The sequence below is a fragment of the Bradyrhizobium sp. U531 genome (assembly GCF_051710265.1).
GTDB lineage: Bacteria > Pseudomonadota > Alphaproteobacteria > Rhizobiales > Xanthobacteraceae > Bradyrhizobium.
Window position 1 is genome coordinate 1 of record NZ_JASVEN010000013.1, and the last position, 110381, is coordinate 110381.

Sequence of the window (110381 nt, forward strand, 5' to 3'; positions counted from 1 at the left end):
CCAGCCGACAGAGAACTGTCACCCATCCATCCGGTCTACTTTGTTACCTATCTATCCGGTCTGGACACAGATGCACCTTCTCCCCTTGTGGGAGAAGGTGGCGCGAAGCGCCGGATGAGGGGTGTCTCTCCGCGAAGACTCAGAAGAGGATCACTCGTGGAGAGAGACCCCTCACCCGTCTCGCCGCTATCGCGGCGAGCCACCCTCTCCCACAGGGGGAGAGGGGAGAAACGACCTAGCCCGACAGCGCGGCTTTCACCAAACCGCTGGCCTTGCCGAAATCCATCTGTCCGGCGTACTTCGCGCGCAGCACCGCGATCACCTTGCCCATGTCCTTCATGCCGGCAGCGCCGGTCTCGCCGATCGCATCCGCGATGGCCTTCTTGACCTCGTCGTCCGACATCTGCTTCGGCAAATAAGCCGAGATCACCGCGATCTCTTCGCGCTCCTGGGCTGCGAGCTCGGCGCGACCGCCTTTTTCATAGAGCTCGACCGATTCCTGCCGCTGCTTGATCATCTTCTGAAAGACGCCGAGCAGGTCGGCATCCGACAGCGGCGGCTTGCCCTGCCCGCGCGCGTCGATGTCGGCGTTCTTGATGGTCGAGTTCATCATGCGCAGCGTGGAGAGCTTGCGTTCCTCCTTGGCCTTCATGGCCTCCTTGACCGCATTGTTGATGTCGTCGCGCAGCATGATCGTGATCCCTTCGAATAGATGACGCCTGATCTAGGCCGTTTGCGCCCTTCACACAACCTGGCTCGCGAGCCATTCGGTCAGCGCCCGCGCGGTTGCTTCGGGCTGCTCGGCTTGCGGCAGGTGTCCGCAGGAAGCGAGGATCACGAGCCTTGCGCCGGCGATGCCCTCGGCCATCTCCTTCGAGAAGGCATTGGGGATGGTGTTGTCGCTATCGCCTGTCAGCACCAGCGTCGGGCATGTGATCGTCGCTAATGTGGGCCTCGAATCCACCCGCGCGATGATCGCGGTTTGCTGCCGCAGATAACCCTCGACGCCGACGTCCTCGTCCTGTGCGTGCACCAGCCTCAGGAGATCGGCATCATTGCGCCGCGACGGGTGGACCAATTCCGGAAAGCTCTCCTCGCGGACGGCGCGAAGCTCGCCGCGCCTCGCCCGCTCCATCAGGCCGCGGCGGCGCGCGGTCGCCTCCGGCGTGTCGGGCCTGGCCTGGGTGTTGATCAGCGCCAGCTTGACGATCCGCTCCGGCGCCTGGCGCATGATCTCGAACGCGATGTAGCCGCCCATGGAATGGCCGGCGAGCGCGAAGCGCGGCGGCGCCTCGCGCAGCACCCGGGCGGCGATATCAGCCATGCTGTCGTCGCGGATATGGTTGGCGATCATCACCGGCCCGAACCGCCACAGCGCCGGGACCACGGGGGCATAGATCCGGGCCGAGGAGGCCAGCCCCGGAACCAGCACGATCGGGGTGGACTGGTCCATTATTGCCTCGCGAGCCCCCAGAATTGCCGGAAATTGTGCGGTCGAGCTTACGGGCCCGAGGAGGCCTGTCAAATATGCAAAAACGCATGTGAATCCGCGCATCTCCGCTTTGACGGCGGCGTCCGCGGAGACTATGAAACGCGCTCATGACACAACATGACAACGATACCGCCTGGCCGGACCACAAACCGACCGCGCTCCTCGTGCTTGCCGATGGCACGGTGCTGGAAGGCTTCGGTCTCGGCGCCGAGGGCCAAGCCGTCGGCGAGGTCTGCTTCAACACCGCGATGACCGGCTATGAGGAGATCCTCACCGATCCCTCCTATGCCGGCCAGCTCATCACCTTTACCTTCCCGCATATCGGCAATGTCGGTACCAACGAGGAAGACATCGAGACGGTGAACATGGCGGCAACGCCGGGCGCGCGCGGGGTGATCCTGCGCACCGCGATCACCGATCCCTCGAACTATCGCGCCACCAAGCATCTCGACCAGTGGCTGAAGGCCCGCGGCATCATCGGCCTGTCCGGCATCGACACCCGCGCGCTGACCGCGCTGATCCGCAGCAAGGGCATGCCCAACGCCGTGATCGCGCACGCCAAGGACGGTGCGTTCGACCTGCACGGCCTGAAGGAAGAAGCGCGCGAATGGCCCGGCCTCGAGGGCATGGACCTCGTGCCGATGGTCACATCCGGCCAGCGCTTCACCTGGGACGAGACCCCCTGGCTCTGGGACAAGGGTTTTGGCCGCCAGGACAACGCCGAGTTCAACGTCGTCGCCATCGACTACGGCATCAAGCGCAACATCCTGCGCCTGCTCGCCGGCGTCGGCTGCAAGGTGACGGTGGTGCCGGCGACGACCTCGTCGGAAGACATTCTGGCGATGAAGCCGGACGGCGTGTTCCTGTCCAACGGTCCGGGCGATCCTGCCGCGACCGGCAAATACGCCGTGCCTGTGATCCAGGACGTCATCAAGTCGGGCACGCCGACCTTCGGCATCTGCCTCGGCCACCAGATGCTGGGTCTTGCCGTCGGCGCCAGAACGAAGAAGATGCATCAGGGCCATCACGGCGCCAATCATCCCGTCAAGGACGAGACCACCGGCAAGGTCGAGATCACCTCGATGAACCACGGCTTCGCCGTGGACGAGACGACGCTGCCGAAGGGCGCGACGCAGACCCACATTTCCCTTTTCGACGGGTCCAATTGCGGCATCCAGCTCGACGGCAAGCCGGTGTTCTCGGTGCAGTACCACCCCGAGGCTTCGCCCGGTCCGCGCGACTCGCACTATCTGTTCCAGCGCTTCGCCGATCTGATGCGGCAGAAGAAGAGCGCGTAAGACGAGAACGCCGGCGGACGATACCGCCGGCTATGCGTCACGGACGCATGAACATGAAGTCCGTGTCGGGATCGCAATTCTCGGCAATGAAGCGCAGCTCCGCCTGGATGTCGGCGACCGATCGCGTCTCCAGATATTTCGAGATCACCTGACTGAGTAAGGCGCGGCAGACGGCTTCGTGTCCGAGACCGGACGTCTCCGCCTCGTCGATGGCCGCGGAGAAATGACGCTGCGCAACGTCGGATGCGTACATGGCGCTCCCTCTTCTTTCGCTCGGACAGGCGTGCCCGCCATTGGCCGCTGATGCCTTGATCTCCGTCAAGCCGGCGTATGATCTGGCGCAGGAACAAGGGGACAGGCACCGTCTTGATCCCCGGAGCTGTTGTGACCCGGAGACCCCAATGTCCGTCGTCCGCGACAATGCCGAGCCGCTCGCCATCGTGTTCGAGGACGATGGGCTCGTGCCGAACAACATCCGTCCGTTCCTGGTCTACCAGGGCGCGGTCGAGCTCGATCGGAAATGGCAGGAAGAGACCATCGAAAAACTGTTCGAGACGAACGGCTGGGGTGGCACGTGGCGCAACGGCGTCTACGATTATCTGCATTATCACGCGACGGTGCATGAGGTGCTCGGCGTCGCGCGCGGCCATGCCCGCGTCCGCTTCGGCGGCGACCATGGCCAGGAGCTGGACATCAAGGCCGGCGACGTCGCGATCCTGCCCGCCGGCACCGGGCATCAATGCATCAAGGCGAGCGACGATTTCTGCGTGATCGGCGCCTATCCGCCGGGCGCGAAGATGGAGATAACCAGGGCGACGCCGGAGAACCACGCCAGGGCGCTGAAGACGATTCCGAACGTCGCGCTGCCGCCGGCCGATCCCGTGACGGGAAAGCATGGCGCGTTGATGCGGTTGTGGCGGTAGCCGCAAGCGCGGTGCCGTAGGGTGGGCAAAGCGGAGCGTGCCCACGCATTCTTTGCGATCGGGAGAGATGGTGGGCACGGCGCGCAAAGAGCGCGCCTTTGCCCACCCTACGACAGCTCGCCCTACGCCTCGTTGCCGCCTTCCTGCCGCGTCGCCTCGAACAGGAACCAGGTTCGCCGCTCGGTCTCGTCGATGAAGTTCTCGAGCAGGCTGGCGCTCGCCACGTCCTCGGCCTTGTCGCAGACGTCGTGCGCTTTGCGCATCGCCGCCGCGACGTGCTTGTTGTCCTGCATCAGCTCGCGCAGCATCTCGCGCGGCGGGACGTAGTCCTCGTTGTTGTCCTTGATGGTCTGCAGCTTTGCGACCTGGCCGATCGACTTCAGCGTGGTCCCGCCGATCTTGCGGACGCGCTCGGCGAGCTGATCGGTGGTGGCGAAGATCTGGTCGGACTGCTCGTCGAGAAGCAGATGGTAGTCGCGGAAGTGCCGGCCGCTGACGTGCCAGTGGAAATTCTTGGTCTTCAAATAGAGCGCGAAGGCGTCGGCCAGAAGCACGTTGAGCGCCTCAGAGACCTTCTTGACCCCGTCGGGCGACAGATCGGTGGGGGTATCGAGATCGGGCGAGACCTTGGTGGTTTTGCTCACGGGAAACCTTCCTGTTAGGACGCGGACATTGACGGCGCGCCGTCGCACCCCTAACGCAAGGCGGGCAGCGCGGTTCCAATTTGGGGAACCGCTGGGCGGGATACCATGGACGATTGGATCGATTATTACGACTCCACGCATACGATCTATGTCAGCAAGCTGCATCGCGACTTGCACTTCCAGATCATTGCGCGGGACATCATCGGCTACATCTCCTCGCCCGACGCGGTCGTGCTGGACTACGCCTGCGGCGAGGCGCTGTCGGCGACCCAGGTGGCCGCGCGCTGCGGCCAGCTGATCCTGGCCGAGCCGGCGCCGGGCGTGCGCGGCCGGCTGATCGCACGGTTTGCGCCGAACACCAGGATCCGGGTTCGCTCGCTCGACGACGTCCGCAAGATGCAGGAGCAGTCGATCGACCTCGTCGTCATGAACTCGGTCGCGCAATATATGACGCCGGACGAGCTCGATGCCGCGCTCGTCAACATCCGCCGCATCCTGAAGCCCTCCGGCAAGCTGGTGCTGGGCGATATCCTGCAGCCCAGTGTCGGCATGTTCCGGGACGTGATGGCGCTGCTCAGCTTCGGCCTGCGCCACGGCTTCCTGAAGGACGCGCTGGTCGGGCTGATCAGCACCGCGCTGTCGGATTACCGCCATTTGCGCACGCGCATTGGTCTGCAGCGCTACAGCGAGGACGAGATCACCGCCAGGCTGAAGGCGGCCGGCTTCGCGGTCCAGCGCGCCCATACCAATATCGGCCATAATCGCTGGCGCATGACCTTCATCGCCCGGCCGCCGCTGGTTCGTTAAGCATAACAATTAGCCGTTGTAGCTTGTCGCACTGCAATCGGACATGATCGCCGCGGCCCGGTGGCGGAAGCGTCTACGCGAGGGCGGTGCAACGCTCTTCATCCTGGTTCAAATCCAGGCCGGGTCTCCACGCTTCGCCCCTGCGGGGCTACGCGTGGCGCAGCCACGCAAGACCCGCAGGGGCGAAGCGTGTCCGGCGTAGCTGGAGCGAAGCGCAAGCGAAGACGGACCGTCTCGGCAGACCTCAACCCGCCTCGACCACCTCACACGCCGCCACCAACTGCAGCCGCTCCGCATCCTTCGCCGCAGAGCTGATCACCGCATCCAGCAAGCCCGGAAAACGCGCGTCCAGATCCTCGCGGCGCAATCGCATGAAGCGGTTGGTACCGGCGACACGCGTCTGCATCAGGCCGCATTCGCGCAGCTTGGCGAAGTGATAGGCGAGATTCGACTTGGCCCCGAGACCGCTGAAATCGCCGCACCGCAACTCGCTGCTGACACGTTCTTGCTGGGCGAGCTGGTACACGATCGCCAGCCGGATCGGATCGCTCAGGCAATCCAGGACCATCGGCAGCTCAATCTGTTCACGGGTGGGGTGGAGGGGTGCGCGGCTCATGGTCCGGAATCATAGCGAAGCGGGCGCAATGTTCAATAGTTCTTGAACCAATTGACAGGGCCCCCCCAAAAATCAATAGTTCAATAAGCATTGAACATAGGGATCGACCCCATGAGCGTATTCTGGCTGGCCTTGGCGGCCTTCGCGATCGGCACGGAAGGCTTTGTGATCGCTGGACTTCTGCCGGGCATCGCCGCGGATTTGCAGATTTCGGTCCCGGCCGCCGGCCAGTTGGTCACCGCCTACGCCCTTACCTATGCCGTGGGCTCGCCGATCCTGGCCGTCGCCCTGAACAATATCGACCGCCGCACGGTGTTGGCCCTGGCGCTTGTGACCTTCATCGCCGGAAATCTCGCGGCGATGGTGGCGTCGAGCTACGCGCTGCTGCTGGCCTCGCGGATGCTGATGGCGCTGGGCTCCGGCCTGTGCGTGCCGACGGCCATGGCGGTGTCCGTCGCGGTCGCCGCTCCCGAACGCCGTGGCCGCGCGGTGGCGCTGGTCACCTCGGGCATCACGGTTGCGACCGTCATCGGCGTTCCCCTCGGCAATCTCGTCGGCAGCCTGTTCGGCTGGCGCGCAACCTTCGCCATGGTCGCCCTGATCAGCGCCGTCGCGCTCGCCGGCCTCCTGCTCGGCCTGCCCCGCGGCCTGCCGCGCAACACGGCTTCGCTCGGCGAACGGCTGGCCGTGGCGCGCCACAGCCACGTGCTGGTCGCACTCCTGATCACGATTCTCTGGGCGCTTGGCGGCTTCACCGTGTTCACCTATTTCGCGGTTCCCTTGCACAGCCTCGGCTTCGACGCCTCGCAGATCAGCCTGGCGCTCCTGGTGTTTGGCGGCGCGGCGGCGATCGGCAACATGCTCGGCGGCTTGCTGGCCGACCGGCTCGGCACGCTCGCTACCGCAGGTCTCGGGCTTGCCGGGATGGCGGCTGCGCTGATCCTGCATTCGCTGGTCCTGAAGCTGATGCCCGGTCAGGCCCATTACGCGGTGCTGGGTGCGATTTTCCTCTGGGGCATCTCGGGCTGGGCGTTCTATCCGGCCCAGGTCGCCAGCATCATCCGGATCGAGCCAAAGGCCTCGATGATCGCGCTCTCGCTGAATGCCTCCGCAATGTATCTCGGCTTCGCCATCGGCGGCGCGCTGGGCGGGGCGGTGCTGGCCACCCTCTCCCCGAACGACCTCGGCTGGATCGGCGGAACGAGCGTTGCAGCCTCGCTTCTGGTCCATCTCGCCCGGGGCTGGCAGGCCCGGCCAAAACCCGTCAAAATTGCCGGTTGATGGGCATTTTTCGGGGTTTCGCCGCCCCGAAAACTGGTCTAAGACCCACCCGCGCGCGAGGGAGACCACCGCGCTCTCGGCTTAAGGGGACGCGCGGCAAGCGCGCCCTTTTTTTGTGCCCAAATTCCACTTCGACTTCGGCGAGAGTTGATGCCCAAACGTACAGACATCACCACCATCCTGATCATCGGCGCCGGTCCCATCGTGATCGGCCAGGCCTGCGAGTTCGACTATTCGGGCACGCAGGCGGTGAAGACGCTGAAGGAAGAGGGCTACCGCATCGTCCTCGTCAATTCCAATCCGGCCACCATCATGACCGACCCGGAATTGGCCGACGCGACCTATATCGAGCCGATCACGCCCGAGATCGTCGCCAAGATCATCGAGAAGGAACGTCACGTCATTCCCGGCGGCTTCGCGCTGCTGCCGACCATGGGCGGCCAGACCGCGCTGAACTGCGCGCTGTCGCTGCGTCAGCAAGGCACGCTCGAAAAGTTCGACGTCGAAATGATCGGCGCGACCGCGGAAGCCATCGACAAGGCCGAGGACCGCCAGCTGTTCCGCGAGGCCATGACCAAGATCGGGCTGGAAACGCCGAAGTCGCGGCTCGCCAACGCCTCCGAGCTGAAAAAGTCCTTCCGCGACAAGCGCCAGGCCGAACGCGCGAAGCTGACGGGTGCCGCGCTCGAAGAACACGACCGGCAGTGGGTGCTCGGGGAGAGCGACCGCCGCAAGCGCTATCAGGAATACGCGCTGGGCCAGGCGTTGATGGCGTTGTCCGAGATCGGCCTGCCCGCGATCATCCGCCCCTCCTTCACCATGGGCGGCACCGGCGGCGGCATCGCCTACAACAAGGAAGAGTTCCTCGACATCATCGAGCGCGGCCTCGATGCGTCCCCCACCAACGAAGTCCTGATCGAGGAATCCGTCCTCGGCTGGAAAGAGTTCGAGATGGAGGTGGTGCGCGACAAGAAGGACAATTGCATCATCGTCTGCTCGATCGAGAATTTCGATCCGATGGGCGTGCACACCGGCGACTCCATCACGGTGGCTCCGGCGCTGACGCTGACGGACAAGGAATACCAGATCATGCGCGACGCCTCGCTGGCGGTGCTGCGCGAGATCGGCGTCGAGACCGGCGGCTCCAACGTGCAGTTCGGCGTCAATCCCGAGGACGGCCGCATGGTCGTGATCGAGATGAATCCGCGCGTCTCGCGTTCGTCCGCACTGGCCTCGAAGGCCACCGGCTTCCCGATCGCCAAGGTCGCTGCAAAGCTCGCGATCGGCTACACGCTGGATGAAATCGCCAACGACATCACCGGCGGCGCGACGCCGGCCTCGTTCGAGCCAACCATCGACTACGTGGTCACCAAGATCCCGCGTTTCGCCTTCGAGAAATTCCCCGGCGCCTCCTCCACGCTGACGACGTCGATGAAGTCGGTCGGCGAGGTGATGGCGATCGGCCGCACCTTCCAGGAGAGCATGCAGAAAGCGTTGCGCGGGCTCGAGACCGGATTGACGGGGCTCGACGAGATCGAGATCGAGGGTCTCGGCCGCGACGACGACAAGAACGCGATCCGCGCCGCGCTCGGCACGCCGACGCCGAACCGCATTCTCCAGGTCGCGCAAGCCATGCGGCTCGGCTGGTCGAACGAGGACATCTTCAACTCCTGCAAGATCGACCCCTGGTTCCTCGGCGAGATGCGCGGCATCGTCGACATGGAAACGAAGGTCCGGAAGCATGGCCTGCCCGGCAACGCCTTCGGCATGCGCACGCTCAAGGCGATGGGCTTCTCCGACGCGCGCCTTGCCGTGCTCGCCGAGACGACCGAGGCCGAGGTGACGGCGAAGCGCCACGCGCTCGACGTCCGCCCGGTCTACAAGCGCATCGACACCTGCGCGGCGGAGTTCGCCTCGCCCACCGCCTACATGTACTCGACCTACGAGTCGCCGTTCGCAGGCAATGTCGCGGACGAAAGCACCCCGTCGGACAAGAAGAAGGTCATCATCCTCGGTGGCGGCCCCAACCGCATCGGCCAGGGCATCGAGTTCGACTATTGCTGCTGTCACGCCTGCTTCGCGCTGCATGACGCCGGCTACGAATCCATCATGGTCAACTGCAATCCGGAGACGGTGTCGACCGACTACGACACCGCCGACCGGCTCTATTTCGAGCCGCTCACCGCCGAGGACGTGCTGGAGATCATCGCCAAGGAGCGCAGCAAGGGCACGCTGCACGGCGTGATCGTGCAGTTCGGCGGCCAGACGCCGCTGAAGCTCGCGCGCGCGCTGGAAGCCGCCGAAGTGCCGATCCTCGGCACCTCGCCCGACGCGATCGACCTTGCCGAGGACCGCGACCGCTTCAAACGCGTGCTCGACAAGCTGCGCCTCAAGCAGCCCAAGAACGGCATCGCCTATTCGGTCGAACAGGCCCGCCTGGTCGCGACCGATCTCGGCCTGCCCCTGGTCGTTCGTCCGTCCTACGTGCTCGGCGGCCGTGCGATGCAGATCATCCGCGAGGAGAATCAGCTCAGCGACTACCTTCTCGGCACGCTGCCGGAGCTGGTGCCGGCGGACGTCAAGGCGCGCTATCCCAACGACAAGACAGGGCAGATCAACACGGTGCTCGGCAAGAACCCATTGCTGTTCGACCGCTATCTGTCGGATGCCACCGAGATCGACGTCGACTGCCTCTGCGACGGCAAGGACACCTTCATCGTCGGCATCATGGAGCACATCGAGGAAGCCGGCATCCATTCCGGCGACAGCGCCTGCTCGCTGCCGCCGCACTCGCTGGATGCGAAGATGATCGAGGAGCTGGAGCGGCAGACCCGCGAGCTCGCGCTCGGCCTTGACGTCGTCGGCCTGATGAACGTGCAATACGCGATCAAGGACGGCGAGATCTACGTGCTCGAAGTCAATCCGCGCGCCTCGCGCACGGTGCCCTTCGTCGCCAAGGTGGTGGGCACGCCGGTCGCCAAGATCGCCGCGCGCGTCATGGCCGGCGAGAAGCTCGCCGACTTCAAGCTGACGAAAGCCAAGCTCAAGCACGTCGGCGTCAAGGAATCGGTGTTCCCGTTCGCGCGCTTCCCCGGCGTCGACACCGTGCTCGGCCCCGAGATGCGCTCGACCGGCGAAGTCATGGGCATCGACGGCTCGTTCGCGGTGGCGTTCGCCAAGAGCCAGCTCGGCGGCGGCACGCGGGTACCGCGCAAGGGCACGGTGTTCGTGTCGGTGCGCGAGAGCGACAAGACGCGCATCGCCGAAGCCGTCCGCGAATTGCATTCGCTCGGCTTCAAGGTGCTGGCGACCTCGGGCACGCAGCGCTTTCTGACCGACCAGGGCATCCCGACCGAGAAGGTGAACAAGGTGCTGGAGGGCCGGCCGCACATCGTCGACGCCATCACCAACGGCGACGTTCAGCTCGTCTTCAACACCACCGAAGGCCCGCAGGCGCTGGCCGACAGCCGTTCGCTGCGGCGCGCGGCCCTCTTGCATAAAGTGCCGTATTACACCACTCTTTCCGGGGCCGTGGCGGCCGCGCAGGGCATCCGGGCCTATCTGGGCGGGGACCTTGAGGTTCGTACCCTGCAGAGCTACTTTTCGGAAACCTGATCGCTAGCGGCGGTGACGCTGCCGCTAAGTGATTGGCAATGAAGCCACAATGGCCGGAGGAACTGTCCGGGCCATGTGGTTGTTCTGTTCCGGCGCCAGACCCGCATAAGTTCCCGGTGGGCCCATGTTCGGCCCCGGGAATACCGACGAATCAAGGTTGCCGCGCCCTCCGTTTCGAGGGTGCGCAGCTGGAAGACGAGAGAAGAGATGGAAAAGGTTCCGATGACCCAGGCCGGCTTTGTCGCGCTCGGGGAAGAATTGAAGAAGCGTCAGTCGGAAGATCGTCCGCGCATCATCGAGCATATCGCCGAGGCGCGCTCGCACGGCGACCTGTCGGAAAACGCGGAGTATCATGCCGCGAAGGAAGAGCAGTCCCACAATGAGGGCCGCATCGCCGAGCTCGAGGACAAGCTCGCGCGCGCCGACATCATCGACATCTCGAAGCTCTCGGGCGACACCATCAAGTTCGGCGCCACCGTGACACTGGTCGACGAGGACACCGAGAAGAAGGCGGTGTGGCAGATCGTCGGCGAGGTCGAGGCCGACGCCAAGAAGGGCCGCATCTCCATCACCTCGCCGCTCGCCCGCGCGCTGATCGGCAAGAAGAAAGGCTCGACCGTCGAGGTCAACGCCCCCGGCGGCGCCAAGGCCTATGAGATCACCAAGGTGGAGTGGCGGTAAGGATTTGCCGCTGCTTCGTCTGCTGACGTTTCGAAAAGGCCGCGCACAGCGCGGCCTTTTTGTTGCGGCGTGTTGCTGAGCCTGAGTGATCAGATGCTCTCACCACCCGTCATTGCGAGCGTAGCGAAGCAATCCAGAATCCCTCCGCAGAGACAGCCTGTATTGCTTCGTCGCTTCGCTCCTCGCAATGACGGTGTGGAAGCTGCGCGCCCAGCTCTCGTGTCCCGGACGCGCTGCAACGCGCAGCGTTGCTGCGCAGAGCCGGGACCCAGAAAGCGACACGGGAAGGCGCGGTGATATGGGCCCCGGCTCTGCAGCGCAGCACTGCGTGATGCGCCGCGTCCGGGGGCATGAGAGTGGGGTTGGCAACGGACAGAACGCAGAGAGCGTCCGACCAGCCTACCTTCTTCCCTTCACATCCAGCGGCACGGCCGCCTCGTACTTCGAGTTGTGCAGCACCAGCGAGGTGCGCACGTTGCGCACATGCGGCGCGGCCGTCAGGTGCGTGACGAAATCCTGGAAGGTCGCCATGTCGGGGGCGACGCATTTGAGGATGAAATCGACCTCGCCCGACAGCATCCAGCATTCCCGTACCAGCGGCTCGGCGCGGACGAACTCCTCGAAGGCGCGAAGATCCGCCTCGGCCTGGCTGGACAGGTGCACGGCGGCGAACACGGTCACGTCGAAGCCGAGCTTGCGGGCATCCAGCAGGCCGCGATAGCCGTGGATGTAGCCCTCCTCCTCCAGCGCCCTGACGCGGCGCAGGCAGGGTGGCGGCGAGATCCCGACGCGCTTGGCCAGCTCGACATTCGTGATTCGACCGTCGGCCTGAATCTCGGTGAGAATTTTCAGGTCGATCTCGTCTAGGTTCCGCGACACGTGATTGGAACTCCTGGCCTTTACGGCGGCATTAGGTGGGCTTGTCGCAATCCTCATAGCCCAGTCCGTGCGGTCAGCGCAATTTTATTGCGCGTGCAGCGCAATCGACTTTTGTTCCCTGTTGGAAAAATCCGCTGCCAGGCAATGCAATTCTTGCATAGCTCACCAGAAGGCTTAGATTAGCTCTGATATTTCAGCGCCTCCGCGACGCCTCCCGGCATGTTCCGCGCCCGCGCTGCAGATCCCCCGTGAAAGGCGTCCATCGAAATGTCCGCTCCTGTTCATGCAAAGGTCGTCATTATTGGCTCCGGCCCCGCTGGTTACACGGCAGCGATCTACGCCGCGCGGGCGATGCTGGAGCCGATCCTGATCCAGGGCATCCAGCCCGGCGGCCAGCTCACCATCACCACCGATGTCGAGAACTATCCGGGCTTCGCCGACGTCATCCAGGGCCCCTGGCTGATGGAGCAGATGGAGAAGCAGGCGGTTCATGTCGGCACCAAGATCGTCTCCGACCTCGTGATCAAACTCGACACCTCGCAGCGGCCGTTCCGCCTCACCTGCGATAGCGGCGACGTCTATCTCGCCGACACCGTGATCCTCGCCACCGGCGCCCAGGCGCGCTGGCTCGGGTTGCCGTCGGAGACCAAGTTCCAGGGCGGCGGCGTCTCGGCCTGCGCGACCTGCGACGGCTTCTTCTACCGCAACAAGGAGGTCGTGGTGGTCGGCGGCGGCAACACCGCGGTCGAGGAAGCGCTGTACCTGACCAACCATGCCTCGCAGGTCACCATCGTGCATCGCCGCGATCACTTCCGCGCCGAGCGCATCCTGCAGGAGCGCCTGTTCAAGCACCCGAAGATCAAGGTGATCTGGGATGCCGCCATCGACGAGATCTGCGGCACCGAGAACCCGAACAAGGTCACCCATGTGCGCCTGAAGAACGTCAAGACCGGCGCGCTGACGGACGTGAAGACCGACGGCGTCTTCATCGCCATCGGCCACGCGCCGGCGACCGAGCTTGTGAAAGACCAGATCAAGCTGAAACCCTCGGGCTATGTCGAGGTCGCCCCGAATTCGACCGCCACCTCGGTGCCCGGCCTGTTCGCCGCAGGCGACGTCGCCGACGAGACTTTTCGCCAGGCCGTCACGGCCGCAGGCCTCGGCTGCATGGCAGCGCTCGAGGCCGAACGTTTCTTGGCCCTGCGCGCCAGCGAGCGCGCGGCAGCGGAATAACGATCATGCCTCGAACACGCGACGGATTTACGGATATGGACTGGGACAAGCTGAAGGTGTTTCACGCAGCGGCGGAAGCTGGCAGCTTCACGCATGCGGGCGAGCAGCTCGGTCTGTCGCAATCGGCGGTGTCACGCCAGGTCTCGGCGCTGGAGCAGGAGCTCTCGGTCTCGCTGTTCCACCGCCACGCCCGCGGCCTGATCCTCACCGAGCAGGGCGACCTCTTGTTCCGCACCGCGCATGACGTCTTCATGCAGCTCCAGGCGGCACGCGCAAAACTGACCGACAGCCGCGAGCGGCCGAGCGGCGATCTCAAGATCACCACCACGCCCGGCGTCGGCATCAACTGGCTGATCCCGCGGCTCGGCGAGTTCACCGCGCTCTATCCGGAGATCCGCATCTCGCTGATCGTCACCGACGAGGAACTCGACCTCTCCATGCGCGAAGCGGATGTCGCCATCCGCACCCGCAAGCCGACGCAGCCCGATCTCATCCAGCGCAAGCTGTTCGCGATGGGCTTCCACGCCTATTGCTCGCCGGAATACATCAAGCGCTTCGGCACGCCGCGCACGCTGGAAGAGCTCGACTCCCACCGCATCATCACGCTCTCCGACGGCAACTTCGCACCGCATTTGCAGAACCGTAACTGGCTGGTCGAAGCGGGCCGCAACGGCTCGGGTCCACGCGAGGCCTATTTCAGGGTCAACAACATCCTCGGTCTCGTGCGCGCTTGTCAGCAGGGACTCGGTATCGCCGCGCTGCCCGACTACCTCGTCGAGGAACAGAGCAAACTCGTGCAGCTGTTCGGCGAGTCCGATTCGATCCAGCTCGACACCTACTTCGTCTATCCCGAGGAGTTGAAGACAGTCGCGCGCGTGCAGGTGTTCCGCGACTTCGTGGTCAGCAAGGCGCAACGCTGGCCGTCCTGATTTCCGCATGACTGACATGCGGCCTCGGCTGTTGCTGCAGGCCGCTCGTCAAGCCCATACTGTTTTCACGCTGAGCCTTCGCGTTGCGCATTTGTCCCCCTCCTCCAGTGGCGCGGGAGTTCAGTAATCCCTCTTGGAAGGTGATTGTGTCGGCCTCACGTGGCCAATACCTAAGCCGGGCCCTTCGGGTCCGGCTTTTTTTCTGTCCATTCGGCTTTCGCTTTGCGCGTGTATTGACAGTTCCAGGCGTACCCCGCATCATTTGCAAATGATCACGAAGTCGTGCGCAGCCATCTCGAAAAAAGGCCCCCATCCCGGGGCCTCGGATTTTTGCGCGCACTAGCTAAGCTTCGTCATCGCAGCAAATCCCGAAAACCCCGCCACCTGGACGGGGTTTTTTCATGTGCCCTCCGTCTCAGGCTTTCACCGAGAAGGAGACGAACATGACCGGACTTGAAGATCATTTGCACGGGCTGTGGCTGCCGCTGGTGACGCCGTTTCGCGACGGAGCGCTCGACGAGCGCTCGCTGCGGCGGCTGACGCGGCACTACAGCACACAAGGCATCGACGGTTTCATCCTGGGCGCGACCTCCGGCGAGGGCATGACGCTGCGCGAGACCGAGCTCGAACGTCTCGTCGCCATCGTGCGCGACGAGATGGCCGCCGGCCGTCGCACCTTGCCGATCTGCCTCGGCCTGTCGGGCGCCGACACGGCGCGGCTGAAGGAGCGTCTCGACGAGACCGCGGACTGGCCGATCGACGGCTATTTGATCGCGAGCCCCTACTACGTGCGGCCCTCGCAGCGCGGATTGCTGGCGCATTTCGAGGCGCTGGCCGATCACGCCGCATGGCCGCTCGCGCTCTACAACATCCCCTATCGCACCTCGGTGAACATCACCAACCAGACCATACTGCGGCTCGCCGAGCATCCGAACATCATCGGGTTGAAGGATTGCGGCGCGAGCCGCGAGCAATCGATCGCGCTGCTGCGCGACCGGCCGAAGGATTTTCGCGTGCTCACCGGCGAGGACGCCAACTATCTCGAGGCCCTCACCGACGGCGCCGACGGCGGCATCGTGCTGTCGGCCCATGTCGAGACCGCGACGTTCGCGGCCATCTCTGCCGAGATGAAGCGCGGCAATGTCGATGCGGCAGAGGCGCACTGGCAGGAGGTCGCCGAGCTGACGCGCCTCTTGTTCACCGAGCCGAGCCCGGCGCCGGCGAAGCACTGGCTGTGGCGCAGCGGCCTGATCGACAGCCCCGAAGTGCGGCTGCCGATGGTGGAGGTGAGCAGCGAACTCGCCGCCAGCATCGATCGCGAGATCGAGCGGCGGATGAAGGTCGCGGCGTAGCGGCCTTCTTTTCACGTGACCCGCCTGTCATTCCGGGGCGCGCGCAGCGCGAACCCGGAATCCATCGGGCCGCGGAGTTGGTGGATGAATGGATTCCGGGCTCGCGCTCCGCGCGCCCCGGAATGACGCTGGTGGATACGGCGCGACCCTCTCCTTGGTTAACCGCGCCCCAACGGCCTTCGCGCTTGCCGCATGCCTCATCCACGTCTCGTTTACGCATCTGTCCCTATCGTTGCCGTCTGAAGGCTTCTCACAGGGGGAATGATCATGGGGCATCGCACCCGGCCGACGGCCGCGCGGCAATTCGCGCCCGCCGATCTCTTGCAGGGAATTCTCGTCGTTTCGTCGTTCGGGTTCTGGGCGGTGGTGCTCGGCCTGATGCCGGTGCTGCTGTATCGGATCTGGCTCGCCTGAGCGGGCAGCCGGGCTGCGGATGGTTAAACGGCGGTCACAAATGCGCTCAAAATGCGAATGGCGCGGCAAGCCGGAATCTTAAAACATCCCGCGTAGAGTGATGCCCATAAGCGAAGAAATCGCGGGGGCATTTGTGAATAGTCAGAATGAAATGGCGCCTTATTTCGGCGCCGGACAGGACAGCCTGTCCACCGAGCAGAGCTTCACCACCGAAGACATTCTCTGGGCCGTCGGGATCTGGTCGGTGATCCTCACGCTCTCGCCGGTCATCGTGTTCTACATGCTGATGGTGGCGTAGGCTCAATTCGTCATTCCGGGATGGCGCGATAGCGCCGGACCCGGAATCTCGAGATTCCGGATTCGCCCTTCGGGCGCTCCGGAATGACAACGAGACCCACAAACGCAAAACGCGCGGACACCGCGCGTTTTTCGTCCGGGGAATGATTTAAAAAAATTATGCCGCCTGCTTGTGCATTGCGCCGGATGCCGACGCCGTGCCGCGAATGGCCTTCACTGAACGCTCGATCGCCGCCCACAGCCTTGCGATTTCCTGAGCCGCACGGCTCTCGGCCTGGTACTCCCGCGCGCCTTCGCCATGGCTCAGCGCCATCAGCAAGTCCGAACGGTTGGTGATCTGGCCGCCCCACACCGGCGCACGGAATTTCGCCAGCGCTTCGCGGGCGATGGTGACGATCGGGCTTTCGGCTTCGTCGCGCTTGGCCGGAGCACCGTTCAGCACGACCGCATAGGGCTTGCGCGCGGCGCGGCACATCTGGATGGTTTCCTGCACCGCGTTGACGTCGAACACGCCGGGACGGGCGGGAATCACCACCATGGTGGCGTTCTTGATCGCGTCGTCGACGACGGCCGACAGGTTCGGCGGCGTGTCGATCAACACCCATTCATAACCGTCGCGCTTGGCAGCGGAGACGATGCCGCTGACCGAGTTCACGGCCGACTTGATCGGCGGTTCGTTGGTGCCGCGCAGCTTGTGCCACAGCGTCAGCGAGCCCTGCGGGTCCGCGTCCACGAGCATGACCTGCTTGCTCGCCTTGATCTGTGCGGCAAGATGTGCGGCGAGCGTACTCTTGCCCGAGCCGCCTTTACGCGAAGCGAAAACAATAACGTTCATACCTTCGGCCTCCAGATTGACCCCAGGCCACGAAAATGAATCACCGCGCTGATTCGTGAAAGAAAAATTTATCGAGGGTTGCGCTGCCGCCACGAAATAACAAGACGTGTTGGCTTTTGAGTCACACTGCGATGTGTGAGGCGACACGAACTGCAATGAAACGCTGCGCGCGCGTCCGTTGTGTGCGTTTTTTGAGCAGTCGATCGGGAGAAAGCGGAATTCAACCTCGCCGCGCAAAGCGGCGACCGACTCTCTTGCGTCGTACCTTCCCGCCCAAGCCGCAAGCCTCGCACCAGCGCGCGAACAAAAGGAGTCCGTGATCTCAAAGGGTTTCGGAAAGGGAACGCAGGACGCTCGCGCTCAGCCGTCGCTGGTCTTTTTCTTCTTCGGCGCCGGCTTGCTGCTCTTCTTCGCGGTTTTGGGCGCGATGTTGGTGGGCTTGCCGGCGCGCTGCTCGGCCGGCTCGGGGCCACGGCGGAAGAACACCGCGCATTGCGGCGAGAGCTGCGCCTTCTTCTTGATCATGCAGGCGGTGATGGCATCGACGTTCGGAACGAACTCGCCGCACAGCCGCATCGCGTCCGGGCTGCAGGCCTGCTGCTCCTCCGGGGTGTAGGCGAAGCCGGCACCGGGCTGGACCAGCACGGCGAGGGCCATCCCGAGGGTTGCAGCAGCCAAGGATGTCTTGAAGCGAAGCGCCGGCATTTCGTCCCCCACATGTCGAGTCGGCGCGAATAGTGGGTGAACCGCGGTTCGTTGGCAACCGAGGGGGGATGCGAAAGCCGGACGCTGTGCGGTCTCGGCAACAGGCGGGGGAAGGTCGTCTGCACTGCTGTCGTCGCTAGCGAAGGCGGGTGACGCGGTATTCCAGAGAGGGCGGACGTTCCCCGAGAAGCTGCGACGTACTGGATCCCCCGCCTGCGCGGGGGATGACGGGGGCGCGCGGGGGATGACGGTGGTGTGCGAGGGGACGAGCGCCCGCTCCCACCCCAAAAATTGAAAAACAACCCCATGCACAGTAGGCAAGCCACGGTAATCGCAGCGCATTTTATGCCTTAGGATTTGGCGAAACGCGGTTTGACACGTCGGGCAAATCGGGGGCATCATGTCATTCTTCAAGAAGATGCGCGTGGGGTCGGCCTGTCTGCTGCGCTGGTCGAAAAGCGCCGGTTGGGAGGACGATCGCAATGACGGGGAATGAGGCGGAGCTGCCGCTGGCGGGCATCACGGTGGTCTCGCTCGAGCAGGCGATCGCGGCTCCCCTGGCCAGCCGGCACCTGGCGGACTGGGGCGCGCGGGTCATCAAGATCGAGCGGCCGGGCGCCGGGGATTTCTGCCGGGACTACGACCACGTGATGAACGGCATGTCGAGCCAGTTCGTCTGGACCAATCGCTCCAAGGAGAGCCTGGCCATCGACATCAAGAGCGAGGACGGCCGCAAGGTGCTCGACGCCCTGCTGCAGCAGGCCGACGTGTTCATCCAGAACCTCGCACCGGGCGCGGCCGAGCGGCTCGGGCTCGATGCGGCTTCGCTGCTGCGCAGGCATCCGCGCATCATCGCCTGCGACGTCTCGGGCTATGGGACCGGTGGTCCCTACAGCGACAAGAAGGCCTACGATCTCCTGGTGCAGTGCGAGGCCGGCGTGCTCGCCATCAACGGCACGGAAGCAGAGCCGGCCAAGGTCGGGCTGTCGGTGGTCGATATCGCCACCGGCATGTACATCCTCAACGGCGTCCTGATGGCGCTCTACCGCCGCGAGCGGACCGGCAAGGGGACCGCGTTCCAGGCCTCGCTGTTCGACAGCATCACGGACTGGATGAGCTACCCCGCGTTCTACACCGAGAGCACGGGCCGGCCGCTGCCGCGCACCGGCGCCAGGCACGCGACCATCGCGCCTTACGGCCCGTTCCGGGCCGGCGACGGCACGACCGTCTTCTTCGGCATCCAGAACGACCGGGAATGGCGCTCGCTGTGCCGCATCGTGCTCGGCGATGCCGCTTTTGCCGACGACCTGCGCTTCCACACCAATCCCCTGCGCATGCAGAACCGCGACGCGCTGCAGGCGCATATCGAGCAGCGCTTCGCCGCCATGACCGGCGAGGAGGTGCTGCGGCTGCTCGACGACGCCGCGATCGCCAACGCGCATCTGAACTCGGTCGAGGCCTTCCTGGCGCATGAGCAGCTTCACGCGCGCGCGCGGGTGCAAAGCGTGGGATCGCCGTGCGGGCCGGTGATGAGCTTCCTGCCCGCTTTGACCATCCCCGGCCTGACGCCGCGGATGGATCCGGTGCCGGATGTCGGAGAGCATAACGAGGCCATCCTCGGCGAGCTTGGTCTGGCAAAGGACACATCACGATGACGCAGCAGCGGCCCATGCGGGCCTATCTCGCCGTCCCCGCGCACCGCGCCCGCCTCGTCGCCAAGGCCGCGGCCTCCGCGGCGGATGCGGTGTTCATGGATCTCGAGGACGCGGTGCCGCCCTCCGAGAAGGCCCTCGCGCTGGAGGAAGCCGTGCGCTCCCTCGCCTCGCTCGACTGGGGCAGCAAGCGCGTCACGGTGCGGATCAACGCCGTCGACAGCCCGTTCGTCGCCCAGGAGATCCGCACGCTGGCGGCGCTGCCGCGGCTGGATGCGCTGATCGTGCCGAAGGCGGAGCGCCCCAGCGACATCGTCGCGATCGCCGGGCAGCTGCGCGCGGCCGCGCCGGATCGCGCCGCGCCGGTCGCGCTGGACCTGCTGATCGAGACCGCGCTCGGCCTCGTCAATGTCGACACGCTTGCCGCCTGCCACGACAGCGTCGCCGCGCTGCATCTCGGCGTCGGCGATTTCGCAGCCTCGATCGGCGCCCGCTCCTCCGACATCGGGGTATCGCCGGATGGCTACCGCCATGTCGGCTCGGCACAAACCGGCTACGCCGCCGCCCCTCTCGACCTCTTCGCCTATCCCATGATGCGCCTCTTGGTCGCCGCCCGCGCGTTTGGCCTGCGTGCGATCGACGGCCCCTGCGGCGCGTTCCGCGATGCGAGGCTGACCGAGGCCAGCGCGCAAAAGGCGGCGGCGATGGGTTTTGACGGCAAGCAGGTCATCCACCCCGATCAGATCGAGCCGACGCTGCGCGCCTTCGTGCCGTCGGAGCGGGAGCTGGACGAGGCGCGGCGGATCGTCGAAGCCATGGAGCAGGCGGAGGCGAACGGCCAGGGCGCGGTGACGCTGGACGGCAAGATGATCGACTATGCCAATGTGCGGATGGCGCGCCGGATCATCGCCCTGGGGTCGTAGCTGCGATTGCAAGCCGTTCCCGACGCCAACCCTCCAAGGTCCGGTGGTTCAAGGCCCTCGCAACACGAGCCGGCCAAGCAGCGCCGCGAGTTCGCTCTGCCTGGATATGCCGAGCTTCTGGAATACGCGCTTCAGCACATTGCGCGCCGTCTCTTCGGCAATCCCGAGCCGCCCCGCGGCTTGTTTCGGCGGAACGCCCGAGCCCACCAGCGAGGCGATCCTGGCCTCGCCGAGCGTCAAGCCCAGGATGTCCCGCACGATGGCGGGATCCGGCGGCTCTGCAGATTTCAGCTCGATCGCGAGCACGATCGCTCGTGTGCGGGTCAGAAAATGACTGTCCGAGTGTGCACCGGCGGTGATCGGCAGGAGGTAGATGACGAAACGCCGGCCAGATGCGCCCGCCTCGACGAGAATGGGTCTCGGCTCGGCCAGCAGATCGCGCGCCTCGGCGCGAAGCGTTTGCGTGATGGCCGTCTCGAACGGCGCCCGGCTCGCCGCCATGCGAACACGCAGACGATCGTTCACGAGGTCGAACACCTCGCCGAGAAGGCCCTCCCCGACCGGATTGGCGAACAGCACACGCGCCGACGAGTCCAGCGCGAACACGCCGATGCCGATCCGCGCGAGGGCGTCGCCAAGGCCCAGATTGGCCAGTTCGGTATCAAGCAGCCTGATCGACAGCCGCAACGATTTCTCGGCATGGCGCCCGAGCGTCGCTATCAGGTCCAGTTCGGCCTCGGAGAATTGCGGCTTGGCGAAGGCTCGCTGCACGCTGAGCGCCACGAGGATCCGTGGGTCGGGTGACACCCCGATCGATCCGAACCAGCCCAAACCGTGCCTTGCAAGGAATTCCTTGCTGAAGGGATGGTTGAGATAGGCGTCATCGATCGGGCCGATGTGCCGATCGGTAAAGGGCTCGCCGCTGACGTAAAGGCCGGACGAGACGCAACGTTCGGCCTTGAAATCGTGCTGCGCCCAATGCGCCCCATAATCGGCGAGCGCAGGCGCGAGGCCTTCGGAGGCGATGGCGCCGAACGCCCCGTCGTCCCTTCGCCATTGCAGGATCGCGCCGGTATCGTCGAAGCAGCCCGCGATCTTGCCAAGAGCGGATGGCCAGAGCGATGGGCTTGCTGCCGCATCGTAGATCGCTTCGATGGCAGGGAGGAGACGGTCGGCGGCAAGAGCCATGGGTTCCCAATCGATCAGAGAATACATTAGGTTAAATGAACTCGCAGGTTACACGAGATTGCCTTTCGGCAATTGCCATCCGGCCGCTCTGCCGAAACTTCCCCCGGATTTCCGGGTATGAAGTCGATTACGGTGGCGGCGCACAAAATTGTCTTTGGTCAGCCTTGCGGCTACTTTGCACTCGCGGTGCGGGAATTCTTATGAAACTTCCACATCATCGAGCACCGCCACCGTCATCAGCGGAGGTGACGCTGGAAGGCAGGACGATCGGCTATGCCAATGTGCGGATGGCGCGCTGGATCATCGAACTGGGGTCTTAGCCAGGGACATCGCATTTGAGAGAGCTATTACTGCAGCCATCCTTCGAGACGCCCGCTTTAAGCGGGCTCCTCAGGATGAGGACGGAGTGCGGCGTTGCTGTTACAGAACGCACTGACGCTGATTAGCCTCATCCTGAGGAGGCGCGTTAGCGCCGTCTCGAAGGACGAGGCGTGCTCACCGGCCGCCGCCACAGATCATATGCGATAGTCCTGGGAGTATTGCTGCGCATGGCCACACTGTTGATTGTCGCGCCGGTGTTCGCGCTGATCGCCGCCGGCTATGCCGCGGTGCTGTTTCGCTTCGTCTCGGAGAGCGCGCACAAGGGCATCAGCGAATTCGCCTTCAGCATCGCGATCCCTGCTCTTCTTTTCCGCACCATCGTCGTCTCGGAATTTCCCGATGTCAGCCCCTACAGGATGTGGGGCACCTATTACGGCGCGCTGGCGCTGACCTGGATCGCCGCGCTCGCGGTCTCCGCACTGCTGCGCGCGCGGCGCGAGGATCGCGAGGACGGCGTCGTGTTCGCGATCGGCTCGGTCTACGGCAACATCGTGATGCTCGGCATTCCCCTCGTGCTCTCCGCGCTCGGCAACGAGGCCGCGGGGCCGATGGCGCTGATCCTGTCGGTGAACACGCCGCTGCTCTGGCTCTGCGGCATTTTGCAGATGGAGCTCGTCAACCGCAAACGCACGGGCTCGGCGCTGTCGGTGATCTACCCCGTGCTCGCCGACCTCGCCCGCAATCCCCTGATGCTCGCGATCGGCTTTGGCGTGGTCTGGCGCTTCACCGGCCTTGGCCTCACCCCCGTCGTCGACCGCACCATCGAGCTGCTCGCGCAGGCAGGCTCGCCGACCGCGCTGATCGCGCTCGGCATCAATCTGTTTCGTTTCGAGGTGAAGGGCGAGAAGCTGAGCATTCTGGTGATGTGCGCGCTCAAGCTGGCGGCGATGCCGGCGGCCGCCTTCGTGCTGGCAAGATTGCTCGACCTGCCGCCGATCGCCGCGGGCGTCGTCGTGCTGTTCGCGGCGATGCCGACCGGCGCGAATGCCTACATCTTCGCGGTGCAGTATCAGCGGCTGGTGAACCCGGTGTCAGGCGCGGTGGCGCTGGGCACGCTGCTGGCGTCGGCGACGCTGCCGGTGGTGGTGTGGGTAGTGGCGCGATAAGGCGTCGACGCGCAGAGATCCAAGGCGCGCGGACGACGCCGCGCGGCCTCGGAGAACCTTACACGGTCAGCGCAGGCCGATGAACGACAGCACTGCACCGATCACGACGACGAGTCCGACCAGATAGATAATCCCGTTCATGTCTCAGCTCCCTTGCTTCATCCTGCCGCAGTTCCAAACACGCGAGGGGCCGAAAAGGTTCGGCGGGAGCAGCTGCTGTTTTCTGCCGGAAGCGCGGAACGAAATCGGACAATCCCGCCAGCGGCCCGAGCCCTCGCCCCATCATCCCGGCGTTTTTGCCATTGCACGCAAAAGTAGCTATAGTGCCTCGATACGTGTTGCAGGGAGGGTTGACATGGCAAGCCGCGAAGACATGCTCGCATTGATCAAGGCCGCCTACGCCGCGCGCGACGGCGCCGACACCGATAGCCTCATGACGGCCTTTCATCCCGAGGGCGCCTTCACCCTGATGGGTGACAAGAGCGCGCTCGAATTGACGGGACGAATGGAGGGCCACCCGACCCTGCACGCGGCCTTCACGCAATTGACCGCCGGCTTCGGCTTCGAGGGCCGCGAGATCCTGGCCGAGCTGGTCGACGGCGATCGCGTCGCCGTCCACTCCCGCGTCAATGTGCGATACCACCCGACCGGCAAAACGGTCAGCACGGAGATTCTGGACTTGTTCAGATTTCAGGACGGCAAGATCGCGGAGCTGATCGAGTTTGCGGACACGGCGCAGATCAAGGCGATGATCGGGTGAGGCGCGGGCCCGCGTGCACTGTCGCCGTCATCCGATGACGGCCGAAAGCGCTATTGATTACGCTGGCCCACACGCCAGCCCATCTCCCAAAAATCCGCCTCGAGCCGGGTGGCTTCCCTGAAGATCGCAATCAATTCGGCCTCGCGGGCCGGCGTGATGTAGCGATCGGCGAGATGGTCCAGATGCGCCTGCGCCTTGGCAGCGACCTCCTGGTACGGCGCGCCGGCGTACTCGGCGATCCAGACGCGATAGGCGTTCGTCGCAGCGTCAGCGCCGGGCCGCGCGGCGAGCCGCGTTGCGATCTCCGCATACCCGATCACGCAAGGCGCAAGCGCCACCTTGAGCGCCAGAAGATCACCGCGCATTCCCGCATCGAGCACATAGCGCGTATAGGCCAGCATCTCGGCCGCCGGAGGCGCCTGTTCGAGATCGGCCGGCGACAGACCCCAATCGGCACAGAGCTTCACATGCAGGTTCATCTCGACATCGAGGATGGCCGACAGGCCGGCCGATGCCTCGCGCATATCGGCAAGCGTGGGCGACTTGTAGACCGCAAGCGCGTAGGCGCGCGCAAACTCGATGAGGAACAGGTAATCCTGAACGAGGTAATGACGAAACGCCGCTTCAGGGAGCGAGCCGTCCGCCAATCCATTCGTGAAGGGATGCTCGGTGTAGGCGCGCCATTCCGCGGGTGCTGCTGTTTTGAGACGCTCGAAGAAGGTCACGGTGGTTTTGGCCGGGGTTGGTTTTGGCTCGCCTCCGATAGCGCATTTCGAGCAGGGGGGCTACAGCAACCGCGTACGAATTGGCTTTGATCAGTGTTACGAATGGGTCGCGTCGAGAGCTTTGTCGATTGTCACCCCAATGTTTGATCTTCGTGATGTGCGTTCTGAAGCTCGCGGCGATGCTAGCCACGGCTTCCATACGGGCAAAGCTGCCGAACCTGCCGCAGGTCACCTCCGGTGTGATCTTGCTGTTCGCGGCGATATCGACCGGCGTCGTCGCCTGAATTTTTGCCACGGAGTATCGGCGGCTGGTGAGCCCGGCAAGGTAAAGCGTTGCCCTCAATCGCGCTCGGTCTGCACGCCAGCTTCCGCAGGAGGTGGGTGAGAGCCGAAATCGGTTGGCGACTCAAGTATAACGTCTCCATGCCAAAGGAACCTAACCACCACTACATTCCTCAATTCTACCTTCAAGAATGGGTGGACGCAGAAACACGCCAGCTCGTCGAGTTTTGCCGGCGATACAAAGGCCTTGTTGTGGCCCGGCCGACTGCTCCTGCGGGTACAGGCTATGTACCGGGACTATATAAAGATCGCGATGCCCCGAAGGGCCAAGAGTATGTCATCGAAGAGACGCTCATGTCATCGATCGACAATTGGGCATCAAGAGCATTGCAACAGTTCAAGACCATGGGCTCCCTCCCGGGTTCACTAGAATCGCAAGAAGCACTCGGTTGGTGCCGCTTTCTCTATTCGCTGATCGTCCGAAACCCGGACCACCTGGAGGTGATCAGGAATAAGCTGAGAACGATGGATCGGGCGGAGATTCTTGAATACGTGCGCGATGACTACCTCCGCATTCGTCGACCAGAGGATCCCGAGAGCTTTGGCGAATACAAAGAAGCGTTCCTCAAATCGCCGCCAGATATAGATCCAATAAAAGTTCTACCGGTCCTCATGAGGAGCAAGCGTGTATTTCGCGTCATCGCGTCATTTAAGTGGCATACAATGACGATGAACACGCCGAAGTATCCGCTATTGACGTCTGATAGACCGGTTATAATGACGAATGGTTTAGTTAGCGACGATGCGCACATCGTTATGCCGATTGGTCCGCGTCGGCTATTCATCGCTACGAGGAATATGCAAACCTTCGAATCGATGAAGCAGCGAAACCCCAACGAATTCGCAAAGGCGATAAACGATCGTATTTGCCTTCAGGCTCGCAAGTTCGTCTATGGTCTAGACAAGAACCAACTGCGGTTCGTGTCAAATCGCTTAGGCAAAAGACTTTGGTCCAGTCCCATCGGATAGCTATGTGATCTCACGACACACATGAGAAATTACAGCCACAGCGCCAAATTGATGTCGCCTAATATTGCGGAGTTTCGTCCGCCGTTACTGTTACTCTAGGGGGTGAGACATTGAACTACGTAACGGCAAGGAGGGAAACTATACTGATCTCATCAACCCAAGATTTCCATAGGTAGTCATTCGTTTGGGGATCGACCCAAAAAACCAAATCCGATGGGTGAATAAATCGAGTGGCTTGGTATTTAACGCGGACTGCGGCGACGTCGGCAAGGGAGCCCTTGTTCAAATGAGCACTCGCGTTGCGGCAGAGCTGAAGATCTTGAATTGTGAGAGCCGCACCGAAAGCACTAAGCAACTGGGTTTGGTTTGAACAGGCGATACCCGTAACTATCAAATTGAGCTTCCTAGGATCGCCCCAAGTCGGCTCCAAGTGCCTGCCCGCCAGTGATTTAATCGCGGAGACCGGATGCTTGAGCGAAAGTTCACGCGCAATGTAGCAAATCTCCATTTCAGTCCGACCAACATACGGCGAGGTGACGGGGGTTCCTTGGACTGTCATTGCACCTGACGCTGACGCCAAAACAGTATCTCGGCAGAAAGCGCACCAAGCTTGCCAAAGTGCAGAAACAAGCCCTTCCTGCATCGCAGACCGGTCGGTTCGTTTCTGAACACCGCTTACAGCGTGTCGGTCGAAGGCGCGGTCAAGCGTTGAGATGCGCGAAGCGAGCCTTCTTCGAACTACCTCAAGTGAGGTTGGCATCTACGCGCCCTGGGACGGGAGAGCCTAGCGCTCGTAGGACGGCTGCGATGCGCGCCGTTCGACGCCCCACTCGATTTGTTCCGCCCAAACATCCCCATACGTAGATGGCGTACGGCCCCTCAGTTTCTTTGGCCTCGTGCGCCTGCGCCAGAGCTAGCAAGCCTGAAGCAGCGGCCTTGGGATCAATCGCGAATTTCCCGATGCTAGGAACTTGGAATTGTTCCTCGATATGTTGAATGCCGAATCGGCTGTGAATGAGAGCAACGATCAAAGAATGTAATGCGTAGGGCTTCATCATGTGAGTACCACGCAATACATCCAATTCTTGACCAATAAATCCCACAGCCTCCGCAATCTTTCGGCGATACTCATCAGCATACGGAAACTCTCGGTCATACTGCTTATAAACAGACCTCAAATCCGTAGCGCTCGTGCTGATTACACCCCTTTCGATGGCTAAGACGCATTCGGTGATTAGCTCGGCGTCAGCCATGCGCACGATCTGTCGATTCGTAAAAACGCCAAATGAGACAAAAAACTCGTTGAGTGAGTCAGCCAGTTGGTTCACGAACCACTTAAACGCGCCTTCAAAAGAGGAATGGCGCTTTTCTGCTTCGTTTAGTGGCAACGTGTAAGCGTTCATTCTGCGAAACATCTGCAGAATTTCCGCCTTGGTCGCATTTCGAATAACGTCAACGGATACTGGATATGAAAGGAATTGCTCTTGCTTGTCTTCGTCAAGCTCGTTGAACCGTCGGCCTGCGTACTGCGTGTCGCCTGTAAGAGCGAACTCATTTAGGTAGAACCGTTGGATTGTCTTAATCCGTTGCTGGCCATCAACAATCTCTCTACGAATTCCGCGTGCTGTGCGATCGAGATACTCGTACATATAAATTTTTGGAAACGGATAGCCTTCGAGAATGGTGTCGATGAAATAACTGCTGGCCCCGTACGGCCAGAGGCCAGAGCCGCGCTGATAATCTTGATTCACCAGCAGCTCGCGTCTCTCCAGCATGTTGAGTATTTCGGCAATGCTGTAGTTATTTGTGTTTATATTCATTGTTTTGTCCGGCACGAACTTCTGCGGAATCCGCACATACTTGCAACGCAGTGATAGAACTGCCGAGCGCTTTCGTCGAAATTGCAATGACTAAGAAGCGCTGCCAATCCGAATTGAAGCGTCGTCCGAAAGCAGACGCAACAGGCGGTTGTGGTTGTCCAGAAGAACCGAGCCGGGAAGCCAACTTATGAAATCTGGAGTAGCCAAAGGCCAGTTTATCCGCACCGCTGGTACAGTTGGGTGGGCTCGAACCACCGACCTCCTGTTCCACAGACAGGCGCTCTAACCAACTGAGCTACAACTGCATCCTTGCGAGCCGCCCTGAAGGGGTGCCTGAAAAGGCTTGACGCCTGAGGGGGCTGGACGGGGCGGAAACTAGGTGCAACGGCTGCGTTTGGCAAGGCCGCTGGCGGGCTAAAATCCGCACCAAATCACGAAATTCCAGAACAAAACCCGGGCCTTTCGGCCCGGGTTCGATGGTTCAAACCGGCCGCGGCGCTCAGGCGGCGGGGTGATAGAGCTTCGAGGCGGAGGCCTTGATCGGCTCGGCGGTCTCGGCGGCGACGCGCTGGGTCAGCTCGACCAGCTCCTTGGCCTGGGACTGGTAGGTCTCAAGCTGCTTGCGGGCGTGGCCGGTCCACAGCTCCATGGCTTCCGTCGGCGACTTGGCGCCGAACAGATGCTGGGCGAAGTCGAGCTGCGCGCTCGAATTGGCCTTCATGAACTCGACCAGCTTGGCGGTGTACTCGCTCGCGCCCTTGGACGCGGAGGTGAACACGGCCTCGACGGTGCCATTGTGGCTCTCGGCCGCGTCCTTGAACTTGGCGTAGTTTTCGCGGGCCTGCGACACGCCCTTTTCGGCGAACGCACGCATCTGCTCGGGGACCTCGAACGGAATGATCGAGGCAGAAAACGGATCAGTCGCACCTGTCATGGTCGTCCCTCACGATAATGAAAAAATGGAGTGAGCCTTCTGGCGCGCCCGCCGGCCAACCGGGGCCTTGTCCTTGGTCTCAAGACTGGCGGGAACGAAGACTGGAAACGCGAAACGAACGGATGGCTCGCCCAGTGCCCAGTATTATTGCTGCCTATCATGTCAACATTGTGCAGCGCAACGCGCCATCCGGGTGCGGTGCGAAATTTAATCTCGGTGAGGGTGAGGTTCCGCAGGCGGGGAACCGGGGGTTGAGGGGGCGGCGTGCCCATGGCCGTCATTCGGGGTCGGAGCGAAGCGACGGAGCCCGAAATCCATCGGGCAACGGAGACGGACGACGGATGGCTCTGGGCTCGCGCTGCGCGCGCTCCGGAATGACGGCGGAGCGGATCTCTCGAATCCCTTGGATGCAGCCGGGCTGCGGCTTGCGGGGGTGGCGGGTTAAGGTTATCGCGGCTTTGGGCCTCCTCCGGAGGGTCGGGCCGTGGACCTGCGGGCGGGCGCGGGCGATACTAACCCTTTCTTAAGGCTGTCATTCCCGGCAGCCGCCAGCTTCACGCGCGAGACACAAGCCGGTCGGATGACGAGTTCGGATTTCCAGTTGCGAGGTGTGGGCGATCCCCGGCTGGCCGTGCATGCGACCTCGCAGCTCGCCACCTGGCTGTGGTCGACCGACGGCGCCCGCGTGCTGTGGGCCAATCCGGTCGGCGCAAGATTGTTCGGCGCGGCGCATGGCGCAGCGCTCGCGGACAAGGTGTTCGGCCCCGCAGAGCCCCATCGTCGCCAGGTCGCCCGGCTCGCCCGGCAACTGCCCGCCAATGGCACCGTGCGGCTCGAACGGCTGCGCGGCTTCGGCGCCCGGCTCGGCACGCTGATGACCTGCGGCTGCAGCCGGCTCGCATTCGCCGACGGCAGCGAGGCCGTGCTCGTCACCGCGATGGACCCGACGCTGCGCAGCATGCCGCTGCTCGAACGGCTGCATCGCCTGGTCGAAGGTGCGCAGATGCCGATGGCGGCGTTCGCGCCCGACGGCCTGTTCGTCGGCGCCAGCGCGGCCGCCCGCGCCCTGCTCGGCTTTCGCGATCTCGGCGAGGCCGGGCTCGAGCAGGCGCGCAGCGATGCGCTTCGCGACGGCCGCGCCGAGACGCCGATCGGGATCGGCCAGATGGTGCTGCAACGGGTCGGCACCGGCGCCGATGTCGGCCTGATCGCGCTGATCGAGCCGGCGGTCGCCGCGCCCGCAGCGCCGGCGGAGGACGTGCCCGCGGTCGAGGACGTGCCCGCGAGCGCTGCAGCAGATGAAGTGCGCGAGGCGCCGGCCGCGCCCGCACCAACCGAGGCCATCGGCGCGCCGCCGCCCGCGCAGGACGGATCTGGCGGCATCGCCTTGTTCGACGCGTTCGCCGAGCCGGTCGAAGCGCCCGCGCCGATTGCGCCCGAGGCGCAGGACGTTGCACCCGTGGAGCACGTCGCCGACGCGTTGGTCTGCGAGCCCGCGCACGAACCTGCTCAAGAGACAGCCGACGACAGCGCCGACATCGCGGCAAAGACTCCGGTTGAAAACCCGGCTGAAGCCATCGTGTCGCCGCAGCCGGCGCCGATCACGCTTCCCATGGTCGAGCCTCCCCATGAGCCGCCCGCACCACGCCAGCATCCGCTGCGCTTCCTCTGGCAGATGGATGCGGAGGGCCGCTTCGTGCTGCTCTCGGACGAATTCATCCACCTGATCGGCGCGCACACCGCGGCCGGCTTCGGCCGCCCCTGGCACGAGATCGCGCAAAACTTCGCGCTCGATCCCGACGGCCGCGTGGCGCAGGCGCTGGCCAGCCATGACACCTGGGCCGGCATCACCGTGAACTGGCCGGCCGATGGCGGCGAGCATCTGCCGGTCGAGCTTGCGGGCCTGCCGACTTACGACGCCGCGCGCAACTTCGCCGGCTTCAAGGGCTTTGGCGTCTGCCGCGATCTCGACGCGCTCAACCGGCTCGATGCCGTCAGGCGCTTTGCGCTGATCGCAGAGCCGCCGGCCGCAGAGAGCGTGTCCGCCGATGCGGTCGAGCCCGAACCGATCATCGAGCCCGAGCCGGTGGCGGAAGCACCGCCGCCGCCTATCGAGCCGGGCGAGCCTGACCCCTCACCCGAGCCGACCGCCGAAGCCGAAACACCCGAACCCGATCACGACGCGAATTCACACCCAACCGATCCGGACACACAAGTGGAAACGCCCGTCGAAACCCCTCCGAATGTCGTGCCGTTCCGACCGCACGGCGATGCCAGGTCACAAGGTGACCAGAGATCGCCGACGCTGACGCCGGTCGAGAACAGCGCGTTCAACGAACTGGCGCGGCAATTGTCCGAACGGCTCGAGCGCGAGCGCGAGGCGATCGCGGCCGACAGCGTCGAACCCGTGGCGGAGATCGCCGCCGAACCGCCGGCGCCCGAGCCCGAGTCCGAGCCGCAGCAGGCCGCGGCCGAATGGCTGACCGAGCCGGCGCCGCCGCCGCGCGGGATGAGCGCGCGTGACCGCACGCTGCTCGATCTGTTGCCGACCGGCATTTTGATCTACCGGCTCGACCGCCTGCTCTACGCCAACCCGGCGTTCCTCGCGCGCATGGGCTATGGCAGCATTCATGCGCTGGAAGATGCCGGCGGGCTGGATGCGCTCTATGTCGAGCCCGGCGTGTCCTCGGCGAGCAGCACCTCGCAGGCCGGCACGCCGGTCACGATCAGCGCGACGGTTGCGAACGGCGAGGCGCCGCTGCCGACCACCGAGGCGCATCTGCATGCGATCGACTGGGACGGCGAGAGCGCGCATGCGCTGATCTGCGCGCTGCCGCAGGCCGCGCCCGCCGCCGTCGCTGCGCCGCCGGTGGCCGCCGAGCCGGTCATCCCCGAATCCTTCCCCTTCGCGCCCGATCTCGAGCCCGGAGCCGGCGAGGCCGAGGCGGAAGATCTTGCCGCGATCCTCGACACAACGGCCGAGGGCATCGTGATGTTCGATGCCGAAGGCAACATCCACGCCTGCAACCGCAGCGCCGAGGCGCTGTTCGGCTATGACGGCACGGCGCTGCTGGAGCAGAACCTCCTGACGCTGTTCGCGCCCGAGAGCCAGCAGATCGTGCTCGACTATCTCGAAAGCCTCAAGAGCCAGGATATCGCCAGCCTGCTCGACCACGGCCGCGAGGTACTGGGCCGCGAGAAGAAGGGCGGCGTGCTTCCGCTCGCGATGATCATGGGCCGCACCCGGCCCGACGGCCCGAACTTCTTCGCCGTGTTCCGCGATCTCTCGCACGCCAGGAAGGGCGAGAGCGAGCTGACGCAGGCCCGCCGCCTCGTCGACGGCGCGGCGAACGCCAAGGCCGACATGCTGGCGCGGATCAGCCACGAGATCCGCACGCCGCTCAACGCCATCATCGGCTTTGCCGAGGTGATGATCTCCGAGCGCTTCGGCACGCTCGGCAACGAGCGCTACGGCGAATACATGAAGGACATCCGCGCCTCCGGCGAGCGGGTCATCACGATCATCGACGATCTGCTGGAGCTGTCGCGGATCGAGACCGGCAAGCTCGATTTGAGTTTCGCCAATCTGAACCTCAACGACCTCGTCGAAGCCTGCGTGACGGTGATGCAGCCGCAAGCCAATCGCGAGCGCATCATCATCCGCACCTCGCTCGCGCATGCGCTGCCGCAGGTCACGGCGGACGCGCGCGCGATGCGGCAGATCACGGTGAACCTGATCTCGAACTCGATCCGGCTCGCCAGCGCCGGCGGCCAGGTGATCGTCTCGACCGCGACGACCGACCGCGGCGAGATCGCACTTCGCATCCGCGACACCGGCCACGGCCTCAGCGAGCGCGAGGTCGCCGCCGCGATGGAGCCGTTCCGCACCCCGCCGCCCGGGGACGCCGAAGACAATTCGGCGCTGAGCCTGTCGCTGACGAAGGCGCTCGTCGAAGCCAACCGCGCCCGCTTCAACATCAAGAGCGCGGCCCACGGCACGCTGATCGAAGTGGTGTTCGCGCCCGTCGTGGCGGGGGCATAGGGGCGTCATACACAAGCCGTCATTCCGGGGCGCGCCTCTTGGCGCGAGCCCGGAATCCATCGAGCCGCAGTAATGGTGGCGCAATGGATTCCGGGCTCGTCGCTTCGCGACGCCCCGGAATGACGGCTGATTGATTACGCCGCGCGTACCGTCTCCAGGAACCTGCTGACCTCGATCCTCAGCCGGTTGCTGTCGTTCGACAGCGACTGCGCCGCGGAGAGCACCTGCGAGGAGGCGGATCCCGTCTCGTTCGCGCCCTGGCGCACGCTCGAGATGTTGGCGCTGACCTGCGTGGTGCCTGCCGCCGCGTTCTGCACGTTGCGCGAGATTTCGCCGGTCGCGGCGCCCTGCTCTTCCACGGCGGCTGCGATGGTGGAGGAAATCTCCGACAGCCGCTCGATGGTGCCGCCGATGGTCTTGATGGCGCCGACCGAATCCTGCGTCGCGACCTGGATGCTCGAGATCTGCTGGCCGATGTCGCCGGTCGCCTTCGCGGTCTGCTCGGCGAGCGCCTTCACTTCCGAGGCCACCACGGCAAAGCCGCGGCCGGCTTCGCCCGCTCGCGCGGCCTCGATGGTGGCGTTGAGCGCCAAGAGGTTGGTCTGGCCGGCGATGGCGTTGATCAGCTCGACCACGTCGCCGATGCGCGCGGCGGCCTGCGACAATTCGCTGACGCGATCGTTGGTGTGACCGGCCTGGCTGACGGCTTCGCCGGCGATCCGCGCGGAAGCCTGCACCTGGCGGCTGATCTCGTTGACCGACGCCGACAGCTCCTCCGCCGCGGAGGCCACCGACTGCACGTTGGTCGCGGCCTCTTCGGAGGCGGCCTCGACCAGCGTCGCAAGCTCGGTCGACCGGCTCGCGGTCGTGGTCAGGGACGTCGCCGACGCTTCGAGCTCGTTGGCGGCGGACGACACGGTCTCGACGATCTCGCCGACCGCGCCTTCGAAATCGTCGGCCATGCGGATCATGTCGGCGCGGCGGCGCTCGGCGGCGAGCTTGTCCTGCCTGATCTTCTCTTCCGCCTCTTCCTTCGCCTTGCGCTCGGCATTGACCTTGAACGTCTCGACGGCCTGCGCGATCTCGCCGATCTCGTCGGGACGGCCGAGGCCGGGCAGCACCACCGCGAAATTGCCGTTGGCGAGCTCGACCATCGCCACGCGCATCGCGGTCAGCGGCTTCGAGACCGAGCGGCCGATGAAGATGCCGAGACCGAGCACGCCGGACGCAATGAGTGCGATGGCGACCGCGATCCAGAACTGGATGCTGACGCGCTCGGCGTCGTTGAGACGATCGGCTTCGATACGAATGGCCTCGACCGATGTCGAGACCTGCTCGATCACGGGCTCGACCGCGGAGAACGCCTCGGACATGGCCTTCAACTCGGACGCCAGCTTCAGCGCGCTCTCCATCCAGGCGGAGAAATCGCGCTGGTAGTCGGCGAGCTTCTGCCGCAGCTCGGCTTTCGCGCCGTCGGGAATGGCGGCGGCGTTGAGGCTGCCTGAGAATTCGGCCGCGCGCTTCTTGATGTCATCGCCATATCTGGCGTCGCGGCGGAGCATGAAGTCCTTCTCGTGCCGGCGCATCATCAGCATGATCACCTTGAGCGAGGACTCTTGAAGCTGGTCGACCTGGCTCTCGATGCCGTGGACGGATCCGCGCAGGCGCCCTTCGAGGCCGGACTTCTCGTCGAGGCCGAGCCGCTGCCGTTCCTCGACCACCGCGGCAAAGCGCGCCTGATAGGTTTTCAGCGATGCGTTCATCGCGTCGATCTTCTGCGCCAGCTCGGGCTTGCCGAGGCCTGCGATCCTGCCGCGCAGCGTGTCGATGTCCAGCGCCACCTGCCGGCTGATCTCGCCCTGGCGCTGGGCCTTGGCCGGATCGCTGCGCAGCAGGAAATCCTTTTCGGCCCGGCGCGCTTCGAGCAGCTCGACCGCGATCCTGTTGTTGAACTCGAAGACCGTGCGCGCATCCTCGGCGGCGCTGCGATAGACGCCCATCGCCTTCTCGCCGTAGAGGTGAATGCCGCCGATCAGGACGACACCGACGACGCCGATCACGCCAATGGCCGTGATCTTGTGAGTGAGACGAAGGGAGAGCAGCCGCATCTGGCGAGAATCCGGTGGTGGTCGATACGGTTGATGAAGCGATAATGCTTGAAAACTTACGTTAATTTGCGGGCACGTATTAATACGTGTGTTCTGTCATAATACTCGTTTATGCACGTTTGAGTGCACAGCGCTGCCCGTGCATTGCCGATTATTCCCGATAGGAACCAATGGCGTGTCGCCGCTTTGAAGCACGATTGCTTGCTTCCCCCGCCTGCACGTCCGCGATGACCCAGCACCCCAACGCCTCCTGATCCTGATGCCCGGCCGAGTGAAATCCGCGGCCTCCAAGCCGCCTGCGTCCCCACGGAAGGAGAGTGCCGCCGACCGAAAGCCGCTTCCCTCCGGTGCAAGCGCGCGAATGAATGCCCGCATCGCGCTTGCGCTCGCCCTGGCTGCGCTCGGCTTGTGGACGGCAGCCGGCTTTCTGCCGGCGCTGATATGGTCGGCGATCCTGGCAACGACCCTGTGGCCGCTCTACACCCAATTTTCAAAGCGCTTGACGTCAGGCCCTTCGACGGCGGCCGCCCTGGTGTTCACTCTCATCGTGGCGCTCGTTCTGTTCACGCCGATGGCGCTCGCGGTCTATCAGATCGCCGAGCAGGGCGACGTGCTGGTCGGCTGGCTGAAGAAGGCCGGCGAGAGCGGGATCGACGTGCCCGATTGGCTCGCTCGCCTGCCGGTCGCCGCCGAGGGCCTGCAGCAATGGTGGCGCGACAATTTATCGGATCCGAAAGCCGCCGCGGCCTGGCTCAAGAGCGTCAACATGGACGATGCGTCGACCGTGCTGCGGACGTTCGGCGCCCAATTGCTGCACCGGCTGTTCCTGTTGTTCTTCTCGCTGCTCGGCTTGTTCGTCCTGCTCCGCAACGGCCGCCTGCTCGCCAGCCGCTTTCTCGAGACCTGCGACAAGCTGTTCGGAGAGGCCGGCGAAGGTCTCATGGAGAAGATGGTCGATGCCACGCGCGGCACCGTGAACGGCACAGTCCTCGTCGCCGCCGGCGAAGGCCTGCTGATCGGCGTCGGCTATCTCATCGCGGGCGTTCCCAACGCCATCGTCTTTACGATTCTCACCACGACATTGGCGATGCTGCCGTTCGGCGCCTGGGCGGCCTTCAGCGCTGCGGCTCTGATCCTGGTCTCAGGCGGCGGCAGCGGATTCGCGGCGGCCGGCGTCTTCTTCTGGGGAGCGATCGTGATGTTCGCCGGAGATCATTTCGTCTGGCCGACCCTGGTGGGCGATTCCGCGCGGCTTCCATTTCTGCTCGCGTTCGTCGGAATCTTCGGCGGCCTGGCCGCGTTCGGCCTGCTGGGCCTGTTCCTGGGCCCGGTCATCATGGCAGCGCTGATGGTGGTCTGGCGCGAGTGGATCTTCCGGCCCGTCGTCAGCGACCACGAGGCTTGATCCGGCGCGAGCGAAGTCGATGCGCCGCGCCGGATCCATTCTTCGACTTAGCTATAGATCTCGAACAGGCCGGCGCCGCCCTGGCCACCGCCGATGCACATGGTCACGACGCCCCACTTGGCCTTGCGGCGCGCGCCTTCCTGCAACAGATGGCCGGTGAGACGGGCGCCGGTCATGCCGAAGGGATGGCCGATCGCAATCGAGCCGCCGTTGACGTTGTACTTGGCGGGGTCAATGCCGAGCTTGTCGCGCGAATAGAGGCACTGGCTGGCGAAGGCTTCGTTGAGCTCCCAGAGATCGATGTCGTCGATCTTGAGGCCGGTGCGCTTGAGCAGCTTCGGGATCGCGAAGACGGGGCCGATGCCCATCTCGTCGGGCTCACAGCCCGCGGTCGCCCAGGCAACGAAGCGGCCGAGCGGCTTGAGGCCACGCTTCTCGGCGTCCTTGGCTTCCATCAGCACCACGGCGGCGGCGCCGTCCGAAAGCTGGCTGGCATTGCCCGCGGTGACGAACTTGCCGGGGCCCTTCACCGGCTCGAGTTTTGCCAATCCTTCCATCGTCGTCTCGGGGCGATTGCATTCGTCGCGATCGACGACGTAATCGACGATGCTCTCGGCCTTGGTCTGCTTGTCGACGACCTTCATCTTCGTCTTCATCGGGACGATCTCGTCCTTGTATTTGCCCGCCTGCTGGGACGCGGCCATGCGGCGCTGCGATTCCAGCGAGAACTCGTCCTGGTACTCGCGGCTGACCTTGTAGCGTTCGGCGACGATGTCGGCGGTGTCGATCATCGCCATGAAGATATCGGGCGCGACCTTGAGCAGTTCAGGGTCGATCGATTCCTTCGGCGTGCCGCCGCCGGGCATCGAGATGCTCTCGACGCCGCCGGCGACGATGCAGTCGGCACCGTCCGAGCGGATCGAGTTGGCGGCCATCGCGATGGTCTGCAGGCCGGAGGAGCAGAAGCGGTTCACCGAGACGCCGGCGGTGGTCTTCGGCAGGCCGGCGAGCAGCGCGGCCTGGCGGCCGATGTTCGGCGCGCCATGGGCGCAATTGCCGAGATAGCAATCCTCGACATAGTCCTTCTCGACACCGGCGCGATCGACCGCGTGCTTGATGGCGTGCGCCGCGAGCGACATCGGCGGCGTGATGTTGAACCCGCCGCGGCCGGATTTTGCCAGGCCCGTGCGCGCGTAGGAAACGATGACGGCTTCACGCATTGCATTCTCCCTTGTCGAACGATTTTGAACTGAGGCGTCCTGGGCGCCATTGGTACACAAAGATTGGAGGACGGGGGAGAAATAAAGCGGGGCGCGGCATCAACAAAAACGCCGCCCTTGCAGTCAAGGGCGGCGTTGTTCCGCATGTCGGAATATATGATATGATGGTCGTCATTCCGGGGCGATGCGCAAGCATCGAACTCCGGTGCGCAATTGCGCACCTGAGAATCTCGAGATTCCGGGTTCTCGCTTCGCGAGCCCCGGAATGACCGAGTCTCAGAACGTCAGCGCCTTGACCTGCTTGACCTGCGGCAGCGCCTGCACCTTGGCGAGCAGGTCGGCCGGCACCGCACCGTCGACCTCGATCAGGGCGATGGCGTCGCTGCCCGGCGCAACGCGGCCGAGATGGAAGGTCGCGATGTTGATCTTGGCATCGCCGAGCAGGCTTGCGAACTTGCCGATGAAGCCCGGCTTGTCCTCGTTGGTCACGTAGATCATCGACTTGCCGAACTCGGCATCGACCCGGATGCCCTTGATGTCGACGAGGCGCGGCTTGCCGTCGGCATAGACCGTGCCCGAGACCGACCGCTCCTGCCGCTCGGTGGTGACGGTCACCGTGATCAGGCTCTCATAGTCGCTCTGGGCGGCGCGGACGATCTCGTCAACCACCATGCCGCGCTCCTTGGCGACGACGGGCGCGGAGACGACGTTGACCTCGCCCAGCATCGGCCGCAGCAGGCCCGACAGCACGGCGGAGGTGATCGCCTTGATCTTCATCTCGGCGACGTGGCCCTCATAGGTGATCTCCACCTTGAGGATGCCGCTCTCGGTGAGCTGGCCGGCGAACGAGCCGAGCTTCTCGGCGAGCGAGATGAAGGGCTTGAGCTTCGGCGCCTCTTCGGCGGTGATCGAGGGGAAGTTGACGGCGTTGGAGATCGCGCCGGTGAGCAGATAGTCCGACATCTGCTCGGCGACCTGGAGCGCAACGTTCTCCTGCGCTTCCGTGGTGGAAGCGCCGAGATGCGGCGTGCAGATCACGTTGGGATGGCCGAACAGCACGTTCTTGGACGCGGGCTCCTCGACGAAAACGTCGAAGGCGGCGCCGGCGATGTGCTTGGAGTTGAGCGCATCGACCACGGCCTGCTCGTCGACGAGACCGCCGCGGGCGCAATTGATCAGGCGCACGCCCTTCTTCATCTTGGCGATCGCGGAAGCGTCGATGATGTTCTTGGTCTTCTCGGTCAGCGGCGTGTGCAGCGTGATGAAGTCGGCACGCTTGAGCAAATCATCGAGCTCGACCTTCTCGACGCCGATGTCCTTGGCACGCTCCGGCGACAGGAACGGATCGAACGCGATCACCTTCATGCGCAGGCCGAGCGCGCGGTCGGCGACGATCGAGCCGATGTTGCCGCAGCCGACGACGCCCAGCACCTTGCCGGTGATCTCGACGCCCATGAAACGGTTCTTCTCCCACTTGCCGGCCTGGGTCGAGGCGTCGGCCTGCGGGATCTCGCGGGCGAGCGCTAGCATCAAGGTGATGGCGTGCTCGGCGGTCGTGATCGAATTACCGAACGGCGTGTTCATCACGATGATGCCCTTGGCCGTGGCGGCGGGGATCTCGACATTGTCGACGCCGATGCCGGCGCGGCCGATCACCTTGAGGTTGGTCGCCTTCTCCAGGATCTTGGCGGTCGCCTTGGTCGCGGAGCGGATCGCAAGGCCGTCGTAATTGCCGATGATCTCGGCCAGCTTGTCCTTGTCCTTGCCGAGGTTGGGCTGGAAGTCGACCTCGACGCCGCGATCTTTGAAGATCTGAACGGCGGCGGGAGAGAGAGCGTCGGAGATGAGAACTTTGGGTTTGGTCATGGGGATGATCCGTGGTGCGAGCTGCATTTACGGAACGTCATCCGCGGGCTTCACCCGCGGATCCATCGCTTTTGATTGATGGATGGCCGGGTCAAGCCCGGCCATGACGAGAACGAGTTGGAACGCGTTACGCCGCCTTGGCGAGCGCGGCCTTGGTCTCGGCGAAGGCCCAGTCGATCCACTGCGTCAGAATCTCGACGTCCTTGGCTTCGACGGTGGCGCCGCACCAGATGCGCAGGCCTGCCGGCGCATCGCGGTAGTAGGCGAAATCGTAGCCGGCGCCTTCCTTCTCGATCAGCGCGACCAGCTTCTTCGAGAACTCCGCCTGCGCGTCGTCCGAGAGCGAGGTGATCGCGGGATCGGTGAACTTGAGGCACACCGAAGTGTTGGAGCGGATCGCGGCATCCTTGGCCAGGAAGTCGATCCAGGGCGTCTTCGCCTTCCAGTCGGCCAGCACCTTGGTGTTGGCGTCGGCACGACCGATCAGCGCCTTGAGGCCGCCGATCGACTTGGCCCAGTTCAGCGCATCGAGATAGTCCTCGACGCAGAGCATCGACGGCGTGTTGATGGTCTCGCCGACGAAGATGCCTTCGTTGATCTTGCCGCCCTTGGTCATGCGGAAGATCTTCGGCAGCGGCCAGGCCGGCTTGTAGGTCTCGAGCCGTTCCACCGCGCGGGGCGACAGGATCAGCATGCCGTGCGCGGCCTCGCCGCCGAGCGCCTTCTGCCAGGAGAAGGTGACGACATCGAGCTTGGCCCAGTCGAGAGCTTGCGCGAACGCGGCGGAAGTCGCGTCGCAAATGGTCAGGCCTTCGCGGGTCGCGCTGATCCAGTCGGCGTTCGGCACGCGCACGCCCGAGGTGGTGCCGTTCCAGGTGAAGACGACGTCGCTCTTGGGATCGACCTTGGAGAGGTCGGGGATTTCACCGTAGCCAGCGTTCAGCTTGGTGACGTCCTTGAGCTTCAATTCCTTGACGATGTCGCTGACCCAGCCCTCGCCGAAGGATTCCCAGGCTAGCGTGGTAACGGGCTTTGCTCCGAGCAGCGACCATAGCGCCATCTCGACCGCGCCGGTATCCGAGGCAGGAACGATACCGATGCGATAATCGGCGGGCACTTCAAGCACCTCGCGCGTCAGATCGATCGCGAGCTTGAGCTTGGACTTGCCGACCTTCGCACGATGCGAACGGCCGAGCGCTGCGTCCTTGAGATTTTGGGCATTCCAGCCGGGGCGCTTGGCGCAGGGGCCGGAGGAGAAATGCGGCACATTGGGCCGCGAAGCGGGCTTCGCTACAGTCATAATCTACCCTTCCAGATAGTAAGCCTCCCGTTGGGGGGAGGTGTCCCGCCGCGGCTGATACGGGAATCGGGTAGTTCAGTCAAGGAAGTTCCGAGCCTTCACGCGCGAGTGATGGCGTCTCTGGGGAAAGATCCGGGGATTCCACCACGGCAATCGCGTTCAGCAAGTCCGTGGCATCGCTGATCAATTGCGCGGCCCGCCGGCGGCTGCCGAGCTTCAAAATGCATTTGTCATTGGCCTGCACGACGTAGTCGTTGCCGACCTTGATGATAGAATAGCTTGTCATCGAAAATCCCCGAACCGACAGAGCCCGGTGTCTGACGCTGCCTAGCACCGTTCGTTCCCGGTTCAAGGTGAACGACGAACGGGTAGTTTATCAGCTCTTAATATGAACGAACGCGCGATCCGATTTTGCTGTTCAAGCAACGCGCGAGGACGCTGCCTCAAAAGCGGACAGTCATGCCGACGTGGCTGCTTGTGAATCCGAGGCGCGTGTAGAAGCGCTGCGCGTCGACCCTGCTCGCATGCGTCAGCAGCTCCACCAGATTGCAGCCGCGCGCCTTTGCTTCGGTGATCGCCCATTGCACCAGTTGCTCGCCGATGCCGCGGCTGCGGCAATCGGTGGCAACGCGCACGTCTTCGAGCAGACCGCGCACGCCGCCTTGCGAGCTGACACCGGGCAGAATCGCGAGTTGCAGGCAGCCGACCACCCTGCCCTCGCTCTCGGCAACCACGAGCGTCAGATTCGGATCGCGCTCGACGCGCTCGAACGCCGCGTAATAAGACGCGGGCAGCGGATCCTCGACACGCTCACGGGCGCGTCCGAGATGATCGTCGGCGAGCATCGCCACGATCGCGGGGACATCCTCGCGGCGCGCGGGCCGGATCGAGACGGACTTGTCGGTCATCTGGAAACTCCGGAGTCAGCGAACGGCCGGCAGACCGAGGAAAGCCTCGGTCTCCGCGATCCAGCGGCGGATGGCCCCATAGCGAGCGCGATCGAAGCCGCCTTCATGCGCGAGACGCGTATAGGCGAGCAGCGAGACGTCGGCGAGCGAAACCGCCTCGCCGGCAAAGAACCGGCTCGCCGAAAGATGCTGCTCCATACGGTCGAGCGCTGCATAGCCGCGCTTGACCTTGTCGGGATCGAGCTCGGACGCGTCCTTGCCGAGATAGACGAGGAGGAAGCGGCACACCGCGATGTAGGGCTCGTGGCTGTATTGCTCCCAGAACAGCCATTCGTCCATCTTGGCCGCCGTGAAGGCGTCACGCGGAACGAGCGCGCTGTCGCGGGCGAGATAGCGGATGATGGCGTTGGACTGGGCCAGCGTGCGGCCGTCGTCGAAGGCGACGGTCGGCACCTGGCCGGCGCCGTTCATGGCGAGGAATTGCGGCGTGCGCGTCTCGCCCTTGCGGGTGTCGAGTTCGATCCACTGGTAGGGCAATGCGAGATGATCGCAGACCCACTTCACCTTCAGGCAGTTTCCGGAATTGCTGTCGCCGTAGATCTTCATCGCCGCCGCCCCGCTTTGGAGCGACAGAGCATCAGGACGACGCAGCCGTGTCAACCGGCTGCAAACGCGGGCCTAGAACTTGTAGCCTGCGCCGACACGGAAATTGTTCAGGCCGACCGCAATGTCCTTCACGTTCGAGAAGCCGACATGCTCCCATTCACCGCGAATGAGGAAGTTGTTGTAGATCGCGTATTCAACACCGATGCCGGCTGTCCACCCATACATGAAGGCGTTCGTCCGCTGCTCAACACTCGACCATGCGCCCGTGTCGATCGTGTCTTGATGATGCGTCGTCGTGGTGACGCCGCCGACTGTCACGGACGTATCGTAATCGTCATGCTTGATGTAGGAGACCGTCGCAAATCGCGAAACTTCGGCGCGCCCGATCGCCAGGCCTCCGAAAGCATAGGGCATGAAATCGCCGCCGTCCCAGCCGACCCGGCCGCGGAAGGTGGCGTAGTCCTTCAATTTCAGCGAAGCACCACCGCCGAGCGTGGTGACATAGGTATAGGTGTGACCGGATGGCCCCGTCTCGCCATCCAGGATGCGCGTCATGGAGTCGCTGGCAGAGCTCCCGATATTATTCATGTAGCTATAATTGGCTTCGATGCCCATCACGGCGTCGTAGATCTGCCAGTTCCTGCCCACATAGGCGCCGAACCCGGTCCCCTGTACGTGGTTCTTCGGCAGCAGCGACCATCCGCCGACCGGGGCCTGCAGGATGCTGTCGCGCAGCATGAAATCCGACATCGATTTCGGGGCGTGGCTGAAGTCGATGTTAGTTGTGGCGAAGCCCCACTGACCACCGACGTAGAAGCCGTCCCAGTTGACGGAGGACTTCGACAGACCGTCGGTAAAGCCGCCGCGCAGGATCGGCAGATCCGGCATATCGGCCGCGTGCGCGGCAGACACCGTCCCCAACATCACCGCCGCCAACAAAAGCCCACGCATCGCAACGCTCCATCGAACTCGAACTTTCGCTCGTGATCATGGCTCGTTAACCTTAACCAATGGTTGCGTCAGACGCCTTCGTCGCCACTCGCCATGAAAAATACGCAAAGCAAAACGGCGCGGGATGATCCCGCGCCGTTAAGAAGTCCTAACCGATCGGCTGGCTGATCAGCCCTTGGTGACCAGCGGCGGCGCGTAGACCGGCGGGCTGCTGAGATCCCAGCGCACGCCGAACTTCAGGTCGTGCGAGGTGATGTCCTTGAACTGCATGGTGCGGCCGCGGGTGAAGCCGGTGAAGTCCGTGAGGGCTCCGGTGACGCCGTCTCCGAGGTCGACGTAGCGATAGGCCAGTTCCAGCGTCAGGCTCGGATTGACCTTGTAAGCCAGACCGGCATGCGCGGCCCAGGCGAAGTTCCACTTCGAAGCGTTCGGCGCGTAGGCGACGCCGCCGTTCACCGTGTTGATGTCCTGGAAGTTCGAGATGGTGTTGCGCGAGGTACCGACACCGGCACCGATGAACGGGGTCACGCACCACCAGGTGCCGAGATCGACATAGGCGTTGGCGAGGAACAGCCACTCCGACTTGCTGCCGTGATACTCGTCGGTGAAGGCCGGAGCGTTGTTGAAATTGACGATCTGCAGACCATGCAGATTGGCGTTGCTGCGGTATTCACCGGTCACGTCCGCACGGAACCAGTTGTTGAACCTGTAACCGGCGCCGAGGCCGAAGATGCCGGCCGAGTCGAAGCCGAGACCCTGCGTCGAGGCAATGCTGATGCCGGGATCGAGGAAGCTCGGATTGAGCTGCTTCACCTTCTGATTGCTGATGCCGATATCGCCACGCAGATACCAGCCACCGAAATCGGCGGGCGGAGCGGGCGGCGCGTACATGGGAGGGGGCGGCGCGATCGGCATGTCGGCGGCGAACGCCATCGACGAGATCAGGGTTGCCGCACCCGCGGCAAGGAGAGACTTAACGCTACGCATTGGCTTCGTCCTTATGGCCGGTGAGGCTCAATACGACCGCCTCACGTTCTGGAAACTCACGAAGCGGACGATGCCAGCAAATGTTTAAGCGCCACTTAACCCTAATTTTTAAGGTTGATTTTTTCTCACCTCTCGCGCGGATGGACGGCAAGCGTTGCAAAATTGCAGCGCCGCGCGCCGCAATTGCTAACGATGTGTGAAGCCGCAATGCAGCGGGAGAGAATCCGTTAACGCGCGTGTCGCGGCAGCTTGGGCAGGAACACCGCAAGCAGGCCGATCGCCGGCAGGTAGGCGCAGACCTGGTAGACGAACTCGATCGAGGTGTGATCGGCGAGCTTGCCGAGCACGGCGGCGCCGAGGCCTCCGATACCGAAGGCGACGCCGAAGAACACGCCGGAGATCATGCCGAAGCGGTGCGGCACCAGCTCCTGCGCGAACACGATGATCGACGACGTCGTCGAGGAGATGATCAGGCCGATGACGACTGACAGCACCGCGCTGCCGGCGATCCCGGCATAAGGCAGCGCCAGCGTGAACGGCAGAGCGCCGAGGATCGAGATCCAGATCACGATCTTGCGGCCGAAGCGGTCCCCGAGCGGCCCGCCGAGAAAAGCGCCAACCGCATTCGCGGCGAGGAAGATGAAGAGATACATCTGCGCCGCCTGCGTCGACACGCCGAAGCGGTCGATCAAATAGAAGATGTAGTAGCTCGACAGGCTCGAGACATAGAGCTGCTTGGAGAACAGCAGCGCGACCAGCACGAGCAGTGCGATCACGACGCGGCGCGAGCTCGGCGCGTCCGGATGGGCCTGGACCGCGGCCGTCTTCTTCGCCTTGATCTGCGGCGCGTACCAGCGGCCGATGCGCCAGAGAATGAGGATCGCGAGGAACGCGATCGAGGAGAACCAGGCGATGCTGCCCTGCCCGAACGGCACCACGATCAGCGCCGCCAGCACCGGCCCCATCGAGGTGCCGAAGCTGCCGCCGAGCTGAAACACCGATTGCGCAAAGCCGTAGCGGCCGCCGGAGGCGAGCCGCGCGATGCGCGCCGATTCCGGGTGAAACACCGCCGAGCCGAGACCGACGAAGGCCGCCGCGACGAGGATGACGAGGTATTGCTGGGCGACGCTGAGCAGCAGCAGACCGAAGAAGGTCGAGGCCATGCCGATCGCCAGCGAATAAGGCTGCGCCTTCTTGTCGGTGTAGTGCCCCACCACCGGCTGCAGCAGCGAGGCCGTGAACTGGAACGCCAGCGTGATCATGCCGATCTGCGCGAAGTCGAGCGCGTAGGTGTCCTTCAGGATCGGATACACCGAGGCGATCAGCGACTGCATGGTGTCGTTGAGGAAGTGCGAGACGCTGATGCCTGCGAGCACGACATAGGCCGGGCCCGCGGCCCTGCTGGCCGCAGCGGGCGTCACGTCGCTGACGACGACGGGCTCGGTCAGCGTTTCATCGGAGACGACGACTGGCTTGTTCACTGCAGCATCCCGGCGCGGCAGATTGCCGCGACCTCACAGGTACGATGCTGGCGGAGGGCAAACCACCGCCAATCGCAAATGGCTGGGATGCGCGTCTTACCCTCTCCCCTTGTGGGAGAGGGTGGCTCGCCGCGTCGCGGCGAGACGGGTGAGGGGTATCTATCCTCGCACGCACAATCTCACGAGTGGAGAGAACCCCTCATCCGGCGCTTCGCGCCACCTTCTCCCACAAGGGGAGAAGGAAGAGCACTTACGCCGCGGCCTGGCCCAGCGCGGACACGATGGTGTCGACGACGTCCTCGACCAGGATGCGGTCCTCGCCCTCGCCCATGACGCGGATCACGGGCTCGGTGCCGGAGGAGCGGATCAGGAGGCGGCCGTGGCCGTTGAGGCGCTTCTCGCCGTCGGAGATCGCCGACTTCACGTCGGAATCGTCGAGCGGCTTGCCGCCCTTGTGGCGGACGTTCTTGAGGATCTGCGGCAGCGGATCGAAGCGGTGGCAGACTTCGGAGACGGGCCGGCGCAGCTTCTGCACCACGGCCAGCACCTGCAGCGCGGCGACGAAGCCGTCGCCCGTCGTGGCGTAGTCGGACAAGATGATGTGGCCGGACTGCTCGCCGCCGAGATTGTAGCCACCGCTCAGCATCTGCTCGAGCACGTAGCGATCGCCGACCGGCGTGCGCACGAGATCGAGCCCCTGCTCTTTCAGGAAGCGTTCGAGGCCGAGATTGGACATCACGGTGGCGACGATGCCGGGACGCGACAGGCGGCCGTCTTCCTTCCAGCTCTGCGCGATCACCGCGAGCAGCTGGTCGCCATCGACGACATGGCCGCGCTCGTCCACCAGGATGACGCGATCGGCGTCGCCGTCGAGCGCGATGCCGATGTCGGCGCGCATCTCGCGCACCTTCTTCGACAGCGCCTCCGGCGAAGTCGAGCCGCAATCCTTGTTGATGTTGAAGCCGTCAGGCTCGACCCCGATCGACACGACGTCGGCGCCGAGCTCCCACAGCGCTTCGGGCACCACCTTGTAGGCGGCGCCATTGGCGCAGTCGATCACGACGCGCAGGCCGTCGAGCGAGAGATCGCGCGGCAGGGTGCGCTTGGCGAATTCGATGTAACGGTCATGCACGCCGTCGATGCGGCGGGCGCGGCCGAGGCTCGCACTTTGTGCCAGACGCTTCTCGATCGGCTCGTCGAGCAGGTGCTCGATCTGCTTCTCGACGTCGTCGGAGAGCTTGAAGCCCTGCGGGCCGAACAGCTTGATGCCGTTGTCCTCGAACAGATTGTGCGAGGCCGAGATCATCACGCCGAGGTCGGCGCGCATCGACTTGGTCAGCATCGCGACCGCCGGCGTCGGCATCGGGCCGACCAGCAGCACGTCCATACCGACCGAGGTGAAGCCCGCGACCATGGCGTATTCGATCATGTAGCCGGACAGACGGGTGTCCTTGCCGATCACGACCCGGTGGCGATGGTCGCCGCGCTGGAACGCAAGGCCTGCGGCCTGGCCGACCTTGAGCGCGAGCTCCGGCGTGATCAGTCCGTTGGCGCGGCCCCGAATCCCGTCCGTCCCGAAATATTTGCGACTCATATCGTCCCCCAACGCAACAACCAGGGGATCCCCTCGACAACCACGGGATGCCCGACCGGGCCCCGCATCCCTGATTTGCTGGGGTCTTATAATGCCTGCGCGGCTAACTTGGCTTCAAAAAATATGATGAATCATTACGGAACCGGGCCCGCCTGCTTCCCGATAACGTCTTGTTAACACTGTATTTCCCGCGATAGCCTCGGAATGAGGCGGAACCGGCCCTAGCTGCTGCGCTTGACGTGGCCGTCCCCGCGGCTCGGCGCCGGCTGGGTGACGTTGACGGGATCGGAGCCCGGAAAGGTCTCCTCCAGCCCCTCTTCCAGGGCCTCCTCGAGATCATGCTTCTCCTTGATCTCTTCCGGCGAAGGCCCGGCGTGCGGCTTGGTCATGGCGCCCTCCTGCAAAACCTTCTGCAAACGATTTGGCTGCGCATCCAACCATGCTAGATGAGCGCGAAATCTTCCAATGCAAGACTCTCGAGTACGGGACTCCTGAGTAGAGGACGGGCCGGGGAACGATCATGAAACATATCACCTGTATCGACGATCTTCGCACACTGCATAAGCGCCGCGTGCCGAAGGCCTTCTTCGACTATTGCGACCGCGGTTCCTATGCCGAGGAGACGCTGCGCGCCAACCGCGAGGACATGCAGGCGATCAAGTTCCGCCAGCGCATCCTGGTCGACGTCTCCAAGCGCGACACCTCGACCACGATCCTCGGCGAGCCCTCGACCATGCCGCTGATGCTCGCGCCCGTCGGCCTGCTCGGCATGCAGCATGGCGACGGCGAGATCCACGCCTGCCGCGCCGCGCAGGCGGCCGGCATCCCGTTCACGCAATCGACCATGTCGATCTGCTCGATCGAGGACATCGCCGCCAATGTCGAGAAGCCGTTCTGGTTCCAGCTCTACGTCATGAAGGACCGCGGCTTCATCAAGGACCTGATCCAGCGCGCAGCCGCAGCCAAGTGCAGCGCGCTGGTGCTCACGGTCGATCTGCAGGTGATCGGCCAGCGCCACGCCGACATCAAGAACGGCATGACCGTGCCGCCCGAATGGTCGCTGGCGAAGCTGCTGGATTTCGCCAGCAAGCCGGCCTGGGTCTCCGGCGTGCTGCAGGGCAAGCGCCGCACCTTCGGCAACATCGCCGGTCACGTGAAGAATACCGAGGACCTCAACCGCCTCGCCGAATGGACGGCCTCGCAGTTCGACACCTCGCTGAGCTGGAAGGACATCGAGTGGGTCCGCAGCATCTGGCCGGGCAAGCTGATCATCAAGGGCATCCTCGACGTCGAGGACGCCGAGGAAGCCGCCAAGACCGGCGCGCAGGCGCTGGTGGTGTCGAACCATGGCGGCCGCCAGCTCGACGGCGCGCCGTCTTCGATCGAGGTGCTGCCGGAGATCGCCGACGCCGTCGGTGACAGGATGGAGATCATGTTCGACGGCGGCATCCGCTCCGGCCAGGACGTGATGCGGGCGCTCGCGCTCGGCGCAAAATCCTGCATGCTCGGCCGCGCCTACGCCTACGGCCTCGGCGCCGGCGGCCAGGCCGGCGTCGCCAAGGCGATCGACATCATCCAGAAAGAGCTGCTTACGACCATGGGCCTGTGCGGCGTCAACCGGATCGACGAGATCGACGATCACATCATTGCGGTCTAGCCGCGCGAGCGGCCGCACGCACGGTACTGAGACCTGAGACTATCGATAGATCACGCGGTATGGGTCCCGGCCTTCGCCGGGACGACACCAAGAATGTATCGGCAGTCTCGCCTCACATCGGCGGCGTGATGCCGTCGCGGCCCACATTGACGCGATTGGCTTCCAGCGAGCCGTCGTCCTTCTTCGCCGCGCCGAAGATGATCAGCTTGGCGCCGGGCTTCACTTCCGACTTGTCGCTGGCGACGAAGGTGACGATCGGGGTGTCCGGCGGCACCACGACCTTCTTCTCACCGTCCTTGTATTTCACCGTGATGTTCTGGCCATCGGTGCCCTTCACGGTCTGCGCCACCGTGGCATTGGTCATGGTGGAATTGGCGCGGGCATCCCAGGGACGGAAGCCTTCGGCGGCGCCGCGCTGGTTCTCCGGGAAAATGTGCACCGCGATCGCCTTCTGGGTGCCGTCGGGCTCGGGCAGGCCGGTGACGCCGATGTAAGAGCCGTCCTTGATCTCCGACAACGATGTCTTGATCACCGCGAAGACCGCGACATTGTCGGTCATCTTCACCTTCACGTCGCTGCCCTCGCGGGTCTTGATGGCGAGCGTGTTGCCGTCGACACTCTCGATGGTGCCGCGGATGCGCACCGTGGGCGCCTGCTGTGCGGAAGCAACCGACGAGAAGGCAACGGCGAACAGCGCCGCGAGCAAAAGAGATTTCGGCATGGTGGTTCTCCGGGGAATTGCTGGCGCAGAAACAAACACCGTGCGCGGCGGCGTATTCCGGCGGTCCGTAGCCAGGATGGAGCGCAGCGCAATCCGGGACAGTGCGCCGCGCCGAAAGAACCCGGATTTCGCTGCGCTCCATCCGGGCTACGAAGTGTGCGTCACATCGGGGGCGTCAGGCCGTCGCGGCCGACGCTGACGCGGTTGGTCTCGAACGAGCCGTCCGGCAACTGCTTCATGAAGGCGATCACCTGGGCGCCGGGCTTCAGTTCGCCCTTGTCGCCGGGCACGAAGGTCACCACCGGCGTGTCGTCGGGAACGAACACCTTCTTCTCGCCGTCCTTGTACTTGACCAGCAGCGTGTGGCCGTCATTGCCGACCACGCTCTCCGACACCGTCGCATTGGTCATGCTCGAATTGGGCTTGAGGTCGTAGGGCCGCGAGCCTTCGCCGGTGCCGCGCATGCTCTCCGGAAACACGTGCACCTCAACGGCGTTCTGGCCGCCATCCGGTCCCGGCACCGTGGTCGCTCCGACAAAGGAGCCGACCTTGATGTCGGCGAGCGAAATCCTGGTGATGCCCGACACGCGAACATCAGAGGCGATGCGCAGCTTGACGTCCTCGCCGCTACGCGACTTGACCTGCATCGTGTCGCCGTTGACGGCCTCGATGGTGCCGCGCACCCGCGTCGGAACCGGCGCCTTCTGCGCAAAGGCCGAGAGGCTCGTGACGGCCACCATCGCAACAGCGAGCAGCGGACGTGTGAAAATAGCACGTTGAACAGACATGACGGTCTCCGATTGTCCCCACGGATGGAGAACTCCGGAAGACCCGCGCTATTCTCTCAAGTCTTTGTGAGATCGGCCTCGACCAGTGCCCGCAACTCGGCCGTGACCTCGGGCCGCCGGCCGAACCACATCTCGAAGCCGCGCACCGCCTGATGCAAGAGCATGCCGAGCCCGTCGGCGGTCTTCAGGCCGCGAGCCTTGGCGGCGGCCAGCAGCGGCGTCACCAGCGGGACATAGACCAGATCGGCAACGACCGCGGCTTGCGGCAGGCGCGCGATGTCGACCTCGAGCGGCGGCTGGCCGTGCATGCCGAGCGAAGTCGTGTTCACGAGAAGTTTTGCGCGTGGCAGCACGTCGCCAACCGCGTCCCACGTCACCGGATGCACGGTCGGCCCGAACTGTCTTGCAAGTGTCTCGGCCCGCGCGATGGTGCGATTGGCGAGATGGATGCGCTTGACCCCGCGTTCGATGAGCCCGAACACCACCGCACGCGAGGAGCCGCCGGCGCCGAGCACGAGCGCCTCCTCGGCCGCGTCCCAACCCGGCGCGCCGGCATCGAGATTGCCGATGAAACCTTCGACGTCGGTGTTGGTCGAACGCAGCTCGCCATCGGCGAACCACAGCGTGTTGGCCGCGCCCACGGCTTTGGCGCGGGCGTCGGGTGCCGACAGCGCCAGCACGCCTTCCTTGTGCGGGATGGTGACGTTGGCGCCGACGAAGCCGCGCAGAGACAGCCGCAGCACGAAATCCCGCAAGTCCTCGGGCGGCACCGCCTCGATGACATAGCCGCCGTCGATGCCCAGCGTGCGCAGCCAGTAATGATGGATCAGCGGCGAGCGCGAATGCGCGGCCGGCCATCCGATCAGACAGGCTGCAGGAACGTTGGGCGCGGTCATCTCGTCCTCGGGGTCGTATTTCCGAGGCGATCCATTTCGCGTCGCGCCCGCTCTGTCAAGCGCTCCCGCCGCGGTGGCGGCCGGAGAATGGCCTGCCGTCAGCTCGCCGCAGCCTCCTCGGCCGCGCCGCCCTTGATGTCGGCGATCGCGCGTTCCAGGCTCTGGCGATAGCGCGCGCGTGGCGGCGTCACGCCATGGGTGAGCAGCGCGCGGCGGACCGCGGGCGAGGCGCCGGTGATGAACAGCCGGATGCCCTGGCGGTGCGCCTTGGCGGCGACGCGGCCGAGCACGTTGGCGGCCGTCGAATCCAGGAACGGCACCGCGGCGAAATCGACCACGAAGGCCTTGCGCTTGTCGGCAACCTCGTCGAGCACGCCGCCGATGGCGGAGGCCGCGCCGAAGAAGAACGCGCCGGTGATGCGATAGACCAGCACGTCGCGATCGACCGCCAGCGCGGGATCGTAGCGAACGCGATCGCCATTGCCGTCGTCGGGGCGATCGGCCGCGACCAGCGGCGAACGCTCCTCGATGCCCGTCATCTCCGCCATGCGATGGATGAACAGCACCGCGCCGAGCGCGAAGCCGACCAGGATGCCTTCGGTGAGATCGCGGAAGATCGTGAGCAGGAAGGTCGCGAGCAGCACGACGGCATCGCCCCATGACGAGCGCAGCAGCGTCGCGAACTCATGCTTCTCCGCCATGGTCCAGGCCACCACGACCAGCACCGAGGCGAGCGCGGCGAGCGGGATGTAGCTTGCGAGCGGAGCCGCGATCAGCATGAACAGCAGCAGGAAGACCGCATGCAGCATGCCCGCGAGCGGCCCACGCGCCCCGGCGCGGATGTTGGTCGCGGTCCGCGCGATCAGGCCAGTGACGCAGATGCCGCCGAACAGCGCCGAGCCGATATTGGCCGCGCCCTGCGCCACCAGCTCGCAATTGGAACGGTGGCGGCGCCCGGTCATGCCGTCGGCGACGACCGCGGACAGCAGCGATTCGATGGCGGCCAGCAGCGCGAACGAAATCGCATCCGGCAGCACGGCGGTCACCTTCGCGAGCGAGAACGCCGGCAACGCCGGCGAGGGCAATTCGCGCGGAATGCCGCCGAAGCGCGAGCCGATGGTTTCGACCGGCAGCGAGAGCGCCGCGCACGCAACGGCCGCGAACACGACCGCGATCAGGATGCCGGGCCAGGACGGCCGCCAGATCCGCAAGGCCGCGATGATGGCGACGCTGACGACGGCGACTGCGACCGCGGATGGATTGACGGTGTTGAGGCCGCCGGCGAGCGCGAGCAGCTTCGGCACGAACTCGCTGGGCTCTTTCCCCGCGAGCGTGATGCCCGAGAGATCGCGCAGCTGGCTGGCGAAGATGATCACGGCGATGCCCGCGGTGAAGCCGACCGTCACCGGATAGGGAATGAACTTGATGTAGGTGCCGACCCGCAGGAGGCCCGCGGCGAACAGGAACAGGCCCGCCATCAGGGTGGCGAGAATGACGCCGTCGACGCCGTGCCGTTCGGCGGTCGCGGCGACCAGCACGATGAAGGCCCCCGCCGGGCCGCCGATCTGGAACCGGCTGCCGCCAAGCAGCGAAGCGATGAAGCCGCCGACGACGGCGGTGTAGAGGCCGCGGTCCGGCGTCACGCCCGAGGCGATCGCGATCGCCATCGACAGCGGCAGCGCCACGATCGCAACGGTCAGGCCGGCGAAGACGTCGGCGCGGAAATCCGATAGCCCGTAGCCTTCACGCCAGACGGTGACGAGTTTCGGCAGATATAATTCGGCGAAGGTCGGCCGACGCAGCTGCTGCAGCCCGCCTGCCTCATCACTTGTGATGCTCATGCCTCGTTGCCCCACAATGCTCCATTGCATCGTGCGGCCGCGATGTCGGACGCGACGGTGCGTTAGCTCTTCCCTGCAGGCACGATCATCGCGACGATCATGCCTCTACCCTGCGCGGCGGCCCGGGCTCCTTCAGGCGAACACCACGCCCGCCGCTGTCGCTGCGGACCTGCTCGCCGATCAGCTCGACGCCGGCCCGGTCGAAAGCCTCGACCACCTTGATCAGCGTCTCGACCACACCACGCACATTGCCGGTCGAGGCCTCCATCCGCTGGATGGTCGGCAATGACACGCCGGCAAGTTCGGCCAGGGTTTTCTGGTCAATGCCGAGCAGCGCGCGGGCTGCCCGCATCTGGAATGCCGTGATCACCTTGGCCTCACTTACCAACACTTATAAATGATATCTGATACATATACAATGATGTAAAATACATCATTCGGAGCTGGACGCAAGTGGCTACCTGTCGGTCTCCTCGATCATCGCGAGGCGCCCTTGCGACGAAGCAATCCAGGCTGGCTCCGCAGAGACAGTCTCTGGATTGCTTCGCTTCGCTCGCAATGACGGGGGCGATAGTTGCGCGCGAGACTCCGCTCTCGTGCCCCGGACGCGGCGCAGCACGAAGTGATGCGCTGCAGAGCCGGGGCCCATGCGGCAGCGACTTCCTTGGCTTTCTGGGTCCCGGCTCTGCGCAGCAATGCTAGGCACTGCAGCGCGTCCGGGACACGCGTTAGGGACCAGCGCCGCCACTCCCCCTCCCCGCGAGAACGGGGAGAGGGGGTGGGAGGGCTGTGCTTCCTTACTGCGCGCGAGGCAGACTCACGCCGCGTGTTGATGCGCAGCGATGATCTGGTCGGCGGCGCGTCCCGTGACTTCGGCCATGTGGTCGAAGGTACGCGTGAAGCTGCCGGCGCCGGCGGTGGCCGAGCGCAACTCGACGATCAGCTCGCCGATCTCGGCTTCCGGCATCATGGCGCGGACGCAGTCCCATCCGGCCCAGCCGTCGCGGGTGTCGAAGCCGAGGATCTGTCCGCGGCGCGCCGACAGGATCGCATTGATCTTGGCGGTGGCGTCGGTCGGGCAGACAATCTCGACCACGTGGATCGGCTCCAGCAACACCGACTGGCATTGCGGCAGACCCTCGTTGAGTCCGATCCGCGCCGCCGTGCGGAAGGCGAGATCGGAGCTGTCGACGCTGTGATAGGAGCCGTCGGTCAGCGTCACCTGCAAATCGGTGACGGGGAAGCCGAGCGGACCACGCATCAGTCCGTCGACGACGCCTTCCTCGACCGCGCCGATGTAGTTGCGCGGCACGGCGCCGCCGACCACCTTCTCGGCGAACTTGAAGCCTTCGCCGCGCGGCAGCGGTTTGATGTCGAGCACGACATCGCCAAACTGGCCGTGGCCGCCGGACTGCTTCTTGTGGCGGCCGCGCTGGACGATCGGCTTGCGGATGGTTTCCTGGTAGCCGATCCCGGGCGGATGCGAGGTGATCTTGACGCCGAAGCGATCGCGCAAACGCTCGCTGGCAACGCGCAAGTGCATCTCGCCCTGCCCCCACAGCACGGTGTCGTGGGTCTGGGCGTTCATCACGATGACGAGCGAGGGATCCTCCTCGTGCAGCCGCGTCAGCGCCTGGCCCAGCTTGACGTCGTCCTTGCGATCGGTGGCCGCGATCGAGATCGCAAGCACCGGCGAGGTCGGCTCGACGACCGCAAGCTCGGCCGGCGGGGTCTTGCCGTTCGAGACCGTGTCGCCGGTCTTGACGGAATCAAGCTTGGCGAGCGCCACCGTGTCGCCGGCTTCAGCCGAGGCACGCTTGGTGTCGTAGGCGCCGTTGACGGCGAGGATGCCGGAGATGCGGCCCGAACCGCCGGAGGCGGATTGCAGCGTGGCGCCGTCGTCGAGGTGGCCGGCGAGCAACCGCGTCAGCGACAGCTTTCCGCCATGCTGCGAATGCAGCGACTTGAAGACATAGCCGAGCGCATCCCTGGTCTCGGGCACACCGAGACGCTTTGCCGTCTCCGCGATGCCCGGCGCCTCGTGGCGCAGCGCCTTCATCAGGCGCAGCACACCGTTCTCGCGCGCGGCGGCCCCGAGCAGCACCGGACAGATCAGACCTTCGCGCAATTCGCGGGCGAGATCGTCGAACACGGCATCGCGCGGCGGCTGAATGTCCTCGAGCAACTGCTCCATCAGCGCGTCGTCGTGATCGGCGAGCTTCTCCAACATCGAGAAGCGGGCTTCCTTCTCGCGATCGAGATTGCCGCCTTCGAGCGCGACCACTTCGGACGCCTTGTGCTCGCGATAGACGAAGGCGCGCTCCAGCGCGAGGTCGACGAACCCCTCGATCAGATCGTCCTTCCAGATCGGGATCTGGCGCAACACCAGCGGCACGCGCGAGGCGGGTTGCAGCATTGCGAGCGTCTCGCGGATGCGATGGCTGGCGCGATCGATCTTGTTCAGGAACAGGAAGCGCGGGACTTTCAGCTCCTCCAGCTCGCGCAGGATGATCTGAAGCTGTGGCAGCTTCTTCTCGTCGGCCTCGCAGACCACGATCGCCGCATCCACCGCAGGAAGCGCGGCGCGCATGTCGTGGGCGAATTCGACGGAACCGGGACAATCCAGGAAAGTATAGCTGTCGCCCATGAAACTCGTGGTGGCGGCAGTCAGGCCGACGGTCATCTTGTGATGACGGGCCTCCGGCGTCGCATCGCCGACGGAAGTTCCGGCGTCGACGCTGCCGACGCGCGGGATCGCGCCCGTTCGCGCCAGTATTGCTTCGAGAAGTGTGGTTTTACCGCTTTGGAAAGGGCCCACCAGCGCGATGCACCGTGGACCTCGGGGACTTCTGACGTCTTGTCCCATTCGCCGCCTCCTTGGTGGAGCTCGGCCCATGATTGGGTCGGCAAGCGCAGATGCTCTGCCCGTCCCCGAGATTTGGCAAGCATCAAAAATCGCTGCGGTGCGTCGTCAGTTCGATCAAGTCTTATAATTCTGCCGCGGTCGGCTTGGTGTTCCACCTCTCCCGCTGGGAGAGGTGGAGAGAAAGCCGCAACCGCAAATCGTTAACGGCCCGGGCGAAGTTCCAGGCTCTCGAGGCCGGCTGCGATGTTGAGGCCGACCTGGCCCTGCACGCTGAGCGGCTGGAGCGCGATCGAATTGTTGGAGCCGCCGACCAGCACGTTGCCGCCAAGGCCGACACCGACAGAGGCGCTGCCCTGCGCGCCGGCATAATTGCCGGAGAGGTCGCCCGGGCCAAGCCGGTCGACCGGTGCGAACACGCCCCACGCCAATGCCGTTTCCTGGGTGATGCCGATGTCGAGACCGACCTTGCGGATCGTCGCGACGTAGCGGTCGTCGGGCAGGCCGTCGGCGCGCAGCACGCAGCCGAGATGGGTCACCGATCCCACGATGAAGCCAACGCTGGCGCCGCCCCGGCATTCGAGCACGCCGATCCGCGCCATCCGCTGCTGCGCACTGCCGCTGACGCTGGAGGCAACGAGGCTGGCGACGGCGAGCCCGGCGAAGATGAACGAACGACGCATGAAATATCTCCGGCGATGATGTGATGCGAGCAAAGAGCGCCCACCCGCGATGCGTCTATGCCACAAGAGCCGTGACGGTGCCAGATTTCACACGATGAATTGGTGCGCTCTCTTCCCTTCTCCCCTTGTGGGAGAAGGTGGCGCGAAGCGCCGGATGAGGGGTTGTCTCCGCGCATGCTACCGCGAGAGGATCACGCGCGGAGACAACCCCTCACCCGTCTCGCCGCTCCGCGGCGATCCACCCTCTCCCACAAGGGGAGAGGGGAAGAACCGCGCCAAAACTCAGCGCAGATTGCCGCAGAAGCGCTGGATGCGCTTGCAGGCGTCTTCGAGATCCGTGGTCTTGGTCGCGTAGGAGATGCGGAACGCGGGTCCAAGGCCGAAGGCCGAACCCTGCACCACCGCAACGCCTTCGGTCTCCAGGAGCTCGGTGACGAAGTCCTCGTCATTGGCGATCACCTTGCCCGACGGCGCGGTCTTGCCGATCGTGCCGGCGCAGGACGGATAGACGTAGAAGGCGCCCTCGGGACGCGGGCACTCGATGCCTTTGGCCTGGTTGAGCATGGCGACGACGAGGTCGCGACGCTCCTTGAACACCTTGTTGTTAGCGGGGATGAAGTCCTGCGGACCATTCAGCGCTTCCACCGCGGCCCATTGTGCGATCGACGACGGGTTCGAGGTCGACTGCGACTGGATGGTCGACATCGCCTTGATCAACTGCGCGGGGCCGCCGGCATAGCCGATGCGCCAGCCGGTCATGCAATAGGCCTTCGACACGCCGTTCACGGTGAGCGTGCGATCGTAGAGCTTCGGCTCGACCTGCGCGACCGTGGTGAACTGGAAGTCGTCATAGACGAGATGCTCGTACATGTCGTCGGTCATCACCCACACATGCGGATGCTTGACCAGTACGTCGGTGAGCGCCTTCAGCTCGGACTTCGTGTAGGCCGCACCGGTCGGGTTCGACGGCGAGCACAGGATCACCCATTTGGTCTTCGGCGTGATCGCGCGCTCGAGCGCCTCGGCCTGGAGCTTGAAACCGGTCGCGGCGGTGCAGACCACCGGCACCGGCTCGCCGCCGGCGAGCGCAACCATTTCAGGGTAGCTCACCCAGTACGGCGCGGGAATGATCACCTCGTCGCCCGGATTGATGGTCGCCATCAGCGCGTTGTAGAGCACCTGCTTGCCGCCGGTGCCGACGATGATCTGGTTCGGCTTGTAGGTGACGCCGTTCTCGCGCTGAAACTTCGCGATGATCGCGTCCTTCAGCTCGGGGATGCCGTCGACCGCGGTGTACTTGGTCTTGCCGGCCTCGATGGCGTGGATTGCGGCCAGCTTGATGTTGGCGGGCGTGTCGAAGTCGGGCTCGCCGGCGCCGAGGCCGATGACGTTGCGGCCCGCCGCTTTCAGCGCGCGTGCTTTATCCGTGACCGCGATGGTCGCGGACGGCTTCACACGGTCGAGCGCAGCAGCAAGGAAGGCCATCGTCATCTCCTGACAAGTGTCGTGAACCCAGGCATCGTGAACCAATGGGTCGTCACGACTCTGTTTGTGGGAATGGAGACACCCTAAAACGTGTGCCGCTGCGCTGCAAGAAACTTCGGCCCGATCTCGCAAAAGTTTACGATTTGGAGCGGTTCAAGCCGCGGTTTTCAGCAATTTTCCGCAACTTTGCCGCGCAAATCGCTCATATCCCGGAAGGCTTGTCCTCGGAGCAATTTTGAGGTTCGCGATGACGCCTCTCCACCGTCATGGCCAGGCTTGTTTCACGGCATCACGCCGTCGCTCGACCGTCTCACAAGATGCACGGAAGAATCCCTTGGTGCGTTGACGCAAGCGTGAACTGAATTGCGTGGTCGCACGGAAATGATCTTCCGCGGCGTTGCAGTGCGGTAGGCTTTTCGAGTTTTTCTACGGGCCGGCCCTTGCGGCGGATTCGCATCGGCATCATTGTTTACCCGCGGCGCGTGGGCAGGACGCACCGCACCTTCCCATCCTTCGGAATCGTCCTCAGAATGTACAAGCTCTATTCGATGCAACGCTCGGGCAACAGCTACAAGGTCCGCCTTGCGCTGGCACTGCTCAACGTGCCCTATGAAGCGATCGAAGTGGACATTCTGCGCGGCGAGAGCCGCACGCCGGACTTTCTGACCAAGAACCCGTCGGGACAGGTGCCGCTGCTCGAGGTCGGCGACGACCGTTATCTCGCCGAGTCCAACGCCATCCTCTGGTACGTCGCCGTCGGCACGCCGCTTGCGCCCGAGAACCGCATCGACCGCGCCGATGCGCTGCAATGGATGTTCTTCGAGCAGCACGCGCTCGAGCCGAACATCGGCGCCGCCTATTTCTGGCTCTCGCTGGTCAAGGGCGGCCGCGACCTGCAGACCCATTCGCTCGAGGACTGGATGGAGCGCGGCTACGGCGCGCTGCAGGTGATGGAAAACCACCTCAAGACCAACGACTATTTCGCCGCGCGCCAGCTCACGGTCGCCGACATCGCGCTATACGGCTACACCCATCTCGCCGACCGCTGCGACTTCGATCTTCAGGCCTTTCCGGCGATCCGCGACTGGCTGAAACGGGTGGAGGCCGCCCCCGGTTTCGTGGCGATGGACTGGCGGCCGGCCGACATCGACGACCCCGCCAGCATCGCCGCCAGCGCCTGAGGAGCTTGCTCCGCTCTGGCGAATAGCGGGCATAAAGGTAATATTTGCCGCAATCTGGCCATTTTTAACGCGGGTGCCGCCGCAATGTTGCCGGCTGAAACTGGGAAATTCCGGAAAGTCGCGGGTGATTCGCTCGCGTGTTGAGGGATTTAGACCATGATACGGGCGTCCGGCACGGCAGGCTTTCAGGGCCATCCCGCGACCGTCGCGTCTTCCCGGCTCACCAATGCCGTCGCGGCCTCACTGGCGATCGCCGCGCTCTCGCTCTGCCTGATCGTCACCCTCACGGTGTTGTCGACCAAGGCGACCATGGCCATGGGTCTGCCGGCCTGATCACCGTTTCATCCTGGTCCAGCCTTCAAGGCGCCGCGTGCCCCGCGCCGGCCGGCATCGCGACAGGACGTCGATGAAATCACCCGTGGTAGTCGTTGCAATCACACTGACCGCGGCCATCCTGGTCGCGGCGTCACTCCTGATCGTCGTCGGCACCCGCAAGGGCCCGGGAACGTCGACGCTGAACGCGCCTGCGCTGCAGCAACCTCTTAAGCACGCGCATCTGGTCTAAAATCATCCGAAAGCCTTAGGCTTGCACGCAAGCACGGCTTAAGCACGCCGCGCGAAACCGCATAGGAAAAACGCAACCATCGGCCAGTGTTGCGGTCTTACCTCGTTCGGGAGGAGCGAGACTGGCCCATGCGGCTCGGATGGCGTGCGATCTCCGGTCCGGTGCTGACGGCAGCAACCATGCTGCTGGCGATGCTGCTCGAACGCGCCATCCCGCTTCCCTCACCTGCCCCGCTCCTCGTCTGCATCGTGGCGCTCGCCGGCGCGCTGTCGGGCCTTAGCTCCGCCCTGATCACCGCTTCCATCGCCGTAATCGGCGCGGCGCTGCTGTTCCTTCACCAATACGGCGTCTCCCATGCCACCGCGGATCTGCTCCGGCTTGGCCTCCTCGCCATGACCGCCGCCGCCACCGCCGGGATCACCGGCCTGATGCGCGAGCGGCTGCTCGGCACGTTCGCCGCCGAGCGGCGGAGCCACGCCACTGCCGCGCGGCTGTCGGCCGCGCTCGATCAGGTCGACATCGGCATCGTGCTGCTCGATGCCGAGACCCGCGCCGAATTCATCAACCGCGCCTTTCGCGACTATTTCGCGCTGGCGGACGAGATCGCCGACGGCGGGCCGCCCTTCATCGCGCTGATGTATCACGGCCGCGACACCGGCGCGTTCGAGCTGCCGGAGGACGAGCTCGGCACCTTCATCGCCCAGCGCATGGAGATGGTGCGGATCGGGGATGCCAGGCCGATCGACATCCCCTTGCGCAACGGCGAGGTGCTGCGCTTCGTCTGCACCGCGCTGCCCGACGGCGGCCGCATGCTGAGCTACACGCCGGTCACCGACCTCGTCCGTCACACCGACGCGCCGGCGCGCGCCGACTACTACCGCTCGCTGCGCGATCCCACGGGCCGCAGGCTGATCCGCTATCTGCGCGTCGCGGAGTGATGCGATTGCGCGATTGATCGGCAACACGATCATCACGTATGACATCTCTTCGCCGTGCACCTCACCGATCGCGGAATCCTCACATGTCCCTCACCATTCGCTCCGTCACCAGGCAGGACTACGAACAATGGCTGCCGCTGTGGGACGGCTACAACGCCTTCTATGGCCGCTCGGGTGCGACCGCGCTCGCGCCTGAGATCACGCGCATGACGTGGCAGCGCTTCTTCGACGCCTATGAGCCGGTGCATGGGCTGGTCGCCGAGAGCGACGGCAAGCTGCTGGGCATGACGAACTACCTGTTTCATCGCAGCACCACCGCGATCGAGCCGTCCTGCTATCTGCAGGACCTGTTCACCTCCGAGGGCGCGCGCGGCAAGGGCGTCGGCGCGGCGCTGATCCATGGGGTGTATGAGCGGGCGAAACTGGCGGGATCGCCGCGGGTCTACTGGCAGACGCACGAGACCAACCTCACGGCGCAGCGCCTCTACGACAAGGTCGCGGAGCGCTCCGGCTTCATCGTCTACCGCAAGATCTTCTGATCCCGATCGACGGGACCTGTGGATAAGTCGGCCTGTCACCCGCGCGTAACATAGCGGGACTAGGCTTCCCTTGCGTCTGATCTGGCCCCCCGTCACCGATCAAGCGCCCAAGCGGTCCCCGTCAGTCGCCGCGTCTGACAGGGGCCGCATTTTTTTGTCCGCGCTGCCGGCATGGCAGCAGCGCGGCGGGCAGCTTGCTGCCGCGGTGCGTGGTGGTCAGAATGCCCGCCGCTCATTTGACAGGATCTCTCCATGGAAATTCGCAATCTCGGCGCCTCCGGCCTTCGCGTGTCTGCGGTCGGGCTCGGCTGCAACAATTTCGGCCAGCGCACGGATCTGGAGACCTCGCGCAAGGTGATCCACCGCGCGCTCGATCTCGGCATCACGCTGTTCGACACCGCCGACATCTATTCGAACATGGGCGGCTCGGAGAACGTGCTCGGCGCCGTGCTGGGCGACCGGCGCAAGGACATCGTGCTGGCGACGAAATATTCCAAGCCCATGGCCGAGGACGGCACCAAGCAGGGCGCCTCGCGCCGCTACATCATGGCGGCCGTGGAGGCCAGCCTGAAGCGACTGAAGACCGATTACATCGATCTCTACCAGCAGCATGATTACGATCCGCTGACGCCGATCGAGGAGAGCCTGCGTGCGCTCGACGATCTCGTCCGCCAGGGCAAGGTCCGCTACATCGGCAATTCGAACTTTCCGGCCTGGCGCATCGCCGAGGCCGAGTACGTCGCGCGTGCGATGAACGTCACCCGCTTCGTGTCGTGCCAGGACGAATACTCGCTCGTCGTGCGCGACATCGAAAAGGATCTGCTGCCGGCGGCACAGGAATACAAGCTCGGCCTGTTGCCGTTCTTCCCGCTCGCAAGCGGCCTCCTGACCGGCAAGTACCGCAAGGGCGAGGCCGCGCCCGGCGATACCCGCTTCGGCAAGGTGGAGCGGCTGCGCGACCGCTACGTCACGCCGCGCAACGAGGACATCGTCGAGAAGCTGCAGGCCTTTGCCAAGGCGCGCGGCCACTCGATGCTCGAGCTTGCCTTCTCCTGGCTCGCCGCCCGCCCGCAAGTGTCGAGCGTGATCGCGGGCGCCACCCGGGTCGAGCAGATCGAGCAGAACGTGAAGGCGATCGCGTGGAAGCTCAATGCCGAGGAGATGGCGGAGATCGACAAGATCACGCTGGGCTGAGCCTCGCGGCGCGGCGCGTTATTTCCCGCCGCGCCCGACCGTCTGCATCACCTCGAAGCCTTCGAACTGGGGATGGCCGAGATAAAGCGGCTTGTTGTCGCCGGCGCGCTGATGCGCCGCGCGGAACGCGTCCGACCTGGTCCAGGCCTCGAACGCGGCGTGGTTCGCCCACACCGTATGCGAGGCATAGAGCGTGTGATCCTCGAGCTCCGGCCCGCGCAGCAGATGGAATTCAACGAAGCCCGGCACTCCGTCGAGAAACGTGTCGCGCGTCAGCCAGACCTGCTCGAACGCGGCCTCGGAGCCCTTGGTGACGCGGAAGCGGTTCATGGCGATGTACATGGGTGATCTCTCCTGATGCTCTCATCATCATGTCGTCATTCCGGGACCCGCCGCAAGGCGCGGGCCCGGCGACGACCTACACCAACCCCTTCATCGGCTTCGCGCTCGCGCTGTCCGGAAACACCGTTTCCGCCAGCACGCGATCTGACAGGCCGAACTGCCCCTGCAGCACGCCCTTGATGACCGAGCGCAGATCGGTCGTCGGCTTGAGGTCGCGGCCTTCGTGGAGGTTGGCGAGCTTCAGGCCCGGCCAATCCGAGATGACGCGGCCGCCCTTCACGGCGCCGCCGGCGAGCAGCGCGATCGTGCCGGCGCCGTGATCGGTGCCGTCGGTGCCGTTGATGCGCGCGGTGCGGCCGAATTCGGTGGCAACGACGACGACGGTGTCGCGCCAGCGCTCTCCCAGGCCGCCCTCGAATTCGGCGAGGGCGCCGTCGAGCCCGCCGAGCAGGAAGGCGAGACGCCCCACGGGGCCGCCCTCATTGGCATGCGTATCCCAGCCGTCGAAGGCGAGCGCGGCGATGCGCGGGCCGTCGTCCGCCGCCATCAGCTTGGCCGCGCCGCGCGCGATCTGCCGCATCTGCGCGACCTGATTGCCGCCCTTCGGCTTCATGTCGTCACCGCGCGCAGCCTTGTCGAGCTGCAGCCCCTGCGACAGCGCCGAGGCCAGCGCGGGATCGCGGTGACGATAGAGATCGACGAGGCGCATCGCGGTGTCGTCATCCGCCTGCGGCAGCGCCACAGGTGCCCAGCCGACGGTCGGTGCGTTGCCGCGCAGCACCAGCGGCGTGGTCGGCCCGACCGCAAGACCGCTCGACACGCGCTCGCCGCGCGGCAGCGCCTCCAGCGCGCGGTTGAGCCAGCCGGACTGCACGCGGCCCGGGCCGGCATAGCCGCTTTCGAGCACGTCCTGGCCGTCGAAATGCGAGCGGTCGCGATAGGGCGTCGCCACCGCGTGAATCACCGCGGCGCGCTTGTCGCGATACATGCGCGAGAATTCCGGCATCGCCGGATGCAGCGCAAAGAAGGAATCGAGCATGATCGCGGGATGGGCGCCATCCGCCGTGAGCGCAATCGAACCGTGCAGGCCGGCGTAATCGGGATCGCCGATCGGGGCGACCGTCGCGAGCCCGTCGAGCGCGCCGCGCAGGATCACCACGACCAATCGCGGATCGCGCCCGTCGGCGGCGCGCGCGAATTTCGGCAGGTAAGCCCAGGCCGCGAACGAGGCGCCGCCAAGCAGGAGGCCGCGACGCGAGGTGAGGAGCCGGTTCTCGACGCAGTCGATCATGATCATCTCCTCTGCATTTCCGGCGACATCAGCAGCAGCGCCAGCGCCTGCTGCCGCGACTCCGCGCGCTCGATGGTTCGGCGCGTTTCGATGGAGGCCGCATCGGCGGCCGCGAATTCCAGCAGGTCGAGCGGATCGATGTTGTTGCCGAGCCGCGCGCCCATCTGCGCGGCGATGTCGAGCCGGAGCTTCATCCCCTCGGGTGCGGCCCAGGCGGCACTGGTATCCGGAAAACCGTTCGGCCCCGCCGGCGACCACAGCGGCTGGCCCAGCAGATTGAGATTGTTGAGATAGGCGCCGGGATCCTCCGGCACGCGGGCGAGCAGCCGGCCGCTCGCGACGAGGAAATCGTAAGGGCTGCGCATCTTGGTCAGCGGCGTCTTCCAGGCTTCGTCGGCCTCGACCAGGGCCGTCGCAAGGGCCTTGAGGTCGCCGTCCGTCTTGACGAAGACATCGCGCAGGCGCGCGACCAGCGCCGGCGGCGGATCGTCGGCAACGAAATGGCGAGCGAATTTGGTGGCGATGAAATTCGCCGTCGAGGGATGGCGCGCGATGTCGGCGAGCGCAGCCTCGCCCTGCGCCAGCCCCGTCGGCTCGTAGGTCTTGCCGAGCAGCATCTGCGGTCCCGGCTGGTGCGCATTGGTGTTGAACACGAAGGAGCCGGGCGCCCCGAGTTGCCCCTGCCGTCCCGCGAAGGTCCAGCCGGTGATGATGCGCGCGAGCGAGGTGACGTCGTCCTGCGTGTAGCCGCCGCCGACGCCGAGCGTATGCAGCTCCATGATCTCGCGCGCGAGATTCTCGTTGAGCCCGCGCTTGCGGTTCTGGCCGGCGCGCGAATCCGGCCCAAGCGATTGCTGGTTGTCGAGGAAGAACAGCATCGCGGGGTGCTGCTCGACCGCTTTCAGCATGTCGGCGAAACGACCGAGCACGTGCGGCCTGATCGCTTCGCGCTCGAATGCGCCGGCCCAGATCCGCGCCAGCTCGCCCTTGCTCGCGGAGATGCAGAAATGATTGGACCAGAATGCGACGAGCCGCTCGGTGAAACCGCAAGTGGCGAGCGTCGCGCGCTGCAGGCGCGCCAGCGCCTCGGTGCGGAAGGTCTTTTGAATCACGTTGAGCGGCTGCGGGGCGGGTTTTGCGGCCGGCGCTGCCGCGCCCGGCTGCATGGTGGCGGGCTTCGCCGCGCTGTCGGCAGGCTTGGCCTCGGCCATCTGGCCCGCGATCTCCGTCGCGGCCGTGTTCAGCGAAAGATTGCGCCGCAGAGCAGGCTTCTGTTCGGCCCGCGCCGGTGTCTCCGGCGGCGCGGCAGCCTTCGCCGCTTCACGCGCCTGCTTGACCTGGTCCTGATAGGCGAAGACGGCCTGCCCGAGTTGCTGCGTCGATTGCAGGCCAGGCGCCTCCAGCAGCACGCCGCTGGGACGCGCGAGCTCCGCCTTGACGAAGCCGCGCGGATCGGAGGCCGCGTTGATCAGATCGCCCGAGGCGCCGCCGCGGGCGCCGAAGCCAAAACGGTTGAGCGCAACGAGCGCGGCTTGCGAATCGCGGGCCATCGATTTGTCCTTGGCGTGCCGGGAGCCGCTTTCCGAGTCCGCGCGCGGCGCCTAATATACCGTAACGACCGATGAACCCGACATGAAAATCACGGCGAAGCTTCGACGCAAATCATGACAAATCCGAAAGAATCCCCGACCCCGGAACCACGCCGCCTCGCCTGCGCACGCTGCGGCACCGAGTTCGGCTGCGACCTCTCGGGCAATTGCTGGTGCGCGGAGGAAACGGCAAAGCTGCCGATGCCGGTCGCGGGCCAGGATTGTTTGTGCCGGGAGTGTTTAAGGAAGGCGGCGGAGGCGGCGAGCGCAGTATCGTAGGGTGGACGATTCAGGAGCCCGCGCTACACCCGCGGTGTCGTCCCTGCGAACGCAGGGACCCATAACCACCGGAAGAAGTTTGGCGAAGGCTCTTCGTGCGGTACTGCGACCGACCGCAATCGATACATCACGCGGTATGGGTCCCTGCGTTCGCAGGGACGACAGTGAGGAGAGAGCTCGGCCTATACGCGATGTCCCGGCGATTTTCGCGCCATGCCGTCGAACGCGTCGAGCAGCTTTTCGCGCCACGCGTAAATGGGATCATCGGCTTCCAGCAGCTTGAACGGGCTCACCACGCGGGCCCATTGGAAACCGCCGAACACGATGTAGTCGGCATAGTTCGGTGCATCGCCGCCGAGATAAGGCTGCTTCTTCAACGTCTGGCGCATCACTTCCAGCGACTTGCGGAAGGCGACGACGCCGCTGTCGCGGCTGGCCATGACCTCTTCCAGGCTCTTGCCGCCGAAGCGCGCCTCACGCGACTTGCGGAAATAGGCGGCGTCGACCTCGGCGAGATTATGCGGAATGTCGGCGACAATGAGCGGGAAGACCCCGCCGACGATGGCGATGTCACCCCATGCGTTGATCATGCGCGCCATGGCGCGGCCGCCCTCGCCGCCGAACAGCGACGGACGATCCGGGAAAGTGCCCTCCAGATAGGTCGCGATCGTCCAGGAATCGACGATCGGCTTGTCGTCATGCAGCAGCACCGGGACCTTTTCCGAGCCGTGCGGCGCAAGCGAGCTCTTCTCGGTGAAACGCCAGGGCAGCGATTCCGCCGACAATCCTTTGTGCGCCAGCGCCATCCGCGTTCGCCAACAGAACGGGCTGAAAGGGCGCGCGGGGTCGGTGCCGACGAGTTCGTAGAGTTTAAGCGACATGCAGTGTCTCCACAGGCTCCGTCATTGCGAGGAGCTCTTGCGACGAAGCAATCCAGACTGCTTCCGCGGAGGCATTCTGGATTGCTTCGCTAACGCTCGCAATGACGATGTGGAGAGGGAAGAGCGTGTTACCGCCCGTTCGCGCGCAACAGCTTCTCGCCGCCTTCCGTCACCGCGATGATAAGCCCCATGCCGGGACGCGTCTCGCGCGCGACGTAGCCGCGCTCGCTGGCGTCTTCCCAGATGGTGAGGCGCGGGCACGAGGTCTTCCAGGTCGCGATCACCTCGGCATAGGCACGCGGCTCGCGGGCCACCCATTCGACGAAGTCCAGCACCAGCGGATCGGCATCGCTCATTGCAAACCTCCCTTGTCGAAGGCGGCCAGAACCGGCGCACGCAGCAACAGCCAGCCGCCATAGGCGATGTAGTAGCAGGCGATGGTGGTGATCAGCTTGTTGGACCAGCCGACGAACTGCTGGTCGGTCATGGCTTCCAGGATGCGCCGCGCCAGCGTGGTGCCGAGCATCGAGGCTGCGATCGCGACGCCGGCGAGCACGGGATCGAGGCTCGCGGCCTGGTCGATGATGCCGCCGAAATAGATCAGCTTGGTGAAATGGCTGACGAGCTGGCACATCGCCTTGGTCGCCACCTTCTCGCGCCGGCCGAAATCGCCGCCGAGGAAAAAGGTGTCGAGCAGCGGGCCGGACACGCCGGTCATCAGCATCAGGCCCATGCAGATCGTGCCGTAGACCGTGCCCTGCCAGAGACGGTCGGGATTCGGTTTGATGTTCGCGGGCAACAGGCGCGCCATGAACGGGGTGATGCCGAGCAGCAGCAGCGCCGTCGGCTTGTCCGGCACGTAGCGGGTGAGCGACCACGCCGCCAGCGCGACGGCGGCGCCGACCATGTAATTCGCGACCGGCCGCCAGCGGATATGCGCCCGCCACAAGAACGCGCGCCAGCCGTTCGAGGCCATCTGCGTGATTGCATGCAGCACCATCGCGGTCGGCAGCGGCATCAGGGCCAGCAGCACCCCGATCAGGATCAAACCGCCCGCCATGCCGAACAGCCCCGACAGAAAGGCGGTGGCGACCATCAGCAATCCAAGGGCAGCGATCATGATGGGCGTCACGTGGAAAATCTCCTGAGAGAGGGACGCGATCCTGCTTCGCTCCCTCGCCCCGCTTGCGGGGAGAGGCGAAGGGCACCGCCTCCACCTCGACAAATCAGCTTGGAATAACTCTCATTCTTGTGCCTTGCTTGCTCCACTCGCGCAAACTGAGTTATCTTGGCCTGGCCTCAGCTTTCCTGATGGTCTTGAACAGCGGTCTTGCACAGGGATCTTGCATTTGCGGCGGCTGCTGTTTCTCAACGGCATCAAGGCATTCGAGGCGGCGGCGCGCACCGGCAGCTTTGCTGCGGCCGGGCTCGAGCTGAGCGTGTCGGCGGCCGCCGTCAGCCGCATGGTGCACCTGCTGGAAGAGCGGCTCGGCGTCGCGCTGTTCGAGCGCAAGGCCAATCGCCTGGTGCTGACACAGGCCGGCCGCGCCTATCAAAGCGGGCTGACGCCGATCTTCGACGCGCTCGCCAGCCTCACCGCGCAGGTGACGGCGCCAACGAGCGTCCGCGTGCTCACCATCGGCGTCGGCCATACCTTTGCGATGCGCTGGCTGATCCCGCGCCTGTCGGAATTCCGCAGTGAGGAGCCCGACATCGAGGTGCGCTTCACCACCGGCGGCGCGGCGGTGCCGTTCGGCGAGGACTGGAGTTGCGGCATCAAGCTCGGCACGGGCGACTGGCCCGGCCTCGTCGCCGAGCCGCTATTCGCCGGCGACCTCACCCCGGTCTGCGTACCCCGTCTCGCCAGCGGCCTGAAGCGGCCGGCAGATTTGAAAGGACCGAGCCTGATCCGGGTCGCGCACTCTCCCGAGGACTGGCCGATCTGGCTCAAGGCCGCCGGCGTTGCGCGCATCAACGCGCGCGGGCCCGAGTTCCAGTTCTACGGCCAGGCGCTGCAGGCCGCCGCCGACGGGCTCGGCATCGCCATGGGCATCCGCCCCTATATCGACGACGACCTCGCCGCCGGCCGGCTGGTGGCGCCATTCGACCTCTCGGTTCCCAAGGGCATGCGCTGGTATCTGGTCTATCGGAGCTTCCAGACCGAGCAGCGCGACTTCGCCGCGTTCCGCCGCTGGATCATGCGCGCGGCGTCGGAACCCGCTGCTCGCCGGCGGCGGATCGGCCGCGCTGCAGTGCGGAACTGACGCGTCTTCGACAGTTCCCGGGCAAAAAAGCCGGACGCTTGTGAACGGCTTCACATACGAAAATCCGCAGACGTGGTCCCCTGACCCTCCAACAAGGCGCTCGACCACGACGCGGGACACGCGGACTGGATCCGCGATCCCAGGACACTTTGGGGACTACAATGACGACCCTTTACGACGGCTTTGACATCGAATCCTTCGAGGCTGGCAAAGGCCTCTGGCATGCCCGCATCCGCCGCGCCGATCTCAGCCCCGTCGCCATCGACGGTGTGCTGTTTCCGGCCATGGAAGTGGGCTTCGCATGGCCCGATCAGGGCGCCGCGATCGCCGACGCCAAGCATCACATCGACCGCTTCCGCCGGCGCGCCGACAGCGACGACGAATAGACGAGCAGGACGGCCTGCGAACGAAGGGACAGCACGGCGCAAAGGGGGCAATTGGTCATGTCAGTCATCGAATTCGAAGACGCGCCGCGGCCGAGGATCTACACCCGCAACGTGCTGTCGAACTGCCCGGAATGCGACGGCGATCTGGCGGTGCTCCGCGTGATCGGCGGCCGCGCGGGCTGCGAGTACTGGACCATGCGTTGCACCGATTGCGGCGGCATCCACCTCGACATTCTCAAGCCCTATGAGGCGAGCGAGGACGGCGAGGGCCCGCTGCCGGCGGCGTGAGGCCCCCGCCTGCTGCCAACCTGCTGTCAGCATGCTGCATGGCGAGGGCCATTCGCCCTTTATTGCGGGGCGGACTCGTCCCATATTCGCCTCATGGCGAAGAAACCTGCATCCCCCGAAAAATCCGGCAAATCCCCGAAAGCCAGGACCCCGAACTCGAAGGCTCACCGCCCTGACGTGCAGCCGATCGGGCCGGCGCTGGCCGAGTTGCTCAATCCCGCGATCAACCGGGGCGATGCCGGGCTTGGATCGGGCACCGGCCTGCAGCCGCCCCCGGACAATTCGCGCGACCGCCGTGCCGGCGGCGAGGCGGCCGCGCATCGCGCCCGCGCCTCGACGCCCAAAGACCTTCAAAAGCAGTTTCCGCAGGATGCGGCGCGGCCGATGCCGCTGCGGCCCAATCCGCAGCCGCCGGGCGCGCGCACATCGACCGAAGGTTTCGACGAGGCACCGCAGGCCAATTACGGCACGGCCGCCACGATCCCGACGCTCGATCCGGAACTGGCGCGGCAGCTCGGCCTGCCCACCGAGGAGGACGACGCCGAGGCGCTGGCGCGTCCGCCGCGTTCCAAGATGGAGGCGCTCGGCGTCAGGGCGACCGCCGACGCGCTGGAATCGCTGATCCGCGAAGGCCGGCCGGAGTTCCGCAAGGACGACGGCTCGACCAGGGTGTGGACGCCGCACCGGCCGCCGCGGCCGGAGAAGTCCGAAGGTGGCGTGCGCTTCGAGATCAAATCGTCCTACGAGCCCAAGGGCGACCAGCCGACCGCCATCGCCGAGCTGGTCGAGGGCGTGCAGCGCAACGACCGCACGCAGGTGCTGCTCGGCGTCACCGGCTCGGGCAAGACCTACACCATGGCGCAGGTCATCGAGAAGACGCAGCGCCCGGCGCTGATCCTGGCGCCGAACAAGACGCTGGCCGCCCAGCTCTATGGCGAGTTCAAGAGCTTCTTCCCCGACAACGCGGTCGAGTATTTCGTCAGCTATTACGACTACTACCAGCCGGAAGCGTATGTCCCTCGCACGGACACGTACATAGAAAAGGACTCGTCCATCAACGAGCAGATCGACCGCATGCGCCACTCGGCGACGCGCGCGCTGCTCGAGCGCGACGACGTCATCATCGTCGCGTCGGTGTCCTGCATCTACGGTATCGGCTCGGTCGAAACCTACACCGCGATGACCTTCGCGCTGAAGAAGGGCGAACGCATCGACCAGCGCCAGCTCATCGCCGACCTCGTCGCGCTCCAGTACAAGCGCACCCAGGCCGATTTCACCCGAGGCACCTTCCGTGTCCGTGGCGACGTCGTCGACATCTTCCCGGCGCACTATGAAGACCGCGCCTGGCGCGTGAACCTGTTCGGCGACACCATCGAGACCATCGAGGAGTTCGATCCGCTCACCGGCCACAAGCAGGACGAGCTCGAATTCATCAAGATGTACGCCAACTCGCACTATGTGACGCCGCGCCCGACGCTGGTGCAGGCGATCAAGTCGATCAAGTTCGAGCTGAAGCAGCGGCTCGACCAGCTCAACAATCAGGGCCGCCTCCTGGAAGCGCAGCGGCTGGAGCAGCGCACCACTTTCGACCTCGAGATGATGGAGGCGACGGGAAGCTGTGCCGGCATCGAGAACTACTCGCGTTACCTCACCGGCCGCCGGCCCGGCGAGCCGCCGCCGACGCTGTTCGAATACGTCCCCGACAACGCGCTGATCTTCGCCGACGAGAGCCACGTCACCGTCCCGCAGATCGGCGCCATGTTCAAAGGCGACTTCCGCCGCAAGGCGACACTGGCCGAGTACGGCTTCCGCCTGCCCTCCTGCATGGACAACCGCCCACTTCGTTTCGAGGAGTGGGACATGATGCGGCCGCAGACGGTTGCGGTGTCGGCGACGCCGAGCGGCTGGGAGCTGAACGAGAGCGGCGGCGTGTTCGTCGAGCAGGTCATTCGCCCCACGGGACTGATTGATCCGCCCGTCGACATTCGCCCCGCTCGCACCCAAGTCGACGATCTCGTCGGCGAGGTCCGCGCCACCGCGCAGGCCGGCTACCGCTCGCTGATCACGGTGCTCACGAAGCGCATGGCGGAGGATCTCACCGAATATCTGCACGAGCAGGGCATTCGCGTCCGCTACATGCACTCTGACATCGACACCATCGAGCGCATCGAGATCATCCGCGACCTCCGGCTCGGCGCCTTCGACGCGCTGGTCGGCATCAACCTGTTGCGCGAAGGCCTCGACATTCCCGAATGCGCGCTGGTCGCCATTCTCGATGCCGACAAGGAAGGCTTTTTGCGGAGCGAGACCTCGCTGATCCAGACCATCGGCCGCGCCGCGCGCAACGTCGACGGCAAGGTCATCCTCTACGCCGACCAGATGACGGGCTCGATGGAGCGCGCCATCGCGGAGACCAACCGCCGCCGCGAGAAGCAGGTCGAGTACAACACCGCCCACGGCATCACGCCGGAGAGCGTGAAGAAGCAGATCGGCGACATCCTCAACTCCGTCTACGAGCGCGACCACGTGCTGGTCGAGGTCGGCGGCCACGACATGACCGACGACGTCATCTCGATCGGCCACAATTTCGAAGCCGTGCTCGGCGACCTGGAGACGCGGATGCGCGAGGCCGCCGCCGATTTGAACTTCGAGGAAGCCGCGCGCCTGCGCGACGAGGTCAAGCGCCTGCGCGCGACCGAGCTCGCGGTGGTCGACGATCCCACCGCCAAGCAGCGCGCGGTGACGGGCAAGGCGGGCGCCTATGCGGGGACGAGGAAGTACGGCGACGCCGCCAATCTGCCCGTCAGCGCGATGAAGAAGAAGACGGTCGGCTCTGCGCTGAAGGCCAGCGGCGGCGGCAGCGGCTCGAAGGTGCACAAGCCGCATCTCGACGAGATGCACGGCCCGGAATCCCTGCCCTATCGCGAGAAGCAGACGCTGCCCGCAAAGCCATTCGGCAGCACCAGCCGGATCATCCAGCCGACGGATTCAAGGCAGTCGGGGCCGGAGTTCGGACCGGCGCCGAAGTCGACGGGCGGGCAACCGGGACGTCGGGGTGGGTGGAAGAAGAGGTAGGGATTACGTCCGCACGTCGTGGCTATGGATTGTCAGGTGCGCAATTGCGCACCTGGCCCCACCGCTTGGCGGCGCTACGGACGTCTCTCACCCCACGATCGTCGCCAGCAACGACAGCAGCAGCACCGAGGCCATGAGCTGCGTCGACGTCGTGGGCTTGGCGCGCCAATGGGCGATCTTTTCGGAGAAGGACAGGCCGGCGTCGAAGAACCCGGCTTCGTAGCCGCTCCTCAGCTTCGGGAATGCCGAGGCGGACGCGATGACGAGGATGCTGTAGAACACCGACGCCAGCGCGATGGTGAGCACGTGGCTGCCGCCGTAATCATGACCCAGCAACTTCACCATCAGCGATGCCGCGGCGAAGATCGGAAGGCCCTGCAGGATGGTGGTGAGAGCAAAGCCTTCGAGCCAGTTCAAGGGGGAGGGCTTCGATATGGTGACGAACGGCATGATGCTCACCCCACGCTCGCCGTCACCACCGCCATCACCGACAGCAGCAGCACGATAGTGACAAGCTGCAGCGAGGCGACGGGCTGGGTGCGCCAGGCCGCGATCTTGTCGGACAGCGACAAATGGGCCTCGAAGAATTTCGGCTCATAGACGGTCTTGAAGAAGGCCGGGAAGCTCGGGCCCAGGGTCACCGCCAGCATGGCGTGGGCGAACGAGACGACGGCGACGAAGATGGCGACGCCGGGGTCGCCGGAGAGGTCGTGATTGCCGCAGAGCTTGAGCAGGAAAGCGGCGGCGGCGAAGGTCGGGAAGCTCTGCAGGATCGCGGTCAGCGCGAGGCCTTCGATCGCGTTGTGCAGGCGGGACTTTCTGGCGGTGGCGATGGTAGCCATGGCACGTCTCCCTGATGACATTGGGATGACGATAGCCGCAGGGTGAGGCCTGGGATGTGAGTTGGCTCACGCATTGGCCCCTCCCAGCCGGGGGGCGGCGTCAGAGCTGGCGGAAGAACACGAGGTAGATGGCAAGGCCGACCGTCGAGAACGACAGCAGGACGCCGAGCCAATTGTATTTGACGCCCTGCGCGTGGGACGCCTTTCTGATGAAAGCGCTGAAGAAGCACAGGAACAGGATTGCGAGGACGACACCCCACGAGAGCTTCCCGACGTCCATTGTCCCCTCGCCTGGCTCAACTCCAGCGCTAGCGACTGGAATTTACCATCGGAGCATGCCGCGTCAAAGAGGGACCGGGCGAGGTTTTCCGCGGCCTTACAGCTTCCCCTGCCCGTTCATCTGGCTCTGCTGCTGCTGGCGCTGCCTCTCCTGCTCCTTGGCGTGGTGCCGGCCGTAGAGGCAGCCGGCGGCGGCGCCGAGCATGCCGTGGTGGCCGGCATAATGGCCGGCAACGCCGCCGACGATGGCGCCCTTGATACAGCCCTTGGCGTTGGCGGCGGAGGTCGCGCCGAGCATGAGCAGGGCGGCGGTGACGGCGAGAAGCGGCGATTTCATGGGTCGATGTCTCCGGATGCGGCGTTGGACCCTCAACGAGCGCGAACGGCTCCGGGTTCCCCGCACCTGGGCGACGCGCGCCCCGCCGATAGGCGTGCGGCGCCATCCCTGGCGGCAAAAGCTCGCACGCGGAGGGGTGCGCAACCCGCAATTGCACCCCATGAACGCGGCATGGCGTTCGTGCGTCAGAGTTGGCAAGCACCCTGTGTTTTTGCGGATTGATGGATCCGCGAGGGACGGGGTAGCGTTTGCAATCCACGGCCAATGGGGGCGGGAGCAGCATGACGGTTGAATCGCTGAACAGGCAACGCTTGCTGCATCTGCTCGACGCCTTTGCGCGCGGCGACCTCGAGACCGCACTGTCCTGCTGCACCGACGACGTCGACTTCCTCACCCATGCCCCGATCGACGTGCTGCCGCACATGGTGCCCCGCCACGGCAAGGCCGAATTGCGGACGCTCTGGCAGACGGTCTGGTCGCGCTATTCGGAGATCCGCTACAAGGCGCCGCACATCGTTGCCGAGGGCGACGAGATCGCGACCTACATGCAGGCCTATTTCAGGAAGCGCAGCAACGACCGCATCGTGCAGTTCGACATGGCCGTGTTCTACACGTTCCGCGGCGGGCTGGTGGCGCAGATCCGCGAGATCATCGATTCCTACGACCTGGTGCAGCAAGTGCTGGAGCGCGAGATTGGCCCGCTGATCACGGGCGCGCGGGTGGATTGACCTTTCACGCCCTGGAACCCATTCGATCCCGGGAAACTACGGGGTTCTGTTGTGAATCTCACAATTTCCAGTCAATTGTGCATTGCGAAAACGTGAATTGCGTTTTGGCCGAAACTCACTATTTTGTTTGCATACAAATGAATTGAGCCCCGGCGCCGGCTGCGCATGGGGTTGTTTTCCGTTTCTTCCGCAAGCCAGCTTCAGGATTACCCAAAATGACAGAGCATAGCCTCTGGCGTTTCTCGCGTGCGTTGCACCGCGCGATCAACGACCGGCAATTTGGGGATATCGAGGCCCTGATCGACGACGACGTCGAGTGGGCGCTCTATGGCCCGATCGACATGTTTCCGTTTCTCGGCGCGCGCCAGGGCAAGGACGCCGTGCTCGACGTCATCCGCCAGCTCGCCGACAATTTCCAGGTCCGCCGCTTCGATCGCGAGAGCATCATGCTCGGCGTCGATTCCGCCGCCTCGATGCTGCGCTATTCTCTGACGGCGCTGGATTCCAACAAGCCGATCAGCTTGCGGGTCGCCCAATTCGCCCAGTTCAGGGCGGGCAAGCTCGTCAGCATGCGCGTCCTGATCGACACCTTCGATCTGGTCGAGCAGGCACTCGGCCGCGCCATTCATCTGCCGAAGATGACCCGCGTCGGCTGACGCATGATCCGGACCCGAAGGGCCGCGTTAGCGCAAAGCGCGAAGCGGTTTTCCGGAAAGGTCATGCGCAAACAACAACCTGAAGCGCGATGTTGATCATCGCGCTTCAGGGGGGACACCAACGGGCCCCATTCGGGACCGATGACAATGCCGGTTGCGACGTCCTGGCCTCCAGCCCCGCCGGATGCCGTCGCAGCAAGAAGCTCGTCGTCGGGCGCGCGCCTTTCGCGCGGCCCGTTGGTTCGCGTCCCGGCGCGAGTTGCCACAATTTCGCGACGATAGATCCGCATTGATGCGGGCAGACCGAATGGCGCATGGTCATCACCACAGACCGCCTTATATTGGCGGGCAACATGCGCTGGGGTTCGCGGGCAGGACGATGGAATTCTCGACAGGTTTTGGCTGGGCCAGGCTGCCGGTGCTGGTGGCCGCGTTCATCTTGGGCTCCGTGCTGACGGCTTCGGCCCAGATCATCCCCCCCTTCTCCCCTCCCGCCGCCGTGGCCGACGACGAAGCCGAGGCAGAGGCCGTGGCGGAGGCTCCTGATGTCAACGACCCCGACGTGATGAAGGGCATCGACGTCGACAAGCTCGACTGGAGCCAGCTCGCGGTCGACGCCGGCACTGGCATTGACCCCATGGCCGCCAAGAAGCGCGCCCAGGCCGCCGGCAAGGACGGTCTGGACTGGTCGTCGAACGCCAATACCAACGGCTCCTCGGCGGTGACCGTGAAGCAGTCGGTGTTCGAATTCTGGGATACGCGGATCGGCGCCGACATGACGGTGGCGAACGAGCCGAGGACGATGTCCGAGTTGCTGGCCCAAAAGGCCGCCAATGGCGGCAGCCTGCCGCAGTCCTCCGGCAGCGCCTGGGCGACGGCGACCGCGCCCGGCGCCGGCGTGATCTGGGACAAGACCGCGGTGGAAGCCCGCGTCGATCCCGGCTCGGAACAGAGCAAGCTCGGGGCCTCCTTGACCAAATCGGTGCCGCTGTCCGGCGACACCTCGCTGACCCTCCAGAACGGCTACAGCGTCAATCAGCAGGGCACGAGCGCGGTCCCCGGCATCGGCGGCCACATCACCACCCGCAATTACGAGACAGACCAGTCGGCCAAGGTCACCCTCACCGACACCGGCACCAGCGTCAGCGCCGGCCAGACGCTGTCGACCACCGACGACAAATGGCTGCGCAAGGTCGGCGCCGAGCAGAAGCTGTTCGACAACGTCACCGTCTCCGGCTCGGTCGGCGAGACCTCGCAAGGTGCGATCAACAAGAGCGTCACCGCCGGCTTCAAGAAGAGCTGGTGAGTTCTTCGCCTCTCCCCGCGTGCGGGGCGAGGACGTGAAGCGCCGGCCGCGCCGCGCCGCCTCGATGGCGTTTAGACTCTCCTAACCATACGCCACGGCAAAACCCCCGAATCGTCCGCCCTTGCCGTATCTCGGCCAAGTTGCGGTCAAAATCCGGCGCCCTAGTCGGCCTGACCGAATTCGTCGTGCGGGGGACACTCGCGCTGCGCTCAACGCGAACCAGGGGAACAACGATGAACGCCATGCGTCCGGAAAAGATCGAAGGCACCGAGACCGAGACGGTCGACACCAACCTCGCCGCCGTGACGGAAGTCGAGGCCGGCATCCGCGACTTCGTTCGCAACGACATCGCCTATCTGCGCCGTCCGGCGTCGACCACGACCACCACCGACGCGCCGCCGCTCGACCCGAGCGCGGAAGCCACCGTCAACAACGTCAACTCGCTGATCCAGCGCGTCGCCGGCACCTCGCTCGCCGAGATCGAGAACCTGATCTCCGAACTCGAAAGCCTGCGCGACCTGCTGCATGCCGAAGGCCAGCGCGTCCAGCGCGAGATCTCCGGCTACGCCCAGCTCAGCCAGGCCGCGATGAAGTCGACGCGCATGATCGCGGACAACGTCTCGCAGTGGAAGCGCGCCGCCGACGGCCTGCGCAACAGCTGATCGCAGCGACCAAGCATCACCGAACCGCCGCGTTCCCGAAGGGGAGCGCGGCGGTTTCGATTCGTGGCGATGTGATAGGGGCGGACTGTCACTGCAAGGAAGGTGTCATCACCCGCGAAGGCGGGTGATCCAATACTCCGAGACAGTGAGGCAGGAGCCGAGACGCCACGGCGTACTGGATACCCCGGTCAAGCCGGGGCATGACAGCGGGGCGTGGCAGCGAAGAGCGGGGCAGCGCGGCGGTGGACGCACGTTCACACCGTGACCGCACGCTTTGAACCCACCGCCCGTCCCTGGCGACCAATGCCAGGCGCCCGTGCAGCTACGGCCGGGCCTTGGGGATATTCAGATGGAAAGCATTCGGCCCGACACCACGGACCCGATACCGTTGCGGCCCGCGCCGAACCAGTTCGGCACGATCATGCTGCGCTTTGTCGGGCTGCTGGCGGTCGCGATCGCCATCCTGGCGTTCGTCTATAGCCGCTGAAGTGCGGCCGGATACCGGCCGCGAAAGATGAACGAGATCTTACCGGCTCGCGTCGACGGCCGAGGCTTCCAGGGTGTAGGCGCCATCGGCATAGCCCTTCACCACCATGCCGGCGACGAGCATCACGGCCAGCGTCGCGGTAGCGAAGATAAATCCAACAAACTTGAGTGCGCCGCGATCTGCCATGGTCCTCGTCCCCTGTCTCTGCCAATTCGTTTCAAATAGACAGCGACAGGTTCATAATTAGTTAGCAACTGACTTGGTTCCGCAAAACCTGCACGCGGTAACCATGTTGCGCAGGCTTATGGCAGCCGACGCGAATCGCGTCCATAGCGCCCTGGCAACACTTGCCAACTCATTGGCTGGTGCGGCGTTCCCTTTCATGACGATCTTGCAACGGCCTTGATGCGCGTTGCTGCGCCCTCGCTGCTTGCGGGCAGCGACGCTGCCACCTTCTCCCGCGAGGGAAGAAGGACGAAAGCAATTCGATCAATTCCAAGTCACGCGCCCTTTCGGCGGGGCACGAAGGCCGAGGCGGTGATGGAATAGACCTCCTCGCCGCGCTGGTTGGTGCCGGTGGTGCGGGCGGTCAGGATGCCCCAGCCGGGACGCGAGGCGGAGATGCGTTTGTCCGCCACGACATTGACGTAAGCGACGGTGTCGCCTGACAGCACCGGCCTGATCCAGCGCAGATCGCGAAAGCCCGGCGACGGCCCCCACACCGCAACCTCCTCGCCGCGCGCCGCGGCTTCCCGCGCCAGGCGCTGGCCGTCAGCGACAAGCAGGCTCATGCAGGCCGAGCCGACATGCCAGCCCGAGGCCGCGAGCCCACCGAACAGCGAGTTCTTCCCCTCGGCCTCGTCGAGGTGAAAGCGCTGCGGGTCGAACTTGGCGGCGAAATGCTTGATGGCCTCCGCCGTGAAATTGTAGCTGCCGATCTCGCGGCGCTGGCCGATCTCGATGTCGTCGAAGAACCGCATCAGACCGCTCCCTCGCGCCGCTTGATCAGGATCGGCGACGTCATCTCGGCGAGCGCTTCACCGCTGGCATTGCGCACGGTGCATTTGAACTTGACGATGCCGAGCTCGGGCCGGCTCTTGGAGGTGCGGGCCTCCAGCACGTCCACATCGAGCGTGAGATCGTCACCGGGCCGCAACGGCGACAGCCAGCGCACTTCGTCCACGCCGGGAGACCCCAGCGACGCGGCGCGGGTGATGAAACCGTCGGCCATCATCCGCATCATCAGCGAGCAGAGATGCCAGCCGGAGCCGGACAGGCCGCGCAGCATGCTCTTGGCCGCGGCCTCCTCGTCCAGATGCATGGGTTGCGGATCGAACTCGGCGGCAAAGGCCAGAATCTCGTCGCGGGTGACATGGCGCGGGCCGAACGTGCCGAACCGGCCGGGCGGGAAATCTTCGAAGGTCAGGGTCATCTCGGGAAAGCTTTGCGGGAATGACAGATTGTGGCCGCACTTTGCGGCAATCTCAACCCGCCGGCCCGCATGGCTCGTGCTACATATCACGCGGCGGCTTTGGTTCTGAGTCGGATCAGCCCCGGGCCAGGATCCTGTGCCAGGGGCCCGGCCTGAAGGCCCGACACGAAGTCCCACTTGCCTTGGAATTGCCTTGGGGAGAGCAATGTTTTCATTCAGCGACCTGTTTCAATGGGACCGCTTCATCACGCCGACGATCATCAAGACCTTCTACTGGCTGGTGATCGCGCTGATCTGCCTGTTCGGCCTCTCCGGCATCTTCTCAGGGCTCGCCGCGATGGCGATCAGTCCGTTCGGCGGCTTCCTGGTGTTGCTGTCGTCGATCGCGAGCGTCGTCGTCGGAATCGTGTTCTCGCGCATCCTCGCCGAGCTGATCCTGATCATCTTCCGCATCAACGAGCATCTCGGCGCGATCCGCGACCAGGGCGGCGGGATGCGGTGAGACCAGCGCAGGTGCCGTAGGTGGGTTAGCCGCAGGCGTAACCCACCAGCTTCGTTCAGCAACCGCGGAAACATGGTGGGTTACGCCTTCGGACTGCGTTTCGCGCAGCCGGCCGCTAACCCACCCTACGACACCGTCATTCCCGGCTTAATTATTGAACCGGAAATGCATGACGTCGCCGTCGGCGACGACGTACTCCTTGCCTTCGAGGCGGAGCTTGCCGGCATCGCGAGCGCCGGCTTCGCCGCCGAGCGCGACGTAATCGTCATAGGCAATGGTCTCGGCGCGGATGAAACCCTTCTCGAAATCGGTGTGGATCACGCCCGCCGCGCCCGGTGCCTTGGTGCCGCGATAGATGGTCCAGGCCCGCGCTTCCTTCGGTCCCACCGTGAAATAGGTGATGAGATCGAGCAGCGTATAACCGGCGCGGATCAGACGATCGAGGCCGGCTTCTTCCAGGCCCAGCGTCTCCAGGAAGTCGGCGCGCTCTTCACGCGAGATGGTGGCGATCTCGGACTCGATCTTGGCGGAGATGACGACAGCGACCGCGCCTTCCTTGGCGGCCTGGTCCTGCACCGCCTGCGAGAACGAATTGCCCGTCGCGGCCGAGCCTTCCTCGACGTTGCAGACGTAGAGCACGGGCTTGGACGACAACAGGCCAAGCATGCCGAAGGCACGCTCTTCTTCCGCCTTGCGCTCGACGAGGCGCGCGGGCTTGCCTTCGCGCAGCAGCACCAGGGTGCGGTTGACGAGATCGAGCTGCTCCTTGGCGTCCTTGTCGTTGCCCTTGGCCTTCTTGGTGAGGTTGTCGACGCGTTTCTCGAGGCTGTCGAGGTCGGCGAGCATCAGCTCGGTCTCGATGGTCTCGATGTCGGCGAGCGGGGCGATCTTGCCTTCGACATGGGTGATGTCGGAATCCTCGAAGCAGCGCACCACATGCGCAATTGCGTCGACCTCGCGGATGTTGGCGAGGAACTGGTTGCCGAGGCCTTCACCCTTGGAGGCGCCGCGGACGAGGCCCGCGATGTCGACGAAGGTCAGGCGGGTCGGAATGATCTGGCCGGACTTGGCGATCGCAGCGAGCTTGTCGAGCCTGGGATCGGGCACGGCGACCTCGCCGACATTCGGCTCGATGGTGCAGAACGGATAGTTCGCGGCCTGCGCCGCGGCCGTCTCGGTCAGCGCGTTGAACAAGGTCGACTTGCCGACATTGGGCAATCCGACGATCCCGCATTTGAATCCCATGATGGTCCTGGCCTCCGCGCCGCGCGCGTAAATGTCTTACGAACTCGTCATGCGCGGGCTTGACCCGCGCAACCATCGTCTTCGAAGGATGGATCGCCGGATCAAGTCCGGCGATGACCGGTGTTATTCCTTGCCGTTCTCGTCCTTGGTCAAAAATCCCTTCGCCTGCATCGCGAGATGCACCCTGTTGGCGAAGGTCGCGTCCGTGCCCTTGGCGATCAGTGCGGCATGCTCGGCGACTGCGTCGCAGAGCGTCGTCACCCAGTCGTTGTCGGCCTTGGCGAAGTCCGACAGCACATGGCCGTGCACCAGTTCCTTGACGCCGGGATGACCGATGCCGAGGCGCACGCGGCGATAGTCGTTGCCGATATGCGCCGAGATCGACCGCAGGCCGTTATGGCCGGCGATGCCGCCGCCGATCTTCACCCGCACCTTGCCCGGCGGCAGTTCGAGCTCGTCATGGAACACAGTGACGTCGCCGGGCGCGATCTTGAAGAAGCTTGCCGCTTCCTGCACGGCGCGGCCGGAATCGTTCATGTAGGTCGTGGGCTTGAGCAGGATCACGCGCTCAGGTCCGAGCGTGCCTTCCGAGGTCTCGCCCTGAAAGCGGCGGCGCCACGGCGCAAAGCTGTGGCGGCGCACGATCTCGTCGACGGCCATGAAGCCGATATTGTGCCGGTTACGTGCGTATTTCGCGCCGGGATTGCCGAGCCCAACAAAGAGTCGCATGACGCGGCGCGCCCCACAGCTGGCGCGCGATCAAGGACCGCGCGCCGGCTTCTTTGAGAGATTACTTCTTCTTGTCGCCGCCGGCGGGAGCCTTGGCAGCGGCCGCCGGAGCAGCACCCGCGGCCGGAGCAGCACCAGCCGCCGGAGCAGCCGCAGCAGCGCCAGGAGCTGCAGCCGCAGCAGCAGCCTTCTGCTCTTCGGCGTAGCCGGACGGCGGCACGATGGTGACGAGGGTCGCGTCCTCGCGGGTCAGCGCCTTCACGCCGGCCGGCAGCTTGACGTCCGACAGATGCAAGGAGTGACCGATTTCGAGCGAGCCGACATCGGCCTCGATGTACTGCGGGATGCTCTCGGCGCCGCATTCGATCTCGATCGCATGAGCGACGATGTTGACGGCGCCGCCGCGCTTCACGCCGGGCGAGCCTTCCGCCTTCACGACATGCAGGGGAACGCTGATGCGGATGGTGGCGCCTTCGCCGAGCCGCATGAAGTCGACATGGATCGGGAAATCCTTGACCGGATCGAGGTGATAGTCGCGCGGAATCACGCGGTGCTTCTTGCCGTCGAGGTCGATGTCGACCAGCGTGGTCAGGAACCGGCCGGCTAGGATGCGCTGGCGCAATTCACGATCGTCAACCGAGATCGGGAGCGGGGGTTGCTTGTTGCCGTAGATCACTCCGGGCACTTTCCCGGCGCGACGCTCAGCCCGGGCGGCCCCCTTGCCGCTCTTCGGACGTGCGGTCGCCTTCAATTCCTTGACGGTCGTCGCCATGTCGTTAAGTCCTTGTTTTTGCAAAAGTTAATGGGCCGCAGCGCGGCCCATGGCATAGCTCGCAGCAAGCCTCCAGGGGTGCGGGGGCCACGAACTGGCGGGCTTTTACCCGGAAGACGCGGAAATGACAAGGAAATGCAGGGATTTTTTGCGAGCGGCCGTATCCTTCCCCTACGCCGTCGTTCCGGGGCGATGCGGAGCATCGAACCATGGTGCGCAATTGCGCACCTGGGAACCTTGAGATTCCGGGTTCGGTCCTGCGGACCGCCCCGGAATGACGCCGGGAAGCGTCATCCCCCGAGCTTGGCCTCCAGCGCCGCGATGCGCGCCTTCAGCGCCTCGTTCTCCTCGCGCGCCAGGCGGGCCATGTCCTTGACCGCCTCGAACTCCTCGCGCTTGACCAGGTCCATGTCGCGCAGGAATTTCTCGGCCTGGGTCCGCAGCACCGTGTCGAACTCGCGCTTGACGCCCTGGGCGGCGCCGGCGGCATCGTTCATCAGGCGGCCGATCTCGTCGAAAAACCGGTTGTTGGTCTGGGTCATCTCGGCCTCCTGGCAGCTCAGATAAACTTCACGCGAACGCTTCGAAAGACAATGGCAATCCGAGCGAGACCGTTCAAGTGCCGATCGGCGGTATCCTTGTCATGAACCGGTTTCCTTGCAATCGTATTCGACGTCCCTGCATAAGAAGAATCACAAGGCGCAAGTAAAGGATCGAACGGATGATCGACCAGCAGATCGCGATCCCCACCAAGGACGGCCACACCGCAACCTTCATCAGCCATCCCGAACGCGGCGGGCCGTTTCCCGTCATCCTGTTCTACATGGATGCGCCGGCGATCCGCGAGGAGCTGCGCGACATGGCGCGCCGGCTCGCGACGTCGGGCTATCACGTGATGTTGCCGAACCTCTATTACCGCTCCGGCGTGATGGAGCTCGGCGCTTTGCCGGCGGACCCGAACGCGCCGGAGCGCAAGCGGATGTTCGCGCTGATGGGATCGCTCACGATTCCCATGATCATGGACGATACGAGGGCGCTGCTCTCCTACGCCGAGGGCCAGGCGGCCGCGAACACTGAAATCGTCGGCACCGTCGGTTACTGCATGAGCGGGCGCTACGCCATCAACGCCGCGACGCACTTCCCGAACCGCGTCAAGGCGGCCGCCTCGATCTACGGCGTCCAGCTCGCGACCGATCAGGACGACAGCCCGCATCTGGCCGCAAGCAAGACCAGAGCCGAGCTCTATTTCGGATGCGCCGAGACCGACGTCTACGCGCCGCCGGAGATCATCGAGAAAGTCAAAGAGGGCATGAAAGGCGCAAAGGCCGAGGTCGAGATCTATCCCGGCACGCATCACGGCTTCGCCTTCCCCAAGCGCCCGGTCTATGACCGCGACGCTGCCGAGCGGCATTGGGAGCGCCTGTTGGCGCTCTATCGCCGCAATCTCGTCCAGATATAGAAGGCGCGATGCCCTTTCTGCTCATCGACTTTCCCTCGTTCAGCCCGATCGCATTCGAGATCGGACCGCTCGCGATCCGCTGGTACGCGCTCGGCTATATCTGCGGGATCACGTTCGGCTGGCTCTATGCCCGCGCCCTGATCAAGAGCGACAGGCTGTGGGGCGGTTCGTCGCCGATCAGCCTGGTGCAGATCGACGACTTCATCCTGTGGGTGACGCTCGGCATCATCATCGGCGGCCGCACGGGTTACGTGCTGTTCTACAATCTGCCCTTCTTCATCGAGCATCCCGCCGCCATCTTCAAATTGTGGGAAGGCGGCATGTCGTTCCACGGCGGCTTCCTCGGCTGCGTCGTCGCGGTGATGGGGTTCGCCCGGATGAACGGCATCTCGATCCTGTCGCTCGGCGACATCACCTGCGGCGTTGCGCCGATCGGGATTTTCCTGGTGCGGCTGACCAACTTCATCAACGGCGAATTGTGGGGCCGCGCGGCCGATCCCAGCCTGCCCTGGGCCATGATCTTTCCGACCGGCGGTAACGTGCCGCGCCACCCAAGCCAGCTTTACGAAGCCGGCATGGAGGGCCTCCTGCTGTTCGTCGTGCTCGCGGTCATGATCCGCCGCGGCGCCTTGAAGCGTCCCGGCATGATCCTCGGCAGCTTCATCCTGATCTACGGCCTGACCCGGATCATCGGCGAGCATTTCCGTGAACCGGACGTCCAGCTCGGTTACCTCTGGGGCGGGTTAACCATGGGCATGCTGTTGTCGATCCCGATGCTTATTGTCGGCCTCATACTTATTGTATTGGCAGTGTGGCGCGGTGCGCCGAAGCCAATCGAGGCCAACAGTTAATTCATTTCGAGAAAGTACGCCGTGACCGACCAGCCGCTACTCGACGAGATCAAGGCGCTGATCAAAGCCTCGGGCCCCATGCCGGTCTGGCGGTACATGGAACTGTGCCTGATGCATCCGCGCCATGGCTATTACGTCTCGCGCGACCCGCTCGGCCGTGAGGGCGACTTCACCACCTCGCCCGAGGTCAGCCAGATGTTCGGCGAGCTCTTGGGGTTGTGGACCGCTTCGGTGTGGAAGCAGATGGGCTCGCCGCAATTTTTGCGGCTGATCGAGCTCGGCCCCGGCCGCGGCACCATGATGGCGGATGCGCTGCGCGCGCTCCGCGTGCTGCCGCCGCTCTACCAGGCGCTCCACATCCACATGGTCGAGGTCAATCCCGTGCTGCGCGAGCGGCAGGGTGCGACGCTGTCCGCGGTGCGCAACATCTCCTGGCACGACAGCATCGACGACGTGCCTGATGGCCCGAGCATCATCCTCGCCAATGAATATTTCGACGTGCTGCCGATCCACCAGATGGTCCGCCACGAGAACGGCTGGCACGAGCGCGTGATCGAGATCGACGCCAATGGAAAGCTGCAATTCGGCGCGGCGGCGGAGCCGACGCCGCGCTTCGACGTGCTGCTGCCGCCCCTGGTGCGCGCCGCGCCCGTCGGCGCCGTGTTCGAATGGCGGCCCGACGGTGAGATCATGAAGCTCGCCACGCGCGTGCGCGACCAGGACGGCGCGGCCCTGATCATCGACTACGGCCATTTGCGCAGCGACGCCGGCGACACCTTCCAGGCGATCGCGCGCCACACCTTCGCCGATCCCCTGAAGGCGCCGGGCCAGGCCGACGTCACCGCCCATGTCGACTTCCAGGCGCTGGCGCGCGCAGCCGAAGATGTCGGCGCGCGCGTGCACGGGCCGGTGACGCAAGGCGACTTCCTCAAGCGCATCGGCATCGATACCAGGGCCGCCGCCCTGATGCAGAAGGCCACGCCGGAAGTGGGCACCGACATTTCGATCGCCCTCAAGCGCCTGACTGATTCCGGGCGCAGCGGCATGGGCTCGATGTTCAAGGTGCTCGGCATCTCCGAGCCGCGGCTGACGGGCATCGCCGGCCTCAGCGATCTCGAACCGGCCGGAGGCAATTGATGACCCTCACCTCGTCGCTGCTGTCGGCAGTGCCCGGCCTGCGCCATGCCTTCTTCACCCGCGAAGGCGGCGTCTCCAGCGGCATCTATTCGGCGCTGAACGGCGGGCTCGGCTCCAGCGATGACCAGGGCCTCGTCGCGGAGAACCGCCGCCGCATGGCCGAGCATGTCGGCGTCTCCGCGGACCGCTTCCTCAGCCTGCACCAGATCCACTCGCCGGACGTGCTCGTTGCCGAGACGCCGTGGCCGAGCGGACCGCGGCCGAAGGGCGATGCGCTGGTGACGAAGACACCCGGCATCGCGCTCGGCGTCTCCACCGCCGATTGCGGTCCGGTGCTGTTCGTCGATCCCAACGCGCGCGTCATCGGCGGCGCGCATGCCGGCTGGAAGGGCGCGCTGACAGGCGTGCTGGAGGCAACGATCACCGCGATGGAGAAGCTCGGCGCCACGCGCGGCGGCATCATTGCCGCTATCGGTCCCTTGATCCGCCAGGACAGCTACGAGGTCGGCAACGAGTTCGTCGCGCGCTTCATGGAAGCGGATGCGGACAACGCGATGTTCTTCATTCCCTCCACGCGCGAAGGCCACGCGATGTTCGATCTCGCCGGCTTCATCCGCAGGCAACTCGAGGCGGCCGGCATCCTGATGATCGACGATCTCGGTCTGGACACCTACGCCGACGAGCGCTTCTTCAGCTATCGCCGCTCGGTGCATCGCAAGGAGCCGGACTACGGCCGCCACGTTCACGCCATCGCGCTCGAAGCGTGAACACACAGGCAACCCCGTGTCATTCCGGGGCGATCCCCCGATGCGATGACAGTGGCCTGTGTCGTCCCTGCCCTAGACCTTAATCGATTTTAACGATATCGCTGCCCTCCATAATGAGGGACGCGTCATTCATCCTGGGCCGTGCGGGTTCGCGCGTGCTGGCGGTCATGCTGCTGGCGGCCTCAGCCACGCTTGGCGGCTGCGCCGGCGGTGGCGGCGCTGCCAATTCCTACGCAATGGCGCCGAGCACCGGCTCGGGAGCGACGGTTGCCTTCGAATCGATCGACGGCCCGCCACCCCAGGTGTTCGACCGCATGGTCGGCGTGCTCGACAGCGAATCCAAGTTGCGCAGCCTGTCCGTGGTGTCCCGCGAGGGGTCGGCTGCCTATCGCGTGCGCAGCTACCTCTCCGCCCAGGTGATGCGTGGCAAGACGGTGATCGCCTGGGTCTGGGACGTCTACGACGCCAACCAGCAGCGTGCCCTGCGCCTGTCCGGCGAGGAACCGACCTCGGCCAAGGGCGGTCGCGATCCCTGGAACGCCGCCGACGACCTCGTGCTGCGGAAGATCGCCCAGGCCGGATTCAGCGGACTTTCCAACATGATCAACGGGGCGCCGGATGCGCCAGGCGCCGCTCCAGGCCTGCGGGGACCCGCGGTGGCGAGCGTGATCAAGGACGCCCCGGCGGCGGACATGCCGGCCTCGGCGCTCGGCTACGCCGAGCGATAACCCCCGCTAAACCACGGCCTCAAGTTGCGGCCAAGCCGTTGGCCAGACTCAGGATTTTCGAAGGGAAAACGTAGCCTCCCGGGTTGCCATTGCAGCCCCCGGCCTGATATTTCCTCGCCCGTCGTAACCGTGCTTCCAGTGGGATCAGAGATGTTGAACGTCGTATCCAGCAAAGCGCGGGAGGAAGCATCAATGTCGGGCAAGAACGGCTCCATCAAGCTCGTCGCCGGCAACTCCAATCCGGCTCTCGCCCAGGCCATCGCGCAAGGGCTCGACCTGCCGCTGACCAAGGCGGTGGTCCGGCGCTTCGCCGACATGGAGATCTTCGTCGAGATCCAGGAGAACGTCCGCGGCTCGGATGCCTTCATCATCCAGTCGACCTCGTTCCCGGCGAACGACCATCTGATGGAATTGCTGATCATCACTGACGCGCTGCGCCGCTCCTCGGCGCGCCGCATCACCGCGGTGCTGCCCTATTTCGGCTACGCCCGGCAGGACCGCAAGTCAGGCTCGCGCACGCCGATCTCGGCCAAGCTCGTGGCGAACCTGATCACCCAGGCCGGCGTCGATCGCGTCATGACGCTCGACCTGCATGCCGGACAGATCCAGGGCTTCTTCGACATCCCGACCGACAACCTCTACGCCGCGCCGCTGATGGTGCGCGACATCAAGGACAAGTTCGACCTCTCCAAGACGATGGTGATCTCGCCCGACGTCGGTGGCGTGGCCCGCGCGCGCGGCCTTGCCAAGCGCATCAACACCCCGCTCGCCATCGTCGACAAGCGCCGCGAGCGCGCCGGCGAGTCCGAGGTCATGAACGTGATCGGCGACGTCGCCGGCTATACCTGCATCCTGATCGACGACATCGTGGACTCCGGCGGCACGCTGGTGAACGCGGCCGACGCGCTGATCGCCAAGGGCGCCAAGGAAGTCTACGCCTACATCACCCACGGCGTGCTCTCCGGCGGCGCCGCTGCCCGCATCACCAACTCCAGGCTGAAGGAGCTCGTGATCACCGACTCGATCCTCCCGACGGAAGCAGTGACCAAGGCGCCGAACATCCGCACCCTGCCGATCGCCAGCCTGATCTCGGACGCGATCGCGCGCACGGCGGCGGAAGAGTCGGTGTCGAGCCTGTTCGACTAGTTTTCCGATCTGGAAGGTCTCGTAGGGTGGGCAAAGGCGCACGGCGCCGTGCCCACCTTTTCTTTTGGGATTGCCGATAGTGGGCGCGCTTCCGCCGTAAGGCCTTGCGCCCTGACGCACCGCAACACGTCCCGGCCCCCACGGGTTGTTGCCGGCAGCGGCACATGACATCATCCAGATATCGAGTCACCTCCTGGATGCCTGATGCCGCGCCGGAAATTCGCTTGGGAAAATCTGTCGGACGAGGAACTGCTCCAGCAGCGCCTGAGTAGCCTGAAGGTTACGGTCGAAGGCACCTGGCTTGAAGACTGCGTTGCGACGCTCCACGAGGAGCTCGAAGAGCGGGGCATCCGGCTGCGGCCGCACACCTGGATCTCGAGCGAGTGGTTCAGTCCGGGCGACGTTCCCGGCATCGCGCTCCCCTTCTATCTCGCCCATCCCCGCCTGATGAAGCTCGAGAAGAAGATGATGTTCGACGTCGAGGGCGGGACCTGGCGCGAGTGCATGGCCATCCTCCGTCACGAAGCCGGCCATGCGTTGCAGCACGGCTACCAGCTGCAGCGCCGCCGGCGCTGGCAGCAGCTGTTCGGTCCGTCGTCGAAGCATTATCCGCGCTACTACCGGCCCAACCCCGCGAGCCGGCGTTATGTCCAGCATCTCCGGCTCTGGTACGCGCAGAGCCACCCGGACGAAGACTTCGCCGAGACGTTTGCGGTGTGGCTGCGACCGCGCTCCAACTGGCGGACGCGATATGCCGGCTGGCCGGCGCTGAAGAAGCTCGAATATGTCGACGAGCTGATGGGCGAGATCGCGGGAAAACGACCGCTGGTCACGACGCGGGAGCGCGTCGATCCACTGAACAAACTCAGCCAGACGCTCGAAGACCATTACAAGAAGAAGCAGGCCTTCTACGCCTTCACGCCGCCCAAGACTTACGACCGCGACCTTTCTCGGCTGTTCTCAGCCGATCCACGACATCACCGCTCCAAACCCGCTTCCAGCCTGATCAGGCGGCACCGGGCCCAGATCAGGCAACTGGTCGCGCGGTGGACGGGCGAGAACCAGCTCACGCTGGATGCCGTGCTCGACGACATGATCTCCCGCTGCCGCGAGCTCGATCTGCGCGCGGTCGGCCCCGAACAAAAGCTCGTTCTCGATTTCACCGTCCTCGTGACCGCCAAGACGATGCACGCGCTGTTCGGCCCGTCTCGGCGCAAATGGATCGCGCTATGAGACGACTCCGTATTCTCGTGCTGATGCATCCGGACTTCCTGCCGCCGGACTCGACCGACGGATACACGCCGCAGGAAATCAACAACTGGAAAACGGAATACGACGTCGTCAGCACCTTGCGCGCGGCCAAACACGAGGTTCGTGTCCTCGGCGCTCAGGAGGAAATCAGGCCGGTCCGCGAAGCGATCGAGGAGTTCAAGCCGCACGTGGTCTTCACGCTGCTGGAGGAGTTCCACAACAACGTCGCCTACGACCAGCACATCGCCAGCTATCTCGAGCTGATGAAGATTCCCTACACCGGATGCAACCCGCGCGGCCTGATCCTGGCGCGCGGCAAGGATCTGTCCAAGACGCTGGTGCACCACCGCCGCATCGCGGTGCCGGCTTTCGCCGTTTTCCCGATGCGACGCAAGGTCAAGCGACCGAAGCATCTTGCGCTGCCGCTGATCGTCAAGGCCCTCAACATGGATGGCTCTGCCGGCATCTCTCAGGCCTCCATCGTCGATACCGACGAAAAGCTCGCGGAGCGCGTCGCTTTCATCCACGACCGGAGCGAAACCGCGGCTATCGCCGAGCAGTTCATCGAGGGTCGCGAGCTTTATGTCGGCGTGCTCGGCAACAACCGGCTGCGCGTGCTGCCGGTGTGGGAGCTGAAATTCGGCAGCATGGGCGGGCGCAGCTCACGCCACATCGCAACCGAGAAAGCCAAGCACGACACCGACTATCAGGAGAAGGTCGGCATCGTCGACGGGCCGGCGAAAGACCTCGCGCCTGAAGTCACCGCACGCATCCAGCGTGCGGCGAAACGCATCTACCGGGCGCTCGGGCTCGACGGCTACGCGCGCATCGATTTTCGCCTCGCCGCCGACGGCACGCCGTATTTCATCGAGGCCAACCCCAACCCGGAAATCGCCAAGAGCCAGGAGTTCGCCACGGCCGCGCAGCATGACGGGCTCAAGTACAAGGAGCTGCTCCATCGCATCCTGACGCTGGGGATCAGCCGGGCGAAGGCGGGGGTTTCGTTGGGGTGAGATGGAGCGGCTTGCGCTGCTGCCGTAGGGTGGATTAGCGAAGCGTGATCCACCTCTTCTATTTCCGCGGCGGCAGACGTGGTGGATTACGCCTTCGGCTAATCCACCCTACGACACCTAGCCCGCCTCGGCCTTCGCGCTCACCACATCCGCAAACGACTTGAAGAACTCGCCGGCGAGCTTCGTCGCGGTCGAGTTGATCAGGCGTGCTCCCAACTGCGCGAGCTTGCCGCCGATCTGGGCATCGACCTCGTAGTGCAGCACCGTGACATCCGCGCTCTCGGATTCCAGCCGCACGACCGCGCCGCCCTTTGCAAAACCCGCAACGCCGCCGGAGCCCTCGCCGGAGATGCGATAGGAGTTGGGCGGATCGAAATCGGACAGCGTCACCTTGCCGCTGAAGGTCGCTTTGACAGGACCGACCTTGAAGACGACAGTGGCGGTCATCTCGTTCGGTGCGGTCACGTCGAGCGACTGGCAGCCGGGGATACACTGCTTCAGCACAGCGGGATCGTTCAGCGCCGCCCAAACCTGTTCACGCGAGGCCGGGATACGCTGGCTGTCGTTCATCTGCATGGTCGTTACTCTCTGCTTGCTGTCTGATGGGCAGCGCGCTGTCCGCGCCGCCGTTCCCTAGTGATCTCGGCGAGGATCGACATCGCGATCTCCTCCGGCGTGATGGCGCCGAGGTCGAGCCCGGCCGGAGCCTTGAAATCGTCGATCCCTGCAGCATTCGCGCCGTCCGCGAGCAGCTTGGCGCGCAGCGAGGCCATCTTGCGGCGGCTGCCGACGAAGGCGTGATAGTCGGCCCTGGTCGCGATCGCCGCGCGCAAGGCGGCCTCGTCGCCCTTGCCTTGCGTCGAGACCACGACGAAGCGCTTGGCCTCGTTGAGCTCGCCGAGCTGATAGCCGTCGATGATCGTATCGGCGTCCGGCTGCGCCAGCAGCTCGGCCGCAGGCGCGGCGAGCGTGACGTGATAGCCGAGCACGCGCGCCTGCGCGGCCAGCGACAGCGCCACCGGGCTCGCGCCGAGAACAACGAGCGAGGGATGCGGCAGCACCGGCTCGACGAAGATGTCCATGGTGCCCTTGCTCGGGCACATGTTGCTGGCGAAGCGGATGCCGTCGCGGCTCTCGCCGGCGCTGACGCCGAGCTCGGCCAGCAGGTTCTCAGGCTGCACCGAGACCATGCGCGGCTCGCCGTCCGCGAGCGCCTCGCGTGCCGCCTTGAGCACCGCGCCCCTGGCGCAGCCGCCGCCGATCCAGCCCGCGACGATCGTGCCGTCGGCCGCAATGATCGCCTTGGCGCCAGCCTTCGCCGCGGTCACCGATACCGTCCGCACCACCGTCGCGAGCACGAAGGCGCGCTCGGCGGCCTTCATCTGCGCCACGAGATCCAGCACCTCGACATGAGCGGTCATCGCAACATCCCTCAGAGCTTCGCCAGATAGGGTTCGAGCGCGCGCAGGCTTTGCAGCGAATTGGCGGGCGCATAGAGATCGACATGCGGCAGCGCCGCCTTGATGCCCCGCGCTTCGGGCGTGTAGCCCTGCCACGCCATCATCGGATTGAGCCAGACGATACGGCGGCAGCGCCCGTGCAGCGCCGCCATTTCCCTTCCGAGTAAGACAGCGTCGCCGGTCTCGTAGCCGTCGGAGACAATCATCACGCAGCTGCGCGAATGGATCACGCGCGCGGCGTGCCAGCGGTTGAAGGTTTGCAGGCTCTCGCCGATCCTGGTGCCGCCGCCCGCGCCCTGCGCCATGATCGAGAGCCGGTCGAGCGCGCGGCCGGCATCCCTCTCCTTCATCGCGTCGGAGACGTAGGCGAGGCGCGTGTGGAACAGGAACGCCTCGGCCTCGCGGAACTGGTCAAGCACGCCGTGGATGAAACGCAGAAACACCGCGGTGTACATGCTCATCGAGCCCGAAGCGTCGAGCAGCACGACCAGTCGCAGCGGCTTGTCCTTGCGCCGCCGCTTGACGAGACTGATCGGCACGCCGCCATGGCTGATGTTGCGGTGGATGGTACGGCGGAGATCGAGCCGATAGCCCTGCCTTCGCGCAAGGTCCCGCCGGGTCAGGCGCGTGCGCATTGCCTTCGCGAGCTGCGCCGCAGCTTCATGGGCCTGAGCGACCTGATCCGGATCGCTCAACTTTCGGAAATCGACCTCGGCGAGATTATCGACGCGCGAGGCGCCCTCCATGCGGCCTTCGCCGGAGTGACCTTCGGGCGCGTCGTCCGGAGGGGGAAGCTGGTCAGTCACCGACTGTTTGCCGCCCCGTTCTGCCCCGGCATCCTGCAGGCTCTTCAGCGAGGGATTGTTGGCGCCGGGCGTCGATCCCATCGTGCGGGAGCGCGAGCGCACGCGCTTGCCCAGCCAGAACGCATCGAACAGACCGTCGAACTTGTCCCAATCGGACTTGCGGGCTGAGAACAGATGCTTGAACGCGGTGCGCAGCAGACCCGGCTTGGCCGCGTAACCCGCCGACATCAGCGTTGCTGCGTCCTGTCCCTCGGCCAGCCCGACGCGAAAACCGGCATCGCGCAGCGTGCGGAGGAACCCGGCAAGCCGTGAGGACACAAGGCGCGAAACCTCGTTGAGGTCATCATATCCAGGGCTGGAGCCGCAGCAGCTCATCCGACCTTCCCCAGCAGGCGCTGTGTCACCTCAGGGGTGACACGGGCGCGGTCCTCGTGGGTCTTGAGCAGGCAGACCAGTGTCTCGTGCACGGTCTCGGGCGCGTCCTGGAGATTGCGGACATCGAGACCGACCAGCGCCGCCGCCCAGTCGAGCGTCTCCGCGACGCCCGGCACCTTGCGCAGTTCCTCCTTGCGAACGCCTTCAACCATCCGCGCGATCTGCAGCGACAGCGACGGGCTGGCGCCGGCGACGCGCGCCAGGATGATGCGGGTCTCGCGATCGACATCGGGATAGTCGACATAGTGGTAGAGGCACCGCCGGCGGAGCGCGTCAGAGAGCTCGCGCGTGCCGTTCGAGGTCAGCACTACATGCGGGATGGTGACCGCAGGAATGGTGCCGAGCTCGGGGATCGAGACCTGATAGTCGGACAAAAGCTCCAGCAGGAACGCCTCAAACTCGTCATCGGCGCGGTCGATCTCGTCGATCAGCAGCACCGGCGCCTTCGGCCGGCGGATCGCGGCGAGCAGCGGACGCTCTAGAAGATATTTTTCCGAGAACACCTGGTCCTCGATGCTGTCGCTGCCGCGATGCGCCTGGATCGCCAGCAATTGCCGCTGGTAGTTCCACTCGTAGAGCGCGGCGGACTGGTCGAGCCCCTCATAGCATTGCAGCCGGATCAGCTCGGTCGCGTGCACTTTGGACAGCGCCTTCGCGACCTCGGTCTTGCCGACGCCCGCCTCGCCTTCGAGCAGCAGCGGACGCCGCAACAATTGCATCAGCGAAATCGCGGTCGCGAGGTCCGCATCGGTGATGTAGCCCGATGCGGCCAAGGCTTGCGCGATCTCGTCTCGGTTTTTCATGCTTCCACTCTCTCCTCGTCATTGCGAGGAGCGAAGCGACGAAGCAATCCAGACTGCATCCGCGGTGGGATTCTGGATTGCTTCGCTTCGCTCGCAATGACGGCCAGTCTAAGCCAGCGCGCCCAGATCTTTCGCCGCCTTCCAGTTGCGCCAGAAATCGTGGGGCATCTGGATGTGCGTCGCGCCCAGGAACGAGAACGCGTCGTTGACGGCGTTGGAGAAGGCCGGCACGCCGCCGACATTCGGGCTCTCGCCGACGCCCTTGGCGCCGATCGGGTGATGCGGCGACGGGGTGACGGTGAAGTCGGTCTCCCAATGCGGCGTCTCCACCGCGGTCGGCATGAAGAAGTCCATGAACGAGCCGGTGACGACGTTGCCGACGTCGTCGTAGCGGATCTCCTGACCCATCGCGATCGCGAAGGCTTCGGTGAGCCCACCATGGACCTGGCCCTCGATGATCATCGGGTTGATGCGGGTGCCGCAATCGTCGAGCGCGTAAAAACGCCGGACCTTGTACACGCCGGTATCGACGTCGATGTCCATCACGCAGAGATAGGCGCCGAACGGATAAGTCATGTTCGGCGGATCGTAATAGCTCACCGCCTCCAGCCCCGGCTCCATGCCAGGCGGCACGGAATTGTAGGCCGCCCAGCAGATATCCTTCATCGACATGAACTTTTCCGGCAGGCCCTTGACCCGGAAGCCGTCGATGTCGAATTCGAGATCGTCCTCGTGGACCTCGAGCTTGTAGGCCGCGATCATCTGCGCTTTCGCCTTGATCTTGCGCGCAGCCATGGCGATGGCGGCGCCCGCCACCGGCGTCGAGCGCGAACCGTAGGTGCCGAGCCCGTAAGGCGCGGTGTCGGTGTTGCCCTCTTCCACCATGATGTTGTCGGCGGGAATGCCGATCTCGGTCGCGATGATCTGGGCCCAGGTGGTCTCGTGGCCCTGGCCCTGGCTCTTGGTGCCCATGCGCGCGATGCCCGCGCCGGTCGGATGCATGCGGATCTCGCAGGAGTCGAACATCGCGATACCCAAAATGTCGCAATTCTTCGACGGCCCGGCGCCGACGATCTCGGTGAAGAAAGAGATGCCGAGGCCCATGATCTCGCGGGTCTCGCCGCGCGCGAACGCGGCACGCTTCTCCTGCTGCTCCTTGCGCAGCCCGGCATAGTTCACGGTCTGCATCATCTTGCGCATGGCGGTGTGGTAGTCGCCGGAATCGTATTCCCAGCCCAGCGCCGAGTGATACGGGAATTGCTCCGGCTTGATGAAGTTCTTCAGCCGCAGCTCCGCCGGATCCATGTTGAGCTTCTGCGCCAGAATATCCATGGCGCGCTCGATGCAGTAGGCCGCCTCGGTGACGCGGAACGAGCAACGATAGGCGACGCCGCCCGGCGCCTTGTTGGTGTAGACGCCGTCCACCGCCAGATGCGCGGTTGGGAAGTCATAGGATCCCGTGACGATGTTGAAGAAGCCCGCCGGCCATTTCGACGGGTCGGCGCAGGCGTCGAACGCGCCGTGATCGGCGAGCACGTGCACACGGAGCCCCGTGACCTTGCCGTCCTTGGTCGCGGCGACCTCGGTGGTCATGTGATAATCGCGCGCGAACGAGGTCGCGGTCAGGTTCTCGATGCGGTCCTCGACCCATTTCACCGGCTTGCCGGTGACGATGGAGGCGACGGCCGCGCAGATATAGCCGGGATAGGCGCCGACCTTGTTGCCGAAGCCGCCGCCGATGTCGGGCGCGATCACGTGGATCTTCTGCTCCGGAATCTTTGCGATCAGCGCCACCACGGTGCGGATCACGTGCGGGGCCTGGAACGTGCCGTAGATCGTCAGCTCGCCCTTGATCTTGTCGAACGAGCATACGCACTGGCAGGTCTCCAGCGGCGACGGATGGGTGCGGTGATAGGAGATCATCTCCTTGATCTTGACTTCGGCCTTGTTGAAGGCCGCGTCGGTCAGCTCCTTGTCGCCGACGGTCCACTCGAAGATGTGGTTGTCGTGCTTGCGCGGGCCATGCGCGCCGGACATCTTGCCGACGAGGTCCTCGCGCAGCACCGGAGCATCCTTGTCCATCGCCTTGAAGGGGTCGACCAGCGGCGGCAAGGGCTCGTATTCGACGATCACCTTGTTGATGCCATCATCGGCCGCATAGCGATCTGTCGCGACGACGAAGGCTACCTCCTGGTTCTGGAATAGCACCTTGCCGTCGGCCAGCACCATCTGCACGTCACCGGCGAGCGTCGGCATCCAGGCAAGGTTGACGGTCTTCAGCGTCTCGGCGGTGATCACCGCCAGCACGCCGGGGACCTTCAGCGCTTCGCTGTCGTCGATCTTCTTGACGCGCGCATGCGGATGCGGCGAGCGGACGAAGTCGCCATGCAGCATGCCCGGCAGCTTGACGTCGTCGACATAGTTGCCCCTGCCTTGCGTGAAGCGGATGTCCTCGACGCGCTTGCGCTTGCAGCCCATGCCTTCGAGGGCGGCGGTGCGTTGTTCCCGCGTGGGAGTGAGGTCATTCATTCTGCGGCCTCCTGGAATTCCACGCCGTTGATCTTGGCGGCGGCATATTGAATCGCTTTGACGATGTTCTGGTAGCCGGTGCAGCGGCAGATGTTGCCGGAGATGCCCATCCGAATCTCCGGTTCGCTCGGCGAGGGATTCTCCTTCAGCAGCCGATGCGCGCGCACGATCATGCCGGGGGTGCAGAACCCGCATTGCAGGCCGTGCATCATGCGGAAGCCCTCCTGCAGCGCCGACAGCGTGCCGTCGGCATTGGCCATGCCTTCGACGGTCGTGATGTCGCTACCTTCAGCCTGGACTGCGAACATCGTGCACGACTTCACCGACATGCCGTCGATATCGACGGTGCAGGCGCCGCAATGCGTGGTCTCGCAGCCGATATGAGTGCCGGTCATCTGCAGGTTTTCGCGGATGAAATGCACCAGCAGCGTGCGCGGCTCGACGAGGCCTTCGACCTCGGTGCCGTTCACCTTCATGGTAACGTGTGTTTTGGCCATTGATCCCCTCCCTTATTTCGCGGCGGCGGCGGCGCGCTGCAGCGCCCGCGTCACCATGATGCCGCCGACATGTTTGCGGTATTCGACCGGACCGCGCGCGTCCGCGGCCGGTGCCATGATCGCCGCGGCTGCCGCGGCTGCTGCCTTGAGCGTAGCAGCGTCGAGGCTGGTGCCGATCACCGCCTTGGCCGCGTCGGCCGCGAGAAGCGGCGTTTCGTGCAGATTAGTGAGCCCGATCGAGCAGGTAGCGACCTTGCCGCCGGCCATGGTGAGGACGACCGCGGCAGCGGCCGTGGCGTAGTCGCCGACCTTGCGCTTGAGCTTCTCATAGGCGTAGCCGTGACCGGCTGCGGGTACTGGCACCGAGACGGAGGTGAGGATCTCGCTGGGCTCGAGTGCGGTGAAATAGGCGCCCTGGTAGAAATCGGCCGCGGCGACATCGCGGGAGCCATTCGGGCCTTCGAGCCGATAGGTCGCCCCCAGCGTCATCATCAGCGCCGGCATGTCGTTGCCAGGATCGCCATTGGCGACGTTGCCGCCGATCGTGCCGCGGTAGCGCACCTGCGGGTCGGCGATCAGCAGCGCCGCCTCGTGCAGGATCGGCATCGCCTTGGCGACCTCGTCGGAGGCCAGCAAATCGTGTTGGGTGGTCATCGCGCCGATGATCAGGGCGTTGCCGTCGCGGCGGACGCCCTTGAGAGCGGCGATACCGTGGAGATCGACCAGATGGGCGGGGCTGGCGAGCCGCAGCTTCATCATCGGCACCAGGCTGTGCCCGCCGGCCAGTGGCCGCGCGTCCTCGCCGAGGTCGCCCAAGAGTTTGACGGCATCGGCGACACTCGCCGGCCGGTGATAGCTGAATGATCCCGGGATCATCGTTTCCTCCCATAGTCGTCCTTGGCGCTGACGGCGCGGACGTTGGAGGAAAGCTCACCCCCGGCGGGGCGGGTCGCAATCATTCGGGCACAAAGGCGGGCTTTTTGCACGAGTTGCGGGTGGGAACGCACGAATTGCGTCAGCGGTGGGGACGTATGGGAGGCTTGCTCCGGTGTAACCTCTCCCGCTTGCGGGGGAGGTCGACGCGCTCGGCAGCGCACTTGCGCGCCTGAGCGCGGCGGGTGGGGGCTCTCTCCTCTTTGGGATCTCTCTGCGGAGACACCCCCGCCCCAGCCCTCCCCCGCAAGCGGGAGAGGGAGCGCACTTCCCGAGTGGTCAGAGCCTCGTGTGGTCTGAGTCTTACGCCTGCCGCCGGTTCGCCAGCCCCAGCCTCGCCTTCACCTCGGCGATCTTGGCCCGGCTCACCGGCACCCGGTGCGGTGACGGGCCGTCGAGCTCGAGCACGGCGCCGTCGCCCTCTCTCCGGACCAGCGCGACATGGGGGATCGCGACGATATGGCTGCGGTGCACACGGAGAAACAGCGAGGGATCGAGCTGGGCCTCGGCTTCCGAGATCGACCACGGGCACATCCGCTCGCGGATGCCGTCATGGACGCGGGTGTAATGCGCGTCCGCCCGGACGCTCCGGACATTGGCCGTCTCGATGAAATGGGTGCCGTCGGCGCTTTCGACCGGCAGCCGGGGGACCGGCGCACGCGGCGGCTGGCCGAGACCGCCGAGCGGTCCCACCGGCCGCGTAGGCGTGGTCGGCGCAGCAATGAGTTCAATGGCGGCCGCCGCAACCGGCGACACAACGGGTTCTGCGACAGCATCCGCCGAAGCCTGACGCCGCTGGTCGGGAACCAGCGACAGAAGGAAGCCGGCGGCGATGACGAAGCACAGCACCGCCACGATGATCGACAGGATTTGTTGCGACGCGGCAAGGCCGCCGCCGACATGGTGATGCGACGCGCCCGTCAGCGGCTCGAAATGCATGCCCTGCATCGCGGTGTAATGCATGCCGGAGACGGCGATGCCGAAAACAATCGAGCTGACGATCAGCCTGATACCTTCCTGCTGCGCCAGGAAGGCGCGCAGGCCGCCATAGGCCGTGACGATCGCGACCACGACCGACAGCGCCACCATGGTCGGGTTGTGCACGATGCCGAAATGACCGGCGAGGCCATGGATGCCGACATAATGCATGCTGGCGATGCCGACGCCGAGCAGCACGGCGGATGACGCCACCCGCTTCAAGGTTGGCTCGCCGATCGAGACGAAGAAGAGGGAGACGCCGACCACCAGCGCGCAGATCAGGAACGAGATGATGGTGGGCAGAACCAGATAGGCCGTGTCGGGCGGCAGCGGCGCGGCCAGCATGCCGACGAAATGCATGGTCCAGATGCCGACGGCAAGAAACGCAGCCGCACCCGCGAGCAGAACGCGGTTACTGACGCCGGGCGTGTTGCGGATGCGAGCAGCAAGCGCAAAGCCGGTATAGCCACCCAGACTCGCGATCGCCACAGAGAGCGCGACGAGATAGGGATCGTGTCCTTCGAACATGATCTTGTCGGCCGCCCGTCTCCACGGAACGGTCTCCTCCCGCCGCCGACCTTACAGGGACGACGGCGGGATTGACAATCAGCGGCGTGTGAAGGGACCGCTACACAATTCCCGCTGCGACCTGGCCGCGCAGGCGTTCGAGGCCGTGCAGCGTCTCGGCGCAGGCGGCCGCGACCTCGATGCCCTTGGTCGTGAAGTGTCTGCGGAAGAAGTCGTAGTGCACCTCGGTCTCATGGAATTGCTGCGGCGTCAGCACGGCGGAGAACACCGGCACCTCGGTGCGCAGCTGCACGTCCATCAGCGCCTTGATCACGGTGTCGGCGACGAATTCGTGGCGATAGATGCCGCCGTCGACGACCAGGCCGGCCGCGACGATCGCGGTGTAGCGCCGGGTCTTGGCGAGCACTTGTGCATGCAGCGGAATCTCGAACGAGCCCGGCACCTCGAACACGTCGACATGGGTGAGGTGCCGCGCCTCGGCCTCCTTGACGAAGGCGATGCGGGCCTCCTCGACGACGTCGCGGTGCCAGCAGGCCTGCACGAAGGCCACCCGCTGCGGCTTGGCGAAGCGCGGGTGCTCGGTCACGGGAACCGGCGGCTGTGTGGGGGCTTGGGGATCTTGCAACATCTGATTCATGGCTTTCCTCAAAGGACCAGAATCAGGGCACACGGAACGACAAACAGCCGCACCTTGCGATGCGTCTGCCACCGACCGTTCTCTTTCATCCGGACTTTAACCGTCGGCTTCGGAGTTGCACCGAATCTGCTGACCCTTCCCTTCGGGAGACCCCTTGGGGAAGGCGCTCGCGGGCTTAGGCCTTTCGGCCCTTACCGCCGGTGGGGACTTTCACCCCGCCCTGAGAACATCGACCGTTCGGGATGAACGGCCTGAGTGGAAATATGCAGCCGGCGAACCGGCGCGGCAAGCGTGTTCCGCATGGGCAAATCGCATGGTCCCATGCTGCCGCGGCGGTTCGGGCCCTCGCAGGGCGGAATAAGCGATCAAGCGAGCCGGCGCGGATCCGATTCCGGTTTGTTCTCCCTCGTCGGGATCGGCGCGGCCCGGCGTTAAGAATTGTGGCGGAGATGAGCTGTGGACGAACGAGTCCTGGCTTGTGGACGGACTCGGGACCCCGTTGCGCAGATTCCGCAAATCACATCACTTGATCCGCGAAAGGCCCGCGCTGATCCGAGGGGATCGCGAGAGCGACCGGAGGGAACGACCCCAAAGTTCGCCGTCGCGCTTAGGGAGCGCACGCCGGCCCCAACCGTGTGCGTATCAAGGACAACAGGAAGGCAAGAGGTCGAGACGGCATGTCCCTGCTCGAAGGCACTATCGATTCCAAAAGCCACCCGCTTGCGGTGGTCGAGGATATCGCTGCCAGCAACAACTGGCCGTTCGAACGCTCCGGCGAAGACGAACTCACGATTGTCTCCAAGGGACAATGGACCGACTACCAAATCTCGTTCACGTGGATGGGCGAGATCGAGGCGCTGCATCTGGCGTGCGCCTTCGACATGAAGATTCCGGTCGCGCGCCGCGGCGAGGTGCAGCGGCTCGTCGCCGCGGTCAACGAGCAGCTGTGGGTCGGGCACTTCGATCTCTGGACCACCACTGGCATGATCATGCACCGCCAGGCCCTGGTGCTGCCGGGTGGCCTCACCGCCTCGACGGCGCAATGCGAAGCCATGCTCGCCGGCGCCATCCACGCCTGCGAGCGCTATTTTCCCGCGTTCCAGTTCGTGGTGTGGGCCGGCAAGACCACGACCGAGGCGATGGACGCCGCGATGTTCGACACGGTCGGAGAGGCGTAAGGCTCGTCTCCGAAGATAGCGTGGGAGCATCCGCTCCCTCCTCCGTCGTCCCGGACGAGCGAAGCGAAGATCCGGGACCCATACCGCGCCGCTTCTCTCTCCTTATCGTCGTCCCTGCGAACGCAGGGACCCATACCGCGTGATGGCCCCTGTGGCACGCGGCTTGTTGCCAACACCTTCATCCACTAGAACCGCCTGTGGTTATGGGTCCCCGCGTCCGCAGGGACGACACTGAGTGTGTTGGCGGCAACAATGGCAAACAACCTCCTTCAAAACATCACCGGCACCATCGTGCTGGCCGGCGCCGGCAAGATGGGCGGCGCGATGCTGACCGGATGGCTGGCAGGCGGTCTCGACCCGCGCCGCGTCGCGGTGGTCGATCCGTTCATCTCGCCCGAGATCAGCGCGCTGGCCGCCAAGGGCGTCGCGCTCAATCCTGAAATGGCGGCGGCAGGCCGGGTGGAGACGCTGGTCGTCGCGGTGAAGCCGCAGATGTTCCGCGAGGCCGGCGCGAAGCTGAAATCATTCGTCTCGGACCAGACGTCGGTGGTGTCGATCATGGCGGGAACCACGATCGCCTCACTCGAGGAAGTCTGCGGCGGCGCCGTGGTGCGCGCGATGCCGAACACCCCGGCCGCGATCGGCCGCGGCATCACCGTCGCGGTCGCGGCAACGAGCGTCAGCGCGGGCCAGCGCGAACTGGCCGATGCGCTGCTGCGCGCCACCGGCTCGGTCGAATGGGTCGAGGATGAAGGGTTGATGGACGCGGTGACCGCCGTCTCCGGCTCCGGGCCGGCCTATGTGTTCCTGCTCGCCGAAGAGCTGGCGCGGGCCGGCGTCGAGGCCGGGCTGCCCGAAGCGCTGGCAACGAAGCTCGCGCGCGAAACGGTCTCCGGCTCCGGCGAGTTGCTGCACCAGTCGGAACTTCCGTCGGCCACGCTGCGCCAGAACGTCACCTCGCCCGGCGGCACCACCGCTGCGGCGCTCAGCGTGCTGATGGGCGAGCCGGGCCTGCGCGACCTCATGATCCGCGCGATCGCGGCCGCGACGAAGCGGTCGAAGGAATTGGCGAAATAGGCCGATCAAAAAACGCTTCGGCCGAAGGCGAGGCGATCCCGGCTGTTGCCGACAGGGAGAGGAAGCGTGAACCTCTACGCGAAACTTCTCGAACGACAGGCCGAAGGTCGTCCCATCAGGATCGGGCTGATCGGGGCCGGCAAATTCGGTGCAATGTACCTTCATCAGGTTCTGCGCACGCCGGGCGTCCATCTCGTCGGGATTGCGGACCTGTCACCGGCGCGCGCGCGCGAAAACCTGAACCGGGTTGGCTGGCGGTCCGAGCAATTCGCAGCGACCTCGCTGGAAGACGCCCTCACGAACGGCACGACCTTCCTGACCGACGATTGGGAAGCCCTGCTGAAGTGCGACGGCATCGAGCTGATCGCCGAGTGCACCGGCAATCCCGTCGCCGCAGTCGAACACTGCCTCGGCGCCTTTTCCGCGGGCAAGGCGGTCGTCAACGTGACCGTCGAGGCCGATGCCTTTTGCGGACCGATCCTCGCACAGCGGGCAAGGCAGGCCGGTGTGATCTACAGCCTCGCCTATGGCGATCAGCCGGCGCTGGCCTGCGACCTCGTCGATTGGGCGCGGGCCTGCGGTTTCCCGGTCGTCGCCGCGGGCCGCGGCCACAAATGGCTTCCGCACTATCGGGAGTCCACGCCCGAAACGGTCTGGGATCATTGGGGACTCACCGCCGAGCAAGCCGCGCGCGGCGGCATGAATCCAAAGATGTTCAACGCATTCCTCGACGGCTCGAAGCCGGCGATCGAATCCGCCGCGATCGCCAACGCGACCGGGCTGCAGGCCCCCTCGCAAGGCCTCGCATTCCCGCCGGGATCGGTCGACGACATCCCGACGCTGATGCGCCCCCGCTCCGAAGGCGGCGTGCTGGAAGCCAAGGGCCAGGTCGAAGTCGTGTCCTGCCTGACAGCAGAGGGCAAGCCGATTCCCAACGACATCCGCAAGGGCGTCTGGGTCTGCTTCGAAGGCGACAGCGAGTACATCCGCAATTGCTTCCAGGAATACAGCGTCGTCACCGATCCCAGCGGCCGCTACATGAGCTCCTACAAGAAGTGGCACCTCATTGGTCTCGAGCTCGGCATTTCCGTCGCCTCGATCGCTCTGCGCAAGGAGGCGACGGGAGTCGCAACCACGTTCAACGCCGATGTTGCGGCCACGGCCAAGAAGGATTTGCGCGCGGGAGATACGCTGGACGGAGAAGGCGGCTATACGGTTTTCGGCAAGCTGACGCCGGCCAGCACGTCAATTGCAAAGGGTTATCTGCCGCTCGGGCTTGCCCACAATGTGCGATTGACCAGGGCTGTCGCAAAGGATGCCTGCATCAGCTGGGCCGACGTGGCGATCGACGAGACGCTGCCTGCCGTGCGTATCCGGAAAGAACAGGAAGCGTTCTATACGTCGCCGGGAGCGCGGAAGGCGGGCTGAAGCGAAGCTACGCTCCGAGTCGCTTGTTGAACATCGCGACATTGACGAGCCCGCGCGCGTGGCGGCCCTCGCCGAGTTTTCGCGAGCCCTCGAACGCCTCGACCTCGAAGCGGATGACGCGGCGCTCGACCGCGACGACCTTCGCAGTGGTCCGCACTGTTGCGCCGACGAGGGCGGCGGCGAGATGGCGGATGTCGACCTCGGTGCCGACCGTGACCCAGCCCGGCTGGAGCGCGGCGCGGATCGCATCGCCCGAGGTCATCTCCATTTCCAGGATCATCATCGGCGTCGCATAGACCATGGGCATGCCGGGCACGAAATGCCCAACCGTGCGCTCCACCGGCACCACGAGCGTGCGCTCGGCGCTCATGCCTACTTTGATGAAGTCGCGTGCGTCCATGATGCTTGCTCGATGTCGTCCCGGACAAGCGAAGCGCAGATCCGGGACCCATAACCACAGGGCGTCGTGGTTACGGGGACTCGGAGTGATCGCTTCGCCAGATAACCACTCCCAGTGGTTATGGGTCCCCGCCTTCGCGGGGACGACAGCCGTGATTGCTGCAACGGCGATGGATGTCGTACCGCGAGTGGCTACTTCTTCGCCGCCGCCGCACGCTCCACAAAGGTCTTGCCGCCCTTCATCTTGTGGCGGAGCGGGGCTTCGTTGATCTGGATGACGACGGCATCGGCGTCGACGCCGAGATTCTTGACGAGTGCCTGCGTGATGTCGCGCATCATGCCGGCCTTCTGCTCGTCGGTGCGGCCTTCGGCCATGCTGACGGTGATCTCAGGCATTGTTCTCTCCCTGCTGTTGTCGTCATGGCCGGGCTTGTCCCGGCCATCCACGTTCTTATCCATCAAACAGGACGTGGATGCCCGGGACAAGCCCGGGCATGACGATCCCAGCGAATGGCTAGCCCCAGCTCACGTCATGGCGGGCCAGGACCTCGCGCACCTTCGCGACGAGATCGGCTTCGCTGCACGAGAATTGCGCCGGCCGGCTCTCGCGCCATTCCTGGTTGGAGGCGATCGCGGCCGCAGCTTTCGCGCCCTCGATCAGGTCCTTGATCTGCAGCTCGCCGCGCGCCTTTTCATCCGAGCCCTGGATGATGACGCAAGGTGAGTGGCGGCGATCGGCGTATTTGAGCTGGTTGCCCATGTTTTTGGGATTGCCGAGATAGAGCTCGGCGCGGATGCCGGCGCTGCGCAAGGACGCCACCATCTTCTGGTAATCGGCGACACGGTCGCGGTCGAACACGGTGACGACGACGGGGCCGAACTCGGGGCGCGTGTCGAGCTTGCCGAGCAGCGTCAGCGCAGCCTGCAGCCTGGACACGCCGATCGAGAAACCTGTCGCCGGCACCGGCTCGCCGCGGAAGCGCGAGACGAGGCCATCGTAACGTCCGCCCCCGCCGACCGAGCCGAAGCGCACCGGGCGCCCCTTCTCGTCCTTGGTCTCCAGCAGCAGTTCGACCTCGTAGACGGGGCCGGTGTAATATTCGAGGCCGCGCACGACGGACGGATCGATCTTGATGCGGTCCGCACCATAACCGGATGCCGTCACCAGCTTGGCAATCTCTTCCAGCTCGCTCACGCCGGCCTGACCGACTTCGCTCTTGGCGAGATAGGTTTCCGCCGCGGCGATCGCCTCTTTCCAATCGTCGCGCGGCCTAGTGATGGCGAGAACGACGTCGGCTTCGGCGGCGCTTAAGTTGGCGCCCTTGGTGAAGTCGCCCTTGCCTTCCTCGCCGCCATCCCATCGTCCGGGACCGAGCAGCTTGCGCACCTCGTCGGCGGAAAACTTGTCGAGCTTGTCGATCGCGCGCAGCACGGTCAGCCTGCGGCCCGCATTCTCCTCGCCACCAAGGCCGATCGCCTCGAGCACGCCGTCGAGCACTTTGCGGTTGTTGACCTTTACGACATAGGAGCCGCGCGCGATGCCGAGCGCCTCCATCGTGTCCGCAGCCATCATGCAGATCTCGGCATCCGCCGCCGGCGTCGCCGAGCCGACCGTGTCGGCATCGAACTGCATGAACTGGCGGAAGCGGCCGGGACCGGGCTTCTCGTTGCGGAAGACGTAGCCGACGCGATAGCTGCGATAGGGCAGGACCAGCGCATCGGTGCCGTAGCGCTCGCCGACATAGCGGGCGAGCGGCGCGGTCAGATCGTAGCGCAGGCTGATCCACTGCTCGTCGTCGTCCTGGAACGAGAACACGCCCTCGTTGGGGCGGTCCTGGTCGGGCAGGAACTTGCCGAGCGCGTCGGTATATTCCATCGCCGGCGTCTCCACCGGCTCGAAGCCGTAGAGCTCGTAGACGGCGCGGATCTTCTCGACCATCTCGCGCGTCGCCCGGATCGCGGCGGGATCGCGATCCTCGAGCCCGCGCGGCAGGCGCGCCTTCAACTTCTGGGGTTTTTTGGGTTTCTCGGCCATGCGCGGCGTTTACCAGCCGCGGCGCGAGGCGGCAACCGGTGCCTTTTCCCCTCGCCCCTTGTGGGAGAGGGTGGCTCGCCGCGGTAGCGGCGAGACGGGTGAGGGGTTCTATCCGCGAATCCAACTGTTTTGGGAATTCGCGGAGGCAGACCCCTCATCCGGCGCTTCGCGCCACCTTCTCCCACAAGGGGAGAAGGAAGAAAGCGCCTACGGCTGCTCCATCCGCGCCCTCAGGGCATCGGCATCCGCCTTCGGCAGCGATTTCAGCGTCGGCTTGATGGTTTCGCCGCCGACAATCTTGCCATTGCGCATGAACATCCAGTCCGAGATGTCGGCTTCGGCGAACTCGACCTTGTCGCCTGCCCGCTTGCCGGGCAGGTCCCGCGGCTGGTTGGCGAAAAAGCCCGAATAGCCTCCGTTCGGCAGCTTCTTCACCTCGGCGATCCAGATGTGCTCGCCGCCCTTGCGGGTATTGAAGCGCACCTTCAGGGAATGGCCTTCCTCCGACGGCTTCGGCGATGCATAGGAGGCCCAGAAGGTCGGCAGCGTGCCGCGGGCGCGTGCGATCGCGGCATTCATTTCGGGATCGCTGGTGCGCACGTCGACGATCGGCGAGCGGTCTTCCGCCACGACTTCCTGCGTCGGGCCGATGGTCAGGATGCCGAAGACGGAGATGCCGGTGATGGCGGCGAGAACGGCCCATTTCATGGGTTGGGAGAGTTTTGTTGCCATGTCTGCGATGTCCAGGATGCCTCAACGTGTCCTGGCTTTGTCGCATGTCGGCAGCAGCGCGTTCAGTGCGCAATAGGCCACAGCCGTTGCGCGTTTCCCCTCTCCGCGCGGGAGAGGAGACATGCATTCGCCATTGATCAAATAACCTTGCGGACCGAGCCTTACGCAGCCGCCTGCCGGCCCTTCGGCTGCACCTCGGCGGCAAAGTCCGTCATGAGCACCTCGCAGATCGCGCCTGGCTTGAAGCGCCACTGCGCGATTTCGGCAACCGGCGTCACTTCGGCCGCCGTCCCCGTGATGAAGCACTCGGAAAATCCCGCGAGCTCCTCCGGCATGATGCGCCGCTCCACCACCTCGATGCCGCGTCGGCCCGCGAGCTCGATCACCGTCGCCCGCGTGATGCCGGGCAGGAAGCAATCGGCGATCGGCGTGTGGAGCTTGCCGTCCTGCGCGAAGAAGATGTTGGCTGCCGTGCATTCGGCAACGCGGCCCTCCCAGTCCAGCATCATCGCGTCGGTATAGCCCTTCCGTTCGGCGCGGTGCTTGGAGATGGTGCAGATCATGTAGAGGCCGGAGGCCTTGGCGAGCGCCGGCGCCGTGCGCGGATCGGGCCGCCGGTAGTCGGCGAGATCCATACGGATGCCCCTGAGCTTCACGGCCGGATCGAAATAGCTCGGCCAGTCCCAGGCGGCGATGGCGAGGTGAATGAAATTATTGGACGCCGCAACGCCCAACATCTCCGAGCCGCGCCAGGCGACCGGGCGCAAATAGGCGTTCGGCAGATCGTTCCGGTCGACCACGAGTTGCTTGGCGGCATCGATCTCGGCAACCGAATAGGGAATCTCGAAGTCCAGGATGTTGGCCGAAGCCTTCAGCCGCAAGGAGTGCTCGGTGCTTCTGAACACCGTGCCGTCATAGGCCCGCTCACCCTCGAACACGCAGCTTGCATAATGCAGGCCGTGGGTCAGCACGTGCACATTGGCCTCCTGCCACGGCACGAGCTTGCCGTCGAACCAGATCACGCCGTCGAGCTTGTCGAACGAAACTCCCATGGTCGCTTCTCCCGGGTTGCTGGCAATGGGCACGCGCCGGCCCGTGCCCGGAGCGTCAGCTCCGGGGCTAGGGGACGTATCGCGTGTGTCTTGGGGCGCGGCGGAAAAACTCCGCCGCCGGTTACAGGACCTTGCGGATCCAGTTGTGCGGATCGTTGGTGCGACCGTACTGGATGTCGACGAGCTGCTTGCGCAGGCCCATGGCGACGGGGCCGGCGGCGCCGCCCGAGATCTCGAAATCGCCGCTCACCGAGCGCACCTTGCCGATCGGCGAGATGACGGCGGCGGTGCCGCAGGCAAACGCTTCCTTCAGCTTACCGCTCGCCGCGTCCTTGCGCCACTGATCGATCGAGTAAGGCTCCTCGCGCACAGTCTTGCCGGCATCCTTCGCCAGCGCGATGATGGAGTCGCGGGTGATGCCGGGCAGAATGGTGCCGAGCGGCGGCGTCAGCAGCGAGCCGTCGTCGAACACGAAGAACACGTTCATGCCGCCGAGTTCCTCAACGTACTTGCGCTCGACCGCATCGAGGAAGACGACCTGATCGCAGCCGTGCTGGATCGCTTCGGCCTGGGCGCGCAGGCTCGCGGCATAATTGCCGCCGCACTTGACGGCGCCGGTGCCGCCGACCGCAGCGCGCGTGTAGTTCTCGGAGACCCAGATCGACACCGGGGCGGGTCCGCCCTTGAAGTAGGAGCCGACCGGCGAGGCGATCACCGCGAAGATGTATTCGGACGACGGCTTCACGCCGAGGAAGGTCTCGCTCGCGATCATGAAGGGCCGCAGATAAAGGCTGCCCTCGCCGCCCGGCATCCACGCGCGGTCGATGCGCACGACCTGCTCGACCGCCTCGATGAATACGTCCTCCGGGATCTGCGCCATCGCCATGCGGTCAGCGGAGTCCCTGAAGCGCCGGGCATTGGCGTCGGGCCGGAACAGGTTCACGCCGCCGTCGTCGCGCTTGTAGGCCTTGAGGCCTTCGAAGATCTCCTGGGCGTAGTGCAGGACGGCGCCGGCCGGATCCATCTGGAAGTTGGCGCGCGCCTCGATCTTCGCCTCGAACCAGCCACCCTTGGCCTGGTTGTAGCGGACGATGGCCATGTGGTCGGTGAAGACCCGTCCGAAGCCGGGATCGACCAGCTTGGCGACACGGTCTTTTTCGGATGTCGGATTGGATGCGGGCTGGATGTCGAATTTCATGCTCATGTCCTTGGCTCCCGCTGCCGATGGCGGCGCTGTTCTGGCGCCCGCCTGCCCGCTTCCGGGCCCGGCTGGCTTGATTGGTTTCTGGCCGAACCACCGCCAGCCTTGTTACGGCCGGTTTCCGTGGCCAGCATGTCGGGCAGGACATGCTTTTGCGGAAGGCGGAAGTCCAGTATGTTTTGCCGAAATGCCGCTCGACAATCGCACGGTAGATCTGATCCGGCCGTCGTCGCCTGTCCGGCTTTCTCCGGCCGCCATGCTTCGACGCCACCCGACGCGATACGATCTAAAATTTCGTGCGGGCTGATCGTTTTGTAACATTGAACCCA

112 protein-coding genes, 2 tRNA genes and 1 riboswitch are annotated in these 110381 nt (G+C 64.9%); of the genes, 49 read left to right on the top strand and 65 right to left on the bottom strand.

Annotation, left to right across the window (positions count from 1 at the left end; translation table 11 throughout):
- Positions 1-235 precede the first annotated feature (235 nt).
- Both QRQ56_RS35445 and QRQ56_RS35450 read right to left on the bottom strand, forming a co-directional pair.
- The gene (locus QRQ56_RS35445) at positions 236-691 is read right to left on the bottom strand and encodes a GatB/YqeY domain-containing protein (RefSeq protein ID WP_438746166.1); all 456 of its coding nucleotides are present in this window, start codon (positions 689-691) and stop codon (positions 236-238) included.
- A gap of 51 nt (positions 692-742) precedes the next feature.
- Positions 743-1453 carry an alpha/beta fold hydrolase gene (locus QRQ56_RS35450; protein WP_438746168.1) on the bottom strand — a complete coding sequence of 237 codons (711 nt, stop codon included), beginning with the start codon at positions 1451-1453 and terminating at the stop codon, positions 743-745.
- A gap of 146 nt (positions 1454-1599) precedes the next feature.
- On the opposite strand from QRQ56_RS35450, the gene carA reads away from it, so the two are divergent.
- The gene (carA, locus tag QRQ56_RS35455; RefSeq protein ID WP_438746169.1) at positions 1600-2790 is read left to right on the top strand and encodes a glutamine-hydrolyzing carbamoyl-phosphate synthase small subunit; all 1191 of its coding nucleotides are present in this window, start codon (positions 1600-1602) and stop codon (positions 2788-2790) included.
- Positions 2791-2827: 37 nt separating this feature from the next.
- On the opposite strand, the gene QRQ56_RS35460 is transcribed toward carA, so the two are convergent.
- Positions 2828-3043 carry a hypothetical protein gene (locus QRQ56_RS35460; protein WP_438746171.1) on the bottom strand — a complete coding sequence of 72 codons (216 nt, stop codon included), beginning with the start codon at positions 3041-3043 and terminating at the stop codon, positions 2828-2830.
- A 148-nt stretch (positions 3044-3191) separates the two neighbouring features.
- Here QRQ56_RS35460 and QRQ56_RS35465 point away from each other — a divergent pair, with 148 nt between their 5' ends.
- The gene (locus tag QRQ56_RS35465; RefSeq protein ID WP_438746173.1) at positions 3192-3713 is read left to right on the top strand and encodes a cupin domain-containing protein; all 522 of its coding nucleotides are present in this window, start codon (positions 3192-3194) and stop codon (positions 3711-3713) included.
- 122 nt (positions 3714-3835) lie between these two features.
- On the opposite strand, the gene QRQ56_RS35470 is transcribed toward QRQ56_RS35465, so the two are convergent.
- Complete coding sequence (locus tag QRQ56_RS35470) at positions 3836-4357, bottom strand: Dps family protein (RefSeq protein ID WP_438746174.1); 522 nt, start codon at positions 4355-4357, stop codon at positions 3836-3838.
- A gap of 105 nt (positions 4358-4462) precedes the next feature.
- Between QRQ56_RS35470 and QRQ56_RS35475 the strand changes: the two genes are divergently transcribed.
- Positions 4463-5164 carry a class I SAM-dependent methyltransferase gene (locus tag QRQ56_RS35475; protein WP_438746176.1) on the top strand — a complete coding sequence of 234 codons (702 nt, stop codon included), beginning with the start codon at positions 4463-4465 and terminating at the stop codon, positions 5162-5164.
- Positions 5165-5218: 54 nt separating this feature from the next.
- Positions 5219-5294, top strand: a tRNA-OTHER gene (locus QRQ56_RS35480).
- A gap of 114 nt (positions 5295-5408) precedes the next feature.
- Here QRQ56_RS35480 and QRQ56_RS35485 read toward each other — a convergent pair.
- Positions 5409-5780, bottom strand: a complete 372-nt coding sequence (locus QRQ56_RS35485; RefSeq protein WP_438746177.1) for an ArsR/SmtB family transcription factor — start codon at positions 5778-5780, stop codon at positions 5409-5411.
- A 111-nt stretch (positions 5781-5891) separates the two neighbouring features.
- On the opposite strand from QRQ56_RS35485, the gene QRQ56_RS35490 reads away from it, so the two are divergent.
- The 3 genes from QRQ56_RS35490 to greA all read left to right on the top strand — a co-directional run bounded on the left by QRQ56_RS35490 (position 5892) and on the right by greA (position 11357).
- Entirely contained in the window at positions 5892-7061 is a 1170-nt protein-coding gene (locus tag QRQ56_RS35490) for an MFS transporter (protein ID WP_438746178.1), read from the top strand.
- A gap of 150 nt (positions 7062-7211) precedes the next feature.
- Positions 7212-10676, top strand: a complete 3465-nt coding sequence (gene carB / locus QRQ56_RS35495) for a carbamoyl-phosphate synthase large subunit (RefSeq protein ID WP_438746179.1) — start codon at positions 7212-7214, stop codon at positions 10674-10676.
- A 207-nt stretch (positions 10677-10883) separates the two neighbouring features.
- Entirely contained in the window at positions 10884-11357 is a 474-nt protein-coding gene (gene greA / locus QRQ56_RS35500) for a transcription elongation factor GreA (RefSeq protein ID WP_097657627.1), read from the top strand.
- 399 nt (positions 11358-11756) lie between these two features.
- Here the strand turns inward: greA and QRQ56_RS35505 are convergent, their stop codons facing one another.
- The gene (locus QRQ56_RS35505; RefSeq protein ID WP_027547667.1) at positions 11757-12236 is read right to left on the bottom strand and encodes an Lrp/AsnC family transcriptional regulator; all 480 of its coding nucleotides are present in this window, start codon (positions 12234-12236) and stop codon (positions 11757-11759) included.
- A 267-nt stretch (positions 12237-12503) separates the two neighbouring features.
- Between QRQ56_RS35505 and trxB the strand changes: the two genes are divergently transcribed.
- The 5 genes from trxB (at position 12504) to QRQ56_RS35530 (ending at position 16462) form a co-directional block, all read left to right on the top strand.
- The gene (gene trxB / locus QRQ56_RS35510) at positions 12504-13469 is read left to right on the top strand and encodes a thioredoxin-disulfide reductase (RefSeq protein ID WP_438746181.1); all 966 of its coding nucleotides are present in this window, start codon (positions 12504-12506) and stop codon (positions 13467-13469) included.
- Positions 13470-13474: 5 nt separating this feature from the next.
- Positions 13475-14398, top strand: coding sequence for a LysR family transcriptional regulator (locus QRQ56_RS35515; protein ID WP_026201990.1), 924 nt, complete (start codon positions 13475-13477; stop codon positions 14396-14398).
- A gap of 443 nt (positions 14399-14841) precedes the next feature.
- A complete protein-coding gene (gene dapA / locus QRQ56_RS35520; protein WP_438746182.1) occupies positions 14842-15750 on the top strand; it encodes a 4-hydroxy-tetrahydrodipicolinate synthase in 909 nt (302 codons plus the stop codon).
- Between the two features lie 267 nt (positions 15751-16017).
- Positions 16018-16164, top strand: a complete 147-nt coding sequence (locus tag QRQ56_RS35525) for a hypothetical protein (RefSeq protein ID WP_438746184.1) — start codon at positions 16018-16020, stop codon at positions 16162-16164.
- Positions 16165-16264: 100 nt separating this feature from the next.
- The gene (locus QRQ56_RS35530) at positions 16265-16462 is read left to right on the top strand and encodes a hypothetical protein (protein WP_438746186.1); all 198 of its coding nucleotides are present in this window, start codon (positions 16265-16267) and stop codon (positions 16460-16462) included.
- Between the two features lie 156 nt (positions 16463-16618).
- Here the strand turns inward: QRQ56_RS35530 and QRQ56_RS35535 are convergent, their stop codons facing one another.
- Together QRQ56_RS35535 and QRQ56_RS35540 are read right to left on the bottom strand one after the other, a co-directional pair.
- Positions 16619-17296: a ParA family protein gene (locus QRQ56_RS35535; RefSeq protein ID WP_027547672.1), complete on the bottom strand. Its 678-nt coding sequence runs from the start codon at positions 17294-17296 to the stop codon at positions 16619-16621.
- Positions 17297-17656: 360 nt separating this feature from the next.
- Positions 17657-18001: a hypothetical protein gene (locus QRQ56_RS35540; protein ID WP_438746189.1), complete on the bottom strand. Its 345-nt coding sequence runs from the start codon at positions 17999-18001 to the stop codon at positions 17657-17659.
- A gap of 482 nt (positions 18002-18483) precedes the next feature.
- Between QRQ56_RS35540 and QRQ56_RS35545 the strand changes: the two genes are divergently transcribed.
- Together QRQ56_RS35545 and QRQ56_RS35550 are read left to right on the top strand one after the other, a co-directional pair.
- Positions 18484-19656, top strand: a complete 1173-nt coding sequence (locus QRQ56_RS35545) for a CaiB/BaiF CoA transferase family protein (protein WP_438746191.1) — start codon at positions 18484-18486, stop codon at positions 19654-19656.
- Positions 19653-20576 (top strand): HpcH/HpaI aldolase/citrate lyase family protein, encoded by a 924-nt coding sequence (locus QRQ56_RS35550; protein ID WP_438746193.1) that lies wholly within the window; start codon positions 19653-19655, stop codon positions 20574-20576. The genes QRQ56_RS35545 and QRQ56_RS35550 overlap by 4 nt, the downstream gene beginning before the upstream one ends.
- A gap of 48 nt (positions 20577-20624) precedes the next feature.
- On the opposite strand, the gene QRQ56_RS35555 is transcribed toward QRQ56_RS35550, so the two are convergent.
- The gene (locus tag QRQ56_RS35555) at positions 20625-21764 is read right to left on the bottom strand and encodes a helix-turn-helix transcriptional regulator (protein ID WP_438746195.1); all 1140 of its coding nucleotides are present in this window, start codon (positions 21762-21764) and stop codon (positions 20625-20627) included.
- Positions 21765-22312: 548 nt separating this feature from the next.
- Here QRQ56_RS35555 and QRQ56_RS35560 point away from each other — a divergent pair.
- Together QRQ56_RS35560 and QRQ56_RS35565 are read left to right on the top strand one after the other, a co-directional pair.
- Positions 22313-23251 carry an AEC family transporter gene (locus QRQ56_RS35560; protein ID WP_438746197.1) on the top strand — a complete coding sequence of 313 codons (939 nt, stop codon included), beginning with the start codon at positions 22313-22315 and terminating at the stop codon, positions 23249-23251.
- A 355-nt stretch (positions 23252-23606) separates the two neighbouring features.
- Positions 23607-24011 carry a nuclear transport factor 2 family protein gene (locus QRQ56_RS35565; protein WP_438746198.1) on the top strand — a complete coding sequence of 135 codons (405 nt, stop codon included), beginning with the start codon at positions 23607-23609 and terminating at the stop codon, positions 24009-24011.
- Positions 24012-24061: 50 nt separating this feature from the next.
- Here the strand turns inward: QRQ56_RS35565 and tenA are convergent, their stop codons facing one another.
- On the bottom strand, positions 24062-24736 hold the full coding sequence (gene tenA / locus QRQ56_RS35570; protein WP_438746200.1) for a thiaminase II: 675 nt from the start codon (positions 24734-24736) through the stop codon (positions 24062-24064).
- Between the two features lie 155 nt (positions 24737-24891).
- Between tenA and QRQ56_RS35575 the strand changes: the two genes are divergently transcribed.
- Positions 24892-25020 (top strand): hypothetical protein, encoded by a 129-nt coding sequence (locus QRQ56_RS35575; RefSeq protein WP_438746202.1) that lies wholly within the window; start codon positions 24892-24894, stop codon positions 25018-25020.
- 97 nt (positions 25021-25117) lie between these two features.
- Positions 25118-26047, top strand: coding sequence for a DUF4238 domain-containing protein (locus tag QRQ56_RS35580; RefSeq protein ID WP_438746204.1), 930 nt, complete (start codon positions 25118-25120; stop codon positions 26045-26047).
- A gap of 743 nt (positions 26048-26790) precedes the next feature.
- Here QRQ56_RS35580 and QRQ56_RS35585 read toward each other — a convergent pair.
- The 3 genes from QRQ56_RS35585 to QRQ56_RS35595 all read right to left on the bottom strand — a co-directional run bounded on the left by QRQ56_RS35585 (position 26791) and on the right by QRQ56_RS35595 (position 28801).
- The gene (locus QRQ56_RS35585) at positions 26791-27867 is read right to left on the bottom strand and encodes a DUF262 domain-containing protein (RefSeq protein WP_438746205.1); all 1077 of its coding nucleotides are present in this window, start codon (positions 27865-27867) and stop codon (positions 26791-26793) included.
- A 228-nt stretch (positions 27868-28095) separates the two neighbouring features.
- Positions 28096-28172, bottom strand: a tRNA-His gene (locus tag QRQ56_RS35590).
- 194 nt (positions 28173-28366) lie between these two features.
- Entirely contained in the window at positions 28367-28801 is a 435-nt protein-coding gene (locus QRQ56_RS35595; RefSeq protein ID WP_438746207.1) for a phasin, read from the bottom strand.
- A 580-nt stretch (positions 28802-29381) separates the two neighbouring features.
- Between QRQ56_RS35595 and QRQ56_RS35600 the strand changes: the two genes are divergently transcribed.
- A complete protein-coding gene (locus QRQ56_RS35600; RefSeq protein ID WP_438746208.1) occupies positions 29382-32843 on the top strand; it encodes a PAS domain-containing protein in 3462 nt (1153 codons plus the stop codon).
- Between the two features lie 134 nt (positions 32844-32977).
- Here QRQ56_RS35600 and QRQ56_RS35605 read toward each other — a convergent pair whose 3' ends face one another.
- Positions 32978-34951 carry a methyl-accepting chemotaxis protein gene (locus tag QRQ56_RS35605; RefSeq protein WP_438746210.1) on the bottom strand — a complete coding sequence of 658 codons (1974 nt, stop codon included), beginning with the start codon at positions 34949-34951 and terminating at the stop codon, positions 32978-32980.
- A 361-nt stretch (positions 34952-35312) separates the two neighbouring features.
- Here QRQ56_RS35605 and QRQ56_RS35610 point away from each other — a divergent pair, with 361 nt between their 5' ends.
- Entirely contained in the window at positions 35313-36356 is a 1044-nt protein-coding gene (locus QRQ56_RS35610; protein WP_438746212.1) for an AI-2E family transporter, read from the top strand.
- A gap of 47 nt (positions 36357-36403) precedes the next feature.
- Here QRQ56_RS35610 and QRQ56_RS35615 read toward each other — a convergent pair whose 3' ends face one another.
- The 11 genes from QRQ56_RS35615 to QRQ56_RS35665 all read right to left on the bottom strand — a co-directional run bounded on the left by QRQ56_RS35615 (position 36404) and on the right by QRQ56_RS35665 (position 47658).
- The gene (locus tag QRQ56_RS35615) at positions 36404-37576 is read right to left on the bottom strand and encodes a thiolase family protein (RefSeq protein ID WP_438746214.1); all 1173 of its coding nucleotides are present in this window, start codon (positions 37574-37576) and stop codon (positions 36404-36406) included.
- A 276-nt stretch (positions 37577-37852) separates the two neighbouring features.
- Positions 37853-39442, bottom strand: a complete 1590-nt coding sequence (serA, locus tag QRQ56_RS35620; RefSeq protein ID WP_438746216.1) for a phosphoglycerate dehydrogenase — start codon at positions 39440-39442, stop codon at positions 37853-37855.
- A gap of 127 nt (positions 39443-39569) precedes the next feature.
- The gene (locus QRQ56_RS35625; RefSeq protein ID WP_438746218.1) at positions 39570-40742 is read right to left on the bottom strand and encodes a phosphoserine transaminase; all 1173 of its coding nucleotides are present in this window, start codon (positions 40740-40742) and stop codon (positions 39570-39572) included.
- 79 nt (positions 40743-40821) lie between these two features.
- On the bottom strand, positions 40822-41028 hold the full coding sequence (locus QRQ56_RS35630; protein ID WP_438746220.1) for a hypothetical protein: 207 nt from the start codon (positions 41026-41028) through the stop codon (positions 40822-40824).
- Between the two features lie 157 nt (positions 41029-41185).
- Positions 41186-41650 carry a GNAT family N-acetyltransferase gene (locus QRQ56_RS35635; protein WP_438746222.1) on the bottom strand — a complete coding sequence of 155 codons (465 nt, stop codon included), beginning with the start codon at positions 41648-41650 and terminating at the stop codon, positions 41186-41188.
- A 15-nt stretch (positions 41651-41665) separates the two neighbouring features.
- Positions 41666-42256, bottom strand: a complete 591-nt coding sequence (locus QRQ56_RS35640) for a glutathione S-transferase family protein (RefSeq protein WP_438746224.1) — start codon at positions 42254-42256, stop codon at positions 41666-41668.
- Between the two features lie 72 nt (positions 42257-42328).
- Positions 42329-43207, bottom strand: a complete 879-nt coding sequence (locus QRQ56_RS35645; protein ID WP_438746226.1) for an outer membrane protein — start codon at positions 43205-43207, stop codon at positions 42329-42331.
- Positions 43208-43375: 168 nt separating this feature from the next.
- A complete protein-coding gene (locus QRQ56_RS35650; protein ID WP_438746228.1) occupies positions 43376-44194 on the bottom strand; it encodes an outer membrane protein in 819 nt (272 codons plus the stop codon).
- A gap of 227 nt (positions 44195-44421) precedes the next feature.
- A complete protein-coding gene (locus tag QRQ56_RS35655; RefSeq protein WP_438746230.1) occupies positions 44422-45675 on the bottom strand; it encodes an MFS transporter in 1254 nt (417 codons plus the stop codon).
- A gap of 250 nt (positions 45676-45925) precedes the next feature.
- A complete protein-coding gene (gene glmM / locus QRQ56_RS35660; RefSeq protein WP_438746231.1) occupies positions 45926-47269 on the bottom strand; it encodes a phosphoglucosamine mutase in 1344 nt (447 codons plus the stop codon).
- Positions 47270-47490: 221 nt separating this feature from the next.
- Complete coding sequence (locus QRQ56_RS35665; RefSeq protein WP_198963776.1) at positions 47491-47658, bottom strand: hypothetical protein; 168 nt, start codon at positions 47656-47658, stop codon at positions 47491-47493.
- A gap of 131 nt (positions 47659-47789) precedes the next feature.
- Between QRQ56_RS35665 and QRQ56_RS35670 the strand changes: the two genes are divergently transcribed.
- On the top strand, positions 47790-48926 hold the full coding sequence (locus QRQ56_RS35670) for an alpha-hydroxy acid oxidase (RefSeq protein ID WP_438746233.1): 1137 nt from the start codon (positions 47790-47792) through the stop codon (positions 48924-48926).
- Positions 48927-49038: 112 nt separating this feature from the next.
- On the opposite strand, the gene QRQ56_RS35675 is transcribed toward QRQ56_RS35670, so the two are convergent.
- The 8 genes from QRQ56_RS35675 to QRQ56_RS35710 all read right to left on the bottom strand — a co-directional run bounded on the left by QRQ56_RS35675 (position 49039) and on the right by QRQ56_RS35710 (position 58203).
- Positions 49039-49647, bottom strand: a complete 609-nt coding sequence (locus QRQ56_RS35675) for a hypothetical protein (RefSeq protein WP_438746235.1) — start codon at positions 49645-49647, stop codon at positions 49039-49041.
- Between the two features lie 161 nt (positions 49648-49808).
- Positions 49809-50435 carry a hypothetical protein gene (locus QRQ56_RS35680; RefSeq protein ID WP_438746236.1) on the bottom strand — a complete coding sequence of 209 codons (627 nt, stop codon included), beginning with the start codon at positions 50433-50435 and terminating at the stop codon, positions 49809-49811.
- 56 nt (positions 50436-50491) lie between these two features.
- Positions 50492-51331, bottom strand: a complete 840-nt coding sequence (locus tag QRQ56_RS35685; RefSeq protein WP_438746237.1) for a shikimate dehydrogenase — start codon at positions 51329-51331, stop codon at positions 50492-50494.
- 98 nt (positions 51332-51429) lie between these two features.
- Positions 51430-53172, bottom strand: coding sequence for a SulP family inorganic anion transporter (locus QRQ56_RS35690; RefSeq protein ID WP_438746239.1), 1743 nt, complete (start codon positions 53170-53172; stop codon positions 51430-51432).
- 97 nt (positions 53173-53269) lie between these two features.
- Positions 53270-53542, bottom strand: coding sequence for a helix-turn-helix domain-containing protein (locus tag QRQ56_RS35695; protein WP_438746240.1), 273 nt, complete (start codon positions 53540-53542; stop codon positions 53270-53272).
- 447 nt (positions 53543-53989) lie between these two features.
- The gene (locus QRQ56_RS35700; RefSeq protein ID WP_438746241.1) at positions 53990-56038 is read right to left on the bottom strand and encodes an elongation factor G; all 2049 of its coding nucleotides are present in this window, start codon (positions 56036-56038) and stop codon (positions 53990-53992) included.
- 200 nt (positions 56039-56238) lie between these two features.
- Complete coding sequence (locus QRQ56_RS35705) at positions 56239-56718, bottom strand: DUF992 domain-containing protein (RefSeq protein ID WP_438746243.1); 480 nt, start codon at positions 56716-56718, stop codon at positions 56239-56241.
- Between the two features lie 282 nt (positions 56719-57000).
- A complete protein-coding gene (locus QRQ56_RS35710) occupies positions 57001-58203 on the bottom strand; it encodes a pyridoxal phosphate-dependent aminotransferase (RefSeq protein WP_438746245.1) in 1203 nt (400 codons plus the stop codon).
- Positions 58204-58733: 530 nt separating this feature from the next.
- On the opposite strand from QRQ56_RS35710, the gene QRQ56_RS35715 reads away from it, so the two are divergent.
- The 6 genes from QRQ56_RS35715 to QRQ56_RS35740 all read left to right on the top strand — a co-directional run bounded on the left by QRQ56_RS35715 (position 58734) and on the right by QRQ56_RS35740 (position 62620).
- Positions 58734-59384, top strand: a complete 651-nt coding sequence (locus QRQ56_RS35715; protein WP_438746246.1) for a glutathione S-transferase family protein — start codon at positions 58734-58736, stop codon at positions 59382-59384.
- A gap of 156 nt (positions 59385-59540) precedes the next feature.
- Positions 59541-59717, top strand: coding sequence for a hypothetical protein (locus QRQ56_RS35720; RefSeq protein ID WP_174719015.1), 177 nt, complete (start codon positions 59541-59543; stop codon positions 59715-59717).
- Between the two features lie 85 nt (positions 59718-59802).
- Positions 59803-59949, top strand: a complete 147-nt coding sequence (locus tag QRQ56_RS35725) for a hypothetical protein (RefSeq protein ID WP_438746493.1) — start codon at positions 59803-59805, stop codon at positions 59947-59949.
- A gap of 128 nt (positions 59950-60077) precedes the next feature.
- Positions 60078-60887: a PAS-domain containing protein gene (locus QRQ56_RS35730; protein WP_438746249.1), complete on the top strand. Its 810-nt coding sequence runs from the start codon at positions 60078-60080 to the stop codon at positions 60885-60887.
- An 83-nt stretch (positions 60888-60970) separates the two neighbouring features.
- Positions 60971-61426: a GNAT family N-acetyltransferase gene (locus tag QRQ56_RS35735; protein ID WP_438746251.1), complete on the top strand. Its 456-nt coding sequence runs from the start codon at positions 60971-60973 to the stop codon at positions 61424-61426.
- A 252-nt stretch (positions 61427-61678) separates the two neighbouring features.
- The gene (locus QRQ56_RS35740) at positions 61679-62620 is read left to right on the top strand and encodes an aldo/keto reductase (protein WP_438746252.1); all 942 of its coding nucleotides are present in this window, start codon (positions 61679-61681) and stop codon (positions 62618-62620) included.
- 18 nt (positions 62621-62638) lie between these two features.
- On the opposite strand, the gene QRQ56_RS35745 is transcribed toward QRQ56_RS35740, so the two are convergent.
- The 3 genes from QRQ56_RS35745 to QRQ56_RS35755 all read right to left on the bottom strand — a co-directional run bounded on the left by QRQ56_RS35745 (position 62639) and on the right by QRQ56_RS35755 (position 65803).
- Positions 62639-62962, bottom strand: coding sequence for an antibiotic biosynthesis monooxygenase family protein (locus tag QRQ56_RS35745; protein ID WP_438746254.1), 324 nt, complete (start codon positions 62960-62962; stop codon positions 62639-62641).
- A gap of 76 nt (positions 62963-63038) precedes the next feature.
- Complete coding sequence (locus tag QRQ56_RS35750; RefSeq protein WP_438746256.1) at positions 63039-64253, bottom strand: DUF1501 domain-containing protein; 1215 nt, start codon at positions 64251-64253, stop codon at positions 63039-63041.
- A gap of 2 nt (positions 64254-64255) precedes the next feature.
- Complete coding sequence (locus tag QRQ56_RS35755; protein ID WP_438746258.1) at positions 64256-65803, bottom strand: DUF1800 domain-containing protein; 1548 nt, start codon at positions 65801-65803, stop codon at positions 64256-64258.
- Between the two features lie 114 nt (positions 65804-65917).
- Between QRQ56_RS35755 and QRQ56_RS35760 the strand changes: the two genes are divergently transcribed.
- Positions 65918-66121, top strand: coding sequence for a cysteine-rich CWC family protein (locus QRQ56_RS35760; RefSeq protein WP_438746259.1), 204 nt, complete (start codon positions 65918-65920; stop codon positions 66119-66121).
- Positions 66122-66303: 182 nt separating this feature from the next.
- Here QRQ56_RS35760 and QRQ56_RS35765 read toward each other — a convergent pair whose 3' ends face one another.
- The 3 genes from QRQ56_RS35765 to QRQ56_RS35775 form a co-directional block, all read right to left on the bottom strand.
- A complete protein-coding gene (locus QRQ56_RS35765; protein WP_438746261.1) occupies positions 66304-67002 on the bottom strand; it encodes a glutathione S-transferase family protein in 699 nt (232 codons plus the stop codon).
- Between the two features lie 128 nt (positions 67003-67130).
- On the bottom strand, positions 67131-67358 hold the full coding sequence (locus tag QRQ56_RS35770) for a hypothetical protein (RefSeq protein WP_438746263.1): 228 nt from the start codon (positions 67356-67358) through the stop codon (positions 67131-67133).
- Positions 67355-68134, bottom strand: a complete 780-nt coding sequence (locus QRQ56_RS35775; protein WP_438746264.1) for a TSUP family transporter — start codon at positions 68132-68134, stop codon at positions 67355-67357. Before QRQ56_RS35775 ends, QRQ56_RS35770 begins: the two co-directional genes overlap by 4 nt.
- A gap of 217 nt (positions 68135-68351) precedes the next feature.
- On the opposite strand from QRQ56_RS35775, the gene QRQ56_RS35780 reads away from it, so the two are divergent.
- The 4 genes from QRQ56_RS35780 to uvrB all read left to right on the top strand — a co-directional run bounded on the left by QRQ56_RS35780 (position 68352) and on the right by uvrB (position 73015).
- Complete coding sequence (locus QRQ56_RS35780) at positions 68352-69266, top strand: LysR substrate-binding domain-containing protein (RefSeq protein ID WP_438746265.1); 915 nt, start codon at positions 68352-68354, stop codon at positions 69264-69266.
- Between the two features lie 161 nt (positions 69267-69427).
- Positions 69428-69652 (top strand): hypothetical protein, encoded by a 225-nt coding sequence (locus tag QRQ56_RS35785; RefSeq protein ID WP_438746266.1) that lies wholly within the window; start codon positions 69428-69430, stop codon positions 69650-69652.
- Positions 69653-69709: 57 nt separating this feature from the next.
- Positions 69710-69940, top strand: a complete 231-nt coding sequence (locus QRQ56_RS35790; RefSeq protein ID WP_438746267.1) for a hypothetical protein — start codon at positions 69710-69712, stop codon at positions 69938-69940.
- Positions 69941-70033: 93 nt separating this feature from the next.
- Positions 70034-73015 (top strand): excinuclease ABC subunit UvrB, encoded by a 2982-nt coding sequence (gene uvrB / locus QRQ56_RS35795; RefSeq protein WP_438746269.1) that lies wholly within the window; start codon positions 70034-70036, stop codon positions 73013-73015.
- Between the two features lie 87 nt (positions 73016-73102).
- Here uvrB and QRQ56_RS35800 read toward each other — a convergent pair whose 3' ends face one another.
- The 4 genes from QRQ56_RS35800 to QRQ56_RS35815 all read right to left on the bottom strand — a co-directional run bounded on the left by QRQ56_RS35800 (position 73103) and on the right by QRQ56_RS35815 (position 74473).
- Positions 73103-73465, bottom strand: a complete 363-nt coding sequence (locus QRQ56_RS35800) for a hypothetical protein (RefSeq protein ID WP_438746486.1) — start codon at positions 73463-73465, stop codon at positions 73103-73105.
- Between the two features lie 5 nt (positions 73466-73470).
- The gene (locus QRQ56_RS35805) at positions 73471-73857 is read right to left on the bottom strand and encodes a hypothetical protein (RefSeq protein ID WP_438746271.1); all 387 of its coding nucleotides are present in this window, start codon (positions 73855-73857) and stop codon (positions 73471-73473) included.
- Positions 73858-73957: 100 nt separating this feature from the next.
- Positions 73958-74137 carry a hypothetical protein gene (locus QRQ56_RS35810; protein WP_438746273.1) on the bottom strand — a complete coding sequence of 60 codons (180 nt, stop codon included), beginning with the start codon at positions 74135-74137 and terminating at the stop codon, positions 73958-73960.
- A gap of 96 nt (positions 74138-74233) precedes the next feature.
- Positions 74234-74473, bottom strand: a complete 240-nt coding sequence (locus tag QRQ56_RS35815) for a hypothetical protein (RefSeq protein ID WP_438746275.1) — start codon at positions 74471-74473, stop codon at positions 74234-74236.
- A 281-nt stretch (positions 74474-74754) separates the two neighbouring features.
- Here QRQ56_RS35815 and QRQ56_RS35820 point away from each other — a divergent pair, with 281 nt between their 5' ends.
- The 5 genes from QRQ56_RS35820 to QRQ56_RS35840 all read left to right on the top strand — a co-directional run bounded on the left by QRQ56_RS35820 (position 74755) and on the right by QRQ56_RS35840 (position 78312).
- Positions 74755-75201, top strand: a complete 447-nt coding sequence (locus QRQ56_RS35820) for a nuclear transport factor 2 family protein (RefSeq protein WP_438746277.1) — start codon at positions 74755-74757, stop codon at positions 75199-75201.
- 215 nt (positions 75202-75416) lie between these two features.
- Positions 75417-75857, top strand: coding sequence for a nuclear transport factor 2 family protein (locus QRQ56_RS35825; protein WP_438746278.1), 441 nt, complete (start codon positions 75417-75419; stop codon positions 75855-75857).
- A gap of 379 nt (positions 75858-76236) precedes the next feature.
- A complete protein-coding gene (locus QRQ56_RS35830; RefSeq protein WP_438746280.1) occupies positions 76237-77163 on the top strand; it encodes a hypothetical protein in 927 nt (308 codons plus the stop codon).
- Between the two features lie 233 nt (positions 77164-77396).
- The gene (locus QRQ56_RS35835; protein ID WP_438746281.1) at positions 77397-77825 is read left to right on the top strand and encodes a hypothetical protein; all 429 of its coding nucleotides are present in this window, start codon (positions 77397-77399) and stop codon (positions 77823-77825) included.
- A 349-nt stretch (positions 77826-78174) separates the two neighbouring features.
- Positions 78175-78312 carry a hypothetical protein gene (locus tag QRQ56_RS35840; protein WP_007614812.1) on the top strand — a complete coding sequence of 46 codons (138 nt, stop codon included), beginning with the start codon at positions 78175-78177 and terminating at the stop codon, positions 78310-78312.
- 39 nt (positions 78313-78351) lie between these two features.
- On the opposite strand, the gene QRQ56_RS35845 is transcribed toward QRQ56_RS35840, so the two are convergent.
- The 3 genes from QRQ56_RS35845 to QRQ56_RS35855 form a co-directional block, all read right to left on the bottom strand.
- Entirely contained in the window at positions 78352-78498 is a 147-nt protein-coding gene (locus QRQ56_RS35845) for a hypothetical protein (RefSeq protein ID WP_018318322.1), read from the bottom strand.
- A 314-nt stretch (positions 78499-78812) separates the two neighbouring features.
- Positions 78813-79292, bottom strand: a complete 480-nt coding sequence (locus QRQ56_RS35850; RefSeq protein WP_438746284.1) for a MaoC family dehydratase — start codon at positions 79290-79292, stop codon at positions 78813-78815.
- A complete protein-coding gene (locus QRQ56_RS35855) occupies positions 79292-79744 on the bottom strand; it encodes a MaoC family dehydratase (RefSeq protein ID WP_438746286.1) in 453 nt (150 codons plus the stop codon). Before QRQ56_RS35855 ends, QRQ56_RS35850 begins: the two co-directional genes overlap by 1 nt.
- Before the next feature lie 205 nt (positions 79745-79949).
- Here QRQ56_RS35855 and QRQ56_RS35860 point away from each other — a divergent pair, with 205 nt between their 5' ends.
- Positions 79950-80246, top strand: a complete 297-nt coding sequence (locus QRQ56_RS35860; protein WP_438746287.1) for a DUF4282 domain-containing protein — start codon at positions 79950-79952, stop codon at positions 80244-80246.
- A gap of 147 nt (positions 80247-80393) precedes the next feature.
- Here QRQ56_RS35860 and ychF read toward each other — a convergent pair whose 3' ends face one another.
- From ychF to QRQ56_RS35880, 4 genes are all read right to left on the bottom strand, one after another.
- Positions 80394-81491, bottom strand: coding sequence for a redox-regulated ATPase YchF (gene ychF / locus QRQ56_RS35865; RefSeq protein ID WP_438746289.1), 1098 nt, complete (start codon positions 81489-81491; stop codon positions 80394-80396).
- A 123-nt stretch (positions 81492-81614) separates the two neighbouring features.
- The gene (pth, locus tag QRQ56_RS35870; RefSeq protein WP_438746291.1) at positions 81615-82220 is read right to left on the bottom strand and encodes an aminoacyl-tRNA hydrolase; all 606 of its coding nucleotides are present in this window, start codon (positions 82218-82220) and stop codon (positions 81615-81617) included.
- Between the two features lie 61 nt (positions 82221-82281).
- Positions 82282-82992 carry a 50S ribosomal protein L25/general stress protein Ctc gene (locus tag QRQ56_RS35875; protein WP_094895027.1) on the bottom strand — a complete coding sequence of 237 codons (711 nt, stop codon included), beginning with the start codon at positions 82990-82992 and terminating at the stop codon, positions 82282-82284.
- A 290-nt stretch (positions 82993-83282) separates the two neighbouring features.
- A complete protein-coding gene (locus QRQ56_RS35880) occupies positions 83283-83534 on the bottom strand; it encodes an accessory factor UbiK family protein (protein WP_008144838.1) in 252 nt (83 codons plus the stop codon).
- Positions 83535-83713: 179 nt separating this feature from the next.
- Here QRQ56_RS35880 and QRQ56_RS35885 point away from each other — a divergent pair, with 179 nt between their 5' ends.
- From QRQ56_RS35885 to QRQ56_RS35920, 8 genes are all read left to right on the top strand, one after another.
- On the top strand, positions 83714-84451 hold the full coding sequence (locus tag QRQ56_RS35885; RefSeq protein ID WP_438746292.1) for a dienelactone hydrolase family protein: 738 nt from the start codon (positions 83714-83716) through the stop codon (positions 84449-84451).
- 8 nt (positions 84452-84459) lie between these two features.
- Positions 84460-85302 carry a prolipoprotein diacylglyceryl transferase gene (lgt, locus tag QRQ56_RS35890; protein ID WP_438746294.1) on the top strand — a complete coding sequence of 281 codons (843 nt, stop codon included), beginning with the start codon at positions 84460-84462 and terminating at the stop codon, positions 85300-85302.
- Between the two features lie 21 nt (positions 85303-85323).
- Positions 85324-86439, top strand: a complete 1116-nt coding sequence (locus tag QRQ56_RS35895) for a class I SAM-dependent methyltransferase (RefSeq protein WP_438746295.1) — start codon at positions 85324-85326, stop codon at positions 86437-86439.
- A complete protein-coding gene (gene pgeF, locus QRQ56_RS35900) occupies positions 86439-87206 on the top strand; it encodes a peptidoglycan editing factor PgeF (protein WP_438746296.1) in 768 nt (255 codons plus the stop codon). Before QRQ56_RS35895 ends, pgeF begins: the two co-directional genes overlap by 1 nt.
- Positions 87207-87319: 113 nt before the next feature.
- Positions 87320-87934: a hypothetical protein gene (locus QRQ56_RS35905; protein WP_438746298.1), complete on the top strand. Its 615-nt coding sequence runs from the start codon at positions 87320-87322 to the stop codon at positions 87932-87934.
- Positions 87935-88126: 192 nt separating this feature from the next.
- A complete protein-coding gene (locus tag QRQ56_RS35910) occupies positions 88127-89080 on the top strand; it encodes a ribose-phosphate pyrophosphokinase (RefSeq protein ID WP_438746299.1) in 954 nt (317 codons plus the stop codon).
- Positions 89081-89284: 204 nt separating this feature from the next.
- Positions 89285-90313, top strand: coding sequence for a putative zinc-binding metallopeptidase (locus tag QRQ56_RS35915; RefSeq protein WP_438746300.1), 1029 nt, complete (start codon positions 89285-89287; stop codon positions 90311-90313).
- Complete coding sequence (locus tag QRQ56_RS35920; protein ID WP_438746302.1) at positions 90310-91344, top strand: D-alanine--D-alanine ligase family protein; 1035 nt, start codon at positions 90310-90312, stop codon at positions 91342-91344. The genes QRQ56_RS35915 and QRQ56_RS35920 overlap by 4 nt, the downstream gene beginning before the upstream one ends.
- Before the next feature lie 117 nt (positions 91345-91461).
- On the opposite strand, the gene QRQ56_RS35925 is transcribed toward QRQ56_RS35920, so the two are convergent.
- The 9 genes from QRQ56_RS35925 to QRQ56_RS35965 form a co-directional block, all read right to left on the bottom strand.
- The gene (locus QRQ56_RS35925) at positions 91462-91920 is read right to left on the bottom strand and encodes an SRPBCC family protein (protein ID WP_247315879.1); all 459 of its coding nucleotides are present in this window, start codon (positions 91918-91920) and stop codon (positions 91462-91464) included.
- Between the two features lie 5 nt (positions 91921-91925).
- Positions 91926-92765: an XdhC family protein gene (locus tag QRQ56_RS35930; protein WP_438746303.1), complete on the bottom strand. Its 840-nt coding sequence runs from the start codon at positions 92763-92765 to the stop codon at positions 91926-91928.
- 11 nt (positions 92766-92776) lie between these two features.
- Positions 92777-93985: a vWA domain-containing protein gene (locus QRQ56_RS35935; RefSeq protein ID WP_438746305.1), complete on the bottom strand. Its 1209-nt coding sequence runs from the start codon at positions 93983-93985 to the stop codon at positions 92777-92779.
- The gene (locus tag QRQ56_RS35940) at positions 93982-94848 is read right to left on the bottom strand and encodes an AAA family ATPase (RefSeq protein ID WP_438746307.1); all 867 of its coding nucleotides are present in this window, start codon (positions 94846-94848) and stop codon (positions 93982-93984) included. The genes QRQ56_RS35935 and QRQ56_RS35940 overlap by 4 nt, the downstream gene beginning before the upstream one ends.
- A 108-nt stretch (positions 94849-94956) precedes the next feature.
- Positions 94957-97377 carry an aerobic carbon-monoxide dehydrogenase large subunit gene (locus tag QRQ56_RS35945; RefSeq protein WP_438746309.1) on the bottom strand — a complete coding sequence of 807 codons (2421 nt, stop codon included), beginning with the start codon at positions 97375-97377 and terminating at the stop codon, positions 94957-94959.
- On the bottom strand, positions 97374-97874 hold the full coding sequence (locus QRQ56_RS35950; RefSeq protein ID WP_438746311.1) for a (2Fe-2S)-binding protein: 501 nt from the start codon (positions 97872-97874) through the stop codon (positions 97374-97376). The genes QRQ56_RS35945 and QRQ56_RS35950 overlap by 4 nt, the downstream gene beginning before the upstream one ends.
- A 12-nt stretch (positions 97875-97886) precedes the next feature.
- Entirely contained in the window at positions 97887-98750 is an 864-nt protein-coding gene (locus tag QRQ56_RS35955; protein ID WP_438746313.1) for an FAD binding domain-containing protein, read from the bottom strand.
- Positions 98751-99110: 360 nt separating this feature from the next.
- On the bottom strand, positions 99111-100313 hold the full coding sequence (locus tag QRQ56_RS35960; RefSeq protein WP_438746314.1) for an MHYT domain-containing protein: 1203 nt from the start codon (positions 100311-100313) through the stop codon (positions 99111-99113).
- 100 nt (positions 100314-100413) lie between these two features.
- The gene (locus tag QRQ56_RS35965) at positions 100414-100950 is read right to left on the bottom strand and encodes a 6,7-dimethyl-8-ribityllumazine synthase (RefSeq protein ID WP_438746316.1); all 537 of its coding nucleotides are present in this window, start codon (positions 100948-100950) and stop codon (positions 100414-100416) included.
- A gap of 73 nt (positions 100951-101023) precedes the next feature.
- Positions 101024-101182: riboswitch (FMN riboswitch) on the bottom strand.
- A 445-nt stretch (positions 101183-101627) separates the two neighbouring features.
- On the opposite strand from QRQ56_RS35965, the gene QRQ56_RS35970 reads away from it, so the two are divergent.
- From QRQ56_RS35970 to QRQ56_RS35980, 3 genes are all read left to right on the top strand, one after another.
- A complete protein-coding gene (locus tag QRQ56_RS35970; protein WP_438746318.1) occupies positions 101628-102128 on the top strand; it encodes a YbjN domain-containing protein in 501 nt (166 codons plus the stop codon).
- A 252-nt stretch (positions 102129-102380) separates the two neighbouring features.
- Positions 102381-103205, top strand: a complete 825-nt coding sequence (gene proC, locus QRQ56_RS35975) for a pyrroline-5-carboxylate reductase (protein ID WP_438746319.1) — start codon at positions 102381-102383, stop codon at positions 103203-103205.
- Between the two features lie 66 nt (positions 103206-103271).
- Positions 103272-104633, top strand: a complete 1362-nt coding sequence (locus QRQ56_RS35980; protein ID WP_438746320.1) for an NAD(P)H-dependent oxidoreductase — start codon at positions 103272-103274, stop codon at positions 104631-104633.
- A gap of 7 nt (positions 104634-104640) precedes the next feature.
- Here the strand turns inward: QRQ56_RS35980 and QRQ56_RS35985 are convergent, their stop codons facing one another.
- From QRQ56_RS35985 to QRQ56_RS36010, 6 genes are all read right to left on the bottom strand, one after another.
- Positions 104641-105033 carry a thioesterase family protein gene (locus QRQ56_RS35985; RefSeq protein ID WP_438746321.1) on the bottom strand — a complete coding sequence of 131 codons (393 nt, stop codon included), beginning with the start codon at positions 105031-105033 and terminating at the stop codon, positions 104641-104643.
- Positions 105034-105224: 191 nt separating this feature from the next.
- Positions 105225-105491 (bottom strand): tautomerase family protein, encoded by a 267-nt coding sequence (locus QRQ56_RS35990; RefSeq protein ID WP_438746322.1) that lies wholly within the window; start codon positions 105489-105491, stop codon positions 105225-105227.
- A gap of 55 nt (positions 105492-105546) precedes the next feature.
- Positions 105547-107067 (bottom strand): histidine--tRNA ligase, encoded by a 1521-nt coding sequence (gene hisS / locus QRQ56_RS35995; protein WP_438746324.1) that lies wholly within the window; start codon positions 107065-107067, stop codon positions 105547-105549.
- A gap of 207 nt (positions 107068-107274) precedes the next feature.
- Positions 107275-107799, bottom strand: coding sequence for a YegJ family protein (locus QRQ56_RS36000; RefSeq protein ID WP_438746326.1), 525 nt, complete (start codon positions 107797-107799; stop codon positions 107275-107277).
- A 161-nt stretch (positions 107800-107960) separates the two neighbouring features.
- Positions 107961-108851 (bottom strand): branched-chain amino acid aminotransferase, encoded by an 891-nt coding sequence (locus QRQ56_RS36005; RefSeq protein ID WP_438746328.1) that lies wholly within the window; start codon positions 108849-108851, stop codon positions 107961-107963.
- A 121-nt stretch (positions 108852-108972) separates the two neighbouring features.
- Positions 108973-110055, bottom strand: coding sequence for a branched-chain amino acid aminotransferase (locus QRQ56_RS36010; RefSeq protein WP_438746330.1), 1083 nt, complete (start codon positions 110053-110055; stop codon positions 108973-108975).
- Positions 110056-110381: the final 326 nt, after the last annotated feature.

What these genes read in the sequence shown, in the direction of transcription:
- QRQ56_RS35930 (WP_438746303.1), bottom strand. Translation starts at nt 92,765, where the DNA reads ATGACCGCTCATGTCGAGGTGCTGGATCTCGTGGCGCAGATGAAGGCC.
- QRQ56_RS35815 (WP_438746275.1), bottom strand. Translation starts at nt 74,473, where the DNA reads ATGAAATCGCCGCTTCTCGCCGTCACCGCCGCCCTGCTCATGCTCGGC.
- QRQ56_RS35790 (WP_438746267.1), top strand. Translation starts at nt 69,710, where the DNA reads ATGTCAGTCATCGAATTCGAAGACGCGCCGCGGCCGAGGATCTACACC.
- QRQ56_RS35845 (WP_018318322.1), bottom strand. Translation starts at nt 78,498, where the DNA reads ATGGCAGATCGCGGCGCACTCAAGTTTGTTGGATTTATCTTCGCTACC.
- QRQ56_RS35665 (WP_198963776.1), bottom strand. Translation starts at nt 47,658, where the DNA reads ATGACCAAGCCGCACGCCGGGCCTTCGCCGGAAGAGATCAAGGAGAAG.
- QRQ56_RS35745 (WP_438746254.1), bottom strand. Translation starts at nt 62,962, where the DNA reads ATGTACATCGCCATGAACCGCTTCCGCGTCACCAAGGGCTCCGAGGCC.
- QRQ56_RS35810 (WP_438746273.1), bottom strand. Translation starts at nt 74,137, where the DNA reads ATGGACGTCGGGAAGCTCTCGTGGGGTGTCGTCCTCGCAATCCTGTTC.
- QRQ56_RS35800 (WP_438746486.1), bottom strand. Translation starts at nt 73,465, where the DNA reads ATGCCGTTCGTCACCATATCGAAGCCCTCCCCCTTGAACTGGCTCGAA.
- QRQ56_RS35550 (WP_438746193.1), top strand. Translation starts at nt 19,653, where the DNA reads ATGACGCAGCAGCGGCCCATGCGGGCCTATCTCGCCGTCCCCGCGCAC.
- QRQ56_RS35830 (WP_438746280.1), top strand. Translation starts at nt 76,237, where the DNA reads ATGGAATTCTCGACAGGTTTTGGCTGGGCCAGGCTGCCGGTGCTGGTG.
- QRQ56_RS35985 (WP_438746321.1), bottom strand. Translation starts at nt 105,033, where the DNA reads ATGGACGCACGCGACTTCATCAAAGTAGGCATGAGCGCCGAGCGCACG.
- QRQ56_RS35680 (WP_438746236.1), bottom strand. Translation starts at nt 50,435, where the DNA reads ATGTCTGTTCAACGTGCTATTTTCACACGTCCGCTGCTCGCTGTTGCG.
- QRQ56_RS35565 (WP_438746198.1), top strand. Translation starts at nt 23,607, where the DNA reads ATGGCAAGCCGCGAAGACATGCTCGCATTGATCAAGGCCGCCTACGCC.
- QRQ56_RS35755 (WP_438746258.1), bottom strand. Translation starts at nt 65,803, where the DNA reads ATGGCCCGCGATTCGCAAGCCGCGCTCGTTGCGCTCAACCGTTTTGGC.
- QRQ56_RS35785 (WP_438746266.1), top strand. Translation starts at nt 69,428, where the DNA reads ATGACGACCCTTTACGACGGCTTTGACATCGAATCCTTCGAGGCTGGC.
- QRQ56_RS35615 (WP_438746214.1), bottom strand. Translation starts at nt 37,576, where the DNA reads ATGCGTGAAGCCGTCATCGTTTCCTACGCGCGCACGGGCCTGGCAAAA.
- QRQ56_RS35630 (WP_438746220.1), bottom strand. Translation starts at nt 41,028, where the DNA reads ATGACAAGCTATTCTATCATCAAGGTCGGCAACGACTACGTCGTGCAG.
- QRQ56_RS35880 (WP_008144838.1), bottom strand. Translation starts at nt 83,534, where the DNA reads ATGACCCAGACCAACAACCGGTTTTTCGACGAGATCGGCCGCCTGATG.
- QRQ56_RS35910 (WP_438746299.1), top strand. Translation starts at nt 88,127, where the DNA reads ATGTCGGGCAAGAACGGCTCCATCAAGCTCGTCGCCGGCAACTCCAAT.
- QRQ56_RS35670 (WP_438746233.1), top strand. Translation starts at nt 47,790, where the DNA reads ATGAAACATATCACCTGTATCGACGATCTTCGCACACTGCATAAGCGC.
- QRQ56_RS35450 (WP_438746168.1), bottom strand. Translation starts at nt 1,453, where the DNA reads ATGGACCAGTCCACCCCGATCGTGCTGGTTCCGGGGCTGGCCTCCTCG.
- QRQ56_RS35860 (WP_438746287.1), top strand. Translation starts at nt 79,950, where the DNA reads ATGTTTTCATTCAGCGACCTGTTTCAATGGGACCGCTTCATCACGCCG.
- carB (WP_438746179.1), top strand. Translation starts at nt 7,212, where the DNA reads ATGCCCAAACGTACAGACATCACCACCATCCTGATCATCGGCGCCGGT.
- uvrB (WP_438746269.1), top strand. Translation starts at nt 70,034, where the DNA reads ATGGCGAAGAAACCTGCATCCCCCGAAAAATCCGGCAAATCCCCGAAA.
- QRQ56_RS35760 (WP_438746259.1), top strand. Translation starts at nt 65,918, where the DNA reads ATGACAAATCCGAAAGAATCCCCGACCCCGGAACCACGCCGCCTCGCC.
- QRQ56_RS35545 (WP_438746191.1), top strand. Translation starts at nt 18,484, where the DNA reads ATGACGGGGAATGAGGCGGAGCTGCCGCTGGCGGGCATCACGGTGGTC.
- QRQ56_RS35935 (WP_438746305.1), bottom strand. Translation starts at nt 93,985, where the DNA reads ATGAGCTGCTGCGGCTCCAGCCCTGGATATGATGACCTCAACGAGGTT.
- QRQ56_RS35585 (WP_438746205.1), bottom strand. Translation starts at nt 27,867, where the DNA reads ATGAATATAAACACAAATAACTACAGCATTGCCGAAATACTCAACATG.
- QRQ56_RS35835 (WP_438746281.1), top strand. Translation starts at nt 77,397, where the DNA reads ATGAACGCCATGCGTCCGGAAAAGATCGAAGGCACCGAGACCGAGACG.
- QRQ56_RS35770 (WP_438746263.1), bottom strand. Translation starts at nt 67,358, where the DNA reads ATGAGCGATGCCGATCCGCTGGTGCTGGACTTCGTCGAATGGGTGGCC.
- QRQ56_RS35920 (WP_438746302.1), top strand. Translation starts at nt 90,310, where the DNA reads ATGAGACGACTCCGTATTCTCGTGCTGATGCATCCGGACTTCCTGCCG.
- QRQ56_RS35805 (WP_438746271.1), bottom strand. Translation starts at nt 73,857, where the DNA reads ATGGCTACCATCGCCACCGCCAGAAAGTCCCGCCTGCACAACGCGATC.
- QRQ56_RS35540 (WP_438746189.1), bottom strand. Translation starts at nt 18,001, where the DNA reads ATGCCGGCGCTTCGCTTCAAGACATCCTTGGCTGCTGCAACCCTCGGG.
- serA (WP_438746216.1), bottom strand. Translation starts at nt 39,442, where the DNA reads ATGACCAAACCCAAAGTTCTCATCTCCGACGCTCTCTCTCCCGCCGCC.
- QRQ56_RS35625 (WP_438746218.1), bottom strand. Translation starts at nt 40,742, where the DNA reads ATGACTGTAGCGAAGCCCGCTTCGCGGCCCAATGTGCCGCATTTCTCC.
- QRQ56_RS35650 (WP_438746228.1), bottom strand. Translation starts at nt 44,194, where the DNA reads ATGCGTAGCGTTAAGTCTCTCCTTGCCGCGGGTGCGGCAACCCTGATC.
- QRQ56_RS35885 (WP_438746292.1), top strand. Translation starts at nt 83,714, where the DNA reads ATGATCGACCAGCAGATCGCGATCCCCACCAAGGACGGCCACACCGCA.
- QRQ56_RS35840 (WP_007614812.1), top strand. Translation starts at nt 78,175, where the DNA reads ATGGAAAGCATTCGGCCCGACACCACGGACCCGATACCGTTGCGGCCC.
- QRQ56_RS35600 (WP_438746208.1), top strand. Translation starts at nt 29,382, where the DNA reads ATGACGAGTTCGGATTTCCAGTTGCGAGGTGTGGGCGATCCCCGGCTG.
- QRQ56_RS35750 (WP_438746256.1), bottom strand. Translation starts at nt 64,253, where the DNA reads ATGATCGACTGCGTCGAGAACCGGCTCCTCACCTCGCGTCGCGGCCTC.
- pgeF (WP_438746296.1), top strand. Translation starts at nt 86,439, where the DNA reads ATGACCCTCACCTCGTCGCTGCTGTCGGCAGTGCCCGGCCTGCGCCAT.
- QRQ56_RS35945 (WP_438746309.1), bottom strand. Translation starts at nt 97,377, where the DNA reads ATGAATGACCTCACTCCCACGCGGGAACAACGCACCGCCGCCCTCGAA.
- QRQ56_RS35990 (WP_438746322.1), bottom strand. Translation starts at nt 105,491, where the DNA reads ATGGATAAGAACGTGGATGGCCGGGACAAGCCCGGCCATGACGACAAC.
- QRQ56_RS35645 (WP_438746226.1), bottom strand. Translation starts at nt 43,207, where the DNA reads ATGCGTGGGCTTTTGTTGGCGGCGGTGATGTTGGGGACGGTGTCTGCC.
- QRQ56_RS35515 (WP_026201990.1), top strand. Translation starts at nt 13,475, where the DNA reads ATGCCTCGAACACGCGACGGATTTACGGATATGGACTGGGACAAGCTG.
- QRQ56_RS35475 (WP_438746176.1), top strand. Translation starts at nt 4,463, where the DNA reads ATGGACGATTGGATCGATTATTACGACTCCACGCATACGATCTATGTC.
- QRQ56_RS35965 (WP_438746316.1), bottom strand. Translation starts at nt 100,950, where the DNA reads ATGAATCAGATGTTGCAAGATCCCCAAGCCCCCACACAGCCGCCGGTT.
- glmM (WP_438746231.1), bottom strand. Translation starts at nt 47,269, where the DNA reads ATGAGTCGCAAATATTTCGGGACGGACGGGATTCGGGGCCGCGCCAAC.
- hisS (WP_438746324.1), bottom strand. Translation starts at nt 107,067, where the DNA reads ATGGCCGAGAAACCCAAAAAACCCCAGAAGTTGAAGGCGCGCCTGCCG.
- QRQ56_RS35685 (WP_438746237.1), bottom strand. Translation starts at nt 51,331, where the DNA reads ATGACCGCGCCCAACGTTCCTGCAGCCTGTCTGATCGGATGGCCGGCC.
- QRQ56_RS35850 (WP_438746284.1), bottom strand. Translation starts at nt 79,292, where the DNA reads ATGCGGTTCTTCGACGACATCGAGATCGGCCAGCGCCGCGAGATCGGC.
- QRQ56_RS35925 (WP_247315879.1), bottom strand. Translation starts at nt 91,920, where the DNA reads ATGCAGATGAACGACAGCCAGCGTATCCCGGCCTCGCGTGAACAGGTT.
- QRQ56_RS35825 (WP_438746278.1), top strand. Translation starts at nt 75,417, where the DNA reads ATGACAGAGCATAGCCTCTGGCGTTTCTCGCGTGCGTTGCACCGCGCG.
- pth (WP_438746291.1), bottom strand. Translation starts at nt 82,220, where the DNA reads ATGCGACTCTTTGTTGGGCTCGGCAATCCCGGCGCGAAATACGCACGT.
- QRQ56_RS35905 (WP_438746298.1), top strand. Translation starts at nt 87,320, where the DNA reads ATGAGGGACGCGTCATTCATCCTGGGCCGTGCGGGTTCGCGCGTGCTG.
- QRQ56_RS35705 (WP_438746243.1), bottom strand. Translation starts at nt 56,718, where the DNA reads ATGCGTCGTTCGTTCATCTTCGCCGGGCTCGCCGTCGCCAGCCTCGTT.
- QRQ56_RS35445 (WP_438746166.1), bottom strand. Translation starts at nt 691, where the DNA reads ATGCTGCGCGACGACATCAACAATGCGGTCAAGGAGGCCATGAAGGCC.
- QRQ56_RS35555 (WP_438746195.1), bottom strand. Translation starts at nt 21,764, where the DNA reads ATGGCTCTTGCCGCCGACCGTCTCCTCCCTGCCATCGAAGCGATCTAC.
- QRQ56_RS35700 (WP_438746241.1), bottom strand. Translation starts at nt 56,038, where the DNA reads ATGGGACAAGACGTCAGAAGTCCCCGAGGTCCACGGTGCATCGCGCTG.
- proC (WP_438746319.1), top strand. Translation starts at nt 102,381, where the DNA reads ATGGCAAACAACCTCCTTCAAAACATCACCGGCACCATCGTGCTGGCC.
- QRQ56_RS35485 (WP_438746177.1), bottom strand. Translation starts at nt 5,780, where the DNA reads ATGAGCCGCGCACCCCTCCACCCCACCCGTGAACAGATTGAGCTGCCG.
- QRQ56_RS35530 (WP_438746186.1), top strand. Translation starts at nt 16,265, where the DNA reads ATGCCCATAAGCGAAGAAATCGCGGGGGCATTTGTGAATAGTCAGAAT.
- QRQ56_RS35575 (WP_438746202.1), top strand. Translation starts at nt 24,892, where the DNA reads ATGTGCGTTCTGAAGCTCGCGGCGATGCTAGCCACGGCTTCCATACGG.
- QRQ56_RS35970 (WP_438746318.1), top strand. Translation starts at nt 101,628, where the DNA reads ATGTCCCTGCTCGAAGGCACTATCGATTCCAAAAGCCACCCGCTTGCG.
- QRQ56_RS35535 (WP_027547672.1), bottom strand. Translation starts at nt 17,296, where the DNA reads ATGAACGTTATTGTTTTCGCTTCGCGTAAAGGCGGCTCGGGCAAGAGT.
- QRQ56_RS35915 (WP_438746300.1), top strand. Translation starts at nt 89,285, where the DNA reads ATGCCGCGCCGGAAATTCGCTTGGGAAAATCTGTCGGACGAGGAACTG.
- QRQ56_RS35875 (WP_094895027.1), bottom strand. Translation starts at nt 82,992, where the DNA reads ATGGCGACGACCGTCAAGGAATTGAAGGCGACCGCACGTCCGAAGAGC.
- QRQ56_RS35940 (WP_438746307.1), bottom strand. Translation starts at nt 94,848, where the DNA reads ATGAAAAACCGAGACGAGATCGCGCAAGCCTTGGCCGCATCGGGCTAC.
- lgt (WP_438746294.1), top strand. Translation starts at nt 84,460, where the DNA reads ATGCCCTTTCTGCTCATCGACTTTCCCTCGTTCAGCCCGATCGCATTC.
- QRQ56_RS35635 (WP_438746222.1), bottom strand. Translation starts at nt 41,650, where the DNA reads ATGACCGACAAGTCCGTCTCGATCCGGCCCGCGCGCCGCGAGGATGTC.
- QRQ56_RS36005 (WP_438746328.1), bottom strand. Translation starts at nt 108,851, where the DNA reads ATGGGAGTTTCGTTCGACAAGCTCGACGGCGTGATCTGGTTCGACGGC.
- QRQ56_RS35765 (WP_438746261.1), bottom strand. Translation starts at nt 67,002, where the DNA reads ATGTCGCTTAAACTCTACGAACTCGTCGGCACCGACCCCGCGCGCCCT.
- QRQ56_RS35955 (WP_438746313.1), bottom strand. Translation starts at nt 98,750, where the DNA reads ATGATCCCGGGATCATTCAGCTATCACCGGCCGGCGAGTGTCGCCGAT.
- QRQ56_RS35640 (WP_438746224.1), bottom strand. Translation starts at nt 42,256, where the DNA reads ATGAAGATCTACGGCGACAGCAATTCCGGAAACTGCCTGAAGGTGAAG.
- QRQ56_RS35950 (WP_438746311.1), bottom strand. Translation starts at nt 97,874, where the DNA reads ATGGCCAAAACACACGTTACCATGAAGGTGAACGGCACCGAGGTCGAA.
- QRQ56_RS35490 (WP_438746178.1), top strand. Translation starts at nt 5,892, where the DNA reads ATGAGCGTATTCTGGCTGGCCTTGGCGGCCTTCGCGATCGGCACGGAA.
- QRQ56_RS35730 (WP_438746249.1), top strand. Translation starts at nt 60,078, where the DNA reads ATGCGGCTCGGATGGCGTGCGATCTCCGGTCCGGTGCTGACGGCAGCA.
- QRQ56_RS35855 (WP_438746286.1), bottom strand. Translation starts at nt 79,744, where the DNA reads ATGACCCTGACCTTCGAAGATTTCCCGCCCGGCCGGTTCGGCACGTTC.
- trxB (WP_438746181.1), top strand. Translation starts at nt 12,504, where the DNA reads ATGTCCGCTCCTGTTCATGCAAAGGTCGTCATTATTGGCTCCGGCCCC.
- QRQ56_RS35675 (WP_438746235.1), bottom strand. Translation starts at nt 49,647, where the DNA reads ATGCCGAAATCTCTTTTGCTCGCGGCGCTGTTCGCCGTTGCCTTCTCG.
- QRQ56_RS35465 (WP_438746173.1), top strand. Translation starts at nt 3,192, where the DNA reads ATGTCCGTCGTCCGCGACAATGCCGAGCCGCTCGCCATCGTGTTCGAG.
- greA (WP_097657627.1), top strand. Translation starts at nt 10,884, where the DNA reads ATGGAAAAGGTTCCGATGACCCAGGCCGGCTTTGTCGCGCTCGGGGAA.
- QRQ56_RS35715 (WP_438746246.1), top strand. Translation starts at nt 58,734, where the DNA reads ATGTACAAGCTCTATTCGATGCAACGCTCGGGCAACAGCTACAAGGTC.
- QRQ56_RS35460 (WP_438746171.1), bottom strand. Translation starts at nt 3,043, where the DNA reads ATGTACGCATCCGACGTTGCGCAGCGTCATTTCTCCGCGGCCATCGAC.
- QRQ56_RS35690 (WP_438746239.1), bottom strand. Translation starts at nt 53,172, where the DNA reads ATGAGCATCACAAGTGATGAGGCAGGCGGGCTGCAGCAGCTGCGTCGG.
- QRQ56_RS35605 (WP_438746210.1), bottom strand. Translation starts at nt 34,951, where the DNA reads ATGCGGCTGCTCTCCCTTCGTCTCACTCACAAGATCACGGCCATTGGC.
- QRQ56_RS36010 (WP_438746330.1), bottom strand. Translation starts at nt 110,055, where the DNA reads ATGAGCATGAAATTCGACATCCAGCCCGCATCCAATCCGACATCCGAA.
- dapA (WP_438746182.1), top strand. Translation starts at nt 14,842, where the DNA reads ATGACCGGACTTGAAGATCATTTGCACGGGCTGTGGCTGCCGCTGGTG.
- QRQ56_RS36000 (WP_438746326.1), bottom strand. Translation starts at nt 107,799, where the DNA reads ATGGCAACAAAACTCTCCCAACCCATGAAATGGGCCGTTCTCGCCGCC.
- QRQ56_RS35610 (WP_438746212.1), top strand. Translation starts at nt 35,313, where the DNA reads ATGAATGCCCGCATCGCGCTTGCGCTCGCCCTGGCTGCGCTCGGCTTG.
- QRQ56_RS35560 (WP_438746197.1), top strand. Translation starts at nt 22,313, where the DNA reads ATGGCCACACTGTTGATTGTCGCGCCGGTGTTCGCGCTGATCGCCGCC.
- QRQ56_RS35740 (WP_438746252.1), top strand. Translation starts at nt 61,679, where the DNA reads ATGGAAATTCGCAATCTCGGCGCCTCCGGCCTTCGCGTGTCTGCGGTC.
- QRQ56_RS35820 (WP_438746277.1), top strand. Translation starts at nt 74,755, where the DNA reads ATGACGGTTGAATCGCTGAACAGGCAACGCTTGCTGCATCTGCTCGAC.
- QRQ56_RS35735 (WP_438746251.1), top strand. Translation starts at nt 60,971, where the DNA reads ATGTCCCTCACCATTCGCTCCGTCACCAGGCAGGACTACGAACAATGG.
- QRQ56_RS35720 (WP_174719015.1), top strand. Translation starts at nt 59,541, where the DNA reads ATGATACGGGCGTCCGGCACGGCAGGCTTTCAGGGCCATCCCGCGACC.
- QRQ56_RS35960 (WP_438746314.1), bottom strand. Translation starts at nt 100,313, where the DNA reads ATGTTCGAAGGACACGATCCCTATCTCGTCGCGCTCTCTGTGGCGATC.
- QRQ56_RS35525 (WP_438746184.1), top strand. Translation starts at nt 16,018, where the DNA reads ATGGGGCATCGCACCCGGCCGACGGCCGCGCGGCAATTCGCGCCCGCC.
- carA (WP_438746169.1), top strand. Translation starts at nt 1,600, where the DNA reads ATGACACAACATGACAACGATACCGCCTGGCCGGACCACAAACCGACC.
- QRQ56_RS35595 (WP_438746207.1), bottom strand. Translation starts at nt 28,801, where the DNA reads ATGACAGGTGCGACTGATCCGTTTTCTGCCTCGATCATTCCGTTCGAG.
- ychF (WP_438746289.1), bottom strand. Translation starts at nt 81,491, where the DNA reads ATGGGATTCAAATGCGGGATCGTCGGATTGCCCAATGTCGGCAAGTCG.
- QRQ56_RS35710 (WP_438746245.1), bottom strand. Translation starts at nt 58,203, where the DNA reads ATGGCCTTCCTTGCTGCTGCGCTCGACCGTGTGAAGCCGTCCGCGACC.